At 72.0% G+C, this 114,810-nt stretch carries 100 protein-coding genes, 2 tRNA genes, 1 other RNA gene and 1 pseudogene (1 of these 104 running past the window's edge); 49 read left to right on the plus strand and 55 right to left on the minus strand.

Features of this window, described 5'->3' with window-relative positions; translation table 11 throughout:
• Positions 1–273: 273 nt before the first annotated feature.
• Positions 274–1,047 carry a hypothetical protein gene (locus ACFYPH_RS00130; RefSeq protein WP_387177779.1) on the plus strand — a complete coding sequence of 258 codons (774 nt, stop codon included), beginning with the start codon at positions 274–276 and terminating at the stop codon, positions 1,045–1,047.
• 6 nt (positions 1,048–1,053) lie between these two features.
• Here the strand turns inward: ACFYPH_RS00130 and ACFYPH_RS00135 are convergent, their stop codons facing one another.
• The 6 genes from ACFYPH_RS00135 to ACFYPH_RS00160 form a co-directional block, all read right to left on the minus strand.
• Positions 1,054–1,830, minus strand: a complete 777-nt coding sequence (locus ACFYPH_RS00135) for a class I SAM-dependent methyltransferase (protein ID WP_387177781.1) — start codon at positions 1,828–1,830, stop codon at positions 1,054–1,056.
• Positions 1,831–1,834: 4 nt separating this feature from the next.
• Entirely contained in the window at positions 1,835–2,689 is an 855-nt protein-coding gene (locus tag ACFYPH_RS00140) for a TauD/TfdA family dioxygenase (protein WP_387177784.1), read from the minus strand.
• Positions 2,690–2,710: 21 nt separating this feature from the next.
• Positions 2,711–3,766: a thiamine pyrophosphate-dependent enzyme gene (locus tag ACFYPH_RS00145; protein WP_387177787.1), complete on the minus strand. Its 1,056-nt coding sequence runs from the start codon at positions 3,764–3,766 to the stop codon at positions 2,711–2,713.
• A gap of 70 nt (positions 3,767–3,836) precedes the next feature.
• Positions 3,837–4,412, minus strand: a complete 576-nt coding sequence (locus ACFYPH_RS00150; RefSeq protein ID WP_387177790.1) for a histidine phosphatase family protein — start codon at positions 4,410–4,412, stop codon at positions 3,837–3,839.
• 1 nt (position 4,413) lies between these two features.
• Positions 4,414–5,271: an isocitrate lyase/PEP mutase family protein gene (locus ACFYPH_RS00155; protein ID WP_387177793.1), complete on the minus strand. Its 858-nt coding sequence runs from the start codon at positions 5,269–5,271 to the stop codon at positions 4,414–4,416.
• Between the two features lie 874 nt (positions 5,272–6,145).
• The gene (locus ACFYPH_RS00160) at positions 6,146–6,895 is read right to left on the minus strand and encodes an SDR family oxidoreductase (RefSeq protein WP_387177796.1); all 750 of its coding nucleotides are present in this window, start codon (positions 6,893–6,895) and stop codon (positions 6,146–6,148) included.
• Positions 6,896–7,026: 131 nt separating this feature from the next.
• On the opposite strand from ACFYPH_RS00160, the gene ACFYPH_RS00165 reads away from it, so the two are divergent.
• Positions 7,027–7,659, plus strand: coding sequence for a TetR/AcrR family transcriptional regulator (locus ACFYPH_RS00165; protein ID WP_387177799.1), 633 nt, complete (start codon positions 7,027–7,029; stop codon positions 7,657–7,659).
• A 4-nt stretch (positions 7,660–7,663) separates the two neighbouring features.
• Here ACFYPH_RS00165 and ACFYPH_RS00170 read toward each other — a convergent pair whose 3' ends face one another.
• The 6 genes from ACFYPH_RS00170 to ACFYPH_RS00195 form a co-directional block, all read right to left on the minus strand.
• Positions 7,664–7,801: a hypothetical protein gene (locus tag ACFYPH_RS00170; RefSeq protein WP_355064834.1), complete on the minus strand. Its 138-nt coding sequence runs from the start codon at positions 7,799–7,801 to the stop codon at positions 7,664–7,666.
• The gene (locus ACFYPH_RS00175) at positions 7,798–10,227 is read right to left on the minus strand and encodes a hypothetical protein (RefSeq protein WP_387177803.1); all 2,430 of its coding nucleotides are present in this window, start codon (positions 10,225–10,227) and stop codon (positions 7,798–7,800) included. Before ACFYPH_RS00175 ends, ACFYPH_RS00170 begins: the two co-directional genes overlap by 4 nt.
• Positions 10,228–10,385: 158 nt before the next feature.
• Entirely contained in the window at positions 10,386–10,880 is a 495-nt protein-coding gene (locus tag ACFYPH_RS00180) for a hypothetical protein (protein ID WP_355065027.1), read from the minus strand.
• A gap of 93 nt (positions 10,881–10,973) precedes the next feature.
• Positions 10,974–11,528, minus strand: a complete 555-nt coding sequence (locus ACFYPH_RS00185; protein WP_387177806.1) for a hypothetical protein — start codon at positions 11,526–11,528, stop codon at positions 10,974–10,976.
• Positions 11,529–11,741: 213 nt separating this feature from the next.
• A complete protein-coding gene (locus tag ACFYPH_RS00190) occupies positions 11,742–11,933 on the minus strand; it encodes a DUF397 domain-containing protein (RefSeq protein WP_387177809.1) in 192 nt (63 codons plus the stop codon).
• Positions 11,924–12,691 carry a helix-turn-helix transcriptional regulator gene (locus ACFYPH_RS00195; protein ID WP_363937556.1) on the minus strand — a complete coding sequence of 256 codons (768 nt, stop codon included), beginning with the start codon at positions 12,689–12,691 and terminating at the stop codon, positions 11,924–11,926. The genes ACFYPH_RS00190 and ACFYPH_RS00195 overlap by 10 nt, the downstream gene beginning before the upstream one ends.
• A gap of 196 nt (positions 12,692–12,887) precedes the next feature.
• Between ACFYPH_RS00195 and ACFYPH_RS00200 the strand changes: the two genes are divergently transcribed.
• The gene (locus tag ACFYPH_RS00200; protein ID WP_354856438.1) at positions 12,888–13,130 is read left to right on the plus strand and encodes a flavin reductase; all 243 of its coding nucleotides are present in this window, start codon (positions 12,888–12,890) and stop codon (positions 13,128–13,130) included.
• A gap of 193 nt (positions 13,131–13,323) precedes the next feature.
• Here the strand turns inward: ACFYPH_RS00200 and ACFYPH_RS00205 are convergent, their stop codons facing one another.
• Both ACFYPH_RS00205 and ACFYPH_RS00210 read right to left on the minus strand, forming a co-directional pair.
• Positions 13,324–14,160 carry a class I SAM-dependent methyltransferase gene (locus ACFYPH_RS00205; protein ID WP_387177812.1) on the minus strand — a complete coding sequence of 279 codons (837 nt, stop codon included), beginning with the start codon at positions 14,158–14,160 and terminating at the stop codon, positions 13,324–13,326.
• A 77-nt stretch (positions 14,161–14,237) separates the two neighbouring features.
• Positions 14,238–14,322, minus strand: a tRNA-Ser gene (locus tag ACFYPH_RS00210).
• An 82-nt stretch (positions 14,323–14,404) separates the two neighbouring features.
• Here ACFYPH_RS00210 and ffs point away from each other — a divergent pair.
• An RNA gene (ffs, locus tag ACFYPH_RS00215) (signal recognition particle sRNA small type) lies at positions 14,405–14,494 on the plus strand.
• Positions 14,495–14,683: 189 nt separating this feature from the next.
• Positions 14,684–17,605: a DNA polymerase III subunit gamma and tau gene (locus ACFYPH_RS00220; RefSeq protein WP_387177815.1), complete on the plus strand. Its 2,922-nt coding sequence runs from the start codon at positions 14,684–14,686 to the stop codon at positions 17,603–17,605.
• A gap of 16 nt (positions 17,606–17,621) precedes the next feature.
• Here ACFYPH_RS00220 and ACFYPH_RS00225 read toward each other — a convergent pair whose 3' ends face one another.
• Positions 17,622–18,314 carry a DUF998 domain-containing protein gene (locus tag ACFYPH_RS00225; protein WP_387177818.1) on the minus strand — a complete coding sequence of 231 codons (693 nt, stop codon included), beginning with the start codon at positions 18,312–18,314 and terminating at the stop codon, positions 17,622–17,624.
• 274 nt (positions 18,315–18,588) lie between these two features.
• Between ACFYPH_RS00225 and ACFYPH_RS00230 the strand changes: the two genes are divergently transcribed.
• From ACFYPH_RS00230 to ACFYPH_RS00265, 8 genes are all read left to right on the plus strand, one after another.
• Positions 18,589–18,897, plus strand: coding sequence for a YbaB/EbfC family nucleoid-associated protein (locus ACFYPH_RS00230; protein ID WP_220090758.1), 309 nt, complete (start codon positions 18,589–18,591; stop codon positions 18,895–18,897).
• An 8-nt stretch (positions 18,898–18,905) separates the two neighbouring features.
• Entirely contained in the window at positions 18,906–19,499 is a 594-nt protein-coding gene (gene recR, locus ACFYPH_RS00235) for a recombination mediator RecR (RefSeq protein WP_355064849.1), read from the plus strand.
• Between the two features lie 88 nt (positions 19,500–19,587).
• Complete coding sequence (locus tag ACFYPH_RS00240) at positions 19,588–20,046, plus strand: hypothetical protein (RefSeq protein WP_387177821.1); 459 nt, start codon at positions 19,588–19,590, stop codon at positions 20,044–20,046.
• Between the two features lie 227 nt (positions 20,047–20,273).
• Complete coding sequence (locus tag ACFYPH_RS00245; protein WP_363937569.1) at positions 20,274–21,947, plus strand: ABC transporter substrate-binding protein; 1,674 nt, start codon at positions 20,274–20,276, stop codon at positions 21,945–21,947.
• 98 nt (positions 21,948–22,045) lie between these two features.
• Positions 22,046–23,053 carry an ABC transporter permease gene (locus ACFYPH_RS00250; RefSeq protein WP_354856450.1) on the plus strand — a complete coding sequence of 336 codons (1,008 nt, stop codon included), beginning with the start codon at positions 22,046–22,048 and terminating at the stop codon, positions 23,051–23,053.
• 65 nt (positions 23,054–23,118) lie between these two features.
• A complete protein-coding gene (locus tag ACFYPH_RS00255) occupies positions 23,119–24,078 on the plus strand; it encodes an ABC transporter permease (protein WP_354856549.1) in 960 nt (319 codons plus the stop codon).
• Between the two features lie 55 nt (positions 24,079–24,133).
• The gene (locus tag ACFYPH_RS00260; protein WP_387177823.1) at positions 24,134–25,120 is read left to right on the plus strand and encodes an ABC transporter ATP-binding protein; all 987 of its coding nucleotides are present in this window, start codon (positions 24,134–24,136) and stop codon (positions 25,118–25,120) included.
• Positions 25,117–26,217: an oligopeptide/dipeptide ABC transporter ATP-binding protein gene (locus ACFYPH_RS00265; protein ID WP_354856455.1), complete on the plus strand. Its 1,101-nt coding sequence runs from the start codon at positions 25,117–25,119 to the stop codon at positions 26,215–26,217. The genes ACFYPH_RS00260 and ACFYPH_RS00265 overlap by 4 nt, the downstream gene beginning before the upstream one ends.
• Before the next feature lie 129 nt (positions 26,218–26,346).
• On the opposite strand, the gene ACFYPH_RS00270 is transcribed toward ACFYPH_RS00265, so the two are convergent.
• Both ACFYPH_RS00270 and ACFYPH_RS00275 read right to left on the minus strand, forming a co-directional pair.
• Positions 26,347–26,739, minus strand: a complete 393-nt coding sequence (locus tag ACFYPH_RS00270; RefSeq protein WP_355064857.1) for a hypothetical protein — start codon at positions 26,737–26,739, stop codon at positions 26,347–26,349.
• Positions 26,739–27,380: an HNH endonuclease family protein gene (locus tag ACFYPH_RS00275; protein WP_355064859.1), complete on the minus strand. Its 642-nt coding sequence runs from the start codon at positions 27,378–27,380 to the stop codon at positions 26,739–26,741. The genes ACFYPH_RS00270 and ACFYPH_RS00275 overlap by 1 nt, the downstream gene beginning before the upstream one ends.
• Before the next feature lie 107 nt (positions 27,381–27,487).
• Here ACFYPH_RS00275 and ACFYPH_RS00280 point away from each other — a divergent pair, with 107 nt between their 5' ends.
• On the plus strand, positions 27,488–28,981 hold the full coding sequence (locus tag ACFYPH_RS00280; RefSeq protein WP_387177827.1) for an MFS transporter: 1,494 nt from the start codon (positions 27,488–27,490) through the stop codon (positions 28,979–28,981).
• Positions 28,982–29,011: 30 nt separating this feature from the next.
• On the opposite strand, the gene leuA is transcribed toward ACFYPH_RS00280, so the two are convergent.
• Both leuA and ACFYPH_RS00290 read right to left on the minus strand, forming a co-directional pair.
• Positions 29,012–30,763, minus strand: a complete 1,752-nt coding sequence (gene leuA / locus ACFYPH_RS00285; protein ID WP_387177829.1) for a 2-isopropylmalate synthase — start codon at positions 30,761–30,763, stop codon at positions 29,012–29,014.
• Positions 30,764–31,000: 237 nt separating this feature from the next.
• Positions 31,001–32,272 (minus strand): MFS transporter, encoded by a 1,272-nt coding sequence (locus tag ACFYPH_RS00290; RefSeq protein WP_387177832.1) that lies wholly within the window; start codon positions 32,270–32,272, stop codon positions 31,001–31,003.
• A 78-nt stretch (positions 32,273–32,350) separates the two neighbouring features.
• Between ACFYPH_RS00290 and ACFYPH_RS00295 the strand changes: the two genes are divergently transcribed.
• The gene (locus ACFYPH_RS00295) at positions 32,351–33,349 is read left to right on the plus strand and encodes an ArsR family transcriptional regulator (protein ID WP_355064866.1); all 999 of its coding nucleotides are present in this window, start codon (positions 32,351–32,353) and stop codon (positions 33,347–33,349) included.
• Here ACFYPH_RS00295 and ACFYPH_RS00300 read toward each other — a convergent pair whose 3' ends face one another.
• On the minus strand, positions 33,350–33,880 hold the full coding sequence (locus tag ACFYPH_RS00300; protein WP_354856475.1) for a nitroreductase family protein: 531 nt from the start codon (positions 33,878–33,880) through the stop codon (positions 33,350–33,352).
• Between the two features lie 84 nt (positions 33,881–33,964).
• The gene (locus tag ACFYPH_RS00305) at positions 33,965–34,753 is read right to left on the minus strand and encodes a hypothetical protein (RefSeq protein WP_354856478.1); all 789 of its coding nucleotides are present in this window, start codon (positions 34,751–34,753) and stop codon (positions 33,965–33,967) included.
• 267 nt (positions 34,754–35,020) lie between these two features.
• Here ACFYPH_RS00305 and ACFYPH_RS00310 point away from each other — a divergent pair, with 267 nt between their 5' ends.
• On the plus strand, positions 35,021–36,286 hold the full coding sequence (locus tag ACFYPH_RS00310) for an aspartate kinase (protein ID WP_354856481.1): 1,266 nt from the start codon (positions 35,021–35,023) through the stop codon (positions 36,284–36,286).
• Positions 36,287–36,291: 5 nt separating this feature from the next.
• Positions 36,292–37,353 carry an aspartate-semialdehyde dehydrogenase gene (locus tag ACFYPH_RS00315; RefSeq protein ID WP_387177837.1) on the plus strand — a complete coding sequence of 354 codons (1,062 nt, stop codon included), beginning with the start codon at positions 36,292–36,294 and terminating at the stop codon, positions 37,351–37,353.
• 92 nt (positions 37,354–37,445) lie between these two features.
• Here the strand turns inward: ACFYPH_RS00315 and ACFYPH_RS00320 are convergent, their stop codons facing one another.
• Positions 37,446–38,867, minus strand: a complete 1,422-nt coding sequence (locus ACFYPH_RS00320; protein ID WP_387177840.1) for a diguanylate cyclase — start codon at positions 38,865–38,867, stop codon at positions 37,446–37,448.
• Positions 38,868–39,035: 168 nt separating this feature from the next.
• On the opposite strand from ACFYPH_RS00320, the gene ACFYPH_RS00325 reads away from it, so the two are divergent.
• The 4 genes from ACFYPH_RS00325 to ACFYPH_RS00340 all read left to right on the plus strand — a co-directional run bounded on the left by ACFYPH_RS00325 (position 39,036) and on the right by ACFYPH_RS00340 (position 43,227).
• Positions 39,036–39,815, plus strand: coding sequence for a phosphodiesterase (locus tag ACFYPH_RS00325; RefSeq protein ID WP_387177843.1), 780 nt, complete (start codon positions 39,036–39,038; stop codon positions 39,813–39,815).
• Positions 39,816–39,826: 11 nt separating this feature from the next.
• On the plus strand, positions 39,827–40,483 hold the full coding sequence (locus ACFYPH_RS00330) for a histone deacetylase (RefSeq protein WP_354856493.1): 657 nt from the start codon (positions 39,827–39,829) through the stop codon (positions 40,481–40,483).
• 311 nt (positions 40,484–40,794) lie between these two features.
• Entirely contained in the window at positions 40,795–41,250 is a 456-nt protein-coding gene (locus tag ACFYPH_RS00335; protein WP_354856495.1) for a lamin tail domain-containing protein, read from the plus strand.
• 270 nt (positions 41,251–41,520) lie between these two features.
• On the plus strand, positions 41,521–43,227 hold the full coding sequence (locus ACFYPH_RS00340; protein WP_355064876.1) for a bifunctional metallophosphatase/5'-nucleotidase: 1,707 nt from the start codon (positions 41,521–41,523) through the stop codon (positions 43,225–43,227).
• A 105-nt stretch (positions 43,228–43,332) separates the two neighbouring features.
• Here ACFYPH_RS00340 and ACFYPH_RS00345 read toward each other — a convergent pair whose 3' ends face one another.
• Positions 43,333–44,610, minus strand: a complete 1,278-nt coding sequence (locus ACFYPH_RS00345; RefSeq protein ID WP_387177847.1) for an MFS transporter — start codon at positions 44,608–44,610, stop codon at positions 43,333–43,335.
• Between the two features lie 130 nt (positions 44,611–44,740).
• Between ACFYPH_RS00345 and ACFYPH_RS00350 the strand changes: the two genes are divergently transcribed.
• Positions 44,741–45,214, plus strand: coding sequence for a hypothetical protein (locus tag ACFYPH_RS00350; RefSeq protein ID WP_387177850.1), 474 nt, complete (start codon positions 44,741–44,743; stop codon positions 45,212–45,214).
• A 43-nt stretch (positions 45,215–45,257) separates the two neighbouring features.
• Here ACFYPH_RS00350 and ACFYPH_RS00355 read toward each other — a convergent pair whose 3' ends face one another.
• From ACFYPH_RS00355 to ACFYPH_RS00365, 3 genes are all read right to left on the minus strand, one after another.
• On the minus strand, positions 45,258–47,177 hold the full coding sequence (locus tag ACFYPH_RS00355; protein ID WP_354856505.1) for a hypothetical protein: 1,920 nt from the start codon (positions 47,175–47,177) through the stop codon (positions 45,258–45,260).
• Positions 47,178–47,374: 197 nt separating this feature from the next.
• Positions 47,375–47,451: transfer RNA gene (locus ACFYPH_RS00360), tRNA-Pro, on the minus strand.
• Between the two features lie 246 nt (positions 47,452–47,697).
• Positions 47,698–48,591: a metallophosphoesterase gene (locus ACFYPH_RS00365; RefSeq protein ID WP_354856508.1), complete on the minus strand. Its 894-nt coding sequence runs from the start codon at positions 48,589–48,591 to the stop codon at positions 47,698–47,700.
• 25 nt (positions 48,592–48,616) lie between these two features.
• Between ACFYPH_RS00365 and ACFYPH_RS00370 the strand changes: the two genes are divergently transcribed.
• Positions 48,617–49,072: a GatB/YqeY domain-containing protein gene (locus ACFYPH_RS00370; RefSeq protein WP_354856511.1), complete on the plus strand. Its 456-nt coding sequence runs from the start codon at positions 48,617–48,619 to the stop codon at positions 49,070–49,072.
• A 77-nt stretch (positions 49,073–49,149) separates the two neighbouring features.
• Here the strand turns inward: ACFYPH_RS00370 and ACFYPH_RS00375 are convergent, their stop codons facing one another.
• Complete coding sequence (locus ACFYPH_RS00375) at positions 49,150–51,585, minus strand: transglycosylase domain-containing protein (protein WP_354856514.1); 2,436 nt, start codon at positions 51,583–51,585, stop codon at positions 49,150–49,152.
• A gap of 404 nt (positions 51,586–51,989) precedes the next feature.
• Between ACFYPH_RS00375 and ACFYPH_RS00380 the strand changes: the two genes are divergently transcribed.
• Positions 51,990–52,310 carry a WhiB family transcriptional regulator gene (locus ACFYPH_RS00380; protein WP_007466209.1) on the plus strand — a complete coding sequence of 107 codons (321 nt, stop codon included), beginning with the start codon at positions 51,990–51,992 and terminating at the stop codon, positions 52,308–52,310.
• Between the two features lie 6 nt (positions 52,311–52,316).
• Here ACFYPH_RS00380 and ACFYPH_RS00385 read toward each other — a convergent pair whose 3' ends face one another.
• From ACFYPH_RS00385 to ACFYPH_RS00395, 3 genes are read right to left on the minus strand one after another with little or no spacing between them, the layout of a single operon-like run.
• Positions 52,317–53,468 carry an ArsA-related P-loop ATPase gene (locus ACFYPH_RS00385; RefSeq protein WP_354856516.1) on the minus strand — a complete coding sequence of 384 codons (1,152 nt, stop codon included), beginning with the start codon at positions 53,466–53,468 and terminating at the stop codon, positions 52,317–52,319.
• A gap of 54 nt (positions 53,469–53,522) precedes the next feature.
• Positions 53,523–54,500 (minus strand): ArsA-related P-loop ATPase, encoded by a 978-nt coding sequence (locus tag ACFYPH_RS00390; protein ID WP_355064886.1) that lies wholly within the window; start codon positions 54,498–54,500, stop codon positions 53,523–53,525.
• 26 nt (positions 54,501–54,526) lie between these two features.
• Positions 54,527–55,108, minus strand: coding sequence for a hypothetical protein (locus tag ACFYPH_RS00395; protein ID WP_354856551.1), 582 nt, complete (start codon positions 55,106–55,108; stop codon positions 54,527–54,529).
• 754 nt (positions 55,109–55,862) lie between these two features.
• On the opposite strand from ACFYPH_RS00395, the gene ACFYPH_RS00400 reads away from it, so the two are divergent.
• The 7 genes and pseudogenes from ACFYPH_RS00400 to ACFYPH_RS00430 all read left to right on the plus strand — a co-directional run bounded on the left by ACFYPH_RS00400 (position 55,863) and on the right by ACFYPH_RS00430 (position 63,941).
• Positions 55,863–56,348, plus strand: coding sequence for a hypothetical protein (locus tag ACFYPH_RS00400; RefSeq protein ID WP_354856521.1), 486 nt, complete (start codon positions 55,863–55,865; stop codon positions 56,346–56,348).
• A gap of 43 nt (positions 56,349–56,391) precedes the next feature.
• Positions 56,392–56,547 carry a DUF4177 domain-containing protein gene (locus ACFYPH_RS00405; RefSeq protein ID WP_007466198.1) on the plus strand — a complete coding sequence of 52 codons (156 nt, stop codon included), beginning with the start codon at positions 56,392–56,394 and terminating at the stop codon, positions 56,545–56,547.
• Positions 56,544–57,005 (plus strand): RidA family protein, encoded by a 462-nt coding sequence (locus tag ACFYPH_RS00410; protein WP_007466196.1) that lies wholly within the window; start codon positions 56,544–56,546, stop codon positions 57,003–57,005. Before ACFYPH_RS00405 ends, ACFYPH_RS00410 begins: the two co-directional genes overlap by 4 nt.
• 124 nt (positions 57,006–57,129) lie before the next feature.
• Positions 57,130–57,960, plus strand: a complete 831-nt coding sequence (locus ACFYPH_RS00415) for an MBL fold metallo-hydrolase (RefSeq protein ID WP_387177856.1) — start codon at positions 57,130–57,132, stop codon at positions 57,958–57,960.
• Positions 57,957–61,559 carry an adenylate/guanylate cyclase domain-containing protein gene (locus ACFYPH_RS00420; RefSeq protein ID WP_387177859.1) on the plus strand — a complete coding sequence of 1,201 codons (3,603 nt, stop codon included), beginning with the start codon at positions 57,957–57,959 and terminating at the stop codon, positions 61,557–61,559. Before ACFYPH_RS00415 ends, ACFYPH_RS00420 begins: the two co-directional genes overlap by 4 nt.
• A 240-nt stretch (positions 61,560–61,799) precedes the next feature.
• Positions 61,800–62,246, plus strand: a pseudogene (locus ACFYPH_RS00425) (hypothetical protein); the annotation flags it as partial.
• 150 nt (positions 62,247–62,396) lie between these two features.
• Positions 62,397–63,941: a serine/threonine-protein kinase gene (locus ACFYPH_RS00430; protein ID WP_387177862.1), complete on the plus strand. Its 1,545-nt coding sequence runs from the start codon at positions 62,397–62,399 to the stop codon at positions 63,939–63,941.
• Here ACFYPH_RS00430 and ACFYPH_RS00435 read toward each other — a convergent pair.
• On the minus strand, positions 63,928–64,269 hold the full coding sequence (locus tag ACFYPH_RS00435; protein ID WP_354856530.1) for a hypothetical protein: 342 nt from the start codon (positions 64,267–64,269) through the stop codon (positions 63,928–63,930). The genes ACFYPH_RS00430 and ACFYPH_RS00435 overlap by 14 nt on opposite strands.
• Before the next feature lie 169 nt (positions 64,270–64,438).
• On the opposite strand from ACFYPH_RS00435, the gene ACFYPH_RS00440 reads away from it, so the two are divergent.
• Complete coding sequence (locus ACFYPH_RS00440) at positions 64,439–65,380, plus strand: transporter substrate-binding domain-containing protein (RefSeq protein WP_354856532.1); 942 nt, start codon at positions 64,439–64,441, stop codon at positions 65,378–65,380.
• Positions 65,377–66,531 (plus strand): hypothetical protein, encoded by a 1,155-nt coding sequence (locus ACFYPH_RS00445; protein WP_387177866.1) that lies wholly within the window; start codon positions 65,377–65,379, stop codon positions 66,529–66,531. Before ACFYPH_RS00440 ends, ACFYPH_RS00445 begins: the two co-directional genes overlap by 4 nt.
• Before the next feature lie 7 nt (positions 66,532–66,538).
• Here the strand turns inward: ACFYPH_RS00445 and ACFYPH_RS00450 are convergent, their stop codons facing one another.
• The 9 genes from ACFYPH_RS00450 to ACFYPH_RS00490 all read right to left on the minus strand — a co-directional run bounded on the left by ACFYPH_RS00450 (position 66,539) and on the right by ACFYPH_RS00490 (position 77,984).
• The gene (locus ACFYPH_RS00450) at positions 66,539–67,702 is read right to left on the minus strand and encodes an acyl-CoA dehydrogenase (RefSeq protein ID WP_355064898.1); all 1,164 of its coding nucleotides are present in this window, start codon (positions 67,700–67,702) and stop codon (positions 66,539–66,541) included.
• Entirely contained in the window at positions 67,699–69,774 is a 2,076-nt protein-coding gene (locus ACFYPH_RS00455) for a biotin carboxylase N-terminal domain-containing protein (protein ID WP_387177869.1), read from the minus strand. Before ACFYPH_RS00455 ends, ACFYPH_RS00450 begins: the two co-directional genes overlap by 4 nt.
• 11 nt (positions 69,775–69,785) lie before the next feature.
• Complete coding sequence (locus ACFYPH_RS00460; protein ID WP_387177872.1) at positions 69,786–71,387, minus strand: acyl-CoA carboxylase subunit beta; 1,602 nt, start codon at positions 71,385–71,387, stop codon at positions 69,786–69,788.
• A complete protein-coding gene (locus ACFYPH_RS00465) occupies positions 71,384–72,631 on the minus strand; it encodes an acyl-CoA dehydrogenase family protein (protein WP_354856544.1) in 1,248 nt (415 codons plus the stop codon). The genes ACFYPH_RS00460 and ACFYPH_RS00465 overlap by 4 nt, the downstream gene beginning before the upstream one ends.
• Positions 72,628–74,244: an acyclic terpene utilization AtuA family protein gene (locus ACFYPH_RS00470; RefSeq protein WP_387179277.1), complete on the minus strand. Its 1,617-nt coding sequence runs from the start codon at positions 74,242–74,244 to the stop codon at positions 72,628–72,630. Before ACFYPH_RS00470 ends, ACFYPH_RS00465 begins: the two co-directional genes overlap by 4 nt.
• A gap of 56 nt (positions 74,245–74,300) precedes the next feature.
• Entirely contained in the window at positions 74,301–75,098 is a 798-nt protein-coding gene (locus ACFYPH_RS00475) for a TIGR03084 family metal-binding protein (protein WP_387177875.1), read from the minus strand.
• A 37-nt stretch (positions 75,099–75,135) separates the two neighbouring features.
• The gene (locus ACFYPH_RS00480; RefSeq protein ID WP_355065029.1) at positions 75,136–75,681 is read right to left on the minus strand and encodes a TetR/AcrR family transcriptional regulator; all 546 of its coding nucleotides are present in this window, start codon (positions 75,679–75,681) and stop codon (positions 75,136–75,138) included.
• Between the two features lie 772 nt (positions 75,682–76,453).
• Positions 76,454–77,197 carry a metallophosphoesterase family protein gene (locus ACFYPH_RS00485; RefSeq protein ID WP_355064908.1) on the minus strand — a complete coding sequence of 248 codons (744 nt, stop codon included), beginning with the start codon at positions 77,195–77,197 and terminating at the stop codon, positions 76,454–76,456.
• 109 nt (positions 77,198–77,306) lie between these two features.
• Positions 77,307–77,984 (minus strand): Crp/Fnr family transcriptional regulator, encoded by a 678-nt coding sequence (locus ACFYPH_RS00490; RefSeq protein ID WP_007466162.1) that lies wholly within the window; start codon positions 77,982–77,984, stop codon positions 77,307–77,309.
• A gap of 144 nt (positions 77,985–78,128) precedes the next feature.
• Here ACFYPH_RS00490 and ACFYPH_RS00495 point away from each other — a divergent pair, with 144 nt between their 5' ends.
• From ACFYPH_RS00495 to ACFYPH_RS00520, 6 genes are all read left to right on the plus strand, one after another.
• Positions 78,129–78,791 carry an adenosylcobinamide amidohydrolase gene (locus tag ACFYPH_RS00495; RefSeq protein WP_355064910.1) on the plus strand — a complete coding sequence of 221 codons (663 nt, stop codon included), beginning with the start codon at positions 78,129–78,131 and terminating at the stop codon, positions 78,789–78,791.
• Between the two features lie 56 nt (positions 78,792–78,847).
• Positions 78,848–80,026: a CapA family protein gene (locus tag ACFYPH_RS00500; RefSeq protein WP_355064911.1), complete on the plus strand. Its 1,179-nt coding sequence runs from the start codon at positions 78,848–78,850 to the stop codon at positions 80,024–80,026.
• Positions 80,027–80,067: 41 nt separating this feature from the next.
• A complete protein-coding gene (gene nth / locus ACFYPH_RS00505; protein ID WP_354860824.1) occupies positions 80,068–80,856 on the plus strand; it encodes an endonuclease III in 789 nt (262 codons plus the stop codon).
• A complete protein-coding gene (locus ACFYPH_RS00510) occupies positions 80,853–81,494 on the plus strand; it encodes a TlpA family protein disulfide reductase (protein ID WP_387177879.1) in 642 nt (213 codons plus the stop codon). Before nth ends, ACFYPH_RS00510 begins: the two co-directional genes overlap by 4 nt.
• A complete protein-coding gene (locus ACFYPH_RS00515; RefSeq protein ID WP_354860821.1) occupies positions 81,491–82,183 on the plus strand; it encodes a CoA pyrophosphatase in 693 nt (230 codons plus the stop codon). The genes ACFYPH_RS00510 and ACFYPH_RS00515 overlap by 4 nt, the downstream gene beginning before the upstream one ends.
• 64 nt (positions 82,184–82,247) lie before the next feature.
• The gene (locus tag ACFYPH_RS00520; RefSeq protein WP_354860820.1) at positions 82,248–83,426 is read left to right on the plus strand and encodes a MarP family serine protease; all 1,179 of its coding nucleotides are present in this window, start codon (positions 82,248–82,250) and stop codon (positions 83,424–83,426) included.
• Between the two features lie 13 nt (positions 83,427–83,439).
• Here ACFYPH_RS00520 and ACFYPH_RS00525 read toward each other — a convergent pair whose 3' ends face one another.
• From ACFYPH_RS00525 to eccCa, 4 genes are all read right to left on the minus strand, one after another.
• Positions 83,440–84,135: a phosphatase PAP2 family protein gene (locus ACFYPH_RS00525; protein WP_354860819.1), complete on the minus strand. Its 696-nt coding sequence runs from the start codon at positions 84,133–84,135 to the stop codon at positions 83,440–83,442.
• A gap of 37 nt (positions 84,136–84,172) precedes the next feature.
• Complete coding sequence (locus ACFYPH_RS00530; RefSeq protein ID WP_355064915.1) at positions 84,173–84,964, minus strand: phosphatase PAP2 family protein; 792 nt, start codon at positions 84,962–84,964, stop codon at positions 84,173–84,175.
• 52 nt (positions 84,965–85,016) lie between these two features.
• Complete coding sequence (mycP, locus tag ACFYPH_RS00535; RefSeq protein ID WP_355064917.1) at positions 85,017–86,348, minus strand: type VII secretion-associated serine protease mycosin; 1,332 nt, start codon at positions 86,346–86,348, stop codon at positions 85,017–85,019.
• 77 nt (positions 86,349–86,425) lie between these two features.
• Positions 86,426–90,400, minus strand: a complete 3,975-nt coding sequence (gene eccCa, locus ACFYPH_RS00540) for a type VII secretion protein EccCa (RefSeq protein WP_387177883.1) — start codon at positions 90,398–90,400, stop codon at positions 86,426–86,428.
• A 101-nt stretch (positions 90,401–90,501) separates the two neighbouring features.
• On the opposite strand from eccCa, the gene eccD reads away from it, so the two are divergent.
• Positions 90,502–91,905 (plus strand): type VII secretion integral membrane protein EccD, encoded by a 1,404-nt coding sequence (gene eccD / locus ACFYPH_RS00545; protein ID WP_387177886.1) that lies wholly within the window; start codon positions 90,502–90,504, stop codon positions 91,903–91,905.
• Positions 91,906–91,936: 31 nt separating this feature from the next.
• On the opposite strand, the gene ACFYPH_RS00550 is transcribed toward eccD, so the two are convergent.
• The gene (locus tag ACFYPH_RS00550; protein ID WP_039907066.1) at positions 91,937–92,443 is read right to left on the minus strand and encodes an inorganic diphosphatase; all 507 of its coding nucleotides are present in this window, start codon (positions 92,441–92,443) and stop codon (positions 91,937–91,939) included.
• A gap of 526 nt (positions 92,444–92,969) precedes the next feature.
• Between ACFYPH_RS00550 and dacB the strand changes: the two genes are divergently transcribed.
• The 3 genes from dacB to tilS all read left to right on the plus strand — a co-directional run bounded on the left by dacB (position 92,970) and on the right by tilS (position 96,631).
• On the plus strand, positions 92,970–94,454 hold the full coding sequence (gene dacB / locus ACFYPH_RS00555) for a D-alanyl-D-alanine carboxypeptidase/D-alanyl-D-alanine-endopeptidase (protein ID WP_387179280.1): 1,485 nt from the start codon (positions 92,970–92,972) through the stop codon (positions 94,452–94,454).
• A gap of 103 nt (positions 94,455–94,557) precedes the next feature.
• On the plus strand, positions 94,558–95,628 hold the full coding sequence (locus ACFYPH_RS00560; protein WP_363936098.1) for a zinc-dependent metalloprotease: 1,071 nt from the start codon (positions 94,558–94,560) through the stop codon (positions 95,626–95,628).
• A gap of 10 nt (positions 95,629–95,638) precedes the next feature.
• On the plus strand, positions 95,639–96,631 hold the full coding sequence (gene tilS / locus ACFYPH_RS00565) for a tRNA lysidine(34) synthetase TilS (protein ID WP_387177889.1): 993 nt from the start codon (positions 95,639–95,641) through the stop codon (positions 96,629–96,631).
• Here tilS and ACFYPH_RS00570 read toward each other — a convergent pair.
• Positions 96,618–97,598 carry a helix-turn-helix domain-containing protein gene (locus tag ACFYPH_RS00570; protein ID WP_355064924.1) on the minus strand — a complete coding sequence of 327 codons (981 nt, stop codon included), beginning with the start codon at positions 97,596–97,598 and terminating at the stop codon, positions 96,618–96,620. The genes tilS and ACFYPH_RS00570 overlap by 14 nt on opposite strands.
• A gap of 138 nt (positions 97,599–97,736) precedes the next feature.
• Here ACFYPH_RS00570 and ACFYPH_RS00575 point away from each other — a divergent pair, with 138 nt between their 5' ends.
• From ACFYPH_RS00575 to folE, 4 genes are all read left to right on the plus strand, one after another.
• Positions 97,737–97,886, plus strand: a complete 150-nt coding sequence (locus ACFYPH_RS00575; protein ID WP_354860833.1) for a hypothetical protein — start codon at positions 97,737–97,739, stop codon at positions 97,884–97,886.
• Between the two features lie 100 nt (positions 97,887–97,986).
• Complete coding sequence (hpt, locus tag ACFYPH_RS00580; RefSeq protein WP_354860805.1) at positions 97,987–98,562, plus strand: hypoxanthine phosphoribosyltransferase; 576 nt, start codon at positions 97,987–97,989, stop codon at positions 98,560–98,562.
• Positions 98,563–99,091: 529 nt separating this feature from the next.
• A complete protein-coding gene (gene ftsH / locus ACFYPH_RS00585) occupies positions 99,092–101,110 on the plus strand; it encodes an ATP-dependent zinc metalloprotease FtsH (protein ID WP_354860803.1) in 2,019 nt (672 codons plus the stop codon).
• Between the two features lie 35 nt (positions 101,111–101,145).
• Entirely contained in the window at positions 101,146–101,811 is a 666-nt protein-coding gene (gene folE, locus ACFYPH_RS00590) for a GTP cyclohydrolase I FolE (protein ID WP_355065033.1), read from the plus strand.
• Between the two features lie 131 nt (positions 101,812–101,942).
• Here folE and ACFYPH_RS00595 read toward each other — a convergent pair whose 3' ends face one another.
• Positions 101,943–102,644, minus strand: a complete 702-nt coding sequence (locus ACFYPH_RS00595) for a hypothetical protein (protein ID WP_363936110.1) — start codon at positions 102,642–102,644, stop codon at positions 101,943–101,945.
• 46 nt (positions 102,645–102,690) lie between these two features.
• Positions 102,691–105,252, minus strand: coding sequence for an FtsK/SpoIIIE domain-containing protein (locus tag ACFYPH_RS00600; protein WP_387177894.1), 2,562 nt, complete (start codon positions 105,250–105,252; stop codon positions 102,691–102,693).
• 194 nt (positions 105,253–105,446) lie between these two features.
• On the opposite strand from ACFYPH_RS00600, the gene ACFYPH_RS00605 reads away from it, so the two are divergent.
• Positions 105,447–106,004 carry a hypothetical protein gene (locus ACFYPH_RS00605; protein ID WP_387179282.1) on the plus strand — a complete coding sequence of 186 codons (558 nt, stop codon included), beginning with the start codon at positions 105,447–105,449 and terminating at the stop codon, positions 106,002–106,004.
• Here the strand turns inward: ACFYPH_RS00605 and ACFYPH_RS00610 are convergent, their stop codons facing one another.
• From ACFYPH_RS00610 to ACFYPH_RS00640, 7 genes are read right to left on the minus strand one after another with little or no spacing between them, the layout of a single operon-like run.
• The gene (locus tag ACFYPH_RS00610) at positions 106,005–106,604 is read right to left on the minus strand and encodes a hypothetical protein (protein ID WP_387177897.1); all 600 of its coding nucleotides are present in this window, start codon (positions 106,602–106,604) and stop codon (positions 106,005–106,007) included.
• A gap of 13 nt (positions 106,605–106,617) precedes the next feature.
• Positions 106,618–107,793 (minus strand): M23 family metallopeptidase, encoded by a 1,176-nt coding sequence (locus ACFYPH_RS00615; RefSeq protein ID WP_354861087.1) that lies wholly within the window; start codon positions 107,791–107,793, stop codon positions 106,618–106,620.
• On the minus strand, positions 107,790–108,347 hold the full coding sequence (locus tag ACFYPH_RS00620; RefSeq protein WP_363936159.1) for a hypothetical protein: 558 nt from the start codon (positions 108,345–108,347) through the stop codon (positions 107,790–107,792). The genes ACFYPH_RS00615 and ACFYPH_RS00620 overlap by 4 nt, the downstream gene beginning before the upstream one ends.
• A complete protein-coding gene (locus tag ACFYPH_RS00625; protein ID WP_387177900.1) occupies positions 108,344–110,302 on the minus strand; it encodes an MFS transporter in 1,959 nt (652 codons plus the stop codon). Before ACFYPH_RS00625 ends, ACFYPH_RS00620 begins: the two co-directional genes overlap by 4 nt.
• Position 110,303: 1 nt before the next feature.
• A complete protein-coding gene (locus ACFYPH_RS00630; protein WP_387177903.1) occupies positions 110,304–113,684 on the minus strand; it encodes an ATP-binding protein in 3,381 nt (1,126 codons plus the stop codon).
• A gap of 49 nt (positions 113,685–113,733) precedes the next feature.
• A complete protein-coding gene (locus tag ACFYPH_RS00635) occupies positions 113,734–114,096 on the minus strand; it encodes a hypothetical protein (protein WP_007466101.1) in 363 nt (120 codons plus the stop codon).
• A gap of 13 nt (positions 114,097–114,109) precedes the next feature.
• On the minus strand, positions 114,110–114,424 hold the full coding sequence (locus ACFYPH_RS00640; protein WP_030327982.1) for a hypothetical protein: 315 nt from the start codon (positions 114,422–114,424) through the stop codon (positions 114,110–114,112).
• A gap of 346 nt (positions 114,425–114,770) precedes the next feature.
• On the opposite strand from ACFYPH_RS00640, the gene folP reads away from it, so the two are divergent.
• Positions 114,771–114,810, plus strand: partial view of a dihydropteroate synthase gene (gene folP / locus ACFYPH_RS00645; RefSeq protein ID WP_355135785.1) — the beginning only. The gene runs 860 nt beyond the window's last position; 40 of the gene's 900 nt are visible here — the first part of the coding sequence; its start codon is at positions 114,771–114,773; its stop codon lies off the right edge, out of view.

Consider the following 114,810-nt stretch of genomic DNA (forward strand, 5'->3'; position numbering starts at 1 on the left):
CGTGTGGGTTTGGGGTTTTTTGCGCCGAAGCCCCCCTAGTTAAACCACCCCCCCCCCCCGGGGGGGGGGGCCCCCGCGGGGGGGGGGGGGCGCCCCCCCCCCCCCCCCCGCTGCTTGTTCTCCGCCGCCAAGGCCTGCGTGAGGCTCTGCAAAAGAGACGAAATCCCTACTGGTTGCGATCATCACATTAACTGTGGTAACTCTATGAACTTCGGTGTCCGGACGGCATCGCACACTTGAACTCCATCGACTCGGCCGTTTCGGGGAGTGGCGATGAAGAGGCTTCTGAGGTTCTTGGACGCGGCATTCATCACGCTTCAGGCGATATTCGCGCTGACTGCGGTGGTCGTCACCGAGGTGCTCAATCAACGAAATCTGCACCTCACTTTCATCGAAGCGCTCCTGGCGATGATCGTCATTGACTTCTTCATTCTCTTCAGCAGTCGCTGGAAAGTGCTGACCAGGAGTACCGAGGAAATTGCGAGGACGCTCGCCCACCGGGGAATAGGCGTCGAGTTCGTCGAACGCCACACCTTCGATTGGAGAGCCGCTGTGGCTTCGGCGCGTCACGACGTCTTCATCAGTGGTACGACGTTGACCGGCTTCGTGGCCGCGAAGGATCTGTTCGCCGGGCTGAGCAGACGTGTGCAGGTGCGCTTCCTGGTGCTCAACGTGGGCGACGTCGACATCCTCGAGGGGTTTCGGCGGATGAGGTACTCGGACTCCAAACGCCACAGTCAGCAGCGGTACCTGAATCAGGCGAACCTCTTCAAGGATCTCTACATTCGTTTGCGTGACAGCGGAAATATTCAGTTCGCCGTGTCGGACCGCATCATGCCCATGGCCTTCATCGCGATCGACGTGAACCGGTTGTCGGAGAATTCCCTCATACGCGTGCAGCACTACCTGCACGAGAACGAGGCCGACCAGGCGACGGTTTCGTACGTGGTGCGACCCGGCAACCCCACCTACACGCAGTACGCGTCGCAGATCAAGATCCTCTGGGATGCGGCCCTCAAGCAGAACACTTACCTCGACGGGCCGTGACAGCGGCTACTTCTCGGCGATCCAGACCGTCCAGGTGTCCCGTTCGACCGCCGGCCAACGAGGAATCCGTTCGACGACGTAGTCGGCTAGTTGACGGATGCGCCGGTCGTCGAGCGCGTGGAGCAGGGACCGGCCGCGCCGCTGCACGATCTCTTCGTACAACTCGCCCGGTTCGCGGAACACTTTGCGCAGCTCACGTACCTTGCTGCTGTCGACAAGCCGGAATCCTGCCTCCAGGAGAGCGGAGGTGACATCAGGCTCTCGTCGCCGGCGCTCGATCTCGGTCGCTCTCAGGCGTTCATCGAAGGCGAGGTAGTAGCCACGGATGTGTTCCGCCGAAGGCGGTAGGAGGACGTCGTCCACCGTGCGGTCCTGGACCCAGAGCAGGCCGGCGGGTTTCAGGATGCGGCGGGCCTCACGGAAGTTGCGGTGCAAGGTCGTGAAGTGGTGGATGAGAGCTCTCTCGACGACTCCATCGAAGACGTCGTTCTCCGTGCCCACGGCCTCCGCGTCGGTCAGCAGAAGTGACACGCCGTCGACTCCCTGGCAGTAGCTCCGGGCCGACTCCAATGACAACTGCGATGAGTCCATCCCGACGACCAGCTCCGGCGCCATGCCCGCGATCGCCTTGGTGTAGATGCCACCGCCGCACCCCAGGTCGGCGACCAACCGACCCTCCGGGCGCATGAGTCGCGCGAAGAGCACCGACCAGGCGGGGTCTGCGGACCGCCCGACGTAGGTGTTCCGATTGTGAGGATCGTCGAAGTCGATGTACTTACTCATCTGATCATCGCCGGATCCAGGCTCGCAGCATCAGTCTTCCCGCGCCCTCGGAGGCGTCGACGAATGCATGACGCCCGTGCAGGTAACGACGGTTGTCGCTGATCACGATCTGCCCCCGGAGAAGCCGCCCCTCGATGTGTAGAGCCTCGCTCGCCATCACGGCGTCGAGGAGGTCCATGGCCCGAGTCTCGGCCGGAGTCAGCGGCCGCACCCCCGGAATCGCATGCCCGGACTCGATGTAGTCCCGCAGATATGTTAGGTGGTGCGTCCGGTCGTCGGCCCCCGAGCGCTCGACGACCCGCCGTACGATCGTGGCACTGGGTTCGTCCTTGCGCCGCTGGTCGAAGTGGAACTGGTTACCCAGGACGTCGAGGATGTCCGGCATCTGTGCCGAAGCCAGCCGCAAGATCTCCTGCGAGTCTATGAAGACGAGTTCACCGCCGACCGCGGCCTGATGCAGGCAGAGAAGTGCGATGAGATCCGGCACCTCGCCGGGAACGGGTACGCCGTCGGTATGGAAGCTCCCGCCGGCCCGGCTGTCGGAGTAGCGAAGCGTGCGATCCGACAAGTCGTTCCCCCGGTACGTCACCTCTCTCAGCAACTGCACCGAGGAGTCGACGGTTTGTGGGATTAATGTCCCGAGCGCCTCGCAGATCAGGGCGAAGACGACTCGCAACTGCGGGCCGGAGAGATCGTCGAGCCCGGACAACACTGCGATGCCGTGCGTGGTGAGTACCTCACCGATGCCGCAAGCGTCAACCATCCGGCTGACGTGCCGGCGCCATGTCCCGCTCGGCTGTCGCTCCAGGCGCGCCGCGTCGCCGGGATCAACGAACACCCGGTACGGGGAGAAATCCACGACTCATACCTCCTCGGAGTCCTACCGGGACCGATGGGACCTCTTCCTCGTGTGCACGAACGGCGGCCGAGGCCGAGCAGGTGGCCCGACGCCTGCGGGACGCGTGAGCATCTCGACCAGCACCGGGCCGGACGCGCTCAGCAGTCGGGCCAGCGCGGTGAAGACATCAGGCGTGGTCGGGCCACGGAACACTCCAGTAGGCCAGCCGAGGTCGTGCCCGATGGCCGAGAAGCTGAAGCGAGATCCGAGCGTGTCGCCGCCACCGACCGACTCGTGGCTGCCGTTGTTGACGATCACGTGCCGGTAGTTCGGGACGGTGAGCGCAGCGGGCAGGAGCGCCGCTCCCAGATGCATCAGGGCCGAGCCGTCGCCGTCGACGCAGATGACTGGCGCGTCCGGGCGGGCCACTGCCAGACCCTGAGCGACGGAGCACGCGTGACCCATGGCACCGACGCAGTACACGAACTCTTCGAACCGGCCGGGGTGGTCCCTGCGGTACTCGTGCACGAGTCTGCTGTTGAAGCCGGTGGAGCCGACGACGATGCTTCCGGACGGGGCAGCGTCCAAGACCAGTCGTATGGCGTCGCGACTGGTCCATTCCTCCAGTGCGCGGCCCCCCGTGGCCGGAGGTGTGGGCGGAGGCGCGGCACCAACCTCGACCAGGACCGCGGTCACCGTGTTGCTGGCGACCGCCTGCTGGTGGGCCAGGCCCAGCGTGGAGACGACGTCCGACAGGTCGGACGCGCAGGTCGTGCGGAACGGGATTTCTGCCGCGCGGAGCAGGCTCGTCGTAACGCGGCCCACCACCTCATGTTGAGGCTCGTCGCCGGCCCACCCCCGCACTCCGATGAGGAGAACCAGGGGGACCGACTGGACGGAGGTATGCGTCAGCGAGGTGAGGGGGTTCAAGGCGTTCATCAGTCCCGAGTTCTGCATGCAGACCAGGGCGCATTTGCCGCTGCCGAGCGCCCAACCGGCGGCCAGCGCCACGGCGGAGCCCTCGTTGGTGCACACCGACGCGTCGTCGCCCGGTCGCTGCCAGATCGGACCCAGGAACGCCAGAGAAGAGTCCGGCACACCGACGACCAGGCCGAAGGTCCCTCTGATTCGTTTGGCTGCGCCTGCCGCTTCCACGCTCACCCGTCCCTTATCGAGTCAGCTTCCGTGCGTTCGGAATGAACTCCTCGTGGCGTCGGATGAATGGTCTCTTCTCGACATCGCCTATCCACACGCCCTCAAGATTCTTGTACCCGCTGTCCGAGCCGCCGAGAACGCGGACCACCGCGCTCATGAGACCGCCGTGGGTCACGGCTACAAGAGGCGCCGCCGAAGCGTCGTGGGCGACCGCGTCGCGCCACTCCAGGAAGCGGCGGAAGACAGATTCGTCATGTTCGTATCCGTCCGGCTTCCGCCCCGCTTCCCGCCAACCCGGCCACTTCTGGTCGACGTCCTCCGGCAGCATGCCTTCCCAGGCCCCCCAGCTTCGTTCGATCAGCCGATCGTCGATCCGGCACGGGATGCCCTGCGAATCCGCGATCGCCTCGGCGGTCAGGCGGGCCCGTTGCAGCGGGCTGGTCCATACCTGCGAGAAGGTGGGAAGGGAGGTGAGCGCCTGGCGAGCCTGGTCGATGCCGGCCTGGGTCAGACGGGTGTCGCTCAGTCCCTGCATCCGGCCCGTGAGATTCCATTCCGTCTCACCGTGGCGCAGGAGGAGAAGCTCCATCTCAATTCCATCCCGATTCCGACTGCAACTTCAGGACCTCCTCCATCGAGGCGAGTGCCAGGTCCGCCGGTTGACGCCCGCCAGCGCCGAGGATGGACTGGTACGTGTCGTCCATGGCTCTGACCGCAGCACGCAGCCCTTGATTGGCGTAGATGGCAAAAGCGAAGCCGGCGCGTCTCATCTCCTCGAAGCCTGCCTGGCGAATGGAGGTGGCCAGCACCCCGAGGGGTGCCCTCCCGCGCCAGCCGTGGGCGAACGCCTCCAGCGCGTGCATGCCACTGGAGCGGTGCTGGATGATGATCGCGTCGGCGCCTGCCTCGACGTAGGCGTTCGCTCGCTCGAGTGCGTGGTCCACGGAGAACCCTTGAGAGAGCGCTTCGGTGCGAGCTACCACCAAGCAGTCACCAGCGGTCCGAGATCCGGCGGCGGCCGTGATCTTCGAACAGAAGCGATGGACATCGTCGAGCTGGTGTTCGCCATCCAGGAACGTGTTCCTCTTGGGGAAGGTCTGATCCTCGAGGCATATCGCATCGATGCCCCGGTCCACCGCCTCCCGGGCCAGCCGCCGCACGTTGATCACGTCTCCATAGCCGGTGTCGCAGTCCACGATGACCGGGTGGGAGGTGGAGCGCTTGATGCGCCAGGCGGCATCCAGCATCTCATTGAGAGTGATGACACCCTCGTCCACGAGGCCGAGTGCATTCGTGACGCCGAAGCTGCTCACCCAGCTGGCGTCGAAGCCCCTGTGCTCGGCCAGCCGGGCCGAGAGGGCGTCGTGAGCACCGGCGACAATCGCGATTTTGTCCTCTGTCAGCAGGTCGGAAAGACGTCTTGCGGGCCTCTCTCGACGTACCGTCACGCTGCGGCTCCTCCGACTAGAGTCCTTGGGCAGGTTGGTCTCGGTGGTTGGCCGGTATGCGGAACGGAGCACGATCGTTCGCCTGATCGCTGCTCGGCATGGTGGCCTGGGGTCGCTGCCTGCGAGCAGTTCCGCTGGTGCTGTCGAAGGCCCACCTATTCCGCGAGCGTTTCCTCCTGGCCAATGTGGTGAACCCGATCGGCTCCGGCGGCACCGGTCGTCTTCGTCCGGTCCCGTCCGCAACCCCTCATCCTGTGATACTGCCGACGATCTCAGTGCTTGTCGAGCGTCGCCGGAACCGGCTCTGCCAGTATTCGTGGATGATGCAAATCGATGCGTTGGTTGGCCTGCCAGGATCGGCAGGCCAACCCCTCCATTGAATTCGCAAGGAGGCATCCCTGGTCCCGTCAGCAGGTGCCCTAGCGCTCGTCGAAGAAGCCGCGGGCCCAGTCCGCGTACCCGGCGATGGTCTTTCGGACGGTGACACCGTGGGGCAGGAACAGGTACGCGCGGTCGCCGTGACCACCTCGGCGGCGCCGACCGGCCGGGCCGCCATGCCTGGCCCTTGTGAACGGACGCGGCGCCCGGCGACGGAAGCGGCAGTCGGCACTGCGGCAATAGAGCCGAATTGTCGCAACTTCATGCGATCCCCCAGTCTCCAACGGGGTCGGGGCGTTAGAGGTTGCTGCTGCGGCCGAACTGGCGAAGCTGACGTACACCAGATGGCGACCTCGCCGACGTCGGCGGCCTCGGTCGCGACCACTCCGCCGTAGGAGTGCGCCACCAGCATCGCCGGGCCGACCTCGCGTAGCACCCAGCGGGTCTGGACGAGAACGCCCGGTCGATCCTTGCGGATCGTCCGGGCGTTTTTGCCTCAGAGCTGCGTTTCGCCGCCGTCGACGAACAGCTCGCTGCCGGTCATGAAGCTGCTCTGGTCGGACGCGAGGAAGAGCGCCGCGTTTGCGATCTCGTCCGGGTGGGCCAGCCGGCCCATGGGCACGGTGGACGCGATGGTCTCGAGCAGGGCGGGTGACTCCGCGGCGCTGGGTGCCAGGCCCGCGAGCCCGGGAGTCTCGGTGGAGCCGGGAATGAGGGTGTTGACCCGGATCTTCCGGTCCATCAGCTCGGCGGCCCAGGTGCGGCCGAACGAGCGGATGGCGGCCTTGGAGGCGGCGTAGACGCTGAACGCCGGAATGCCGCTGACCGCCGAGGTCGAGCCGGTCAGCACGACCGAGGCGCCCTCGTTGAGCAGGGGCAGGGCCTTCTGCACGGTGAAGATGGTGCCGTAGACGTTGGTGTCGAAGGTGTTGGCGACGTGCTCGACCGTGATCGAGTCGAGCGGGCGGAACTCGCCGCTGCCGGCGTTGGCGAACACCACGTCCAGCCCCGCGCCGCGCTCCTCGATCGCCCGCATCACCCGGTCCAGGTCGTCGAGGTTGCCGACGTCGCTGACGATGCCTGTCGCGTTGGCGCCGATGCTGGCCACCGCCTCGTCCAGCGGGCCCTTGCGGCGACCGGTGACGAAGACGTAGGCACCTTCGGCCGCGAAGCGGCGGGCGGTGGCCAGGCCGATGCCCGTGGTGCCGCCGGTGACGAGAGCGGTCTTGCCGTCGAGCTGTCCCACGATCGATCTCCTTCGCAAATTGTGTACCGAGCGGTACGGATACGACCGTAGCAACGTCCTGACCTGCTCCGCAAATTTCTGTACCGATCGGTTGCGTTGGTGGGTAGGATGGGCGCCGGAGGTGGTGGCCGGTGCCCGTACGAGGACGTCCCCGCGGTTTCGACGTCGACGAGGCGCTGGAGCGCGCGCTTGAGGTGTTCTGGCGCCAGGGGTACGAGGGTGCCTCGATGACCGACCTCACCGCCGCCATGGGCATCAACAAGCCCAGCCTCTACGCCGCCTTCGGCAGCAAGGAGGAGTTGTTCCGCAAGGCGGTGGCCCGCTACGCCGAACAGGACATGGAGTACGCGCGGAACGCTTTCGCCCAACCCACCGCGTACGAGGTCGTCGCCACTCTGCTGCGCGAGAACGTGCTCGCCGTGACCCGGCCCGACCGGCCGGCCGGCTGCCTGTCGATCCAGGGCGGCACGGCCTGCTCCGGCGAGAATGCCGCGGTCGCCGGGTTCCTCGCCAGCAGCCGCCTGGCCGGTGAGCTGGCTCTCGCCGACCGGTTCACCCGCGCCGTGGCCGAAGGCGACCTACCCGCCGACGCCGATCCGGCCGCGCTCGCCCGCTTCGTCATGAGCGTCACCGAGGGGCAGGCGATACACGCCGCCGCCGGGGTCGCGCGGGAGGACCTGCGTCAGACGGCGGAGATCGCGCTCGCCGGCTTCGCCGCCGTGTCCGGGGCGCGGCCCCCCGCATCCGCGGACAACCCGGCCTGAACGGTCACGGTCGGACGAGCACCGCCACCCCGTCGAGGAGCCGTTGCAGCCCGAACTCGAAGAGGCTGTCGACGTTGAGGTCGATTGCCGACCGGCGGGCCAGCCCTCCAATGTGGTGGAGGGCCGGCCCGCCGCCCGTCACGCAGTTGGGGCGGTGCCGTCCCGGTGGGTCAAGCGGTACGAGGCATCGACGGCATCCGTCTCCAGGATCACCGTCACCGGACCGGCGGGCAGGGTGCAGGTGATCGTCCGTTCGACGGCCGAGCTGCCGGGGCCGCAGTACCGGATGCCCTGGCTGTCGAAGACCGACATGCGGGCGTCACCGGAGCCGGCGGTACGCGTCCACGTGAAGCTCTCCCGGCTGGCGCGCTGGTCGGCCGGTACTGTGTAACAGACCGCGAAGTGGTCCGCTCCGGTGTTCACCGTTGCGCCGGCCGCGTCCCCCGGCAGGACCGGGCAGGCCGGCGGCCCGTCGGTCCGGGCGAAGCCCACGGCGTACGAGCTGGTGGGGGATCCCTCATCCGCGGTGAGCAGCACGGAGAAGGGCGCCTCGCCGGTCAGCTCACAGCTGTACTGACGCAGCGAGGAGTAGTCGCACACCTGCTCGCCGGCGGCGTTCAGCACGCTGATCTCCGGTGAGGTCGCGGCCGTCACGTCCCCGGCCAGCAGCTCGGCGATGTGGGCCCCCGCCGGACTGGGCAGCTGGAGGCAGTTGTGCTGCCCAGCGGCGTCGAACCCGCCCCGGTGCGGGGCGTCCTGCCAGCCGGTGTCGGACACCGGCGTGCAATCCGACGGCTTCCACGGCAGCAGCGCGACGGCGTAGCGGAAGTCAGTGTCGATCACCGTGCCGGTTACGCCCCCGCTGAGGACCATCGTGTACTTCCCCGCCGCGGGGACCTCGCACCAGGTGTCGGTGCAGACCTTGATTCCGGCGGAGTCGTAGACGGTGGCGTACGACCGGTAGTTCACCGCGTCCACCGCCGTGACCCGGTACACCCCGGCGCTGGGAAGGTCCAGGGTCCGGCAGCGGATGCCGCCGAGGGCGCCGGCCGGTGCCGAGTTGTACGTGCCCGGGGTGATGGTCGGGCAACCGACCGCGTCGGAGAGTCGACGGACCTGGACCTTGTACGTGAGGTCCACGCTGTCGGCGTCCCAGTTCGCCAGGTAGGAGACGACGCGGTAGGTGCCGGTGGAGGGCAGTACGCACCCGTCCTGCTCCGACCAGTCGGTACACAGCACCGCACCCTGCTCGTCGACGATCGAGGAGGAGACGTCGTTGTACCGGTCCGGGGCCCGGTAGACCATGACCCGCTCACCGGCCTCGCCGTGGAACGGCTGGCAGTTGGTCTGCACCGCCGAGGTCTGGTGCACCGTCAGGGCCGGCTGGTCCCAGTTGAGTCCGGTGGGGGCGGCGCAACCTTCGGTCTGGTCGAGGCGGGCTGCCGCCACCCGATAGGTGACCGGCTCCCAGTTCCAGTTCTGCGCCACCAGCGTGTAGGCGCCGGCTGCCGGTACCGCGCAGGACCGCGAGGAGTCGTACTCCGTGCACACCACCTGTCCGGCGTCGTCGTACAGCCGCCAGTCGAGGTACTGGTTCGCGTACTGGTCCAAGCGGACGATCAGTCGGCCCGGAGTGGTGACCCGCAGCGACTGGCAGCCGATCCCCTGGTTCGGTGGCACGGTGCCGGTCCCGACCGCCGCGCCCGGGTCTCCGAACGCGGTCAGCGGCAGCGCCGGGCAGCCGACCGACTGCGAGATCCGGGGCATCTTGAGGGTGTAGGGGGCCTTGTTGCCGTAGGTCTCCTCCAGGAACAGCCGGTACGGTCCGGCCTCGCGGAGGGTGCACTCGGTGGGGTAGCGCACCGAGCAGACCGGCTGGAACTGGGCGTCCAGGATGTTGCCCTGGATGTCCTCGGCGCCGCCCGGGTCGGCGAGGTGCAGGACCGTGCCGGTGGGCTGCTTGAACGTGAAGCAGCGGGCGGCAAGGCCGGCGGGCAGCGTGCCGCTGCGACCGGCGGAGGCGAAGGAGAAGAAGCTCGCGGGCAGGCTGACGCAGGTGGACGGGGTCCGCATCGACTCGGCCGACAGCGAATAGGCGCCCTTGCCGGTCCCGTAGTCGAGCGTCACCGTGACCGTGTAGGTGCCGGCAGCGCCGAGCTTGCACTCGGTGAGGTACGGACCGACGTAGCAGATGGTGATGCCATCGCCGCCCTTGACCTGTGCGCCGACACCGTCACCGGAGACCTCGCGGAGCCGGATGAACAGGGTGTCCTGGTCAACCGTCGAGGTGATCGTCCACTTCTGCCGTGCGGCGCCGGCGATCGACGCGCAGTTCTTGACCTGGCCCAGCGGGAGATGGCCGCCGCAGGCGGCCGAGAGGCCAACGACAGTCGTCGGACCCGCGGTGGCCCGGCCGGGGGCGGGAGTCGTGGGTGCTGGCTTCGAGGGTGCGGTGACGGCGGGCGGTTGCTCGGTCGTCAGTGTCGGTCGCGGCGACGGCTGGGCCGTCGGGGCGGCGGTGGCGGGGCCGGCCAGCAGGCCCGCCCCCGTGAGGCTCAGGGCCGCCACGGCGGCCCACCTTGCGAGGTGTCTCCACCATGGATCGGACGCGTTTGTACGCACGATGTCCCCCCGTGTTGTGTCGCGCGATCTGCGCGAGCGAGGGGATAGTTTCACGATGGTCGATCGCGGACAATCGGCTTGTCGGGTCGGACGGGGCGGGTCGTTCAGCAGGGGGCCGCGCCCTCGTCGAAGAGGCGGCGGGCCCAGTCGGCGTACCCGGCGATGGTTTTTCGGACCGTGCGCCCGTCGTGCAGGAACAGGTACGCGCGGTCGCCGCTGCGGGCGAGCAGTCCGTCGAGTCGGTGCGTCCCCTGTGGAGCGGGCAGCCGCGTGACGGACGGGTAGCGGGCCCAGACCTCGTCGATCGGCGAGCCGGCGGTGATGCCCTCCGGTGTGCGCATCGGGTCACCGACCCACAGCAGCACCAGTCTGTCCTCGATGAAGACCGGGCTGACCGTGTCGTGGCCGGTGAGCACGGGCCCGCAGGCGTCCTGGTCGGTACGCAGGACGCCCCGGCGGGTCAGCTCGGCCTCGGTGTCGCCAAACTCGATGTTGCGCAGGCCGTTCAGGTCGATGATCTCGACGTTGCCGGCGGGCCGGTGCGGTGGCATCGGGCCGGGCGGTGGCGTCCCGCTGCCCGCGATCGAGGCAGCAGTCAGCAGCATGGCAATAAACGCTAATTGTCGCAATTTCATGGAATCCCCCAGTCCCCCAACGGGACGGGGCCGCTCAGGTTGCTGGCCAGCGCCGGATTACTGGTTTTCCCACTGTTCGACCAGCTCGTCCCAGTAGTCGGCGCTGAGTCGCCGCCGGCCGTGCGCCAGCCAGCCGTCGGTGTTGCGCTCCAGATGCAACCCCACCTCGGCGAACGGGTCGATCCACGCGCCCCGCTCGACGCCGAGCTGAACCAGCGCCGCGTTGATCGGCCACTTTTCGCGCGGCGCGTCGAGGACGTCGTCGAAGCTTGGACCCCAGGACAGGGTGCCGCCCAGCCACACCGCCGCCGACTGGTGGCCGACGCCACCGCCGAACTCGGCCTCCACGTACGCCACCGGCCCCGACCGTGACCAGCGGGCCAGCAGGTCGGCCAGCGCCGGCGACAGCACCAGTTCGAACGGGTGCGCGGCGCTGCGGTCGTCGGTCGCGTAATCCGGCAGCGAACCGGTCAACTCCACCACCAACTGCGGCGTGATCGGCAACAGCGCGAAATCCTGCCGCAGCTCGCCGAGGACCGCGTGATCCAGCTCGGCGGTCTGCTCGCGGAGCAGGTCCACGTCCGCGACCACCGCGCTGAGCTGGTAACCCATCGAACCCTCCGCCGTCCACAGCCTGTGGATAGAACATGTGTACGACGGTTCTCCGGGTGCCGCCGGTCCCTGGAACGGTACCGGTGCTGCCGGTGATCCGAAGCGCTCAGACCCGTCCCGGCGGCACCGCGACGGCCGCGCAGATCTTGGACAGTTTCCGTTCGCGCGGAACGGAAACTGTCCAAGATCTGCGGCGGTGAGCCCTCGCGGGTGTCAGGCGCGGCGGGCGACCTGGGTGACGAACGCGCGCCAGGCCGTCGGCGCGAAGGCGAGCGCCGGGCCGCTCGGGTCCTTGGAATCCCGTACGCGGACCACGCCGGGCAGGTTGTCGGCGACCTCGACACAGTTGCCACCGTTGCCGCTGCTGCGGCTGCTCTTGCGCCACCGGGCGCCGTTCAGCTCCATGTCTCCGCCACTTCCGTCATCAGATCGACCGACTGCCAGTGCGACAGCGCCTCGCCGCGCACGTTTTCCCATGCCGCCATCATGGCCGCGATGTCGTCGGGGTCGCTAGCGACTTGTCCCTGAAGCTGGTTGTCCAGGTAGCCGGCGACCCGATGGTCGTGGCTGTGGGCGATCACGAACGGCCCGTTGAGGCCGGCGTACGCGCCGACCGCGCTGGGCACCACGTGCACCCGGATGTGCGGCTCCGCGCAGGCGGCGACCACGGCCAGCAGCTGCTCGCGCATGGTCGCCCGGCCGCCCACCGGCCGGCGGAGGATCGCCTCGTCGATGACGGCCGTGAACTGCGGCGGGTCGTCCCGCTTCAGCACGCCCTGCCGGTTGAGCCGCACGGTGAGGTGCCGCTCGATCTCGCCGCGGGGGATCAGGCCCGCGCCGCCGAGGACCGCGCGGGCGTACGCCTCGGTCTGGAGCAGGCCCGGCAGGACGGTTGACTCGAATGAGCGCAGCGACACCGCCTCGCGCTCGATCTCCTGCCACGGACGAAACCAGATGGGGTCACGACGTCTTGAAGTGTCCGGCCAGATGTCCGACACGTCCTTGTGGAGGGCTTCCGCTGCCGCGAACCGGTGCCGAGGATGCGGGATGCGGCCCTCGGTCAGCCAGCGCGCCACGGTCTTCGGGTCGACGCCGACGGTCTCGGCGAGCGATTCGGTGGTGTGCCCGGTGTCGTTCAGTGCCACCCGCAGCGCGTCGTTCACGGCCCCTCCATCGGATGTCTCGAATATCTGAGAACCATATAGCTACGCCCTGTATCTGCCCGGTGACGCGCCCGAGGGTGGTTGCAGAAGACGGCGTGGCCGGTGGAGGCGCAGCAACCCGGCGGTCGGCGTCAGTCCGGGGTCGCCCCGACGCGGAGGCGGGGTGACTCCCTCCACCAGCGAAGGAGGCTGACTCTTGCCCCGCCGTCGCCACCGGAACCACCTGCCGATCCGACCCACCTGGCGATGTCAGGCGTGCGGCATCGCCTGGCCCTGCTCGCCAGCGAAACTGCGACTGCTCGGGGAGTACCGGCAGGACCGGCTGGCGTTGACCATCTACCTGGCGACGCTCCAGGCCGAGGCCGGTGAACACCTCCGGGACGTCGACCCGGCCCGGCTCACCGAGCGCTTCTTCTCCTGGACTCGCGCCCGGGGGTGAGAGTCTGGGCACGGTACGCGCCGCCGTGGACCTCTGCCGGCCCGCCGACGGGAGGTCCGGCGGGCGGTCTGGCTCCAGATCTTGGACAATTTCCGTTAGCTCCGAACGGAAACTGTCCAAGATCTCGTCGTTTCGGCGCGCGGGCCAGCCGCGCCAGCCCTCGAAGACGCGGCCGCAAAGCTCGCTCCGCCGGTCAGGGTCGCCAGATCACGATGTCGATGTCGCGTCGTCGCTCGGCGAAGCGGCCGTCCCGCGCCGTCGCCGTCAACAGCTCGCGCAGGTCGGCCTCGAACGCGGGCCGCCGATCGCCGAACAGGTGCGGTGCCGAACTGGACAGCGAGAACACCGCCGAGACGATCTCGTCCACCGGGCGTTCCACGACCATCCCCTGTTCGACAGTGACCCGGGTGGGGCCGGTGAAGCCCGCCGCGAGCATGATCTCGCCCTCGCCGCTGGGGGTGCCGGCGGGCAGCGACCCCTGACCGGCCCGGCGCACCGGCCCCAGGTAGCGCGCGACCAGGTCGTTGATCTGCGACCAGGGCGGGCGGGGGTACGGCAGCGGGTCGTCCCCGGTCACGCCCTGGTGCGTGGTGGCGCTGACGTGGACCCAGGCCCCGTCGGGCGTGAGCATGTCGCGGACCCGCCGGGCCACCAGCGGCCGGTCCATCCAGTGGAACGACTGGGCGAACGTGGCCACCCGGAACGTACCCAGGTCGGCCGGCAGAGCCTCGGCGCGCAGGTGCCGCCACTCGACGGCGGTGGCCCCCGACTCGGCGGCTCTGCGCTGCGCCTCGGCGAGCATGTCCCGGTCGGGGTCGACCCCCACCGCCGCCTCGAACAGCGGCGCCAGCAGCAGCGTCAACGACCCGGGGCCACACCCGACGTCCAGGAGGCGACCGGTGCCATCCAGGTCGAGCGCCGTACGGATGGCGTCGACGAGTTCGGGCGGATAGGGCAGCCGGCCCACGCTGTAGTGGTGCGCGCTGCCCGCGTACAACGTCTCGTCCCACTCCCACGCGGTCTCGGCCATGGCGTCGATGACACCACAGCAAGAACGCCCAGCCGACCTGTTATCGGTCTGCTGGGCGTTTCTGCTGCTCAGGCGAGCGGAGGATACGAGATTCGAACTCGTGAGGGTGTAAACCCAACACGCTTTCCAAGCGTGCGCCCTAGGCCTCTAGGCGAATCCTCCGCGAGCCAGGATACAGGCCCTTGCCGGCCGGGCCACCCCACCACCCCCTGAAGATCGACGAGCCGTCGGGTAGGGTTGGCGTCACCTCCCGTGCGGCGGTATCTCGTGAACCTCCCCAGGGCCGGAAGGCAGCAAGGATAAGCGAGCTCTGCCGGGTGCACGGGAGGCCTTTTTGTCTCCGGGGCCTTGATCCACTCCAGGTCGCCGATGTGGGGCTGTTCTGGGCCGTGGATACCGCCACGTCGCCGAGATGGAGTCGATCAAGCGCGGCAACCCGGGGTAACCCAAGCTGCCCGGCGGGGTGGGTGGTCACCCGCGCCCGACCGGCGCAGAATGGCTCGGTCGAGAGGAGGCGGGACGAGTGACGCTGGCGCTCTACCGCAAGTACCGGCCACGTACCTTCGCCGAGGTCATCGGGCAGGAGCACGTCACCGAGCCGTTGTCGCAGGCGTTGCGCAGCGGCCGGCTCAACCACGCCTACCTCTTCTCCGGCCCCCGTGGCTGCGGCAAGACGTCCAGCGCCCGGATCCTGGCCCGCTCGCTCAACTGCGAGCAGGGCCCCACCCCCGAGCCGTGCGGCAAGTGTGAGTCGTGCCGCTCGCTCGCCATCGACGGCGCCGGCTCCATCGACGTGATCGAGATCGACGCGGCCAGCCACGGTGGTGTCGACGACGCCCGTGAGCTGCGCGAGCGCGCGTTCTTCGCGCCAGCCAGCAGCCGCTTCAAGATCTACGTGATCGACGAGGCGCACATGGTCTCGACCCAGGGCTTCAACGCCCTGCTCAAGCTCGTCGAGGAGCCCCCGGAGTACGTCAAGTTCATCTTCGCCACCACCGAGCCGGAGAAGGTCCTCGGCACGATCCGGTCGCGGACCCACCACTACCCGTTCCGGCTGATCCCGCCGAAGATCCTCCGCCCGTACCTGGAGCAGCTCACTCAGGCCGAGGGCGTCGCCGTCGAGCCGGCGGTCTTCCCGCTGGTGGTTCGCGCCGGTGGCGGCAGCGCCCGGGACAGCCTCTCCGTGCTCGACCAACTCATCGCCGGCGCCGGCCCGGAGGGCGTCAGCTACGCCCGCGCCGCCGCGCTGCTCGGGGTCACCGACGCCGCGTTGATCGACGAGATGTGCGACGCGCTGGCCGCCGGTGACGGCGCCGCCGCGTACGCCACCGTCGACCGGGTCGCCGAGGCCGGGCACGACCCGCGCCGGTTCGCCTCCGACCTGCTGGAACGGCTGCGCGACCTGATCGTGATCCAGCAGGTGCCGGACGCCGCCGCGAAGGGCCTCATCGACGGCCCCGCCGACCAGATCGAGCGGATGGCCGCCCAGGCGTCCCAGCTCGGCCCGGCCACGCTCTCCCGCTGCGCCGACATCGTGCACGACGGCCTGGTGGAGATGCGCGGCACCACCGCGCCCCGCCTGCTGCTGGAGCTGATCTGCGCCCGGATGCTGCTGCCCGGCGTGGACGACTCCGCCGGCGGCCTCCTCCAGCGCCTCGAACGGATGGAACGCCGGCTCACCCTGGGCGGCACCGACGCGCCGTCGGCCGCCGCCGGTTCCGCGTCAGCAGCCCAGCAAGGGGTACGCCCACAGCACGCCCCTCCGGTCCCGGCTGCCGCCACCCCGGCACCCGCCAATGCCCCGACCTCAGCACCGCCGTGGGACGTCGACCCGACCGCGTCCCCGACCCCCGGCGCGCGGGCCGCAGACACTGCGGGCTCGGGCGTTGTGGGTTCGGGTGCTGCGGGCTCGGGCGCTCGCGTTCCCGGCGTACCGGCCGCGCACGCGCCATCGAGGGCCGACTCACCGATTCCGGCCTCGCCCGGTGCGTCGGCCGTCGCCGCGTCGACCTCCGCTGACCCGGCCGCCGCACCCGTCTCGCCCGCCGGAACGGGCACCCGCTCGCCTGCTCCGCGTCGCGTGGTGCCGCCGTCGGCCGTGCTGCCCGACCCGGCGACACCCGTGCCGCCTCGCCCCGGCGCGCCGGCCGCCGCACTGGACGCGGTAGCCGTTCGCCGGGCCTGGCCCGACGTGGTCGGCAAGGTCAACCGGACCAACAAGCGGATCGCCGCCCTCATGCGTGACGCGGTGGTGCGGGAACTCGACGGCGACATGCTGGTGCTGACGGTGAAGTCCACCGTGCTGGCCAAGATGATGGCCGACCACTCGGCGGTGCTCACCGACGCGCTCTACGAGGAGCTGGGCGGACGCTGGCAGATCCGCTGCGAGGTGGCCGGCGAGCGGGGTGGCGTGTCGCTGTCCGGCCCACCGCGCTCCCAGCCGGCCGCGCCGCCCCGCCCGACCGCTGCCGCGCCGGCACCGACCGCGCCGACCTCGGCCGCTCCGACCGCTGCCGCGCAGCCGTCCGCGCCGGCCGCTGCCGCCCAGCCGTTCGCGCCGACCCCGACCGCTCCGACCTCTGCCGCGCAGCCGACCGCGCCGACCCAGGCCGCGCCGACCGCGGTTGCGCCGACGTCGGCCCCGGTTGCCGCGCCGGCCGCTGCCGCCGCGCCGCCTGCACCGGCGGATGTCCGACCTGCCCCCACGAACACACCGCCCAACGTGTCTCCGGCCTCGACGAACACGGCCGCCGCGGCTGGCTCGACGAACACCCCGGCGGCTGCGACACCTGACGACGAGGACGACTGGCCGGAGGCTGCGCGCCCCGGTGGCAATGCTCCCGCCGCCGCCCAGGCGACGGATGACGACGACTGGCCGGAGGCCGCCCGGCCGGGCGGTACCGCCGTGGACGACCGCGACTCCGCCTCGGGCGGCTCCTCCGCACCCGTGTCGACAGGCGTGAACGGCGCCGACGCGGCCCACACCAGATCGAACGGTGCCGGCCCGGGGGCGAACGGTGGCGGCTCCGGCGGCTCCGGCGCCGTGACCGGTCAGCCGGACGCACGGGCGGCCAACCCGACGCCGGCGGCCCGGCAGCCGGCGGCAGCCGGTGGCGCACCGGTGAGCAGCGCCATCGCCGCCGCACGAGCGGCGGCGGCGGGGCGCGGCGCGCGTACCGCATCGGCGGCCCGGCCCGTCGCGGACGCCGAATGGGCGGGCGAACCGCCTTACGACCCGGACTTCGACGGCCCGCAGCGCGGGAGGCGCCCGGGTGGCGCGGCACCGGCGGCGGTACCGACCTACGAGGGGTTCGACCCGGGCGACGAACCGTTGGACGAGGTCATCGACGAGAAGACCGCCCGGGAGTCGAGCGAGGAGCAGGCGGTACGGCTGCTCCGGGAGACCTTCGGCGCCGAGAAGATCGACGAGGTGGACGCCCGCTGACGCCCTGCCCCGTCGATCACGAAGTGGTGTGGCTCTCGGCCGACACCGCGGCCTCCTGAGCGACGGGGCCGGGCGGGGTTTCGGCGAGCAGGGCGCCCAGGCAGCAGGCCCACACGGGGAAGGGCAGCACTGCTACGCGTTCCATACCGCCCACTCCGATCCCGAAGCCCTGCTGGGCGAAGAACAGCACGGTCCCCGCCAGCGCGGTCAGCCCGGCGGCAAGGGTGAGCGCTCGCCACCGGCCGAGCACCGTGGTGTGCGGCGCGAAGCCGGCGAGGAGCAGCCCGACGTTGCCCAGTCCCATGATCAGGAATGCGCCGAGGACGTGCAGGTTCTCGTCGACGTCGGCCGGGTAGCGGGCCGCCAGGGCGTACCCGCCGGCCGCCAGCAACAGCAGCGTCTGCGCGGAGCGCACCACCGCGCCGCGACCCAGCAACCGCCAGGTCAGCAGGAGCCCGGCGGCGAGCAGCACGGCCGTGGCCAGTGTCGCGGCGTTCATCAACGGGTGCCAGGGGGAGCAGACGTACCGCGGTCGGGTGGTGTCCCAGATGCCGCAGTGGACGTTGCCGAGGTCGCTGATGTTGTGGCTGGCCCAGCTGTAGGCCGGCTCGCGCCAGCGCAGGCCGGCGACGAGGCTGGCGACGAGGAAGACCGGTGCGGCGATCACCCAGCACAGTGCGCCGACCCGGCCCGCGGGGTTGAGGTTCATGCTGTCGAGCAGACCAGCGCGGTGGGTGCCGAGGCACTACCCCCAGATGGCCGGTTCGGGGTGGTGCCAGCCATACCTCGCAGGTCGTTCGGGCGGGCGGCTCGTCGACGGCTGTGAACCGGGTCATCCCCGGTCCGCGTGGAGGAGCCGGCATGGCCCGGCGTGGGCGGACGCACCGGGCGGGGCGGGGTCGGTCCCAGCGGTTAGGCTGGTCGGCGGCCGAGCAGACGAGTGCGAGAAGGAGCCATCCGTGCGCCCAGGTGGACAGCCGAACATGCAGCAGATGCTGAAGCAGGCGCAGAAGATGCAGCAGCAGATCGCCGCCGCCCAGGCCGAGCTGGCCGAGGCCGAGCTGACCGGCACGGCCGGCGGAGGGCTGGTCACCGCGACCGTCTCCGGCTCCGGTGACCTGAAGGCCATCAAGATCGACCCGAAGGCCGTCGACCCGGACGACGTGGAGACCCTCGAAGACCTGGTGGTCGCGGCCGTGCACAACGCCGCCGAGGCCGCGCGCGAGTTGACCGAGCGCAAGATGGGTCCGGTCGCCGGCGGCATGGGCGGCCTCGGCCTGCCCGGTTTCTGAGCCGGCAGATGTACGAAGGCGCCATCCAGGATCTGATCGACGAGCTGGGACGACTGCCGGGCGTGGGCCCGAAGAGCGCCCAGCGGATCGCGTTCCACGTCCTGTCGGCCGACCCGGCCGACGTCAACCGGCTGGCCGGCGCGCTGCGCAAAGTCAAGGAGCTGGTGCGCTTCTGCACGACCTGTTACAACGTGGCCGAGTCCGAGCAGTGCCGGATCTGCCGCGATCAGCGCCGCACCGACGAGGTGCTGTGCGTGGTGGAGGAACCCAAGGACGTGGTGGCCATCGAGCGGACCGGTGAGTTCCGCGGTCGCTACCACGTGCTCGGCGGCGCGATCAATCCGCTGGAGGGGATCGGCCCGGACAATCTGCGCATCCGGGAGCTGCTGATCCGGCTCGGTGGTGGTGCGGTGCGGGAGTTGATCCTGGCCACCGATCCGAACACGGAGGGCGAGGCGACCGCCACCTATCTGGCGCTGATGGTGAAGCCGATGGGGATCGCGGTGACCCGGCTGGCCAGTGGGCTGCCCGTCGGCGGCGATCTGGAGTACGCCGACGAGATCACCCTGGGCCGGGCCTTCGAGGGCCGCCGAGCCGTCTGACCCCCCACAGACTGTCGGGGGTGGGCTACAACTGAGTGGGTCCGTGCGACGAGCGCGGGCCCACCGGCGTACCCGGGGGAGGTGGCGTGTGGCGACGCGGCGGCCGGACCAGCGGTCCTGGGCCCCGGCGGTGCTGGTGGCCGTGCTGGCGCTGGCCTTCGCTGGCGTCCTGGTGGCGATCGAGGTGGGGAGCCGCCGATCGGCCGCGGACACCCGCGCGGAGGAGGTCGAGGCCGAAGCCGCCGTGACCCGAAACGCCCAGGCGTACGGCGCCGCGGTGGTCGTCACCGGCGACCCGACGCCGACCGACGACCGCTTGGCGGCGGTCGCGGAAGGTGCCCGGGTCGAGGTTCGGGAGATTCGCCGGGAGCCCGATCTCGTGGTGGTCGTGTACGGCTCCGCCCCTTATGGCGCGGTATTCGGAGTCGGTCACGTGACCGACTGTCACCGCGTGACATTCCACGACCTGGGTACCGCTGCAGCGGGTTCGGCCGTCGAGCGGCTGGCCGACTGCCCACCACCCGTGGCCTGGCCGTCGCCCTCCTGACGCGCCCCGAGTCGTCGACACCCGGCGTCGACGGCCGGCTTCGTGGCGTCGGGTTATGTGTCGCTCTATGTATTCGCCGTGCCGTCGACTGTCAGACGTCCGCGCAAGGTGTCGGCTTGGTAGCGATTGCCTGACGGCCGTTCCGCTTCCGGTGTTACATGTCATAGCCTCCCGCACACGGACCGAGCCACAGCTCGGCGTGGTCATGCGCATGACAGAGGTGAGAGATGCAGGCGAGAAGGCTTAAATCGGCTGTGGCCATCGCGGCCGTTGCCGCTCTGGCGGTCGGCGCGGCCGGCTGCGCGAAGAGCGAGCGCGACGGTGGCAGTGGCGAGGCCAAGACTGGCGGCACCTTCATCTTCGCGGGTGCCGGTGACCCGAAGAACTTCGATCCGATCTTCAACGATGACGGTGAGTCGTTCCGGCCGGTCCGGCAGATGTTCGACACCCTGGTGAGCCACAAGCCGGGCACCGCGGAGCTGCAGGGCGGCCTGGCCGAGAGTTGGGAGCACGACCCCGAGGGCAAGGTCTGGACGTTCAAGCTCCGCCAGGGTGTGAAGTTCCACGACGGCACCCCGTTCGACGCCGCGGCGGTCTGCTTCAACTTCGACCGTTGGTACAACATGAAGGGCGCTGCCGCCCAGTCCCAGATGATCTACTACATGGACGTCTTCGGGGGCTTCGCCAACAACGAGAGCCCGGACGCCGGCAAGGCGATCTACAACAAGTGTGAGGCGAAGGACGGCGGCACCGCCGTCGTCACCCTCAACCAGTACAAGGGGGCGTTCCCCGGCGCGTTCGCGCTGACCTCGCTCTCGATCGCCAGCCCTGAGGCGCTGAAGAAGTACGACGCCAACACGGTGAAGCAGAACGGCGACTCGTTCGAGTACAGCGCGTTCGCCACCACCAACCCGGTCGGCACCGGCCCGTTCACCTTCGGTGGCTGGGACAAGGCCAAGAACGAGATCACCCTGAACCGCAACGCGGACTACTGGGGTGACAAGGCCAAGGTCGACAAGGTGATCATCAAGGTCATCAAGGACGAGAGCACCCGCAAGCAGGAGCTCCGCGCCGGCACCGTCCAGGGCATCGACTTCCCGGCCCCGGCCGACCGCAAGGCGCTGGAGGGCGAGGGCTTCCAGGTCATCAACCGCCCGGCGTTCAACGTCCTCTACCTGGGCCTCAACCAGAAGAACCCGAAGCTCAAGGACCTGCGGGTGCGCCAGGCGATCGCCTACGCGCTCAACCGCCAGCAGCTGGTGCAGACCAAGGGCCCGGGTGGCGCCAAGGTCGCCGACGAGTTCATGCCGGACACCGTGCTCGGCTACGCCCCGGACGTGCAGAAGTACGAGTACAACCCGGACAAGGCCAAGCAGCTCCTCAAGGAGGCCGGCGCCGAGGGTCTGACGCTGAACTTCTACTACCCGCCGGACGTCTCCCGGCCGTACATGCCGAACCCGCAGGAGATCTTCACCGTCCTCGCCAACGACCTCCAGGCCGTGGGCATCAAGGTCAACGGTGTGCCTCGCCCGTGGAACGGTGGCTTCAAGGACGACGTGCAGCAGTTCGGCAAGCAGGACCTGCACATCCTCGGCTGGACCGGTGACTACAACGACCCGGGCAACTTCGTCGGCACGTTCTTCGGCCGGGCCAAGGTCGAGTTCGGCGACCAGTCGATGACCGAGATGTTCGACGCGATCACCAAGGCCGACGGCACTGTCGACGACGCCGGCAAGAAGGCGGCCTGGGAGCAGGTCAACCGGGATATCGCCGCCAAGTGGCTGCCGGCCGTGCCGCTCTGGCACGCCCCGCCGGCCATCGTCGTCACCAAGGACGTCAAGGGCATGGTGGCCAGCCCGTTGACCGACGAGCGATTCAACACGGTCAGCGTCAGCAAGTGACGTCCCTCGGCTGAGGCCGTAGGCGTGATCGGCCCGGGTCCGGGGTTCCTCCCGGCCCGGGCCGATCCGCGATTCATCGAGAGTCTGGTGTGTGAGAGATGTTGCGAGTCATAGTCCGCCGCCTGTTGCAGCTGGTGGTGACCCTCATAGCGCTGTCGGCGCTGATCTTCATCTGGCTGCGGAACCTGCCCGGTGGCCCGGTCGAGGCGCTGCTCGGCGAGCGGGCCACGCCCGAGCGCCGCGTGCTGCTGACCAAGGCGCTCGGCTACGACCAGCCGATCCTGGTGCAGTACGGCAAGTTCATGCAGCGAGTCGTCACCGGCGACTTCGGCAACTCGATCCGGACCGGTGACCCGGTCACCGAGGTCATCAGCCGCGCCTTCCCGGCCACCATCGAACTGGCCCTCGCCGCGATGATCATCGCGGTCGGACTCGGGGTGCCGCTCGGCTACCTCGCCGCTCGCTGGCGCGGTCGATCGCTGGACAACCTCACCATCGCCGGCACCCTGCTCGGCATCTCCATCCCGATCTTCTTCCTGGGCTATCTGCTCAAGGACGTCTTCACCCAGAACATCCACTGGTTCCCGCCGTCCGGACGGCTCACCACGGGTCTGGACAACACCCACGTCACCGGCTTCTTCGTGCTCGACGGCCTGCTCACCCGGGAGTTCGACGCCAGCGCGGACGCGCTGTGGCACCTGATCCTGCCGGCGATCACGCTCGCCACCATCCCGCTGGCGGTGATCGTGCGGATCACCCGGGCCAGCGTGCTCGACGTCCTCAACGAGGACTACGTGCGGACCGCCGAGGCCAAGGGCCTGCGGCACCGCACCATCCGCGGCCGGCACATCCTGCGCAACGCGCTGCTCCCGGTGGTCACCACCATCGGCCTGCAGACCGGCGCGCTCCTCTCCGGCGCGGTGCTCACCGAGAAGGTCTACAACTGGGGTGGCATCGGCACGCTGATCACTGACTCGATCAGCGGCGGCCGGGACTACCCGGTGCTCCAGGCGATCATCCTGCTCGCGGCGCTGGTCTTCGTGGTGGTCAACCTGCTGGTCGACCTCTCCTACGCCTTCATCGACCCCAGGGTGCGTGTGCGATGAGTGACCCCATCACCCAGGCCGGAGCGCCGACGCCCCGCAGCGGGGACGACAAGCCCCGCCCCGGCATGAGCGAACGCAGCATCGGCGTGCTCGGCGACCGCAAGAAGGCACGACTGGACGAGTTGGCCCGCGCCAGCGCGTCCGACCGGGGCGGCATCAGCCTCGTCCGCGACGCCGTGCGCCGGCTGCGGCGCAACCCGGTCGCCATCGTCGGCGCCAGCATCGTCGGACTGTTCGTCCTGGTAGCGATCTTCGCCCCGCTCATCGCGCCGCACGACCCGGTGCAGCGCTTCGAGGAGCTCACGAAGAACCTCACCGTGGACAGCATCCCGGGCGCCAGCGGTGACTTCCCGCTCGGCTCCGACCCGCTCGGCCGGGACTTCCTGACCCGGATGATCTACGGGGCGCGGCAGACGCTGTTCGTGGGCGTGCTCGCCACCCTCATCGGTCTGGCTCTCGGTGTGCTGATCGGCGCGGTCGCCGGCGCCTTCGGCGGTTGGGTCGACGTCGTCCTGATGCGACTCACCGACGTGATGCTGGCCCTGCCGAGCCTGCTGCTCGCGATCACCCTGGTCGCGATGGCCAGCCGATCGAGCCAGTGGACGGTCATCTTCGCGGTGGCCATCGTCAACGTGCCGATCTTCGCCCGACTGCTGCGCGGCTCGATGCTTGCCCAGCGGGAGAGCGACCACGTGCTCGCCGCCCGCGCGCTCGGCGTCAAGGAGCGCAACATCGTGCTGCGGCACATGCTGCCCAACTCACTGACCGCCGTGATCGTGCAGGCCACCCTGACCTTCGCGGTGGCCATCCTGGACGCCGCGGCGCTCTCGTTCCTGGGCCTCGGCGACCCGGACATCAACCGGGCCGAGTGGGGCCTGATGCTCGGCGTGGACGGTCAGCGCTACTTCGAGGTCCGTCCGGAGCTGGCGTACTACCCGGCGCTCGCGATCATCGTGGTCGCGCTCGGCTTCACCCTGCTGGGTGAGGCGATGCGCGAGGCGATCGACCCGAAGAACCGGCGGTGACCGCGGTGCGCGCAATCAGCACGGCCGGCGTGAGCCGGCGAGAGGAAGTGACCCGATGAGCCTGCTCGACGTCCGTGACCTGAGCGTCGTGTTCCAGCGGCGGGGCGAGCGGCCCTTCACCGCCGTCGACAAGGTCAGCTTCACCGTGGAGCCGGGGCAGACCGTCGGCCTGGTCGGTGAGTCCGGCTGCGGCAAGAGCGTGACCAGCCTGGCCATCATGGGCCTGCTGCCCAAGCGGGGCAACAAGGTCACCGGGGAGGTGCTCTTCGAGGGCGCCGACCTGCTGAAGCTGCGACCGGACGACATGCGGGACCGGCGCGGCCGGGAGATCAGCATGATCTTCCAGGACCCGTTGTCGTCGCTGAACCCGGTCATCCCGATCGGCGTCCAGGTGGCCGAGGTGCTGGAACGCCACCAGGGCCGGGACCGCAAGCAGGCGCTGCGGGAAGCACGCGACCTGCTCGACGCCGTCGGGATTCCCGACCCGCAACGGCGACTCAGCGAGTACCCGCACCAGATCTCCGGCGGCATGCGTCAGCGCGCGCTGATCGCCATCGCACTGGCCTGCAAGCCTCGGCTGCTGATCGCCGACGAGCCGACCACCGCGCTCGACGTGACCATCCAGGCGCAGATCCTCACCCTGCTCAAGCAGTTGGTCGACGAGACCGGCACCGCGCTCGTGATGATCACGCACGACCTGGGCGTGGTGGCCGGGCTCTGTGACACAGTCAACGTGCTCTACGGCGGCAAGGTCGTGGAGCGGGCCCGACGGCACGAGCTGTTCGCGCACGCCCGGCACCCGTACACCCACGGGTTGCTCAACTCGGTGCCGCGGCTGGACTCACCGCGCGGTGAGCGGCTGCACGCCATCCGCGGGTCGGTCTCCGACAACATCCCGTGGACCGAGGGGTGCGCGTTCGCCCCTCGGTGCGACAACGTCGTGGACGCCTGCCTGGAGGGGCCTCCGCCGCTCGAACCCACCGCCACCGGCGGCGACCTGCGCTGCAACAACCCCGTCTCCGAGGAGGTGGCGGCCCGATGACCGAAGAGACCACCCCGCTGATCGAGCTGCGCGACGTCAAGGTCCACTTTCCGATCAAGAGCGGTCTGCTCTTCGACCGGACCATCGGCTACGTCTACGCCGTCGACGGCGTGTCGCTGAGCATCCGCAAGGGCGAGACGTACGGCCTGGTCGGCGAGTCGGGCTGCGGCAAGTCGACGCTGGGCCGTGGCCTGCTCCGGCTCGTCGAGCCCACCGACGGCGAGATCGTCTTCGACGGCACCGACGTCCGCTCCCTCAAGGGCGAGGCGATGCGGCACGCCCGCCGCCGCATGCAGATGATCTTCCAGGATCCGCTCTCCAGCCTCGACCCTCGACAGTCGGTGGAGTCGCTGCTCGTGGAGGGCCTGAAGGCGCACGGGCTGGCCGGCGACAAGGCCGAGACGAACCGGCGGTTGCGCGAGACGCTGGAGGCGGTGGGCCTGCCCGCGTCGGCTCTCAGCAAGTACCCGCACGAGTTCTCCGGCGGCCAGCGCCAGCGAATCGGCATCGCCCGGGCCCTGGTGCTCAACCCGGACCTGATCGTCGCCGACGAGCCGGTCTCCGCACTGGACGTGTCGATCCAGGCGCAGGTGCTCAACCTGCTCGAGGACCTGCAGAACGAGCGCGGCCTGACGTACCTGATCATCGCGCACGACCTGGCGGTGGTCCGGCACATCGCCGACACGGTGGGCGTCATGTACCTGGGTGGTCTGGTGGAGGAGGCGTCCAGCGACGACCTCTACCGCGAGCCGATGCACCCGTACACCCGGGCGCTGATGTCCGCGGTGCCGGTGCCCGACCCGGTCGTCGAGGACCGTCGGGAGCGCATCCTGCTCGCCGGCGACCTACCCTCGCCCACCAACCCGCCGTCGGGCTGCCGGTTCCACACCCGGTGCCCGTGGGCGCAGCCGACCCGCTGCGCCAGCGAGCGGCCGGCGCTGCGTGACGTGGTCGGCGGGCACCGGGTGGCCTGCCACTTCGCCGAGGACATCGCCGCCGGCCGGATCCGGCCACACGAGGTCGAGGTGGAGCTGGTGCGCCCGGCCGAGGGCACCGGCCCGCTCGACCCGCCGGGTGAGTTGATCCCGACTCCGTGACGAGACAGTGCGGTGATCCCGGCGCCGTGATGCCGCGGTGAGTTGATCCCGACTCCGTGACGAGACCGGGGGCCGTCCTGCCACAGGACGGCCCCCGGTCTCACGGGTCGACGGTGCTCGGGTGTGGCGTCAGCCCTCCGGGCGGTGCAGCAGGGCCACCGCCACGGCGTGCACCGCGTCCAGCCCCGCCGGGTCGGCGAGCGGCACCGAGCCGCCGGTCACCGCGTACCACTCGTCCGCGTCCTTGTACTGCACCCGCAGCGTGACCTTGCCGTCGGCGTACTCGGTGCGCAGGGTCAGCTCGCCGGTGACCACCCCGACCTCGTCGGTCATCACCCCGCCCGGACCGGGCACGATGTCGGCCGTGCGGCTCTGCGGGCCACCGGCGCCGTCGGAATCGGCGACCATGCCGGCCCCCGGCACGGCGGCCGAGGGTTCGGCGCTGCCATCCGCCGTCATGCCCGCCGCGGCCGGGCCTGTGTCACCCTTCGCCTCGCCGCCTGTCACGGCTCCCTCGCTCATCAGCAGCCCTCCAGCATGTCGGTCAGGGCGGCCTTCTCGGCACTGGTCACCGTCAGCCGCCAGTGGTGCTTGACCGCCACCCAGTCTTTGGCGTATTGGCACCAGTACGACCGGTTCGCCGGTTTCCACTGGGACGGGTCCTGGTCACCCTTTGCCCGATTGGAGGACGCGGAAACCGCGAGGAGCTGCGGCCGGGTCGTGTCGTTGGCGAAGTCGCCGCGCTTCGCGTCGTCCCACTCGTCGGCGCCCGAGCGCCACGCGTTGGCCAACGGCACCATGTGGTCGATGTCCACGTCGGAGGGATCGGTGGCGCTGCGACCGTCGTACGCGCTCTCCCAGCGACCGCCGACGACGTTGCAGCCGGACAGCTTCACGTCCTTGCCGTCGCGTTGCAGGATGCTGTCCCGCACGTCGCAGTTCTTACCCGTGTTCCGCCAGTGCGGAAAGCGGTCGCGGCTGTAGCCCTTCATCGAGCCGGCGTTGGCGACGGTCAGCTGGCCCAGCTGCTGCGCCGCGTTGCCGCCGTCCGTCGGTGGTGGCGGCGTTCCGGTCTCGTCCGGAGGGACGCAACCGGCTACGCCGAGCGCCAGCGCCGCGACGAGCGCGGTCACCGCCGCGCGCGGTCCTGATCTGGTACGCACAGACGACACCTCTCCAGCTTGCGGGCTCCCGGCGATTGCGCACAGTACCCGGGCATGGTTTCGGCGTTTCGTGGCGTCTCCCACATCGTGCAAGGCAGATTGGTGAGATGACCACAGCCGTACCGTCGCCCGCTCTGCGGATGGGCACCGCCGCCGGCCGGGGGACGCTGCTCGCCGCGGTGCTCGCCTCCGGCATGGTCTTCCTCGACAGCACCGTCGTCAACGTGGCGCTGCCGAAACTCGGCCAGGATCTCGGGGCCAACGTGGCCGATCTCCAGTGGACCGTGAACGGGTACCTGCTGATGCTGGCGGCGTTCGTGCTGCTCGGTGGGGCGCTCGGGGACCGCTTCGGCCGACGACGGGTCTTCCTGATCGGCGTGGCGTGGTTCACCCTGGCCTCGGTGCTGTGCGGGCTGTCCCAGGGCACCGGTTGGCTGATCGGGGCCCGGTTCCTCCAGGGCGCTGGCGGGGCGCTGCTCACCCCCGGCTCCCTGTCGGTGCTCCAGGCCAGCTTCCACCCGGACGACCGGGGGAAGGCGATCGGCGCCTGGGCCGGGTTGTCCGGTGTGTCCACCGCGCTGGGCCCGTTCCTCGGTGGCTGGCTGATCGACGCGCTGTCGTGGCGGTGGATCTTCTTCCTGAACCTGCCGATCGCCGTGCTGGTGGTGCTGGCCACCGCCCGCTGGGTGCCGGAGAGTCGCGACGAGAACGCCTCCCGGACGCAGGGGCCGGGCCGGACCCGACGCCGGTTCGACGTGGCCGGGGCGCTGCTCGGCGCGCTGGCGCTCGCCGGCGTCACGTACGCCCTGATCGACGCGCCCGCCCGGGGCTTCACCTCGGCGTCGGTGCTGATCTCCGCGCTGGTCGGGGTGGTGGCCGCGGTGGCCTTCGTCCTGCTGGAACGGCGGCGCGGCGACACGGCGATGCTGCCCACCGGGCTGTTCGGCAGCCGGCTCTTCTCCGTCCTGAACATCTTCACCGTGGTGGTCTACGCGGCGCTCAACGGCTTCACCTTCTTCTTCGCCGTCTACCTGCAGAACGTGGTCGAGTGGTCGGCCTTCCGCACCGGGATCTCGCTGCTGCCGATGACGGTGCTGCTGCTCATCGGGTCGGCCCGGGCGGGCGCGCTGTCGGCGCGGATCGGCCCCCGGCTGCCGCTGACCGTCGGGCCGGTGGTGGCCGCCGCCGGTCTGCTGCTGCTGCGCGGCGTCGGCCCGGGCGCGTCGTACTGGACCGACGTGCTGCCCGGGGTGCTGCTCTTCGGCCTCGGGCTGACCCTGGTGGTGGCGCCGCTGACCGCGTCGGTGCTCGCCGCGGTCGAGGACCGGTTCTCCGGGGTGGCCAGCGGCTTCAACAACGCCGCGTCCCGAGCGGGCGGTCTGCTCGCGGTGGCCGCGCTGCCGCTGCTGGTCGGCCTCTCCGGCGGCGGGTACGAGCAGAAGACCGAGCTGACCGACGCGTTCCGGGAAGCGCTGGCCTGGTGTGCGGGGCTGCTGCTGGCCGGAGCGGTGCTGGCCCTCGTGCTGGTGCACCGACCGCCCCGGGCGGCCCCGCCGTCGCAGCCCTGCCACTCGATGCCCGCCGCCACACCCCCGAGGTAGCGAACCACCTCGGGGGCGCGGCGCGTGCGATCAGCCGCGCGCGCGGTTGACGGCGCTGGTGACCGCCTTGATCGACGCGGTGACGATGTTGGCGTCGGTGCCGACACCCCAGACCGTCCGACCGTCCACCTCGCACTCCACATAGGCGGCGGCCTGCGCGTCCCCACCGGAGGACAGCGCGTGCTCGTGGTAGTCGAGCACCCGGACGCCCACCCCGACCGAACCGAGCGCGTTGACGTACGCGTCGATCGGGCCGTTGCCGACCGCGGTGAGCGACCGTTGCTCGCCGCCCACGCCGACCTGTGCCTCGATCTCGACCTTGCCGTCGGTGGTGCCGATCGTGTAGCCGCCGAACCGGATCGCCGGGTCGGGCTGGTGGTCGAGCAGGTAGTGCGTCGCGAAGATCTCCCACATGGCGCGCGGGTCGACCTCGCCGCCGTCGTGGTCGGTGACCTGCTGCACGACCCCGGAGAACTCGATCTGGAGTCGGCGGGGCAGGTCCAGTTGGTGCTCGCTCTTCATGATGTACGCGACGCCGCCCTTGCCGGACTGCGAGTTGACCCGGATGACTGCCTCGTAGGTGCGGCCCAGGTCCTTCGGGTCGATCGGCAGGTACGGGACCGCCCAGGTGTGCTCGTCCATCGGCACGCCGGCCGCCTTCGCGTCGGCGGCGAGGGCGTCGAAGCCCTTCTTGATGGCGTCCTGGTGGGAGCCGGAGAAGGCGGTGTAGACCAGGTCGCCCGCGTACGGGTGGCGCTCGTGCACCGGGAGCTGGTTGCAGTACTCGACGGCCCGCCGGATCTCGTCGATGTTCGAGAAGTCGATCATCGGGTCGATGCCCTGGGAGAAGAGGTTGAGCCCCAGCGTCACCAGGTCGACGTTGCCGGTGCGCTCGCCGTTGCCGAACAGGCAGCCCTCGATCCGGTCCGCGCCGGCCAGCAGGCCCAGCTCGGCGGCGGCCACCCCGGTGCCCCGGTCGTTGTGCGGGTGCAGGCTCAGCACGACGCTGTCGCGGCGCGGCAGGCGCCGGTGCATCCACTCGATCGAGTCGGCGTACACGTTCGGGGTGGCCATCTCGACGGTGGCCGGCAGGTTGATGATCAGCGGCCGGTCCGGCGTCGGGTCGATCACGTCGATCACCCGGGAGCAGACCTCCAGCGCGTACTCCAGCTCGGTGCCCGTGTACGACTCCGGCGAGTACTCGTAGAAGATCTCCGTGTCCGGGGTGTGGATCTCCGCGTACTTCTGGCAGAGCCGCGCACCGGTGGTGGCGATGTCGGCGATGCCGTCCTTGTCCAGACCGAAGACCACCCGCCGCTGGAGGGTGGAGGTCGAGTTGTAGAAGTGCACGATGGCCCGCTTCGCGCCGCGCAGCGACTCGAACGTCCGGTCGATCAGGTGCTCCCGGCACTGGGTGAGCACCTGGATGGTGACGTCGTCCGGGATCATGTCCTGCTCGATGAGCTGCCGGACGAAGTCGAAGTCGGTCTGGCTGGCCGACGGGAAGCCGACCTCGATCTCCTTGTAGCCCATCTGGACCAGCAGCTGGAACATCCGCCGCTTGCGCTCGGGCGACATCGGGTCGATCAGCGCCTGGTTGCCGTCCCGGAGATCCACCGCGCACCAGCGCGGGGCGGCCTCGACGGTGCGGGTGGGCCAGGTGCGATCCGGCAGGTCGATCCGGAACTGCTCCCGGTAGGGCTGGTAGCGGTGGTACGGCATCCGGCTCGGGCGCTGCCGGGCGATCGGATCGGTCTCGGCGTCGGTGACAGGTTGAGCCATCTCAGAGTGCTCCCTGGAACATGTGGCGTCAGCAGATCGGAAGGTGTCGGCGAGGTGCCGGGCGACGGTGCGCGGCGGTGCCGAGGGGAAACTCAGATGTGCTGGACGGCGCGATGCAACTCCGCGACGAGGTGCCGGCCGGTCAGGCCTCGTCGCGGCGGCTAAGGAGAAGAAGCGCCCGCCACATGACCAGGTCACCCTACGTGATGGAACGGAGGGTGGAAAGGTAGGTCCGGACTATGGGACCGGGGTCATGGTCGGCTCCGGGGCCTGGGAACCCAGCCTCGGGGTCCGTTCGGCCCAGGCCACCGCAGGCACGATCGCCGCTGCGACCAGCACGAAGATCGCTGCCGTCGGTAACCAACCCCAGCCGCCGGTGCTGACGGCAAGCGCGGTCAACCCGGCCGGGGCGATCAGGTAGTGCACCTGTCTGCCGAGCTCGAACGCCCCCACGTACGCGCCGCGCTGGGCGGCCGGCGGCAGGGCGGCGATGAGCCCCCAGGCGCCCGCCGAGTCGATCAGCTCGGCGAGGATCAGCAGGATCGCGCCGGCCACCAGCACCACCACGGTGAGCGCGCCACGGGTGACCCCGGAGATCGGCAGGACCAGGCAGGACAGGGCGATCAGCAGGCCACCGCGGCGGGAGGCCCGCGCCGCGCCCGCAGCGGTGTCGGCGCCCCGGCTGACGCGTACCTGGAGCAGCACGATCAGGACCGTGTTGAGCAGCACCAAGGCGGCGATCAGCGTCTTCGGGGCGTCGGTGTGGGTGAGGATCCAGAGCGGCAGCACCGTCAGGTAGAGCGTCTGGTGCGCGGTGAGCAACCCGGAGAGCAGGGACACCGTCATGAACGGGCGGTCCCGCAGCACGGCGAGCCGGCTCATCGGCTCCTCCGGTCGGGCGACCTGCGGCAGCCGGGGCAGTCGCCGGACGAACAGGGCCGTGACCAGGAAGACCGTCGCGATGAACCAGACCATCGCCCGGTACGCCTCGATCGTGTCCACGGCCAGCACCAGACCGCTGATCACCGCGCCCAGCCCGAATCCGACGTTCAGCGACGAGCGCTGGTACGCCATCGCCGTGACCCGTTCGGCGGGCGGGAGCGCGTTGATCGAGTAGACCTGGCGGGCCACGCCTGTCGACGCGTCCACCGCCGCCAGCGCCACCACCACGGCGAGGAAACCGGCGAAGCCACCCACGAACGGGTACGACGCGAAGAGCGCCGCGTCCAGCACCAGCCCGACCACCCAGACCCGCTGCGGTCCGTACCGGTCGGTGAGCCCGCCCAGCGGCACCGTGCCCAGCAGCGACACCCCCGCCGAGATGGACAGGCCCAGCCCGACCTGGGCGGCGCCGAGCCCCAGCGCCCGGGTGAAGAAGACGGCGCTGCCAGCGTGGAACAGGCCGCTGCCGACGGCGTAGACCATGGCCTGCACGGCCAGCGCGCGGGTCAGCCCGGCCGGCGGTACGACGTTCTGGACAGCGGTGCGGATGGTTTCTCTGGCCCCCATGGCCGAGAAGTGAACCGGGACCGAATAGATCGGTCGAGCCTTTTAGGCTGGACCGAATCCTGCTCCCGGGGAGGGCGCGTGTCCGAGTTGCGATTCAGCCTGGCCGACGTCGCGAGAGTGCGGCTCGCCGTGTCGCCGGTCAACGAGACGGTCATGAGCATGTGGGCGCTGGCCAGCCCCGTTTACCACGCGGTGCACCTGCCCTGGATCGACCGCGCCCGGGTGACCATGCGTCGGCCCGAGGTGGCCGTCCGGGTCCGACCGCTGGTGGAGCTGGCCCGGCCGCGTAGTTGGCTGCCGGACTTCCTCACCCCGGCGGCCCGACCCAACGTGGAGATGACCGAGCAGCTCGACCAGATCGCCGCGACACCGCCGGCCGTGGTGGTCCAGGACCTGCTGGCGACCACCCCGCGCCGGCCGCTGAGCCCGTTCGGGCTGGCGCTGCTCGCCGACCCCCGTGGGCTGTTGCCACAGCTCGTCGACGCGGTGCGGGTCTGGTACGACGAGGCGATCGCCCCGGACTGGTCGCGGATGCGGGCGCTGCTCGACGCCGACGTGGCGTACCGGGCCGCACAGCTCGCCGAGAACGGCGCCGGACGGTTCTTCGAGCAGCTCCACCCGAGCCTGCGCTGGCTCGGCGACCGGGTGGTCAGCGACGACCCGTTCGCGCGGGACTTCGACCTGCGGGACCGTGGGTTGGCGCTGAACCCGACGGTGTTCAGCGAACGTCGGGTGCTGTGGAACCTGCTGGAGGACTCGTTGCCGGCCGCCGCGTACCCGGTCCGGGCGGTCGGGACGCTCTGGGAGGCGACCGCGCCACCGCCTGGCGACCCGCTGGCACGGGTGATCGGCCCCGGCCGCGCCGCGCTGCTGCACCTGCTCGACACGGCCACCACCACCACCGACCTGGCCCGGCTCACCGGGATGTCGGCCGGAAACGTCTCGCAGCACCTGGCCGCGTTGCACGCCGCCGGCCTGGTCGGCCGGTCCCGACAGGGTCGGCATGTGCTCTACCGCAACACCGACGCCGCGGGGGTTCTGCTGCGGGCCAGCGGTGCGGCTGACCCGATCAGGTGATCAGGCGAGCAGCAGGTCGGCGACCGGCCGGCGGTGCCGCAGGCCGGTCTCCCGGGCGCGCAGCTCGGCCGGGAGGGCGAAGGGATCTCCGAGCCGACCGACGGCGGCGACCACAAGCGGTCGGACGCCGCCGGGCAGGTCGAGTTCGGTGGCGAGGCCGGCCCGGTCGAAGCGGACGAGCTGGCGGACGTGCAGACCGAGCGCGGTGGCCTGCAGGGTCAGGTGGGCGATCGCCTGACCGAGGTCGTACGCGGCCCGCTCGGCGTCGCCGCCGGTGTGCGCGCCGACCACCAGGGTCGCGGCGTGCCGGGCCCAGCCCTGGTCGTCGGCGGGAAGGTTGATCAGGATCCGTTTCCAGTTCTGGTCGTCCCGGTGGCCGAGGGCGAACCGCCAGGGCTGCCCGTTGTCCGCCGACGGCGCCCACCGCGCGGCCTCCAGCAGCGACGCCGCCTCGTCCGAGGTCAGGGTGGCGCTCGGGTCGAAGGCCCGAGGGCTCCAGCGGAAGGCGAGCAGCGGGGTCAGGTCAGCCATGCCGAGAATCGTCCTGTATGGGTGATTCGCTACTCAACGTGGGCCTGCGGGATGTGGGCAAAAGCACCCGTAACGGGATGAAGATCAGGACGTTCCCGCGCTCGGGCTGAGTGTCGGATCGGGCGTCGGAGGGGCCGCGGTGTCGAGGGGTTCCGCGTCCACCACCACCGGCCCGGCGAGCTGCACGGTGGCGGGCGCCGGGCCGGGCGGGGCCGCCAGCCGCAGCGTGCCGGCGTCGGTCCGGACGCCTGTCGGCGTGCCGTCGGTGTCGTAGCAGTAGATGCCGACGTCCAACGGCGCGTTCAGCGAGGCGGAGGTGGAGTCGACCGAGTAGCAGGTGCCGGTCAGCCCCTTGGGCGTGGCGGCCAGGGCCACCGCGAGCGGCGCGCGCCGGTCGGTCAGCACGTCCAGCCAGTCGGTGAGCGGATGCTGGATCCGGGGGTCCAGCCGGCGCGGGAGGGCGTCGTCACGTTCGCCGAGGCGTACGCAGCGCGCCGGCTCCGGGTGACCGGTCGAGGGCAGCGCGCACTGGAACAGCCCGTCGCCGGTCGCGGCCAGCGAAACGTCGGCGGTGCCACCCAGCGCCCCGCCCGGCACGTCGACCCGCCAACTGCCGTCGTTCGCGCTGGTGAACACGATGCTGCGGTCCGGTTGGCCGGTCCGGGTGAACACGTAGCGCGCCACCAGGTGGCGATCCTGTGCGGCGGCGGCCAGGGCGGCCAGCTCGTCCCGGGTGGCGTCCACCTCGACCGGGCCGGGGTCGGCTGGCGGCGGAGGCGGAGGCCGCTCGCTGGTGCAGGAGACCAGGACTGCCGGCAGGGCGAACACGAGCGGCCCGAGCACGCGGCCGGCCGAGCGAAAGAGGACGGGCACCGGCCCATTCTGGTGGGTGCGGGCCAGGCGCGGGCAGCGGCGGGCAGCCGTCCGCCCCGGCGTGTCGGGCGCGGCCTTTCGGCGTACCGCCCGAACGCGCGGACCTGGCCGCCCGCGTTGCCCGCACGGCCGCGCGGGCCGGATCGTGGGATCACCCGACCCGCCGCCGTGGCCCGCCCGATACCCTCATGGGGTCTGACACGCGCCGCCGGCCCCGGTTCCGGCGGCGTCGGCACGTTCAGGGTCACTGGGAGGGAGTGCACCGTCGTGGCACTCGTGGTGCAGAAGTACGGCGGGTCCTCCGTCGCCAACGCCGAGCGGATCAAGCGGGTGGCCGAGCGCATCGTCGCCGCCCGCAAGGCCGGCGACGACGTGGTGGTGGTGGTCTCCGCGATGGGGGACACCACCGACGAGCTGCTCGACCTGGCCAACCAGGTCAGCCCGCTGCCGCCGGGCCGCGAGCTGGACATGCTGCTCACCGCCGGGGAGCGGATCTCCATGGCCCTGCTGGCCATGGCCATCCACAACCTGGGGTACGAAGCCCGCTCGTTCACCGGCTCGCAGGCCGGTGTGATCACCACCTCGGTGCACGGCCGGGCGCGGATCATCGATGTCACCCCGGGGCGGCTCAAGGGCGCGCTCGACGAGGGCTCGGTGGTCATCGTGGCCGGTTTCCAGGGCGTCTCGCAGGACACCAAGGACGTCACCACGCTGGGCCGAGGCGGCTCGGACACCACGGCCGTCGCGCTCGCCGCCGCGCTGCACGCCGACGTCTGCGAGATCTACACCGACGTGGACGGCATCTTCACCGCCGACCCGCGGATCGTTCCCAACGCCCGGCACATCAAGGACATCACCTACGAGGAGATGCTGGAGCTGGCCGCGTGCGGCGCGAAGGTGCTGCACCTGCGTAGCGTGGAGTACGCCCGCCGGGCGGGGTTGCCGATCCACGTCCGTTCGTCATACTCGACCAACACCGGCACGATGGTCACCGGATCGATGGAGGACCTTTCCGTGGAGCAGGCACTGATCACCGGGGTCGCGCACGACCGCAGCGAGGCCAAGATCACGATCGTCGGGGTGCCCGACGAGCCGGGTGCCGCCGCGCGGATCTTCGACACCGTCGCGGGCGCCGAGATCAACATCGACATGATCGTGCAGAACGTCTCCACCGAGGGCACCGGCCGTACGGACATCTCGTTCACGCTGCCCAAGGCCGACGGCCCGACCGCGATGGCCGCGCTCAGCAAGATCCAGGAGCCGGTCAAGTTCAAGGGCCTGCTCTACGACGACCACGTCGGCAAGGTCTCCCTGATCGGCGCCGGCATGCGCTCGCACCCCGGCGTGGCCGCCGGCTTCTTCGCCGCGCTGGGCGCTGCCGGGGTCAACATCGAGATGATCTCCACCTCCGAGATCCGCGTCTCCGTCGTCTGCCGGGACACCGACCTCGACGCCGCGGTCCGCGCCATCCACGATCAGTTCGAGCTGGGCGGCGACACCGAAGCCGTGGTCTACGCCGGGACGGGTAGGTAGCGCCGATGACGGCGCTGCCCACCCTCGCCGTGGTCGGAGCGACAGGTGCCGTCGGCACCGTGATGTGTGAGCTGCTCAGCGGACGTCGCAACGTCTGGGGTGAGATCCGGCTCCTCGCCTCCGAGCGTTCGGTCGGAAAGCGGGTGCGCTGCCGGGGCGAGGACCTCGTCGTCCAGGCGCTGACCCCGGAGGCGTTCGACGGGGTCGACGTGGCGATGTTCGACGTGCCCGACGAGGTCTCCGCCGAGTGGGCGCCCATCGCCGTCGCCCGTGGCGCGATCGCGGTGGACAACTCCGGCGCGTTCCGGATGGACCGGGACGTCCCGCTGGTCGTTCCGGAGATCAATCCCGAGCAGGTCCGCAACCGGCCCCGGGGCATCATCGCGAACGCCAACTGCACCACCCTCGCGATGATCGTCGCGGTCGCGCCCCTGCACCGCGAGTACGGCCTGCGGGAGCTGGTGCTCGCCTCCTACCAGGCGGTCTCCGGCGCCGGTCAGGCCGGCGTGGACATCCTGCACGACCAGCTCGCCAAGGTCGCCGGGGATCGCGCGCTCGGCTCGCGCACCGGCGACGTCCGCCAGGCGGTCGGCGACGACCTCGGCCCGTTCCCGGCGCCGCTGGCGCTCAACGTGGTGCCCTGGGCGGGCTCGTCGGCCGACGGCGGCTGGTCGTCGGAGGAGATGAAGATCCGCAACGAGTCGCGGAAGATCCTCGGCCTGCCCGACCTCAAGGTCAGCGCCACCTGCGTGCGCGTGCCGGTGGTGACCGGCCACTCGGTGGCCGTGCACGCGGTCTTCGCCACCGAGGTCGACGCCGAGGGCGCCCGCGAGGCGCTGCGCAACGCCCCCGGCGTGATCCTGGTCGACGACCCCGCCGCCGGTGAGTTCCCGATGCCGATCGACGCGGTCGGCACCGACCCGTCGTGGGTCGGCCGGATCCGCCGCGCCCTGGACGATCCGCGCGCCCTCGACTTCTTCGTCACCGGCGACAACCTCCGCAAAGGCGCGGCCCTCAACACCGCCCAGATCGCCGAACTCCTCGCCAAGGAACTCCGCACCGCCTGACCCCGCGCTGCGGCGATCTCGCGGTTTCTGCGCCGGCACGAGGGATCAGAGCGACAAGACGACGACCGGAAGCGCAGGATCGGCGGGAGGTTTCACGCCGCGGCCAGGTGGACTCCGTCCCGGCCCTGGCGCTTCACCGCGTAGAGGGCCTGGTCGGCTCTTCGCAGGGTGCCATCGGGGGATTCGCCGGGGCGGGGCAGCGCGACGCCGACGCTGATCGTGCGACCGGTCCGTCGAGCCGCCTCGGTCAACCGCTCGGCGATCCGGACCGCCTCCTCCGGACGGCTCACCTCGATCACCGCGACGAACTCGTCGCCGCCGATCCGGTACAGCTCGTCGCCGTGCCGCAACGCCCCCTCCAGCGCCCGGGCGAGCCCGACCAGCACCTGGTCGCCAGCCTGATGGCCGTACGTGTCGTTGACCGTCTTGAAGCCGTCCACGTCGATCGCCAGCAGAGCCGTACGCCCCGGGGTGGCCGCCGCGATCCGCTGCCCGAACGGGCCGGTGTGCCGCAGCCCCGTCAGCGGGTCCGAGCTGGCCTGCTCCCGCAGCCGGACGAGCGTGCGCAGCCGGTCCAGGCTGGTCCACACCTGCCCGGCGAGCAGCTCCATCAGGCTGACCGTGGTCGGGTCCGGCCGCAGCGCCCGCTCGTCGGCGACGAGCAGCGCCCCACCCGCGCCCGGCGGACCCACCGGAACGGCGATCAGCGTGCGTACCCCGGCCCGGGTCAGCGGCCGGTAGTCCTCGGTCGGCGGGTGCCCCGCCTCGCCCAGCGTGTACCCGGCGCCGTACCGGTGCGCCCGCTCGATCATCCGGCCGAGAGCCTCCGGCCCCGCCTCGGCCAACTCCGCCCGGATGCGGGTCTCCAACTCGCACCCGGCCAGCGGCGGCGGCCCGAGCTGGGCGCCCTCCGGGCCGCCGGTCAGCAGCACCGCTGTGGAGAGGGTGGACACCTCCCGGGCGGCGGAGGTCGCCGCGCCGATCACGGCCTCCTCGGTCGGCGCGGCGGAGAGCGCGGCGGCGTGCCGGAGCAGCTTCTCGCTCCGGCTCTCTGACGGAGGGCCGCCCACTGCGGCGATGCGGGCGCCGAGTCGGGCCGCCAGCCGCTGCGCGGTCTCCCGCCACGGCTCCAGGTCGACAGGCCCACTCCACTGCAGGTCCAGTACGCCGATCACCCGGCCCGCCGGGTCGCGCACCGGCACGCACAGCTCAGCTGTCACGTCCGGGCGTACCGGAAGGTAGTCCGGGTCGGCGGTGACGTCCGGGACCACCGCCGCGACGTCTGTGGCGTACACCCGGCCGACGATCCCGGTGCGCGCCGGGACGGTCGCGAAGACCTGCCACGCGCCGGTCGCCGCCACGCAGCGCAGCCGGTCGTGGGCCTCGAGCAGCACCGAGATGGTGGCCGGGGTGTGGCGCGACAGCGCGGCGACCGTCCGCCGACAGGCCTCCGGCGCGGTCGACGCCATCGACAGGCGGACGGTGACGTCACGGATGACTCGCTGATGATCCACTCGCACGTCGTTCCAGGTAGGGGAGGGTCTGCGCGATCAAGCGTACCCACGCTGAGGGAACCCTCCGGGCTTCGTACACATGTGCTATCCACAGGCTGTGGACGCAGCCTGTGGGAAGAGGCGACGGGCGATAGCGTGGAACTCCCGTCGCCGAGGAGGCGAGCACTCATGCTCATCGCCCAGCTCAGTGATCCGCACGTGACCACCGGCCTGCTCGCCGCCGAGCCCGCCGCCGGGCTGCACCGGGCGCTCGGCCGGGTGCTGGCCCTGCGCCCGCGACCCGACTGCGTGGTCATCACCGGCGACCTGGTCGACCACGGCCGACCCGACGAGTACGCCGCGCTGCGCGACCTGATCGGCCGGTTCCCGCTTCCGGTTCACCTGGCCGCCGGCAACCACGACGACCGGGAGTCGCTGCTCGACGCGTTCGGCGGCACGCCCTGGCTCGGCGGCGGGTTCTCCGCCTACTACCACGTCGACCACGAGGCGGCGACAGTCGTCGTGCTCGACTCGCTCACCCCCGGCAGCGGCGGCGGCAACCTGGGCGAGGAGCAGCTCGGCTGGCTCGACGGCGTGCTCTCCGGTCGGCCCGACGTGCCCGCCGCGATCTTCCTGCACCACCCGCCGGTCGCCGTCGGCATCCCGACGGCGGACACCATCCGGCTCGCCGACGGGCCCGCGCTGGCCGAGGTGGTCGGCCGGCACCGGCACGTCGTACGGGTCGCCGCCGGGCACCTGCACCGCACGGTCACCGTGGGGTACGCGGGCACGGTGCTCACCGTGGCGCCCAGCACCTGGAAGCAGAGCACCCTCACGATGGCCACGGACGAGGTGATCGGCTGGGTCGCCGAACCGACCGCCTTCCTGCTGCACCGCATCGAGCCCGACGGCTGCGTGACCCACGTCGTGCAGGTCAGCCACTCGGCCGGCCAGACCTGCGGCTTCTGATCGCAGCGCCCATGCCCGGCACCGTCTGGTACGTCGCGTACGGCTCGAACATGCACGCCGCCCGGCTGGCCTGGTACATCGTCGGCGGTTGCCCGCCCGGCGGCCGGCGGACGTACCCGGGTTGCCGCGACCCTCGCCCACCGAGCCGGTCGGCGCCGGTGTGGCTGCCCGGCGGGATCTACTTCGCCGGCGAGTCCGGCGCGTGGACCGGCGGGATGGCGTTCTATGACCCGCAGCTGCCGGGCGAGGCCGCCGCACGGGCCTACCTGGTCACCATCGAGCAGTTCACCGACATCGCCGCTCAGGAGATGTACCGCCCGACCGGCGACACCGCCGACCTCGTCCCGGCGGCCGGCGCGGCAGTCGACACCGCCGTCGCCGAGGGGCGGGCGACGCTCGGCCCCGGCCGCTACGAGACCCTGATCTGCCCCGGCCTGCGCGCCGGCGTCCCGCTGCTCACCTTCACCGCCCCCGAGCCGGCGTCGGCCGTGCGGTGCCGGCCACCGGCACCGGCCTACCTGCGCATGATCGCCCGAGGGCTGCACGAGTCACACGGCTGGGCCGCCGAGCGGATCGCCGACTACCTGGCACAGCGCCCCGGAGTCGCGGACGGCTGGCCCCTCGACGCGGTGACGACTCTGGTCCGCGACGCGCTCACCACCGGCTGACCGGCCAAGCCCGGCTTCCGCCCGGATCGGCGGCGATGATCCACCGGCCGGATCGACCGACGAGATCATCGGACCGGATGGACGGGCCGGTGAGAGTCCGGACGCGTCCGAAGGTCGACCGGTCCGAACTGCCGGGCAGCGTCGCCGCGCACCGACCGGCGCACCACGCTCCACCGCCCGGATCGAGTTGGCGACGCGTCCTCCTCGCTGGCCACGCCCGCCCCGTCCCGCCGCTAGCGTCAGCGCTCCACGTCACACGTGGAACGACTGCGTCGGCGTTCGTCGGCCGGCGCACGGAGTGAGGAGACGGAATGACGAAGAAGATGATCGGTCTCGCGCTCGCGCTCGCCGGGACGCTCGCTGCCACGCTGGCCACCGCCGGACCGGCGCAGGCCGCGACTCCGTCGGTGCAGATCACCAAGGTCTACTACAACTCGCCCGGCAGCGACAACCGCTCGAATTCCAGCCTGAACGCGGAGTACGTCCGCCTCACCAACCGGCGGTCGAGCACCATCAACCTGAAGTCCTGGACGCTGCGGGACAAGGCGCGCCATGTCTACACCTTCAGTGGCGACGTCCGCCTCGCCGCCGGAGCGAGTGTCTACATCCACACTGGAAAGGGCAAGAACACGTCGACCCACCGCTACTGGGGGTCCGGCGCGTACATCTGGAACAACACCGGCGACAGCGCGTACCTGCGCGACTCGGCCGGGAAGCAGATCGACTCCTGCTCCTGGGGCAGCAAGGGCAGTTACACCTCCTGCTGAGCAAGCGGACGCCGCCGGTCGACCGGCCGGCGGCGTTCGCCGCGGACGTCGATCGACGAGATGTGGTCGGTGACCGATGGTGGACCAATCGGTGTATTCGCAGCTCTGCTGTGTTGCTCGGCTCGACGGGTGAGCGTCCGGATGAGAGGCTGGCCGGGCGGGCGACGCCCCAACCGCCCGCAAGCGTGATCGATCCTTCCGACGGCGTCGACGGCGGCCGCTCGACCCACAGGCCGGCCACCGCACGCGCCGATTCTCACGAGGAGTTCCATGTCCATACCCGGGATGCGTCGGGCCGCTGTCGGCCTGACCGCGCTCGCGGTGGCAGCGCTCGGCGCGGTCGCCACCACCCCCGAGCAGGCCGACGCGCGACCGAAGCCGGTCGACGTCACCCTGCTGGCGCTCAACGACTTCCACGGCAACCTCGAACCCCCGACCGGCTCCAGCGGCACCATCGCCGGGCAGCCCGCCGGAGGCGTCGAATACCTCGCGACCCACCTGGCTGAGCTGCGCGCCGCCGCCAAGAAGAAGAACACCATCACCGTCGCCGCCGGTGACCTGATCGGCGCGTCCCCCCTGCTCTCCGCCGCGTTCCACGACGAACCGACCATCGAGGCGCTGAGCATGGCCGGGCTGGACTACGCCAGCGTCGGCAACCACGAGTTCGACGAGGGCGCCGCCGAGCTGCTGCGGATCCAGAACGGCGGCTGCCACCCGGTCGACGGCTGCGCCGACGGCACCCCGTACCGGGGCGCCGGCTTCCAGTACCTGTCCGCCAACGCCTTCAAGACCGCCACCGGCAAGCCGCTCATGGCGCCGTACGCGATCCACAAGGTGCAGGGCGTCAAGGTCGGCTTCATCGGGATGACCCTGGAGGGCACCCCGCAGATCGTCAGCCAGCAGGGCGTCGCGGGCCTCACCTTCGCCGACGAGGCGGAGACCGCCAACCGGTACGCCCGCGAGCTGCGCCGCAAGGGCGTGGAGACGATCGTCGTGCTGCTGCACGAGGGTGGCGCCCAGGCGGCGACCGGTGGCATCAACGACTGCGTCGGCATGACCGGGCCCATCGTGGACATCGCCAACCGGATGGACCCGTCGATCGACGTGGTCGTCAGCGGCCACACCCACCAGGCGTACAACTGCAACATCAACGGCAAGCTGGTCACCAGCGCCAGCTCGTTCGGCCGCCTGGTCACCGACATCGACCTGAAGATCGACCGCCGCTCCGGGGACGTGCTCTCGGCCTCCGCGAACAACGTCGTGGTCACCCGCGACGTCGCCAAGGACCCGAAGCAGACCGCCCTGATCGACAAGTACAAGACGGTGCTCGGCCCGGTCGCCGGCCGCCAGGTCGGCGAGACCACCACCGCGATCACCAAGACCCAGGAAACCCTCTTCGGTACGACCCTGGGCGAGTCGCCACTGGGCAACCTGATCGCCGACGCGCAGCTCGCCGCCACCGATGACGAGCAGAATGCGGTCGCCGCCTTCATGAACCCGGGTGGGGTCCGGGCCGACCTCAACGCCGGCCCGGTCACCTACGAGGAGGCGTTCACGGTGCAGCCGTTCGCCAACAACCTGGTGACGCTCGACCTGACCGGTGCGCAGCTCTACTGCGTACTGGAACAGCAGTTCGTCACCGGCCGGACGCTGTACCCGTCGTCGACCGTCGGCTACGTGGTCGACCCGGCCGGCACCACCGGCACCGTCGCCGACCCGTGCGCCGGCACCCGCGTGGTCCGGGGCAGCCTCACCATCGGCGGCACCGCCGTCGACACCGCCGCCACCTACCGGGTGACGGTGAACAACTTCCTGGCCGGTGGCGGCGACGGCTTCAGCGCCCTCACCGCCGGAACCAACCAGGTCACCGGCCAGATCGACCTGGACGCGTTCGTGGCGTACCTGACCGCGAAGTCGCCGGTCTCCGCCCCGACGCTCGACCGCATCCGCACCACCGCCGAGGTCCCCGCCGCCTGACGGCGTACCCCGCAACGATCGGGCCCCGGAGCACCCGCTCCGGGGCCCGACCCGTCCCCGGGCACCGGCCGCTGCTGCAAGGGACGCGGGACGCGGGACGGGTCGTCAGACGGGGGTGGGTGCCGGGGCGGGCGTGGTGATCGTCGGGCGGCCGTCCTGGTCGACGGTGAGCAGTCGGCGCAGGGAGAGCGCGATGAGCGAGGCGATCAGGCAGCCGCCGACCACCACCGCGACCCAGACCATGCCGTTGGCCGCGCCGATGAGTGGGCCGGCGGTCACCGGGCCGATCACACCGCTGATCCCGAAGATCATCGAACTCATGGCGTTGTACCGGCCGCGCAGCTCGTCGGTGGCGAGCGCGTTGGTCAGCGCCGGCATCACCGGCGACAGCAGCGTCTCACCGAGGCCGAAGATCGCCGAGCAGGCCACCACGCACAGGGCGGCCACCAGGGCGTTGCCGGTGCTGATCACACCGGCGACGCCGAGGACCAGCCAGGCGACGGCGAACACCGCCCCGACCACGGCGAGCGCGCCGGTGCGGCTGCGCCCCTCGATCCGGCGGATCACCAGCAGTTGGGCGAGCACGATCATCACGGTGTTGGCCGCGAGCGCCCACGCCACCACCCGGGGGTTCACCTCGGCGACGCGCACGGCGTACGCGGCGAAGCCGACCTCGACCTGGGCGTACCCGCAGGTGGTGAGGACCAGACCGAAGATCACGAGCCGGCGGAACGGGCGGTCCCGGAGCACGGTCAGGTAGCCGCCGCTCGACGGCCCGTCGCCAGCGGAGCGGTGGCCGAGTCGGTGGCCGACGCCGGGCAGGGTCAACAGGATCAGGGCCGGCATCAGGTAGCTGACCGCATCCAGCAGGTAGATCGTCTGGAAGGTGCCGGGCCGCGCCGTGTCGACGATCGCGCCGGACGTCATGCCGCCGATGCCGATGCCGAGGTTGAGCAGCGCGAAGTTCAGCCCGAAGACCCGTTGCCGCTCACCGTCGTCGGTGAGCGAGGCGAGGATGGTGTTCTGCCCGGACCAGATCGCCGAGCTGCCGACGGCGATCACGGTCATCACGAGCAGGGCCGAGCCGGTCGAGTGGACCAGCGCCAGCGAACCGGTGCCGATCGCCTCGATCACGAAGCACGGCACCACCACGCGGCGCGCGCCGAACCGGTCGATAAGCGTCCCGCCCAGCGGCGACAACGCCAGGGTGACGACGCCGTACCAGCCGATCACCAGACCGGCGCGGGTGTCGGTGAGCCCGCGTACGTCGGTGAGGTAGATGAACAGGAACGGCAGGGTCAGGCCCCGCCCGATCGCCGACAGCAGGGTGCCGAGGAGGATCCGGCGGGCTTCCGGACGGCGGGGCAGGGATCGACGCAGCATGCCCGGCATTCTGTTCGGTGGGTGTGACGCCCCGCGAACCCTTTTGGAGCGACGACGCTGTTCCCGGGGCACCCGCGTGACCAACCCCACGGTGATCGTCGGTGTCCGCCGGGTCTGCGATGCTGGCCCGATGACCGGCACCTGGCGACACCTGCCCGCTACCGCCCGCGCCATCGCGGTGACCGCCACAGCGGCCGTCGCCGCCGCCCAGGCGCGCGACAACCAGGCGTACGACGAGGCGGTCGCCGATCTCGCGGCCGACGACCGGTCCGGTCTGGTGCTCGGAACGGTGGTTCGGCTCCTGCTGGAGGAGGGCCACCCGGAAGGGCTGGCCGGCGACGACATCCGCCAGGTGCTGACCCGCTGCGTGCAGAACGCGATGCGGTGGCGTCGCGATGTCGATCCGCACGTGGTGCTCGTCCTGCTCGCCGGAGCGCTCGGGGTGTACGACCCCGAGGGCGACGAGTCGCGGCCGGACGCGCCCGCCCTGGCCCAGCATGCCCCGCTGCTCGTGGCCGACCTGTTGGCGGTGACGGGCGTGCCGTTGGACGACTACCTGGCCGCCGCGTTCACCGAGATTGAGCGCACCGAACGGCAGGACTGATCCGCGGGGGCGGCCACACCGGTGGCCACCCCCGCGGGGTACGTCAGGAGGCGGAGGCCGCCACGTCGAAGTAGTACCAGTTCGGGTAGTCACTGAGCGTGCCGTCGGCGCGGACGGCGTAGACGGTCAGGTCCATGAACCCGCTGGCGGTCGGCGTCCAGGTGATCGTGGCCCGGCCGTTCGCGTCGGCCGCCACCTCGATCGCCTCGGCATTGTTGAAGCTGTACCGGTAGGCCGCGGTGTCCGTCCAGCCCGGCGGCGGGGAGAAGGTGAAGGTGCCCTCGACCCCCACCCCGCCGACCGGCGAACCGTCCGGCGAGTAGTAGACGTCGGACTTCACCCCGGGGCCGGGGTCGAAGTACGTGGACCAGTTGCTCTCCGGTGAGACGAACCCGTTGTCGCTGAGGCTGCGGACCGTGATGTTGTGCCCGTCCACCCTGTTGGCGACGAAGCTGAAGTAGCCCGTGCCGTCCTCTTGGGCCGGCCGCTTCTCCGGGTCCCCGCCGTCCAGGGTGATCTCGTACTCACGGACGCCGGTGACACCGGGTGCCGGTACGAACTTCAGCACCACCTCCTGCCCCCACTCGGGCTGACCACTCTCCACCTGGATCTCAGGTGCGGTCCACGGCACGAAGGTGCGGTACTCGACGGTCTGCGAGACGTTGCCGGCGAGGTCGATGGAACGGACGGTCAATGTCTGTGGCCCGAAGCCGATCGGGTTGACCGTCACGGTCGCGGACCCACCGGCGGTGTTCGCCTTGACCGCCCCCGAGCTGCTGAACGGATCGAAGCAGACCAGTTGACCGTATTCACCGCTGGCCGAGCAGGTGTTGACACCCAGGCCGCGCCAGGAGTACCGGAAGCCGGCCACGTCCTTGTTGCCGTTGCCGGAGAAGGTGAAGACGGCCGGCACGCCGGCCGGCGCATGCTCTCCGGTGCCGTCCGCTGGGTAGTTGGACGAGGTGACGGTCGGCACGCCGGGCGCGGTGCGGTCGTAGGTGAAGAAGCACTTCTTCGACCACGCCGAGGTGTCGGCGCCGTCGGTCACCCGGGCCTGCCAAGCGTACGACTCGCCGTCGGTGAGGGTGCCCTCGGGCAGGTTGACCGTGTTGGCCCGACCGGAGATGCCGTGCTCGCCGATGAACGTCTGGCGAGCGTCCGGCGTGGCCTTGGGCCAGATGGCGACCTCGGTCTTGACGGCGCGCTCGTCGTCCCCGTCGGCGTCGGAACCGACGGCCTGTAGCACCGTGGCGAACCCGCTGATGCGCGGATACGGCTTCAGTTGCGTGCAGGCAAGACCACCGTTGTAGAGGTGGGCGCTGTCGATCTGTGGCACGGAGTTGAACTGGGTGGTCAACTTGACGCCGCGGTACGGGTGCAGCCCTCGGCCGTAGGAGGCGTCACTCTCGAACTGCTCCGGCACCCGGATCTCGAAGGTGATGTGACGCTGCCGGTGCGCCACCGCATCCTGCACCGCCGCGCCGACGTCGAAGGTGATGGAGGCCCCAGGGCAGAACTGTACCGGGGTGAGGACCTCGCCGAGCTTGGTGAGCGGTTCGGGTGCCCGGTTCCAGGTCGGCGTCGCGGTGACCGGCTTCGTCCGCCAGATTTCGACGGCCCGTTTGCTGCAGTCGGCGGCGCTGCGCTCGTCGAGGAACACATTCGCGCCGTAGATCTTCTTGCCCTCGTAGGCGGAGAGGTCGTACGTGGCGTACACCCGGGAGGTGTGGCTCTTGCCCGCGTCGTCCTGCCAGGTGCCGAGCGGAATGTTGGTCTCGCTGTCGATGGGGTATGCCTTCTTCGGCGTCGCCGAGTCGGTCCAGCCGACCTGCACGGCCGGCGGGCCGTCGTAGTGCGGTGCCGCGACGGCGGCGCTCGCGGTGGAGATGAGACTGAGCCCGCTGACGCCCATCGCCAGCGCGAGTGTGCCGACGACGGCACGGCGCGGCCTTGATCTGATCACAGTGGAATGTTCCTCCCCGTGTGCCATCCGCTCCGCTGAACGGATGATCAAGCGCATCAAACCCTGGGAGGTTGACGGGCGGCAACCCCCGTTCGGGCGGCCGGGGAGCCGCCCGAACGGATTGATGATCTTTCAATGGCGTACGCCGCGGAATGTGCAGAGGGCACATCCGTCGAGCGGATGTGCCCTCTTACCTCTGGTCGGGGTGGCCGGATTCGAACCGACGACCTCTTCGTCCCGAACGAAGCGCGCTACCAAGCTGCGCCACACCCCGAGGCGTGCCGACAAATAGTAGCCCACCCGCTCCGATGGTCAAACTCGGTACCCCCGCCGCCCGACCCGGCCGAATCGCGCCCGGAGCCGCCAAGATCCGCACAACTTCCCCGATGTTGCTGCCTCCCGGCAGGGCGAGGCAGCAACATCCCCGATACTGCGCGGATCTTGGGGCGAGGCGGGGGGGGGGGCGGGGCGACGGCGGGGCGGGTGGTCAGGGGCGGCCGGGGAGGCGGGGCACGACAGGTCAGCGGGGGATGAGGGTCAGGATGCTCGCCTCCGGGGGGCAGGCGAAGCGGATCGGTGCGGTCGGGTGGGTGCCGAGGCCGGCGGAGACGTGCAGCCAGGAGTCCGACCCCGGCCACCGGTGCAGCCCACGTGCCATCGAGCGGGGCAGGCCGCAGTTGGTCACCAGCGCCCCGTACCCCGGGACGCAGACCTGCCCGCCGTGGGTGTGGCCGGCCAGCAGCAGGCCGAAGCCGTCGGCGGCCATCTGGTCGAGCACCCGCGGCTCGGGGGAGTGTGTCAGCGCGATGGACAGGTCGGCCGAGGACGAGACGGCGCCGGCCACCGCCGGGTAGTCGTCCCGGTCGATGTGGGGGTCGTCCACGCCGACCAGGTCGAGCTGCCGGCCACCGGCCTTGAGGGTGGTCCGGGCGTTGTTGAGGTCCGCCCAGCCGGCGCCGGTGAACACCTGACGCAACTCCTCGTAGGGCAGGTCGACGCCCTCGGTGTACTCCCGGTCGGGCAGGAAGTAGGTGAACGGGTTCTTCAGCACCGGCCCGGTGTAGTCGTTGGAGCCGAACACGAACGCGCCCGGGTAGTCGAGCAGCGGTTGCAGCGCCCGCAGCACGCCCGGCACCGCGCCCGGGTGCGCCATGTTGTCGCCGGTCACCACGACCAGGTCCGGGTCGAGGGCGGCCAGCGACGCCACCCAGCGCTGCTTGCGCGCCTGGTCGGGCATCATGTGCAGGTCCGACAGGTGCAGCACGCGCAGCGGCTCCGCGTCGGACGGCAGCACCGGCACGTCGTACCGCCGGAGGGTGAACATGTTGCGCTCGACGAGCGACGCGTACGCGAGTGTGGTCGCGCCGACCGCGGCGGTTCCGGCGGCGAGGCGGAATAGTGTGCGCTTTCGCATGGCGTTCAGGGTAGTTTGACCGTCCATGAGCACGCTGAAGGACCGCCTCACCGCCGACATGCGTTCCGCCCTCAAGGCGCGCGACGAGTTGACCACCTCCACGCTGCGGATGGCCCTGGCCGCCGTCGGCACCGCCGAGGTGGCCGGCAAGGCCAAGCGCGAGCTCACCGACGACGAGGTGCTCGCGGTGTTGACCAAGGAGGCCAAGAAGCGCCGGGAGGCGGCCACCGCCTTCGCCGACGCGGGCCGCACCGAGCAGGCCGCGAAGGAGACCGCCGAGGGTGAGGTGCTGGACCGCTACCTGCCCAGGCAGCTCTCCGACGCCGAGCTGACGGAGTTGGTCGCGGGGGCGCTCGCCGCGGGCGGCTTCACCGGCAAGGCCCAGATGGGCCCGGCCATGAAGGCGGCCCAGGCCGCGGTGGCCGGCCAGGCCGAGGGCGGTCGGGTCGCCGCCGAGGTACGCCGACAGCTCGGCCTCTGATCTGCCGGTTCGGACCGACGAAAACGGGCGGGCACCCGCAGTGGGTGCCCGCCCGTTCGTGTGTCCTGCTCGTCGGCTCAGCCGTTCGGGCGGCCGCCGGGTCGACCGGGCGTGCCACCGGGAGGTGCCGGCTTGTTGCCGTCCGGCGGGGTGCCGCCACCGCTGCTGATCTGGATGGTGACGGGGCCGCCCTTGATGGTGCGCCCGTCCGGGTTGGTGCCGGCGGCGGTGCCCGCCGGGCAGGGGGACGCGACCTTCGCCTCGGAGACGATCGGCTCGAAGCCCGCGCCCTTGATCCGGGACTTGGCGGTCTCCACCGGCTGGCACTTCACGTCCGGGATGCTGCGCTGGTCACCCTCGGAGATCTTCTGGCCCGGGGGCTCGAAGTTGATCCGCGGCTTGCCCTTCATGGCGTCCCGCAGCGTCTCGTACACCGGCGGGTTGATGCCGTCCTTCTCGGCGTGCTTCATCTTGACGTTGGTCTGCGGCCAGTCCGGGTCGGCCATGATGCCGGCCACCGCGTACTGCTTGGTCATCGCGACCAGCGCGGCGGTCTTCTCGGAGTCGGTGGTGCCGGACTTGCCGGCCACCGGCGCGTCGACGATGCCCTTCACGACCGCGGCGGTGCGGCTGCTGCCGCACTTGCTGGTCTTGGAGTTGTCGCCGACCGGGCAGCGGGCGGCGTCCACGGCGGCGCGGGCCACGTCGGTGCTGAACCGCTTCTCGCAGCGCGGGTTGGCGATGTCGAGCTTCTTGCCCTCCGGGTCGCGGATCTCCTGCACCGGGATCGGCTCGCAGTACTTGCCGTCCGCCGCGAGGGTCGCGTAGGCGTTGGCCAGGTCCAGCGGCGTGGTGGAGGAGACGCCCAGGGTGAAGGCGCCCCACTGGTGGGCCGAGTCCTTGGTGGCGGCGAACTTGGCGTCGTTGCTGGCCCGGAACTGGATGCCGGCCCGCTTGGCGACGTCGACCACGTTCTCGGCGCCGACCTGCTGCTGCAGCGGCACGAAGTAGGTGTTGATCGACTGGGCGAAGGCGCTCCACATGTTCTGCACGCCGCCGGCCTTCTTGCCGGAGTTGGTCGGGCAGTAGAAGTGGGTGCCGGGGCAGGCCGCCGGGCTGCTGCTGTCGATGATGTATTCCGACTTGAACTGCTGCGGCGCGTTGAACGAATAACTGAGCGGGATGCCCTTCTCCAGCGCGGCGACGATGGTGAAGATCTTGAACGTCGAGCCGGCCTGGTAGCCGGCGATGCCGTCGCCGCCGGTGAGCAGCGGGTTGACCGTCGCCGGGTAGTTGCCCTTGATGCCGCGCCTGCTCTTCGCCGGGTCGCTGGAGATCTTGTTCTTCGGGTTCTTCGGATCGTCCAGCTTGAACTGCCGGTTGACCGCGAGCGCCCGCACCCGCCCGGTGCCCGGCTCCACCACGGCGACCATGGCGGCTTCCTTGCTGGTCTCCTTCTTGGCCCGGCGAACCGCCGCGTCCGCGCCCTTCTGTGCCTGGACGTCGATCGAGGTCACGACGGTGTAGCCGCCGCTCTTCAGGCGCCGCTCACGGTCGTACGAGGTCGAACCGAACGTCTCCTGCTGCATCCACCAGCGGTAGAAGTAGTCGCAGAAGAAGCCCCAGCTGTTGACGTTTGTGGCGACGCAGCCGTTCGGGGTGCGCTTGTCCTGCACCTTCAGCTTGACCGCCTTGGCGGCGTCGGCCTCCTGCTGGGTGATGGCCTTGGTGTCGACCATGTTCTGGATGACGTAGTTACGCCGGTCCAGCGCGAGGGGGTAGCCGCTCTTGGTGGTCGGGTCGTTGGTCGTCGGGGCCTTCACCATGCCGGCCAGCAGCGCGGCTTCCTCGATCTTCAGCTTGCTCGGCGGCTTGCCGAAGTAGACCTGGCTGGCGGCGTAGATGCCGTACGCGCCGTTGCCGAACGAGGCGAGGTTGAGGTAGCGGGTCAGGATCTCGTCCTTGGAGAACTCCTTGTCGACCTGCAGGGCCAGCCGCATCTCGCGGAGCTTGCGGGCGCTGGTGTCCTCGGTCGCGGCGACCACGTCGGCCGGATGCGTGGCCGAGTAGGCGATGGCCAGCCGGACGTACTGCATGGTCAGCGTCGAGGCGCCCTGACGCCCGGCGCCGTCGCTCTGGTTGTTGACGAACGCGCGGGCGACACCGTTGATGTCGACGCCGTTGTGCTTGTAGAAGTCGTGGTCCTCGGCCGCGATGATGGCCTTGACCATGTACGGCGAGATGTCGGCGAGCTTCACGTCGCGGCGGTTCTCGTCGTACATCGTCGCCAGCGGCGTCTTGCCGTCCGACGCGAGCAGGTAGCTGATCTGTGGCGCGCGGGCCACCGTCAGCTCCGTCGGCAGGTTGCCGAATGTCTCTGCGCCGGCCTTGGCGGCCAGGCCGGACATCGCCACCGCGGGGAAGGCCGCCGCAGCGACCACCACGCCAGCCAACAGGCCACATATGAGCAGCGATGCGGCGTTGGTCAGCACATTGTGGTCACGTTTCCGCATCCAGGTCACCTCGGCATGGTACGCGAGTAGGGAACGAGGGGCGCTGGGGCGTTGTTTCCCCATTTCCTGCGTGCGCTGCCCTCGTTGTGCTAAACGCATGACCCCCCGTACGAGGTTGCGTGTGACCTGGCGCGAGTCTCCACCGTTCGGCGGAGGCTCCGCAGCGTTTTCGCCGACCTCGGCGGGGTAACCGGCGGTCGAGAGCCCGGGAAGCCGGGAGTGTCCGGAATGATGGATTTCGCCGACAACGTTGCGTAATCAGCCGACTACAGAGCATGATGATGGCGGCGACAGCGCCACATGTCGTCCGCACCGCCTTGGGGAAGGCGGCCGGGCGACCGGGGGGAAATTGCCGGCTGCCGTGCAACGAGGTCGGTAGGTACTGCAAGGGGGGACGTGTACACATGGGCATGATCACTGACTGGCCGTCGCTGGCGGCGTGTCAGAACGGGGACCCGGACGCGTTGTTCGTACAGGGCGCCGAACAGAACGTGGCGAAGCGGATCTGCCGGAGCTGCCCAGTTCGGTACGAGTGCCTGGCCGACGCGCTGGACAACCGGATCGAGTTCGGTGTGTGGGGCGGTATGACCGAACGCGAACGCCGGGCGTTGCTGCGTCGGCACCCACAGGTGACGAGCTGGCGCAAGATGTTCGAGGCAGCGATGAAGAAGAACAGCAAGGACAAGGCTGGCAAGGACAAGATCCTCGTCAGCGCGGCCACCTGACGCCGGTCACGACCGGCCGATCGCCGCGCCGATCGTCCGCAGCCCGTCGACGTCGTGCACGTCGGCGGGCTGCGCCGTCACCGACACCGCCGGCACCGCCGGGAACGCCTCGGTGAACCGCGCGGCCACCTGCTGCTCGCGTACCGCCTGACGGGCCAGCGCGGCGTGCGCCCGCAGCACGTCGGCGGTGGCCTCGTGCCCACCCAGCTCGGCCAGCCGCTCCGCGGCGGCCCCACTCTGCTCGGCGTCCAGCTCCGGGACCACCGGTCGGTGCACCCGGTTGAGCACCAGGCCGGCCAGCGGCATCTTCTCCTCCCGCAGCCGGCCCGCGAAGTAGGCGGCCTCCCGGACCGCGTCCGGCTCCGGCGCCGCGACCAGCACGAAGGCCGTCTCCCGCGCCTGCAGGATGCGGTACGTCTGCTCGGCCCGCTGCCGGAAACCCCCGAACATCGAGTCGAGGGCGGCCACGAAGCCGGACAGGTCGGTGAGCAACTGGGCGCCGAGCACCTTCTGCACCACCTTCGAGAACATCCCGAACGAGGCCGTGACCAGGCTGAACATGCTCCGTCCGCCGCTGCGCGCCGGTGCCAGCAGCAGACGCAGCATCCGGCCGTCGAGGAAGCGGGACAGCCGGGCCGGCGCGTCCAGGAAATCCAGCGCCGAGCGGGACGGCGGAGTGTCCACCACGATCAGGTCCCACTCGCCCCGGGCATGCAGCTGGCCCAGCTTCTCCATCGCCATGTATTCCTGCGTGCCGGCGAACGTCGAGCTCATCGCCTGGTAGAACGGGTTCGCGAAGATCTCCGCGGCCTTCGCCGGGTCGGTGTGCTGGAGCACCACGTCGTCGAAGGTGCGCTTCATGTCCAGCATCATGGCGTGCAGCTCACCGCCGCTGGCCTCGACGTCGATGCCCTTGACCTGACGGGGTGTGTTGTCCAGCTCGGTCAGGCCCAGTGACTGGGCCAGCCGGCGTGCCGGGTCGATGGTGAGCACCACCGTGCGCCGGCCATGGTGCTCGGCGGCCCGCAGCGCCAGCGCCGCGGCCGTGGTCGTCTTACCCACCCCGCCGGCACCGCAGCACACGACGATCCGCACGCCCGGGTCGGCGAGGATCTGGTCGACGTCCAGCTGCGGCGCCGCGTCTTCGGAAGGCACCAATCGAGCGTATCGGGCCGCGTCGGTCCATGCGCCCGTGCCGAGCTCAGGTGTGAGTCAATCGGCGCTGACGAGGGCGCGGGCCAGGGTCGTGAGGGCCGCCCGGTCCACCCCGTCGGGCAGCAACGGCAGCTCGACCATCGGCAGCCCCAACTCCACCAGGTCGGCGCGGAGCGAATCCTCCAGTTCGCGTCGGATGAGCTGGTCTCGCGCCTCGTCGTGCAACCCGGCCACGATGTCCTGATCGGCCGGCAGCCCGGCGGCGACCAGGCCGCGCCGGAGTTCCGCGGCGGTGACCGCCGGGCCGGCCGGCAGCGGAGGTCGGGCGCCGTTGACGATCACCTTCCCGATACCGAAGCCGAGCGAGGTCAGGTCGGCGATGGCGTCCACCGTCTCCTGCACCGGCATCTCCTCCAGCAGCGTGACCACGTGCACGGCGGTCATCGGGGAGCGCAACAGCGCGGACACCCCCTCGCTCTGGGTCTTGATCGGGCCGACCTTGGCGAGCCGCGCCGTCTCGGCCGTGACGTTGAGGAAGCGGCCGATCCGACCGGTGGGCGGCGCGTCCAGCACCACCGCGTCGTACGCGCGCCGCTGCCCCGACGTCCGGGTGGTGGCCTCCTTCACCTTGCCGGTGAGCAGCACGTCACGCAGACCCGGGGCGATGGTCGTGGCGAAGTCGATGGCGCCGAGCTTGCGCAGGGCCCGGCCCGCCGCGCCCAGCTTGTAGAACATGTCGAGGTACTCGAGCAACGCCTCCTCGGCGTCCACCGCGAGCGCGCGCACCTCACCGCCGTCCGGCGTGTCGGCGAGGTGCCGCTCCTCGTACGGCAGCGGTTCGATGCCGAAGAGCTGGGCGATGCCCTGCCGGCCCTCCACCTCCACCAGCAGGGTGCGCCGGCCACCGGCGGCCAGCGCCAGGGCCAGCGCCGCCGCCACGCTGGTCTTGCCGGTGCCGCCCTTGCCGGTCACCACGTGGAGGCGGGCCGACCATCCGGTACCGGCCGGGTCGGACGGCCGCTCAGCTGCACGCACCCGTCGAGCCTATCCAGGCTTGCCGGTCAGGCGACCTCGCAGACCCACCAACCCGTCTTCTGCACCACAGTGAAGCGCAGGTCCTGGTCGGCCACCTTCTCGTCGGCGGTGGTCATGGTGATGCGCGTGGAGACGGTGGCCCGGTCGCCGGTCTGGTTGTCGACCTTTGGGGTGGTCCACTTGAACCGGGGGTTCTGGTACTCGGACGCGTACTTCTGCACCTCGGCCACCTTCGCCGCGATCTTCTTGTCGTCGCGGGAGGCGGCGCAGACGTGACTGGCGGCCTTGGTCGCGTCCCGGTCCTTGTAGACGGCGGTGAGGAACTCGTCGACGGCGACCGCCGGCTCCTTCGCGCCCTCGCCGGATTCGGCGTTGCGCAGGGTCAGGAACGCCACGACGCCGCCGCCCACGCAGAGCACCATGATCACGACCAGCGCGATGGCGGCGATCAGCAGGCCGCGCTTCTTCTTCGGCTCGACGGTGCCCTGGTACGGCGGGTAGCCGGGCGGGGGTGGTGGGATCGCACCCGGGGCCCCGGGGGACTGCGGCGTGCCGGCCGGGTCGTCGGTCTGCGGGACGCCAGCGGGCGGGCCGGGCTGGGTCGGCACGCCCGGCTGCGCGGGGAGCGCCCCCGGCGCGGGCTGTCCGGGATGAGCGGGCTGCCCGGGAAGGGCGAGCTGGCCTGGCTGGGCGGACGGGCCCGCAGCGGCGAACGGGCCCGCAGGTGCGGCCGGGCCGGGAAGTGCGGGCTGGGCGGCCGGGCCGGGTTGGGTGGCGGTCGGCGAGCCGGGACGCTCCTGGACGGTCGCCCCGTCGGACTCCCTCAAGGGGGCGGTCGGGTCGGGTTGCCCGGTGATCGGCTGGCCGGAAGGCGCCGGATCGGACTGGCCGGAGGCCGTCGGGCCGGGCTGTCCGGGGATGGTCGGCGTCTCGGGCTGACCGGCGGAATCCGGGGGCGCCGACGGAAGAGCGCGCGGGCCGGCCTGGTCGCCGCTGGGCGGTTGGGTCATCTCGTTCCCCCGGGGGTGCGGCGCCCGGCCGCCACCCCTGGCGCCGAGCGAGATCGAGCGGGCGGCCGGGCGCTGTGCGACCGTCCGACCGGAAGGGTAGCGGCCAGCCGCCGGTTCGGTGTCGCCCCTACCGCGCGGTGCTTGGCATCGCGCGCACGTCCAGACCGTGAGATCACTCGCAGTCGGGATTCCTGCCCGACATCTGTCGCATATGTGACTGGCGGTGACTGATCGTGCGCGTCCTGTTGGCGGGACTGTCGCCGTGGACCTACCTTCGTCCGGTGCGGGGGCCGGAACGGATGAATGGTCCGGGCCGGAAGCGTGGTCCGAGAGGTACGACCGGAGGCAGTTCATGCGCGATGCGGACAACATCCCTCGCACCCAGTTCCCGACGAACGAGCGGCAACGCCGGCCCGGGTCCGTGGGAGAGGTGGCCGGCGGGCCGTTCGGCAGCCTGCCCATCAACGAGCGGTCGTACCGTCGGGTTCCGGAGCCCCCGGAGGTGATCCGGGGGTCGAGCCGGCCCGGCGAGCGGCTGCGGGACGACGACGAGCCCGGGTTCGTCATCCACCTGCCGATCCGGGTGCCCGACCTGGCCTCGGCGACCCTGCTGGCCGGTCGAGTCGCCGAGTCGCTGGGCTTCCTACCGGAGTTGGACGCCGGCGAGACCACCGTGTCCAACGCCGACGACCAGAACAACCGCCACCGGGTCTTCTGCGACCTGCTGCTGCCCGACCGGTCGCGCTGCCCCCAGGGGTACGAGCACCAGGGGCCCTGTGGAGAGCTGCCGGCCACGCCGGAGCAGCGTCCCGCGCCTCGTCCGGCCAGCGGACCGTAGGCTGTGCCCGACGAAGTCCGCACCACGAGGGAGCCCTCCAGCGATGCAGAAGTGGGAATACTCCACGGTCCCTCTGCTGGTCCACGCGACCAAGCAGATCCTCGACAACTGGGGTGAGGACGGGTGGGAACTCGTCGCCGTGGTCCCCGGCCCCAACCCCGACCAGCTGGTGGCGTACCTGAAGCGGCCCAAGGCATGAGCAACGGCCCCCACGCGAAGCTCGCCGAGCTGGGCCTCGAACTGCCCGACGTGGTGCCGCCGGTGGCCAGCTACGTGCCGGCCGTGCAGTCCGGGCAGCACGTCTACGTCTCCGGCCAGCTGCCGATCGCCGAGGGCAAGCTGCTGGCGACCGGCAAGGTCGGCGCCGGCATCTCCGCCGAGCAGGCCAAGGACCTGGCCCAGCGGTGTGCGCTCAACGCGCTGGCGGCCGTCGACTCGCTGGTCGGCCTGGAGAACGTGGTCAAGGTGGTCAAGCTGACCGGGTTCGTGGCTTCGGCCCCCGGCTTCATCGGCCAGCCCGCCGTGATCAACGGCGCCTCCGACCTGTTCGGCACCGTCTTCGGCGAGGCCGGCCGCCACGCCCGCAGCGCCGTCGGGGTCGCCGAGCTGCCCCTGGACGCCCCGGTGGAGATCGAACTGATCGTCGAGGTCGCCTGACCGCACCGCCACCGTCCCGCGATCGTGCGCCGCCGGCCCGGAGGAAAGCCCTGAACAGGGATGAATCAGGGGCTGGACCTGCATGATCGCGGGCCGTGGCGGGCGGGGTCGTACGATCGCAGCCATGAGCGGGCACGTGACGGGGGCGACTGCGGCGCTGGCCGACAGGCTGCCGAGCTGGGTGACACTGCTGCGCGCGCCGAACCCCGGCCCGATGACCCTCGACGGCACCAACACCTGGGTGTTGCGCGCGGCACCGGGCGAGCCGGCAGTGGTCGTCGACCCCGGGCCGGCCGACGAGGGGCACCTGACCCGGATCGCCGCGCACGGCCCGATCGGGCTGATCCTGATCACGCACGGCCACCCCGACCACACCGAGGGCGCCGCCCGGCTCAGCGAACTGCTCGGCGGGGTGCACGTCCTCGCCGTCGACCCGGCGCACACCATCGGCGGTACGCCCCTGACCGATGCGCACCTGGGCGGCTTCGGCCTGGGCATCCGACTGCTGGACACCCCGGGGCACACCGCCGACTCGGTCTGCTTCGTCGTCGAGCACGGCGACGAGCGGGCGGTGCTCACCGGTGACACCATCCTCGGCCGCGGCACCACCGTGGTCGCCCACCCCGACGGGCACCTCGGCGACTACCTGAGCAGCCTGGAGCTGCTGTCCGCGTACACCGGAATTCCGGCGCTGCCCGGGCACGGCCCGGCGCTGGCCGACTGCGCCGCCGCCGCCACCTTCTACCTTGCCCACCGCCGGGCCCGCCTCGACCAGGTCCGGGCGGCGGTCGCCGCCGGCGCGCGGACACCGGCGGACGTGGTCGCGGCGGTCTACGCCGACGTGGACCGCTCGCTCTGGTGGGCCGCGGAATGGTCGGTCCGTGCCCAGTTGGAGTATCTGGGCGTCGACACCGGGGAATCCACGCCGGGGGTCAGTGGGTTGGAGCACATGTGACCTGCCCGGTGTGCGGAACTGTCGCTGTCCCCGGCGCACGGTTCTGCCACAACTGCGGTGCCGCGCTGCCGGCCGCCGCCACGTTGCCGGCGGCCGAGCGTCGGGTCGTCACAGTGCTCTTCGGTGACCTCTCCGAATTCACCTCCTGGTCGGAGGACCTCGACCCGGAGCGGGTCGGAGCGGTCACCGACCGGGTGCTCGCCTCCCTCGCGGGGGCGGTGAAGACGTTCGGCGGGCACGTCGACAAGCTGACCGGCGACGGGATCATGGCGGTCTTCGGGGCGCCGGTGGCACACGAGGACGACGCCGAACGGGCCGTCCGGGCCGCTTTGTCCATGCAGCGGGCCGTGCGCCGGGTGCTCGACGACGAGCGCGGCGGCGGTGCGCCGCTCGGCCTGCGGGTCGGCCTGAACACCGGCGACGTCATCGCCGGCATCCAGGCGGCCATCGAATACACGGTCATCGGCGACACGGTGAACACCGCAGCCCGGCTGGCCGACGCCGCCGCGGTCGGCGCGGTCTACGCCGGCGGACGGACCGCCGCCGCGACCCGGCACGTCGCCTCCTGGCGCGCGCTGCGCCCGCTGCGGCTCAAGGGCAAGCGCGAGCCGGTCGAGGCGTACGAGCTGCTGGGCCTGCTGGACGCGCCGGGCACCCGGTCGGGTCTCGGCGACGAGGCGCCCTACGTGGGCCGGGAGACCGAGATCGGCCGGGTCGCCGGCCGACTCGCCGAGGTGATCGACCAGGGTGACCCGCGGGTGCTGCTGATGACCGCCGAGGCGGGCATCGGCAAGTCCCGGTTCGCCGCCGAGGTCGAGCGCCTCGCCGCCGGGTACGACGTGGGCGCCGGCCGGTACGCCGCGCACACCGGCGCCCGGGTGCTCTCGGTGCGGTGCGCCGCCTTCGGTGAGCGGCGCAGGCTCGCGCCGTTGGCCGACCTGGTCCGTGCCGCGGTCGGTCTGCCCGGTGACGCGGCAACCGCGCTGACCCGGCCGGCCGTGGAGGAGCGGCTGCGGCGGCTCGGTCAGCGGCTCGCCCGCTCCGCCGGCGAGACGCCCGCGATCGCCACCGACCAACTGCTCACCCTGCTCGGGTATGCCGAACTGCCCGTGCACGGCGGCACCGACAACGGCGAGTGGGGCAGCACGACCGCCTCGCCCGCCGATGCCGAGGCGGTGCCGAACGCCGTCGCCGACCTGCTCAGCGGGCTCGCCTCGGAGGCGCCCCTGGTGATCGTGGTGGACGACCTGCACGACGCCACCCCCGAAACCATCCGCGCTCTCGGGGGGACCCTCTCCCGACTCACCGGCCCGGTGCTCGTGCTGCTGCTCGGCCGCCCCGAGCTGGTCCGCACCGCCGGTGCGCTGACCCGCGTCGCGGACGCCGAGGTGCACTCCCTGCCGCCGCTGCGGGGCGCCGACGCCGCCCGGCTGCTCACCAGCTACCTCGGCGGCGGGAAGCTGCCACCGGCCGACGCGGACCGGCTGCTCGCCACCGCCCAGGGCAACCCGTTCTACCTGGCGGAGCTGGTCACCCTGCTGATCGAACGCGGCGCGCTGACCGCCGAGCGGCCCGCGTCCGGTGACCGTGACCCGAGCACGCCGGCCGGCTGGCGCCTCGTACCCGGTTCCCTGGGCAGCCGGCTGCTCTCCCGGGACCTCGCGGCCGTCCTGGCCGCCCGGATCGACGCGCTGCCACCGGACGCCCGTTCCGTCCTGCGGGACGCGGCGGTGGTGGGTGACACCGTGCCGACCGGCGCGCTGGAGGCGCTGCGCGAGCAGCGAGCCGGCCGCGACGGGAGGCCCTCGGCGGTGGTCGCCGTGGAGTTCGATCGGGCCGTCGAGGAGCTGCTGCAACGCCGCATGCTGCACCGCACCCGCGCCGGCTACGCGTTCGCCACCCCGCTCATGCGGGAGGCCGCGTACGCCGGGGTGAGCAAGGCGGAACTGGCCGAGCGGCACGCCGCGCTGGCCCGCTGGGCGGCGCCCGTCGACGGGGTCACGACCGGCGGGGTGGGCGGGTTCACCGAGGAGGCACGCGACGACTTCGTCGCCATGCACGTCCAGCGGGCCGCCACGCTCGCCGACGCGGTGAAACTGCGACCGGACGCGCCGGCCCGCGCCGTGGTCCCGCTCGGGGTCGCCGCGCTCGGCCGGGCCGCCCGCCGGTCGCTGTCCGCCGGGGAGCCCGCGCTCGCCGTCGAGTACGCCGAACGCGCCAGCGAGCTGGCCCGCGACGGGATACCGGCGACCGACCGGGTGGTGCACGCCCGTGCGCTGCTGCAGATCGGCCGGGTCGCCGACGCGCTCGCCTTCGCCGAGAAGATCGCCGCCAACGCGGGGGACGAAGCCACCCGTGCCAGCGCCCTGCTGCTCGCCGGGCAGGCCCAGCAGACCCTCGGCGACCAGGGTCGGGCGGAGGCCGCCTGGCAGGAGGCGTTGCAGGTGGCCACGGCCGGCGGGCTGCCCACGCTGCGCGCGTCCGCCATGCGTCGGCTCGGCATGGGCGACTTCGTGGCCGGTCGGCTCAGCCAGGCGAGCAGCCGGTTGGCCGCCGCCTACCAGGTCAGCCTCAGCGCACAGGATCGGCGTGGGCAGGCCTGGTCGCTGCAGAACCTGGCCTGGGTGACCACGACCCGGGGTGACTTCGCCGGTACCGATGCCGTCCTCGGCCGGGCCGCCCGGCTCTTCGCCGAACTGAAGGACCCGTACGGGCGGGCCTGGCTGCGGGGCACCACCGCGTTCGCCCGGCTGCTCGCCGGTCGGCTGCGGGAGGCGTGCCGGATGGCGCAGGTCTTCCTGCCCTTCGGCGAGCGGGTCGGCGAGGCGTGGGCGGTGGGCACGCTGCGCGCGGTCGCGGCGTTCGCCACCGCCGAGTTGGGCGAGCTGGCCGAGGCGGACCGGGAGGCCCGCCGGGCGTACCGCGAGTTCGCCGCCGCGTCCGACGACTGGGGGCGCGGGTTCGCGCTGGTCGTCCGGGCCGTCGTGGCCCGTGGGCTGGGCGAGCCGGAGCACGCGGCCGACCTGCTCACCGACGCCCTGGCGTACGCCGACCAGACCTCACACCCGCTGCTCACCGGAATGGCCGGCACGCTGCGCGGCTTCGTGGCGCTGGACATGGGCGACCACGAGACCGCCGAGCAGGCCGCCCGAGCGGTGCTGACGGCCGTCGAACCGCACAACCCGCAGGCGCCGGCGCAGGTCGCGCCCCGGGTGCTGCTGGCCACCGCCCGACTGGCCGCCGGTGATTCGGCGACCGCGGTCGGGCTGCTCGCCCCGGTGGCGACGGCTGCCGCCAACGCGCCCTCCCTGCTCTTCTCCCGCCGCCAGACCATGGCCCGGTACGCGTCGGCGCTGCTCGCCCACGGTCAGCGGGAGCAGGCGCTGGACTGGGCCCGACGGGCGGTCACCGCGCCCGCCGAGGACGTGCGCAGTCAGGTGATCGCGGCGAGCGTGCTCGCCGAGGCGCTGGCGGCCTGCGGCCACGCGGCGGAGGCGCGGTCCTGCGCCGACGAGGCGGTCCGCCTCGCGTACGCCACCGAACAACGCAGCGAACGAGCAGCAGCCGAAGCCCTCCAAACCCGCCTGACCCTCCCCTAACCCCTCCCCCGCCCCGGGCCCCCGCCCGGGGTCCCCCCGCCCGTTGATCATGAAGTTATTGCGCCGACACGCCGATATCGGTGGCAATAACTTCATGATCGCCGCGGTGGGTGGCGGGTGGGGTGGGGGTGGGGCGGTTTTGGCGGTTCTGGGGATGTGGTGGTCGGGGTGAGGGGCTAGCGTGTCACCACCGTGCGGTGGTCCACAGTGGCGACCGTCGCCGTGCCTGGGGAGGCCCTCATGAAGCTGCCGCGTTCCGTCGCGGGGTGGACCATCGCGGTCTTCGGCGTACTGGCGCTGGTGATGGGCGCGGTCGGGTTGCTCTGGCCGGAGGCGCAGCTGCGCCTGCTCGGGTTCGAGGTGCCGGCGACGCGTGGCGCCGGCGACTACACCGGCACGTTCCTGCTGGCGTCCTCGATGGCGTCGTTCAACATGGGCGTCTACTACCTGCTCGCGACGGTCACCGAGTGGCGGGCGTTCTACCGGTTCACGGTGGTCTTCCGGCTGGTCACCTTCACCGTGTTCAGCATCGCCGTGCTGGCCGACATCGCCCCGGACCGGTTCTTCGGCGTGGCCGCCTGGGAGGGGTTGGGCGCGGTGGCCACCGCGGTCGGACTGCGGATGGACGCTCGCCGGGGCACGCCGGCCGCCGCCGACACCGCTGCCGACACCGCTGCCGACACCGCTGCCGTGTCTCCCGCCCCTGCCGCTCCCGCCGCCTCCACGTCGGCCGATGTCGACGTGCCGGGAGGCGCCGGAGAGGCGCCCGGCGCGGCCGGTGCCGCTCCGGCGGACGCGGCGCGCTGAGCCGCCGGCCGGGTTGGGTATTTTCGAGCGGTGACCGACACCCCGACCGGTGGCTTGCCGGTGCCGATCGTGCCCGGTCTGACTGATTTGCGGGTCTTTGCCCGAGGCGGCTACGCCACTGTCTACCAGGCCACCCAGATCTCGGTCGGCCGAGAGGTCGCCGTCAAGGTCGAGAACCGCACGCTGGACAGCGAGCGCGACCAGGCCCGTTTCCTGCGCGAGGCGCGGGCCGCCGGGCGGATGTCGTCGCACCCGCACGTGGTGGACCTCTTCGACGTCGGCGTCACCGTCGACCAGCACCCATACCTGATCATGGAACTCTGTGACGGGTCGTACGCCGAGCGGATGCGCAGCTCGCCGCTCGGCCCGGTGGAGGCCCGCGATCTCGGCATCAAGATCGCGGATGCGTTGGCGCACTCGCACGGGGCCGGGGTGCTGCACCGGGACGTGAAGCCCGCGAACATCCTCTACTCGCACTTCAACTCGGCGGTGCTGGCCGACTTCGGGCTGGCCGTGCTGGCCGAGGCGCGCGACGCCTCGGTCACCCTGGAGGTGCTCACCCCGGCGTACGCGCCGCCGGAGATGTTCAGCCACAGCCCGCCGTCGCCGGCCGTCGACGTGTACGCGCTCTGCGCCACCCTCTACGCGGTGATGCACGGCCGGCCGCCCCGCTGGCAGTCCGAGCGCAACCCCAGCCTGGTGACCGTGCTGGAGATGTTCAACCAGCCACTTCCCGGCCTCCCGGGCGTACCGGACGAGCTCATCGACGTGCTGCGCCTCGGCATGGCCAACGACCCGGCCGAGCGACCGTCCGCTCTCGAACTGCACGACCTACTCGCCAACCTGCCGTTCGGCTCGCCGGCCGCCCCGGTGAGCGGCGTCCCGACCAGCGGCTCCCCGGTCAGCGGTGCCCCGGTCAGTGGCTCTCCGGTCAGTGGTGGCCCGAGCCGGTCCGGCCTGTACGGCACCGGTCAGCCAGTGCCGCGCCCCCCGGTCGAGGACTCCCGCCCCAGCGTCCCCGGCGGCCGGCGCTGGCGGCGGCGCTGGTTCCTCGGCGGCGCCGGAGTGCTGGCGCTCGCCGCCTCGGCCACCACCGGGGCCTGGCTGGCGAGCAGTGGTTCGCCGCCCGACCCGTCACCGTCGGTGACCCAGGTCGCGGCACCGGCGACCGGGCCGCTGCCCGGCTGCGCGTCCGGCGCCGGGGCACCGACCGCGCTGCCCAGCGGTGCCCGTTGCCTCCCCGAGCTGGAGTGCTTCGGCCCAGTGCGCATCCGCGGCGCCCGCGCCGAGGCGGCCCGGGTCCCCTGCGACGGCCGGCACACCTGGGAGACGTACGCCGAGGGCATCCTGCCGGTGCCGCTCGTCGGCGCGGCCTACGACGAGGTGATCGCCGCCGAGCCGGTACGGCAGGTGTGCAGCGCCACGACGTTCCGACTGACCACGAAGATCGCCGAGCCGGTCGGCTGGCACCTGGAGGTGTTGCCGCCGGTGGACGGCAACGTCGACCGGATCTACCGGTGCCTGGCGGGGCGGGGCGTCGACGCGCTCACCGCGCCCACGCTCACCGGTCGCTGAACCCGCCGCGCGCCCGTCCCCGGTCACGCACCGCACGCAACGCGTCCCGGCTGTCCAGGGCGTCGAGCGTGTCCGCGTCGATCCCGTACGGCATCAACTCCGGCGGCGCGGTGGCGTGCGGTTGGTCCGCCGGCTCTGGTTCGGCGCGCTGGCGGGCGGCGGACACGGCGACCGCGGTGACCATGGCCAGCAGCACGCAGAGCAGTGCGAGAACGACACCGAGAAGGTCCTGCCGGCGCAGAACGACCAGCAGGGCCAGCAGCGCGACGGCACCGGGCGCCGCGACCGCCGCCACCATCCGCGCATCGATCCTGGACAGTCGATTCACCCCTCCAGCATGTCCTGACCGGGCCCGCTGTCAACCGGAGACGCGATCCGCCGCGCCGATCGGCGTTGATCGAACGGACCAGCCGACCCGACCGGTCGGGGTGCACACGCAGTGGACCCAGCTCGCTACTCTCGGTGTTCCGCAGGCTGCTCCGTCAGCGAGGTCGCCCATGAACGTCCACAGTTCCCAGTCCCGGCTCCGCTCGGTCGCGACGACGCTGGCGGTTGCCCTGACCCTCACCCTCTCCGCCGCCGCCGGCTGCGACAGCCGCAAGGAGCCGGACCTGCCGTCGGTGCAGGAGAAGCTGCGCGAGTCGCACATCTACGGGCAGTCGAAGCTGCGCATCGGTGTCGCCACCAACGAGCCGTTGATGGGCGACCTCCGCAACGGCCAGCACGTCGGCTTCGACGTCGAGATCGGTCGGTACATCGCCGCCTCCCTCGGTTACGAGGGCGACCAGCAGTTGGAGTTCGTGTCGGCGGCCACCGAGGACCGGATCCCGTATCTGCAGGGCGGCACCGTCGACCTGGTGGTGTCCAGCTTCTCGATGACCGAGGAGCGCAAGAAGCTGGTCAGCTTCGCCGGCCCGTACTTCGTCACCACCCAGGAGGTGCTGGTGCCGGTCCGGCTGAAGGACAAGATCCGCACCATTGAGGACCTGCGCGACCCGGCCTACAAGGTCTGCACCACCGGCGGTTCCACCACGGAGGGTGAGCTGGAGAAGCGCCAGGTCAAGGCGTTGGTGGTGAAGGACGTCTGGGATTGCGTGACAGGCATCCGCGCCGGCCGGTACGACGTGGTCAGCTCGGACGAGACGATCCTCGCGGGCTTCCTGGCCACGTACCCGAAGGAGTTCGAGATCGTCGACCTGCCCTTCGGCACGAGCGAGCTGTTGGGCATCGGCGTGCCGATCGGCGATCCGGCGCTGCGTGACCTGGTCGCCTTCTTCCTGCAGAAGAGCTACCAGCAGGGCCGCAACGGGCAGGCCAGCCCGTGGCTGACGGCGTACAACCGGACCCTGGGCCCGTGGCTGCGCGTCGAGAAGACTCAGCCGCAACCACTTGAGGTTCCGAAGCTGGTCGACTTCGACGACAAGGCGCCCCGGCGGTGAGCACGGTGCCGACCGCCACCGGTGACGCGAGCGCCGGCGGCGGGGTGCCGCCGCCCCGGCCTTCCGTGCCGACCGACCACGTCGAGGTGGACGCCGTTGGGTGGCCGACCGGGGTGCCGCGGGCCGAACCCGCCGTGCCGGTCGCCGACGTCGAGCAGGTGCCGGTGCGGTGGGAACCGGCGGAGCGGCGGGCGCGGGCCAGCCAGTCGTTCTGGACGGCGGTCGTGGGCGTGCCGGCGATCTTCTCGGTGCTCCGGCTCGGCGTGGAGGCGGGTGGGGAGCTGCAGACCACGCTGCTGCTGGTCGCCAACGTCGGGCCGGTCAACCTGCTCGCTGGCTTCCTGACCACCGCGGCTCGACTGCTCTCCACCGGGCTGGTCGCCGTCTTCGCGCTCGGCGCGGTGCTGGCCGTGAGCGTGGAACGACTGCCGCCGGGCACCCGCCGCCGCCCGCTCTTCGCCCGCTGGGCGGATCTCACCCCGGCCTGGGTCGTGCTGGCGAGCTTCCTGCTCGCCCTGCTCACCTGGCCGCTGCTCTACCTGCCGCTGCTGCTGCCGGCGTTCGCCGCCGCGTTCCAGCTCCGTCCGGACCGGCTGCACGAGTGGGTCGTACCCCGGTTGTCGGCGATCGTCGCGCTCTTCGCCGGGTACGGCTGGCTGCTGCTGCCGACGCTGCGGGACGCGGGCGGGCAGGGTGAGCTGCTGGTGCTGGCACTTCTCGTGGTGCCGCCGGTGTTGGCGCTCTTCATCGCCGGGCCGCTACCCGGCGTGGTGATCCGACCGCTGGCGTCGCTGACCGAGGTGGCAGTGCTGGCCATGCTGGTCTGGGCCGCGCTGCCGGTGATCAGCACACCGGTGCTCCCGCTCACCGTCACCACTGTGGGCGCCGAGAACGGCCCGACCGAAGACGTACGGGGGCACGTGGTGACCACCGACGACGTCAACATGGTGATCCTGCAGGAACGGGGTGGAGTCCGGTACGTGCCGGTGGGCCTCGTCCGCGCGCAGGTGCTCTGCCCGAGCGAGGAGGAGCTGCCCCGGCACCGGCTGCGGATCCACGACTTCCACATCGAGGATTCGCTGCTGGAGGGGATGGGCCGCCGCGTCCGCCCGGTGCACCGCATCGACGCCGCCTGCCGCGCCCCCGGCTGACCGCTGCTCAGTAGGACTTCTCCTGACCGAGGACGTGTTGGGCGACGAAGTTCAGGATCATCTCCCGGCTGACCGGGGCGATCCGGCCGGCCCGGACCGCGCCGAGCAGGGTGGCCACCCCGTACTCGGTGGTCATGCCCGCCCCGCCGAGGGCCTGCACGGCGGTGTCCACGGCGAGCGCGGCGGCCTCCCCGGCCGCGTACTTGGCCATGTTGCCGGCCACCCCGGCCTCCAGGTCACGGCCGGCGTCGTACAGGGTGGCGGCCTTCTGGATCATCAGCCGGGCCAGCTCCACCTGCACCGCCGCGTGGGCGAGCGGATGCGACACCCCCTGGTGCGAGCCGATGCTCCGGCCACCCCACACCTTGCGGGTGGCGGTGTACTCGCTGGCCCGCTCGATGGCGTACCGGCCGGTTCCGGCGCCCATCGCGGCGACCGTGATCCGCTCCGGGTTGAGCCCGGCGAAGAGCGCGGGCAGGCCGGCGTCCAGGGATTCGCCGACCAGCGCGTCGGCGGGCACCCGCACGTCGTCGAGGTAGAGCAGGAACTGGTTCTCCGGAGAGACGATCTCCATGTCCAGCTTGGACCGGGTCAGCCCGGCCGCGTCGGTCGGCACCAGGAACAGCGCGGGCTTCAACTTGCCGGTGGAGGAATCCTCGGTCCGGGCCACCACCAGGACGTGCCCGGCCTCGTCGACCCCGGAGATGTAGCACTTGCGGCCGTTGAGCAGCCAGTCGTCGCCGTCGCGGCGGGCCACCGTGCCGAGCCGGTGGAAGTTGGAGCCGGCCTCCGGCTCGGTGATCGCGAAGACGATCTTCTGCGAGCCGTCGGCGAGGCCGGGTAGGTGCCGCTTGCGCTGCTCCTCGGTGCCGTGCCGGTTGATGACGGTGGCCGCGATGGCGGGGGAGACCACGAGCAGCAGCAGCGGGCATCCGGCCGCCGCCAGCTCCTCGCAGACGATGGCCAGCTCGGTGATGCCGCCGCCCCCGCCGCCGTACTCGGTGGGGATGTTGACTCCCAGGTAGCCGAGCCGTCCGGCCTCGGCCCACAACTCGGTGGTGTGCTCACCGGCCTTTGCCTTCTCGACGAAGTAGCCGTGGCCGTACCGGCGGCCCAGCGCCCGCACGGCGTCGCGCAGCTGGTCCTGCTCGGGGGTGAGGTCGAAGGTCATCGGGGGTCCTCCTCGGGGTTCGACGGCTCCAGGTCGCCGCTTGCGGGGGAGCCGTCGATGACGGCCAGGACGGTGCCGGTGCGCACCTGACCGCCGGCCGGCACCGGCAGCTCGGTGACCACGCCGTCGGTCGGGGCCAGCACGGGATGTTCCAGCTTCATCGCTTCCAGCGTGAGCAGTGGATCGCCGGCCGTGACCCGCTGGCCGACCTGGACGTGCACCCGGGTCACCGCGCCGGGCAGCGGCGCGAGCAGCGACCCGGCCGCCACCGCCGCCGTGGGCAGCGGGAGACGCGGCAGCTCGACGAGGCTCGCCGCCCCGTCCGGGCCGTCCACGAAGACCTCCGACCCCACCCGGTGTACGCGGTACGCCTGCCGAACCCCGTCGACGTCGAGCACCACCCGGTCGGGGGTCGCCTCGACCAGCGCCACGGTCGGCGCGCTAGCCGATCCGGAGGCGTCGCTGACCTTCGGCCGCTCGGCGGAGTCATCGGCTGGCAATGTGCTGGACCAGTCGGCGAGCGCGCCGGTCCGGTCCAGGCGGTAGCGGATCTCGATCTTGTCGCCGTTCGACCCGACGAAGCGGGTGGTCTGGGGGACCGCGGGCACGTTGCGCCAGCCCGAGGGAAGTCCGGCGAGGACGGGCGCGTCCGTCCGACGCTGCGCGGCACCGGCCAGCGCCGCCGCGAGCGCGGCGACCGGGAGTCGGTCGGCGGGGAGCAACGGCGCGAAGACCTCCGGGTGCCGGTCCAGGAATCCGGTGTCGATCTCGCCGGCCGCGAACTCCGGGCTGCGCAGCACCCGAACCAGCAGATCGCGGTTGGTCGCCACCCCGTGCAGCTCGGCCCGCGCCAGCCCGCCCGCCAGCGCGCGGGCCGCCTCCGACCTGGTCGGCGCCACCGCGATCAGCTTGGCGAGCAGCGAGTCGTAGTGCACACCCACCACCGAGCCCGCCACGACGCCGGAGTCGAGCCGCAGGCCCGCCCGCTGGATCCAGCCGAACTCGCGGTCCACGCCGGGCACGTCGAAGCGGTGCAGGGTGCCGGTGGCGGGCCGCCAGCCCTGCGCCGGCTCCTCGGCGCAGAGCCGTACCTCGATCGCGTAGCCGCGCGTGGCGGGGTAGTGGTGGTGCTCGGGCAGCGGGGCGCCCTCGGCCACCAACAACTGCATCCGGACCAGGTCCAGCCGGACCGGGGTGATCAACTCGGTGACCGGGTGCTCCACCTGGAGCCGGGTGTTCATTTCGAGGAAGAAGAATTCGCCGGTCGGTGCCAGCAGGAACTCGACCGTGCCGGCCCCCACGTAGTCGACAGCCCGTCCGGCAGCCACGGCGGTCTCGTGCAGCCGCTCCCGCAGCCCCGGCGGGAGATCCCCGGGCGCCTCCTCGATGATCTTCTGGTGCCGGCGCTGGATCGAGCACTCCCGGACACCGAGGGCGGCCACCGTCCCGTGGGTGTCGCCGAAGATCTGCACTTCCACGTGCCGGCCGCGCTCGACGTACCGCTCGATGAAGACCGTGCCGTCGCCGAACGCTGCAGCCGCCTCGCGGCGCGCGGAGGCCACGGCCTCGGGCAGCTCGGCGGCGGCCCGGACGATCCGCATGCCCCGCCCGCCACCACCCGCGGACGCCTTCACCAGCACCGGGAAGCCCGTGACCTCGTCGGCGTCGGTCCAGCTCGGCAGCATCGGCACACCCGCGTCGGCGAGCAGCGCCTTCGCCGCGAGCTTGTCGCCCATCGCGGCGATCACCTTGGCCGGCGGCCCGACCCAGGTCAGCCCGGCGTCGGTCACCGCCGCCGCGAATTCGGCGTTCTCGGCGAGGAAGCCGTAGCCGGGGTGGACGGCGTCCGCGCCGCTGCGCCGGGCCGCGTCCAGGATCAGGTCCACCCGCAGGTACGTCTCGGCCGGCGTGTTCCCGGGCAGCCGCACCGCCTGGTCGGCCTCGGCGACGAACGGCGCGTCGGCGTCCGCGTCGGAGTGCACGGCGACGGTCTGCACACCCATCGCGCGGCAGGTGGCGAAGACCCGGCGGGCGATCTCGCCCCGGTTGGCCACGAGCAGTCTGTTGATCATGAGTGGCCCCTCTACATCCGGAAGACGCCGAAACCGTCGGCGCCCTTCACCGGTCCGTTGTGGATCGCCGAGAGGCAGAGCCCCAGCACGGTGCGGGTGTCCCGGGGGTCGATCACCCCGTCGTCGTAGAGCCGGCCGGAGAGGAAGAGCGCGCCGGACTGCGACTCGATCTGCTGCTCGACCATCATCCGCATCGCCGCGTCGGACTCCTCGTCGAAGGAGCGCCCCCGGGCGGCGGCGGCCTGCCGGGCCACTATGGAGAGCACCCCGGCGAGCTGCGCCGGGCCCATCACCGCCGACTTGGCGTTCGGCCAGGTGAACAGGAACCTCGGCTCGTACGCCCGCCCGCACATGCCGTAGTTGCCGGCCCCGTACGAGGCGCCCAGGTTCACCGTCAGGTGCGGCACCGTCGAGTTCGACACCGCGTTGATCATCAACGCGCCGTGCTTGATGATGCCGTGCTGCTCGTACTCGGTGCCGACCATGTAGCCGGTGGTGTTCTGCAGGAAGATCAGCGGGGTGTCCGAGGCGTTCGCGAGCTGGATGAACTGGGCCGCCTTCTGTGCCTCCGCGCTGAACAGCACCCCCCGGGCGTTCGCCAGGACCCCCACCGGATACCCGTGCAGCTCGCCCCAGCCGGTGACCAGCGCGTCCCCGTACGCCGGCTTGAACTCGTCGAAGTCGCTGCCGTCCAGGATCCGGGCTAGCACCTCGCGCGGGTCGAACGGCACCTTCAGATCGGAGCTGACGATGCCGAGCAGCTCCTCCGGGTCGTACTTCGGCGGCTGCGGCACGGCCGTGCGCGGCGACGGGCCCTGCTTGCGCCAGTTGAGCCGGCGGACGCACTGCCGGGCCAGCCGGATGCCGTCGCGCTCGTCGGCGGCCAGGTAGTCGGCGAGCCCGGACGTGCCGGCGTGCATCGCCGCGCCACCCAGCGACTCGTCGTCGGTGACCTCGCCGGTCGCCATCTTCACCAGCGGCGGCCCGGCCAGGTAGACCTGCGACCGGTCCCGAATCATGATCACGTGGTCGGACATCCCCGGCACGTACGCGCCACCGGCCGTGGCGTTGCCGAAGACCACGCTGACCGTGGGGATGCCCGCGGCCGAGAGCCGCGTCAGGTCCCGGAACACCCGGCCACCCGGGATGAAGATCTCCGCCTGGGTGGGCAGGTCCGCCCCGGCCGACTCGACCAGATTGACCATCGGCAGCCGGTTGGCCAGGGCGATCTCACCGGCCCGCCGGGTCTTCGCGAGCGACCACGGGTTGACCGCGCCGCCGCGTACCGTCGGGTCGTTGGCGACGATCAGGCACTCGACGCCCTCGACCACGCCGATACCCGTGACCACGCTGGCCCCGACCGGGAAATCCGTGCCGTACGCGGCGACCGGCGACAGCTCCAGAAACGGGCTGTCGGCGTCCACCAACAGCTCGATCCGCTCCCGGGGGAGCAGCTTGCCGCGCTTGTGGTGCCGGGACACGTACTTCTCGCCGCCGCCCGCCCGGGCCTGGTCCAGCGCGGCGTCCAGCTCGGCCAGTCGCTCCAGCAACGCCGCCCGGTTCGCCACGTGCCCCGGTGCGGCCGGATCGATAGCGCTGTCCAGGATCGTCATAGGCCCATGCCCTTCGCGATGATCTCGTTCATGATCTCGGTGGTGCCGCCGCCGATGCCGAGGATCCGGGCATCGCGGTAGTGCCGCTCCACCTCGGCGTCACGCAGGTAGCCGAAGCCGCCGTGCAGTTGCAACGCCTGGTCGACGACCTGGTCACAGGCGGCCACCGCGACGTTCTTGGCCATCGCCACCTCGGTCACCACCGGCTCGCCGGCGACTGCTCCAGGTCGCGGCGCGGCGTCAGACGCGCCGAGCTGGAGTGGTCGAGCCACCCGGATGGCCACCTCGTGCACGTACGACCGGGCCGCCTCGGCGCGGGTGTGCATCTCGGCCAGCCGGTGCCGGACCAGCTGTCGGCTGGCCAGCGGACGCCCGAAGGTCTCCCGGTCCCGGCACCAGCGCACCGCCAGCTCGACGCAGCGCTGCGCGGTCGCGTACGCCTGGGTCGCCAGCGACAGTCGCTCGGCGGCGAAGTGCTGCATGATCGCCAGGAAGCCGGTGTTCTCCGCGCCGATCCGGTTGGCCACCGGCACCCGCACGTCGACGAAGGACAGCTCCGCCGTGTCCGAGCAGTGCCAGCCCAGCTTCTCCAGTCGGCGCCCCACCGTGAACCCGGGCGACCCCTTGTCGATGACGAGCAGGGTCAGTTCACCGCTGCCGGGGAAATCGGTGCACACCGCGGTGGTCACGAAGTCGGCCCGGTGCCCGCTGGTGATGTACGTCTTCGACCCGTTCACCACGTAGTGGTCGCCGTCGCGGCGGGCGGTGGTGCGGATGCCGGCCACGTCGGAGCCGCCGTCCGGCTCGGTGATCGCCAGCGCGCCGATCATCGTGCCGGCCAGGGTGGGCCGGACGTACCGCTCGATGAGGCCGTCGTCGGCGGGCGACGGGCTGCCGCCGAGCCGGCCGCCCAGCGACCCGCCGGTGCGGGCGCCGGCCGCGGCGACCATGTGCGGCAACGCGATGCCGTGCGTGAACAGGGCCGCTACCAGACCGGACGAGCCGCCCGAGCGGATCAGCTCCTCCGTCACGATGATCGAGTCGAGCAGGTCACCGCCGCTGCCGCCCACCGACTCGGGAAAGCCGATGCCGAGCAGGCCGAGCTTCGCGGCGGTCGCGTGCAGGGCCCGGGGGACCTCGCCGGCCCGCTCCCAGTCGTCCAGGTGCGGCAGCACCTCCCGGGTCACGAAGGCCCGGGTCAACTCGCGCAGCTGCCGCCGTTCGGGGGTGTCCACGATGCTCATCGCGCCACCCCCGTCGGCACATCGGCGGGCAGGTCGACGATCCGGGCGCGCAGCAGCTCACCGAGCGCCTTGGCCTGCGGATCGAACCGGGTGGACGCGGCGACCCCGGCCCCGAGCAGGCCCTCGATCACGAAGTTGACCGCGCGCAGGTTCGGCAGCTCGTAGCGCCGCACCGACAGCGACGCCGTCTCCGGCAGCAGCTCGGCCAGCCGCTCGACGGTCAACCAGGCGCGCAGCCACGCGTACCCGGCGTCGCTTCGGGCCCAGACACCGAGGTTGGCGTCACCGCCCTTGTCGCCCGAGCGCGCGCCGACCAGCTCGCCGAGCGCCCCGCGCCGGGTCGGGCCGTCAACCGCCGCGTCGCCGCCCGGTACGGTCTCGTCGTCCGCGGTGGGGACGGTGCAGAACGGCGGGGCGATCGGCACCCGCTCACCGCCGGGCAGGACCGCGACGTGCGCGACCTCGTCCTGCGGCACGGCGTCGGCGGTGAAGACGCCGTACGGTGTCGCGTCGCCCGGGAGGGTGGTCAGCGTGCAGCCCGGGTAGGAGGCCAGCGCCAGCTCCACCGCGGCGGCCGAGAAGGCCCGCCCGGCCCGCGCCTTGTCACTGTCGCGCAGGTGTACGTGCAGCAGGGCGCTGGCCACCTCGGTGTCGGCGGCGTCCGGGTGGTCGGTGCGGGCCAGCGTGACTTCCAGCCCGTCCTTGCCCACCGCCTCCTCGATCTGCCCCCGTACCAGGGCCGCCTTCGCCTCGATGTCCAGCCCACAGAGGACGAACGTCATCGAGTTCCGGAAGCCGCCGAGGTTGTTGACGCCCACCTTGAGCGTTGCCGGCGGCGGGGTGCCCCGGACGCCGGAGACCCGGACCCGGTCCGGCCCGTCGGGGCGCAGCGTCACGGAGTCCAGTCGGGTGACCACGTCCGGCCCCAGGTAGGCCGGCCCGCCGATCTCGTAGAGCAGCTGGGCGGTGACGGTCTCCACGGTGACCGCGCCGCCGGTGCCCGGGTGCTTGGTGACCACGGATGAGCCGTCGGAGTGCACCTCGGCGATCGGGAAGCCGGGGCGGTGCCCGCCGTCGGGCAGTTCGGTGAAGAAGCTGAAGTTGCCGCCGGTGACCTGCGCCCCGCACTCCAGGAGGTGCCCGGCGACGGTCGCCCCGGCCAGCTCGTCGAGGTCGTCGCGGCCCCACCCGTATCGGGCGATGGCCGGGCCGACCACCAATGACGCGTCGGTGACCCGGCCGGTGACCACCACGTTGGCACCGGCGTCGAGGCAGGCGGCGATCCCGAACGCGCCCAGGTAGGCGTTCGCGGTGAGCGCGTCGGGCCGCTGGAGCGCGTCGCCCTCGACGTACCCCACCTGGGCCGACAGGCCCAGACGGCCGGCGAGCGCCTCGATGGCGGCGGCCAGGCCGGCCGGATTCAACCCGCCGGCGTTGGTCACGATCCGCACCCCCCGGTCGAGGGCTGTGCCCAGGCACGTCTCCAGCTGGCGCAGGAACGTCTTCGCGTAGCCGAGGTCGGGGTCGCGCAGCCGGTCCCGACCGAGGATCAGCATGGTCAGCTCGGCCAGGTAGTCACCGGTCAGCACGTCCAGTTCGCCGCCGTCGAGCATCTCCCGCCAGGCGGTGAACCGGTCGCCGTAGAAGCCGGAGGCGTTGCCGATGCGGATCACGCCCGTACTCCGTTTTCGCTGGCCGGTGCCCGGCCGGCCCCCGGCGGCCCGGCGAAGGCCTGCGCCACGTCGAGCCACTCGTCGGCGATCGGGCCGGTGGCCACCAGGGCGAGGTCCGCGCGGTGGCGGCGTTGGGTGACCAGGAGGCAGAAGTCCCGGGCCGGGCCGCTCAGCCGGTCGGCGGCGTCCGCCGGACCCCAGGTCCACATGTCACCGCCGGGCCCGACCAGCTCGACCCGGACCGGCGCCGCCGGTGCCGGCCGGCCGTGGGCGGCGAAGCCGTGCCCGAGAGTACGCACGCCCAGGTGCGCCACGTGCCGGAGCCGGTCGCTGTCGGGGCGGACGACGCTGAGGGCGTCGGCCACGTCCTCGCCGTGTGCCCAGGTCTCCATCATCCGGGCCGTCGCCATCGAGGTGGCCGACATCCGGGTGCCGTACCAGGGCAGCTTCTCGCCGGCCGGGACGGCGGCCAGGGCGTCGGCGAGTGCCGCCCGCCCGGCGCGCCAGCGGGCGAGCAAGTCGACGGGCGGGGCGAGGAATGCATCGGCACCCGCGTCCACCAGCCGCGTCACGTCCGGAGCGCCGGTCACCGTCGCGTAGAACGCCTCGGTATCGGTGGCGGCCAGCAGCGCCACGTGGTCGGTCCAGGCGAGGTGGGCGATCTGGTGCCCGATGCTCCAGCCGGCCGCCGGGGTCGGGCGGGCCCAGTCGGCTGCCGGCAGCGGCGCCACCAGCGCGTCCAGGTCAGCGGACTCGTCGGCCAGATCCGCGAGCAGGTCACTGAGGTCGACCATGGTGCCTCCGGTCGGTGCTGGGCCGGTGTGGCCGGGGTCAGGGCGTGAGGAGGGTGGCGAGCTGGCGTTTCCAGGTGACGAGCAGGGCGGCACGGCGGGCCGAGTCGTCGCTGAGCAGGTTGGCCACCCCGAGCCCGCGCAGCAGGTCGAGGGTGGCCTGCACGGCTTCGCGGACGCCGGGACGACGCTCGTCGACCCCGAGCAGGGCGACGGTGAGCCGGTGCATCTCCCGGCCGACCGTCGCCTCCAACGGGACCAGGGCGTCGCGGAGCTCCGGGTCGGTGCGGGCGGCCACCCACAGTTCGAGCGCGGCGACGAAGAGCGGCCCGGTGAAGGCCACCCCGAGCAGGTCGATCACCCGGTCCAGCCGCTGCGGGCCGGCCGGCAACGCCTCGGCCTCGGTGCGCAGCTCGTTGGCCCGGCGCTCGGCTAGATGGGCGACGGCGGCCGTGACCAGCGCGGCCTTCGTTGGGTAGTGGTGCAGCTGCGCGCCCCGCGAGACACCTGCTCGCGCCGCCACGACGGTGGTCGTGGTGCCGGACCAGCCATGATCGATGAGGCAGTCGACGGTCGCCTCCAGCAGGCGGGCCTGGGTGGCGCGACTGCGCTCCTGCTGGGGAACACGCGTCGCGCCGGCGGACGTCGCGCCGGCGGACGCCGCGGCAGCGGACGTCGCGGCGGCAGACGTCGATGCGGCGGACACGGCAACAGCCTGCGGCCTCCGAAACAAACAGTCAAGACTGACTTTTTTACGGCTGGATCGGCGATGTGCTCAGGTCGAGCTGACCTCGACTGCCCTCCCCGGCCCCTGTAGAGCTGCCCCACGAATGGGGCAGCGACGACGCGCCATCCGCCCCTCCTACTCCGGGGCCCTCCGGAGAGCTGCCCTGCCTCGGGATTGGGCGGCGACGATGCGCCACCTGCCCCTCCACCTCCAGGGCCTTCGTAGAGCTGCCCCGGGGCTGAGGCGGCGACGATGCGCCACCTGCCACTCCCTGGCCCTGTAGAGCTGCCCCACGAGTGGGGCGGCGGCGACGTTTGGTCTGCCCCTCCTACTCCGGGCCTTCGTAGAGCTGCCGGGACTGGGGCGGCGACGATGCGCCACCTGCCACTCCCTGGCCCTGTAGAGCTGCCCCACGAGTGGGGCAGCGGCGACGTCTGGTCTGCCCCAGATCTGGGGCAGCTCTACAGGCAGCGGAGGAGGTCCTCCGACCTCAGCTGATTGGCCTGCGCCGGCTGTCGGCGGCCAGCCGAGGCCGTCCGCAATCTCGAGGCCGTCCGCAACGTCGAGGCCGTCCGCAACGTCGAGGCCCTGTGCAGCGCCGGGGGCATGTGCGGGGTCGGAGCGGTGTGGGTCAGCGGCCGTCGCGCGGGCCGAAGACGGCGAGGGCGTCGGCGTCGCTGTGCTGGGAGCGCAGGTACTCGTCGGCCCAGGCGGCGGCGTCGGGGTAGGTCGACTCCGTCGCCACCCGGGCGCAGGCCGCGTCCACGTCGAAGGCGGTGCGGCGCAGCTGTACGCCCGGACCGAGCAGCGCCCACCACGCGCCCGCACCCCCGTACGGCATGCCGATGCTGCCCGGGTTGACCACCAGGCGCCGGTCGACCAGCCGGGTGAACGGCATGTGGGTGTGGCCGCAGACCACCGTCGCGATCTCGGCCGGGAGGCCGGCGAACACCTCCGACCAGCGGGACATTCGGGAGTCGACGAGCACGACTTCCTCGTCGTCACGAGGGGTCGCGTGACAGAACAGTGTCGGCCCGAGGCCGTCGATCTCGAACGTCGCCGTCGCCGGCAGGGCCGCGAGTCGGGCCACCTGGTCCTCGCGGAGCTGCCCGCCGGCCCAGTGGGACACCTCGAAAGCGGCGGGCCGGCCGGCCCGTGCGTCGACCAGCTCACGTTCGCAGTTGCCGCCCACCCAGCAGACCCGGTCACCCAGGTCGGCGAGCACGTCCAGCACCTCGACCGGCTGCGGGCCGGACGCGATGTCGCCGGTCAGCACGATGAGGTCGGCGGCGGCGACGTCCGGCTCGGCCAGCACGGCCTCCAGCGCGGGGAGTACGCCGTGGATGTCGGAGAGCACCGCAACTCTGTTCACCATGGGCCCACCCTCACCGCTGCTGCCGCACCGAGCCAGCATTTCTGCGCCGGGCAGACGAAAACGTCCCCGCCTGCCGTCGGTGACGGCAGGCGGGGACGGGACGTACCGCTCAGACGCGGGCGCGGCGGGCGAGGCGCTCCGGGTCCAGGATGATGATGCTCTTGCCGTCCAGCCGCAGCCAGCCGCGCGAGGCGAAGTCGGCAAGCGCCTTGTTGACCGTCTCCCGGGAGGCGCCGACGAGCTGGGCGATCTCCTCCTGGGTGAGGTCGTGCGTCACGCGCAGCACGCCGCCATCGCGCGTGCCGAACCGGCCGGCCATCTGGAGCAGGTTCTTCGCGACCCGACCCGGCACGTCCGTGAAGATCAGGTCGGCGAGCGAGTCGTTGGTCCGACGCAGCCGCCGGGCGAGCACGCGGAGCAACTGCTCGGCGATCTCCGGGCGGTTGTTGAGCCACGGCCGCAGCGCCTGCTTGCGCAGCCGCACCAGCCGGGTGTCGGTCACCGCGGTGGCAGTCGCCGTACGCGGACCCGGGTCGAAGAGCGACAGCTCACCGACCATGTCCGACGGCCCCATCACCGCGATCAGGTTCTGCCGGCCGTCCGCCGCCCGGCGGCCGACCTTGATCTTCCCGGACAGCAGGATATAGAGACTGTCGCCGGGCTCGCCCTCATTGAAGACGATCTCGCCCTTGCGGACCTCGATCGTCTCCATCTCCTTGGCGAGCGCCTCGGCAGCTTCCGGGTCGACACCCTGGAAGATCCCGCTGCGGGCCAGTACCTCATCCATCGCGCACCTCCGGTTGCGCGTGCCGTCTTCTCGGCCGGGGCCGCCGTCCGCTGATCCCCTCGCGCGCCGTCAAGTCTAGGCGCACGTGAGCATGAATCAGAGGTCGCCCCTGGAATCTTGATCGGTGGGCGTAACCTGCCCGACGTGCTGAGCGACCCGACTCTGACCAGCCGCGCCGAGTACGGGCGGCAGATTCCGCTGCTCGTCTGGCGGGCCGACGGCCCCTTACGAGCGGTCAGCAGCGGCCCGCTCGGCGGTGGAATCGGCGTCCGGCACTGGGTGCTGAACGCGACCGTACCCATGTCGTACGACCGGGACGACCCCGCCGCCCACCTGACCGCGCTCGCCGCGGACCTGGCCCTCGACGGGCCCGGAGTGGGCCTGCTGACCGGCGTCGACGTGACCGAGGTGGTCGCCCGGACCGACACCGGGGTGCGGGCCTGGGCGACGGTCGGGCTCGGCACCCCGGTGCCCGCCGCCGCGCCGGAACCGGCCGCGCTCGCCCAGCGGGTGGGCACGGTCAACATCGTGGTGTACGTGCCGGCCCGGCTCGCCGACTCGGCGCTCGTCAACGCCGTCGCCACCGCCACCGAGGCGAAGACCCAGGCGATCGTCGAGCTGGGGTTGCCCGGGACCGGCACCCCCACCGACGCGGTCACCGTGCTCTGTCCGGTGGACGGGCCGGAGGTCGCGTACGGCGGGCCGCGCTCCACCTGGGGCGCCCCGCTGGCCCGAGCCGTGCACGCCGCAGTGCGCGCGGGCGGTGACCGGCCGGTCGTTCCCTGGTCAGACCGGCTGACCGGCTGAACTTCCGACCGATCGGCCCTCGTCGGCGCGTTACGGGGCCGGTAGGGTCGCGGGCGATGTACGCTTCCGCCCCCCTCGCGCCCCGCCCGTTCCGTCGCGTCGCCCTCGGCCTCGCGGCGCTGCTGGCCGCCCTGCTCGTCGCCGGCTGTGCCGACAGCGGGGAGGCCCCGGTGTGGCAGCCCGGCGCCGGTGGTGGTGGCACCGGAGCGCCGGTGACCACGTCCGGCCCGAAGGCGAGCGGCGGCGCCGCAACCTCCGGCGGGGGTGGCGCCATCTCGCTCTCCGCCACCGGCGACATCATCATGGGCAACGCGCCGAGCCGGCTCCCCGCCGCAGGCGGCAAGGGCTTCTTCGACTCGGTCAAGCAGGCGCTCAAGGCCGACCTGGTGATGGGCAACCTGGAGGAGCCGCTGACGGTGGACACCGGCGCCGGCAAGTGCGGGGCCAACTCCACCCGCTGCTACCAGTTCCGGGCCCCACCGGAGTACGCCGCGCACCTGCGCGACGCCGGCTTCAAGGTGCTCAACCAGGCCAACAACCACGGCTACGACTACGGGCCGAAGGGCTACGAGAACACGCAGAAGGCGCTGGAGAAGTACGACCTGGAGCACACCGGCGCCCCGGACGAGATCACCGTGGTCGACGTCAAGGGCGTCAAGGTTGCCGTGGTGGGTTTCTCGTCGTATGTCTGGTCCAACAGCCTGGTCGACATCGCCAAGGCCAAGACGGTGGTGGCCAAGGCGGCCACCATGGCCGACCTGGTCGTGGTGCAGGTGCACATGGGCGGCGAGGGCGCGGACCAGACCCGGGTGAAACCCGGCACCGAGATATTCCTGGGTGAGAACCGGGGGGACCCGGTGAAGTTCTCGCACGCCATGATCGACGCGGGCGCGGATCTGATCGTCGGGCACGGGCCGCACGTGCTGCGCGGCATGGAGTTCTATCAGGGGCGCCTGATCGCGTACAGCCTGGGCAACTTCGCCGGCGGTAGCAACACGTTGATCAATACCGGCCGGCTCGGCTGGGGCGGGGTGCTGAAGGTGTCGCTCAAGCCGGACGGCAGTTGGGCCGGCGGCACGTTCACCTCGACGTACATGAACTCCACCGGCAAGCCGACGATGGACCCGGACGACCGCGGCCTGGGCCTGGTCACCGAGCTGAGCCGCGCCGACTTCCCGAAGGGTGGGGCCCGGTTCGACGGGCAGGGCAGGATCACCGCGCCGACGGCCGGTTGACCCGAGCAGGAACGTCCGGGGCGCGACGTAGGCTGACCGTCGTGACCAGTAGCCCTCCCGGTGCCAGCGAGACCGATCTCGGGCGCAAACGTCGTGCCCGCAAGATCGGCCGGGTGCTGGCCGAGACGCACCCCGACGCGCACTGTGAGCTGGACCACTCCAACGCCCTGGAGCTGGCCGTCGCCACCATCCTCTCGGCGCAGTGCACCGACAAGAAGGTCAACGAGGTCACCCCGAAGCTCTTCGCCCGCTACCCGAGCGCCGCCGCGTACGCCGGGGCCGACCGGGGCGAGATGGAGGAGCTGATCCGGCCCACCGGCTTCTACCGCAACAAGACCGATTCGCTGCTCAAGCTCGGGCAGGCCCTCCTCGACCGGTACGACGGTCAGGTCCCCGGCCGGCTCGTCGACCTGGTGACGCTTCCCGGGATCGGCCGCAAGACCGCAAACGTCATTCTCGGCAACGCCTTCGACGTCCCCGGGATCACGGTCGACACGCACTTCCAGCGGCTGGTGCACCGGTGGCGGCTGACCACCGAAACCGACCCGGTCAAGATCGAGCACGCGATCGGCGCGCTGTACGACAAGCGCGACTGGACCATGCTGTCGCACCGGATCATCTTCCACGGGCGACGGGTCTGCCATGCCCGCAAGCCCGCCTGCGGGGCGTGCACGCTCGCGAAGCTCTGCCCCTCGTACGGCACCGGCCCGACCGAGCCGGCTGCCGCAGCCAAGCTACTCAAGGGCCCTCGGGCGCGTGACCTCGCGGTGGCCGCCGGGGTCGACCCGGAGTTGGTGCCCGCGCAGGCGGTCGCCGCGGAGGTGCCGTGAACCGGCGCCTCGCTGTGCTCGTCCTGCCGCTGCTACTGGTCGTTGCCGGTTGCACCGGCAGCCCGGCCGACGACCCCGCACCACGGCCGGCCGCCGCCGAACGGCCGTCGCCCTTCCGTGACTGCGCCGGGCTGGGCACGCCCCCCACGGCCGCGTCGCCCGGCGCCGGCACGACGGCCCCCGCCACGCCCGGCACGTCGACGGCGCCCGGCGGGCAGGAGTTGCCGGAGCTGACCCTCGCCTGCTTCACCGGCGGCGCCCCCGTCGCTCTGCGCGACGTGGCCGGGCCAGCCGTGATCAATGTGTGGGCCTCCTGGTGCGGGCCGTGCCGCAAGGAACTGCCCGCCTTCCAGCGGCTCAGCGAGCGCGCCGCCGGGCGACTCCAGGTGGTCGGGGTCAACACCCGGGACAGCCGGGGCGGCGCCCAGTCCATCGGCGAGGACTTCGGCGTACGGTTCCCGATCCTGGTGGACCAGGGCGACGCGCTGCAACGGGAACTGAAGCGCAACGCCTTCCCGCTGACCCTCTTCGTCGACGCGCAGGGCCGCATCCGGCACATCGACGCCACCGGGGCTCTCGACGACGCGCAGATCGCCAAGCTGGTCCGCCAGCATCTCGGCCTGACGGTGCCAGCATGATCCGCCGACCGCCCGAGTGGATCGAGCCGTTGCTGACCCGGCTGGGCACCGCCCGTGCCGAGGACTTCACCCGGCTGACCACCCCCGCCGAGGGCGGCCGGGAGAGCGCCGTGCTGGTGCTGCTCGGTGAGCAGCCCGGCACCGGCCCCGACGTGCTGGTCCTGCAACGGGCCGCCACCCTGCGCAACCACGCCGGTCAGCCGGCCTTCCCGGGCGGGGCGGCCGACCCGGAGGACGCCGACGTCCGGGCCACCGCGCTCCGCGAGGCGAACGAGGAGGTCGACCTCGACCCGGCCAGCGTCACCGTGCTGGCCGAACTGCCGAAGTTGTGGATCCCGGTCAGCGACTTCGTGGTCACCCCCGTGCTGGCCTGGTGGCACGACCCGCACCCGGTGCACCCGCGGGAGCCCGCCGAGGTGGCGCACGTGGCGCGACTGCCGGTCCGCGAGCTGGTCGACCCGGCCAACCGGCTGCGGGTCCGCCATCCCAGCGGCTGGGAGGGGCCGGCGTTCTCGGCGCGCGGCATGCTCGTCTGGGGCTTTACCGCCGGGGTGCTGGCGGCCCTGCTGGAGATGGGTGGCTGGGCCCGCCCGTGGTCGCCCGGCCGGCTGGTCGAGCTGCCGCCCACGGGGGCCACTCCCGCGCCGTCGGCCGGCACCGAAGAGGTCGACGAGACCGCCCTACGCTGACCACGCGGTCACCTTCCGCAAGCGGTGGTCATCCGGTAGGCGCGCTGCCCGTACGCTGGACCCCGTGTCCGTCGTGGATCTCGTCCTGCTGCTGCTCATGCTCGTGTTCGCGATCAGCGGATACCGCCAGGGTTTCGTCATCGGCATCACGTCGCTGTCCGGTTTCTTCCTGGGACTGCTGCTCGGCCTGCAACTCGGGCCGCTGTTCGCCAGGCAGTTCGTCGACGCCGGCACCCGGGTGCTGATCTCACTGGTGGCGATCTTCGGGTTGGCCGTGATCGGGCAGGCGCTCGCCGGCTGGCTCGGCTCGCACCTGCGCAAGACGATCACCAGCGACGTGGGTCGGCGGGTCGACGACATCGGCGGGGCGTTCGTCTCACTGTTCGCGGTGCTCCTGCTGGCCTGGCTCGTCGCCGTACCGCTCGGGTCGTCGTCGGTGCCCTGGCTCGCCGCCGCGGTGCGCAACAGCGCGCTGATCACCGTGGTGAACGGGGTGCTGCCGGAGGAGGCGCACCGGCTCTCCACCGCTCTGGAGGACACCGTCGACACCGACGGGTTCCCGGACGTCTTCGGTGGTCTCGCGCCCACCCGGGCCCGGCAGGTCGACCCGCCCGACCCGGCGCTGGCCGGCTCCCAGCTGGTGGTCAACGGTCAGCGCTCGGTGGTCAAGGTGCTCGGCTCCGCGCCCAGCTGTTCGCGCCGCATCGAGGGCTCCGGCTTCGTGTACGCCGACGACCGGGTCATGACCAACGCCCACGTGGTCGCCGGCACCCGATCGGTGGCGGTGGAGCTGGGCGGGGAGCGGTACGACGGTCAGGTGGTGGTCTACGACCCGAACCGGGACCTGGCGGTGCTGCTGGTGCCGGGGCTGCCCGGCCCATCGCTGCGGTTCGCCGCCGGCAACGCGGGCAGCGGCTCGGACGCCATCGTGCTCGGCTTCCCGCTCGATGGCCCGTACAACGCGCAGTCGGCGCGGGTTCGGGACGTCGACCGGATCAAGGGGCCGGACATCTACTCCTCCGGCGACGTCACCCGGGAGATCTACACCATCCGGGCTCTGGTGCGTAGCGGCAACTCCGGTGGGCCGCTGCTCTCCGCCAACGGCCTGGTGCTCGGCGTGATCTTCGCGGCGGCGGCGGACGACCCCAACACCGGGTTCGCGGTGACCGCCGCCGAGGCCCGGCCGGTGGCGCTGGCCGGCGCCGAGCGCAACCGGGCCGTCGCCACCGGCGAGTGCACCTGAGCGTCGCGCCGGATCAGGTCCGGGCCGGTGCGGCGAGCGGCAGCTTGGTCCGCCCCCAGCGCAGTCCCCGGTCCAGCACCGCCCGGGCCATGATCGCGACGCAGGCGCCGCCGTTGAGGAAGGACGCCACCACGTCGCTCGGGTGGTGCATCCCCCGGTACATGCGGGTCAGCGCCACACCCACCGGCACCATCAGCAGCAGCGTCCACCAGGCGACCTTCGCTCCGGTGCTGCGCGCCCGCAGGGCCATCAGCACCGCGATACCGACGTAGAGCGCCACGGCCGCCGAGGTGTGCCCGGACGGGAAGCTCGACGTGGGCGGCGAGACATCCATGTGCTCCACCGCCGGCCGCTGCCGGTCGATCACCATCGTGGTGAGCAGGAACACCAGCGCCTGGGCGGTCACCGCCGCGCACAGGAACAGGGGCTCCCGCCAGCGCTTCAGCCAGAGCCGCAGCGCCAGCGCCACCAGCACAGTGACCACGACGATCATCTGGGTGCTGGCCAGCGTGCTGAACACCAGCGAGACGTCGTTCCAGCCGCCGGTGCGGTCACCCGCGAACTCCCGATTCACCGCGTCCTCGACGGTGAACGGCCAGGTCCGGGCGAACACGCGGGTGACCAGCACCCCGAGCAGCACCATGAAACCGAACAGGAGGGACACCGGCAGCAGCACCCGCCGGACGATCTGGACCACGGTGTCGGACATGAGCGGGCCAGTACCCGGTCGGCGTCGTCGTCACGCCTCAGGTCTTGTCCGGCTGCCGCTCGACCTCGGGCGCGACGCCGTCGCGGACCGGCCGGACCGGTCGGAGGCCGGTGTGCGCCCGCCAACTGGTGAACGCCGCGGTGGTCGCCGTGACCACCGCCACGCCGAGCAGCCAACCGCCGAGCACGTCGCTGGTGAAGTGCACACCGAGCGCGACCCTGCTCACCCCGGTCACCACGGTGAGCAGCAGCGCGGCGACCCAGAGCGCGACCCGCGAGGCCCAGCGTCGGACGTACGGCAGGAACACCAGCAGCAGCACCCCGGCGGCCAGGGTGGCGTTCAGCGCGTGCCCGGAGGGGAACGAGTAGCCGGCGGCCCGCGCCACCGGATCGAGCAGCTCCGGCCGGTCCCGGCCGACGAGCAACTTGAGCAGCGGACCCATCAACCCGCCGACCACCATCGTCGTGGTCACCCAGAGGGCCAGCCGCCGAGCCTGCCGGCGCAGCAGCCAGATCACCACGAGCAGGGCCACGACCCGCAGCGGCATGGGCGCGAACACCGCACTCCAGACCTCCATCAGCGCGACCCAGGTCGGGTGGTCCACCGCGTGCTCGTGCAGCGCGTCGGTGATCGTCGTGTCCAGCCGGTGCAGCGGCGCCCACGCACCGAGCACCAGCAGCGCGAGCAGGGCGAACGGCACCAGCACCAGGAACGCCGCCGTCGCCGCCAGGGTCAGCCGCAGACCCAACGAGTGGTCCGGGTCGAGGCGGCGGCGCCGCCAGGACGGGCGCCGGGTGGTGTCGAGGCTACGGGGGGCGGGCGTGCTCATGCGGACGGTTCTACCCCACCCGCCGGGCAATCAGACCTGCCGTCAGCGGCGCTCAGCGAGCGCGCTGACGGAACCGGCGCACCATCAGCGCCGCGCCGGTCACCAGGGCGGCGAAGAGCACAACCCCGGTCCACAGTTGCTCCGGCGCGGATTCGTCCGGCACGCCCGCCGGCCGGGCCGTCCACCCCGTCTGCTGCCGTGGAGCGGTGAAACCGAGCGGGTCGCTGCCGGCGCCGCTGACCGGGCCGTTGTCGCCCGAACCGGGGGCCGGACCGAAGCCGACCACGCCCGGCGAGGTCAGATCGTCCAGCGGATTGGCGGTGACCGGGGGAACGTCCGCGGTCAGCGCCGCCACCGGGTCGACCACCCCGTACCCGAAGCGGTCGTCCCGGCCGGTCGGGCCGAGGTCACGGGCGGTGGCCAGCAGCCGGTTGACCACCTCGCCGGCGGGCATGTCCGGAAAGCGGGACCGGACCAGCGCGGCGGTGGCGGCCACCAACGGCGCGGCGAAGCTGGTGCCCTGCACCCGCCAGTACCCGTCGGCCGGGCGGGCGCCGACCAGGTTGGTGGCGGGGGCGGTGAGCACGGTCGCCCGGCCGGTGATCGACCCGGACCACAGGTTGTCGCTGCTGCGCTCCAGCCCGGCGACCGCGATCACGCCCGGCTCACGAGCCGGGTACCAGACCTTGGAGTCGGTCGACGTGGCCAGGTTGCCGGTGCAGGCGACCACCACCACGTCCCGGGCGAACGCGTAGTCCAGAGCCGCGGCCAGGGCGGGGCTGTCCCCGCTGCCGCCCAGCGACAGGTTGATCACCCGGGCGCCGTTGTCGACCGCCCAGCGGACGCCCTTCGCGACGATCAGGGCGTCGTCGTACTTGTTGCGCTCGTCCAGCACGCGGACCGGAAGGATCCGGGAGTCCGGCGCCAGGCCGACCACGCCCCGCTTGTCGTCGTTACGCCCGGCGATCAGGCCCGCGACAGTGGTGCCGTGACCGACCGGATCCGGCCCGGCGCCGCCGGCGGGCCCGACCAGGTCGAGGCCGGGCAGCACCTGGCCGGCCAGGTCGGGATGGTTGGCGTCCACACCGGAGTCGACCACCGCCACGGTCACGCCCCGGCCGGTCGAGGTGCGCCAGGCCGTGTCGGCCCGCAACTCGTCGAGCTGCCACTGCTCGTCACGGACCTGGTCGGTGCGGGCGACGCTGTCACCGGGGGCGAGCGCCACCGACGCGCCGGCGAGTTGCCCGCCGCTGCTGGGCGCGGCGACGGGTGCGGCGGTCGGGACCGCGACAGCGAGCATCGCCGCCACACCGAGCAGCGCCCGGCCGGCCCGCCGGGCCACTGCCGGACCGCTGTGCCGAACCCCTGTCACATCCCCAGCCATTCAATCCGACGACGGAACCACGACGATCGGAGATTACCGGTTTCCCCACCCGTCACGGGAGGAACTACCGAGACAGGTCATGGTGGCGGCAGATGTGCGAGCTGAACGAGGCGTACGCCCTCCCGCCGGGTGACCAGCCGACCACGGCCCGCCGGCAGCGGCCCGGGCCGCACCGGGCCGACGAGCGCACCCTCCTCGGGGCTGCCCGCCATCACCAGCCCGGCGGTGGAGAGCTCCCGCAGCCGCTGCACGATCGGCTCGTACTGGGACCGTCCCGCACCTCCGGAGCGGCGGGCCAGCACCAGGTGCAGCCCGACGTCGCGGGCGTGCGGCAGATGCTCCTCCAGGGCCCGCAACGGGTTCGCCGGCCCCGCCGCCACCAGGTCGTAGTCGTCGACCAGCACGAACAGCTCCGGCCCCGACCACCAGGAGCGGTCCCGCAACTGCTGCGGGGTGACCTCCGGCCCGGGAGCCCGCCGCTCCAGGTATCCGGCGGCCGACTCGACCAGGTCGGCGGTGTGCGCGGCGGCGGTGCCGTACCCGATGAGGTGCGGCGTCTCGATGGCGCCGAGCAGGCTGCGCCGGTAGTCGACCAGGATCACCCGGGCCTCCTCCGGCGTGAACCGGGTGGTGATCGAGGCGGCCAGCGCCCGCAGGAACGTCGACTTGCCGCACTCCGCGTCCCCGAAGACCACGAAGTGCGGCTCGCTCGCGAAGTCGAGCAGCACCGGCCGCAGGTCCGCCTCGGCGATCCCGATCGGCAGCCGCAGCCCGGTCGTCGCGGCGAGATCCAGGTCGGCGTACGGCAGCACCGGCGGGAGGAGCCGGACCCGGGGCGCCGCCGGGCCGGCCCAGCTGTCGGCGATCCGTTTGACGAGGTCGGCGGTGCCCGCGCCCGGGGCGGCGAGCTGCGGGAGCGCGGTGAGGAAGTGCAGGCTCTCCGCCGTCACCCCCCGGCCGGGGCGCTCCGGCACGTTCGCCGCCGCCCGGCGGGCCACCAGGGAGTCGGCCGGGTCGCCGAGGCGCAGCTCCAACCGGGAGCCGAACAGGTCCCGGATCGCCGGGCGGAAATCCAGCCAGCGCAGCGCCGTGGCGACCACGTGCACCCCGTACGACAGACCCCGGGTGGCCAGGTCGGTGACCAGCGGTTCCAGGTCGTCGTACTCGCCGCGGACGGTGCTCCAGCCGTCGATCACCAGAAACACGTCGCCGAACGGGTCGGCGCCCGGCTGGCTGGTCGTTCCCGCCGCGGCACGACGCTGCCGGTACACGGCCATCGACTCCACGCCCAGCTCGGCGAATCGGCGCTCCCGCTCGGCCAGCAGGGTCGTCATCTCGCCGACCGTGCGCCGCACGGCGGTCGGATCGGCGCGGCCGGCCACGCCGCCCACGTGCGGCAGATCGCGCAGCGCCGCGAGGCCACCGCCGCCGAAGTCGAGACAGTAGACCTGCGCCTCGGCCGGGGTGTGGGTGAGCGCCAACGCGCAGATCAGCGTGCGCAGCGCGGTGGACTTGCCGCTCTGCGGCGCACCGACCACCGCGACGTGCCCGGCCGCGCCGTCCAGGGTCAGCCAGAGCAGGTCCCGGCGCTGCTCCAACGGCCGGTCCACCACCGCCACCGGCACGCCCAGCGCGCCGTGCAGCTCGGGGTTGCCCACGGTGAGCCCGCGCGCCGGGTCCACCTCGACGGGGCCCAACAGCTCGTCCAGGGCCGGCGGCTCACCGAGCGGCGGAAGCCACACCTGGTGGGCGGGCGGGCCCTGCCCGACGAGCCGATCGACCAGCAGGTCGAGCAGGGTCTCCCGGTCGCTCTCGTCCTCGGCCGCCATGGTCAGGGCCGGGGTGGCCGGCTCGGGCAGCGGCACGGCGTGGGTGGTGAACGTGAGCAGGCGGGCGCCGCCGCCGGCAGTGGCACCCGCCGTCGCGGCCCGGCGGCGCACCGTTCCGGAGACGTACGCGGCCTTGAAACGGGCCAGCGGATCGGTGCCGGCCCGCAGGTAGCCGTGGCCCGGCGAGCGGGGCAACTCGTGCGCGTCCGGCACGCCGAGCACCGTCCGGGACTCCAGCGCGGAGAAGGTGCGCAACCCGATCCGGTACGACAGGTGGGTGTCGAGCCCGCGCAGCCGGCCCTCCTCCAGGCGCTGGCTGGCGAGCAGCAGGTGCACGCCCAGCGACCGGCCCAGTCGGCCGATCTGCACGAACAGGTCGATGAAGTCGGGCTTGGCGGAGAGCAGTTCGGAGAACTCGTCGCAGATCAGCAGCAGCGACGGGAGCGGGGCGAGCGGGCTGCCGGCGGCGCGGGCCCGCTCGTAGTCGCGCACGCTGGCGAAGTTGCCGGCGCGGCGCAACAGCTCCTGCCGGCGGACCAGCTCCCCGTTGATCGCGTCGACCATCCGGTCGACCAGGGGCAGCGCGTCGGCCAGGTTGGTGATCACGGCGGCGGTGTGCGGCAGCCGGTCGAACGGCGCGAAGGTGGCGCCGCCCTTGAAGTCGACCAGGACGAAGTTGAGCTGCTCGCTGCTGTGCGTCGCCGCCAACCCCAGCACCAGCGTGCGGAGCAGCTCGGACTTGCCGGACCCGGTGGCTCCGATGAGCAGGCCGTGAGGGCCCATCCCGTCCTGGGCGGACTCCTTGAGGTCCAGCTCGATGGCGCCGCCGTCGACACCCACCCCGATCGGCACCCGCAGCCGGTCCCGGGCCGAGCGCGGCGCCCAGCCCTGCTCGGCGGTGAAGCTCTCCGGATCGCCGAGGCCGAGCAGCTCCGGCAGGCCCAGCTCGACCTGGAGCGGGGCGTCCGGGCCGCGGGCCGTGCCGGCCAGCCGCAGCGGCGCCAACCGCCGGGCGACCGCCTCGGCGTCGGCGAGGTCGAGGTGGTCGGCGGTGCCCACCTCCGCGTGCCCCTCCACCGACCACGAGTGCAGCCGCCGGCCGCGCAGCTCCAACAGCAGCGCGTACCGGTCGAGCAGGCGGGGCGGCGGAGTGTCCAGGTCCAGCACGGTGACCGCGTCGATGCCGCCGTCGCCGGTCAGGTCGGTGGCGCCGGTCAGGTCACCGCCGTCGAGGACCACCACCACGTGCGGGCCGTCGGTGGCCGGTCCGGCCGGGCTGAACCGGGACCGGCTGGCCAGCACGTCACCGAGCAGCCGTTCCAGCTGCGCGGCCGACGAGGTCACCAGCCGCACCGGCCCGAGCGCGTCCGTGCGAGAGGGATGGTGCGCGTGCGGGAGCCACTTCACCCACTCCCAGTCCGCCCGGCGTTCCGGGCCGGCGCAGACCGCGATCAGCAGCTCGTCGGGGGCGTGGAACACGGCCAACTGGGTCAGCACCGCCCGGGCCAGGGCCTGGGCGGCCGGGTCGCCGGTGGGCGGCCCACCGCTGGCCGGGCCACCGGCGGCGGTCCGCACGTGCACCCGGGCGAAACTGCGCAGCGACAGGGCCACCGGCAGCTCCGGCACCACGGAGTACGCGTCCAGAAAGCGGCGCAGCGCGCCGGCGGTCATCGGCTCCAGCTCCTCGAGCGGTCGGGTGACCGGCCCGACGAGCGGGGTGGCCAGGGTCTGCGGCCCGACGGCGACGCGTACCACAGCGAAGTCCGGGTCGGCGGGGCGGCGTTCCCAGACCCGGCGGCTGTCCACCGTCGACCACAGCCGACCCGGGTCGGGGTGTCGGTAGTAGAGCCCGGCCCGCTGCTGCCCGGCGGTCTGCCGGACCCGGCGGCGCAGCGTGGCCAGGTGGCGCAGGTACTCCCGGCGGGCCGCCATCATCTCCGACTTCTTCGGGGTGCCCGAGGCGCTGCCCCACGAGGTGACCAGCATCGCCAGCGACGAGAGCCCGAACATCCCGCCCACCACGTACGAGTAGGCGCCGCCGCCCCGGCCGAACATCATCGCCATCGCCACCGTGCCGCCGAGCATGGGCAGCACCATCAGCATCTGCTGCCACCGTCCGCCGGCCACCGCGGGGATCTCCGGCGGCGCCTCGACGGGCAGCTCACCAACGGGGATCTCCGGCGCCGGCCGACGCGGCGGGCGCTTGATGACGACAGTGGACACTCGGCCTCCTGACAGCGCTGGGTAACCCGAGCCTGGCTCATCGTAGGTAAAGTCCTGTCGTCCGCGCAGCCTCCGATCCCCCTCGATATGGAGATCACTCGATGACAACCGGGCTGGCCCGCGTCACCATCAGCGCGCCGCAACGGCGGGTCGACGTCGCACTGCCGGAGCAGGTGCCCCTGGCCGAGTTGCTGCCCGACGTGCTCCGACACGCCGGCGAGGGCCTGGCCGACGACGGCGAGCGGCACGGCGGCTGGGTGCTGCGTCGTACCGACGGGGCGCTGCTGGCGACGGCGCAGGCGCTGCTGCCGCAGGGGGTCCGCGACGGTGAGGTGCTGCACCTGGTGCCGGCCCGCGCCCACTGGCCCGAGTTGGAGTACGACGACGTGGTGGAGGCGATCGCCGACGGCGCCCGCCGACGGGGTGGGGCCTGGTCACCAGACGCCACCCGGGTCGCCGGCCTGGCCGGTGCCGCCGTGCCGCTCGCCGTCGGGCTGTTCGCCCTGCTCGCCGGTGGTCCGACGCTGCCCAGCGGCTGGTTCGCGGCGGCGGTGGTGGCGCTGCTGCTCACCGTGGCCGGCGCGGTCGCCTCCCGCGCCAACGGCGACGGCGTCGCCGGGGCGACGCTCGGCGGCTACGCCCTGCCGTACGCCTTCGTGGCCGGCGCCCTGGCGATCGGCTCCGGTGATCCGGTCGGCCCGCTCGGGCCGATGCGCTGGGTCGGCGCACCCGAGCTGCTGACCGGCTCGGTGGCGTTGCTCCTGGTGGCGCTGGTCGGTCTGCTCGGGGTGGCCAGCCGACTGCGGGTCTTCGTGGCCGGCGTCACGGTCGGTCTGCTCGGTGCCGGCGCGGCGCTCGGCGCGCTGCTGCTGACCCCGGCGGGCACGGCGGCGGTGCTGCTCAGCGCGCTGGTCTTCGCCCTCGGGGCGATCCCGCTGCTCGCCATCCGGTTGGGCAAGCTGCCGTTGCCGCCGATCACCCTGCCGGCCGCCGCGTCGGGTGCCGAGCCGGAGCGCCCCCGGGACCTGCCGGACCGGGGTCGGGTGCACGCGGCAGTCACCCGCACCGAGGAGGTGCTGACCGGGATGCTGCTCGGGCACGCCGTGCTGGCGGTGGGCGCGGCGGTCGTCCTCGGCGTGGCCGGTGGGACGGCCGGGCCGGTGCTGGTGGCGGTGGTCTCGGCCGTGCTGCTGCTGCGGTCGCGGCTGTTCGTGGCACTGCGGCACCGGGTGCCGACGGTGCTCGCCGGACTCGCCGGCTACGCGGTGCTGGGTGCGGTGCTGGTCGACCGGGCCGACGACACCGGCCGGTTGGCGCTGGTCCTCGGTGGCGCGGCGCTGGGCCTGGTGACCGTGGCCGCCGGCACCGGGTACGCCCGGCGCGCGGTCTCGCCGTACCTCGGAAGGGTCGCGGACCTCACCGACACGGCCCTGGTGGTCGCCGTGGTGCCGGTCGCCTGCGCGGTGCTCGACCTGTACGACCGGGCCCGGGGACTGCTCGGTTGAGCGGCTCCCGGGCCCGGTCGGTAAGCGTTCGTCAGTGGGTGGACTCGCCGCGCGCCTCGGCGTCGCGGGCCCGCTGGTAGGAGGCCCGGATCTCGGCCTCGGCCTCGGTGCGGCCGACCCAGGTCGCGCCCTCGACCGACTTGCCGGGCTCCAGGTCCTTGTAGACCTCGAAGAAGTGCTGGATCTCCAGGCGGTCGAACTCGCCCAGGTGGTGGATGTCGCGCAGGTGCTCCTGGCGGGGGTCCTCGTAGGGCACGCAGAGGACCTTGTCGTCGCCGCCCTTCTCGTCGGTCATCCGGAACATGCCGATGGTCCGGCAGCGGATGAGGCAGCCCGGGAAGGTCGGTTCGGGGACCAGCACCAGCGCGTCCAGCGGGTCGCCGTCCTCGCCCAGCGTCTCCTCGATGAACCCGTAGTCGGCCGGGTACTGGGTGGACGTGAACAGGGTGCGGTCCAGCCGGATCCGGCCGGTCTTGTGGTCCACCTCGTACTTGTTCCGGTGACCTTTGGGGATCTCAACCGTCACGTCGAAATCCATCTGCACGCTCCCTCGTCTGCCCACGCTGGCTAACGGAACCACTGGTGGCGCCCTCCGGACAGGTGAATGCCCACCCGCCGACTCCGGCCACCGCATAGTCTTCGGACCGAAGTAGTGTCACCCAAGCCGATTTTCGCTGGGGGAGGAGGGGGTCGTGGGGAGGGAAGATTCACACTACCGCCCGGACGGGGGCACCGCGCGTGGTACCGGGCGATCCGGCTCCGGCGGCGCCACCGGGCGGGTCCCGGTGCCCGACGCCCACCTTCCCCGGGCGCCCGAGGAGTCGGCGCCGGAGCGGCCTCCGCCGCTGCCGTGGCACCCGTCGGAGGCGAATTCCGCCGGGCCGAACAGCGGACGCTTCCCGGTCCTGGGCGGTGGAAACCATCCCACGAGCGCCCCGCCGAGCGGCGCACACCCGACCAGTCCCGCCCCGACCAGTCCGGCCCGGGGTGGCGCGCCGTCCGGTGACGGCCCCACTGTCCGCATTCCGACCGGCGTACCGCCGCTGGGCCCGCCGATCTCCGCGTTGCCGGCGCCGGCCGACGCCGAGCCGCCGGTAGCGCCCTCCGCGCCGCCGACCTCGCCGCGCCGCCGGGGGCGGCTGGTGGCCGTGCTGGCAGTGGTGTTGCTGCTGGTGCTGACCGGTGTCGGCGTCGTGGTGACCCGGCCTGGCCCGGTCGCCGGCTGGTTGGGCGAGGATGCGGCGTCCGCGCCGACCGCCGCCGGCCCCGCCGTGGAACCCGATCCGGCGGACGTGCTGGACGGGCCCGACCCGAACGCCCCGCTGCCCGCGCCCGACGGCGTACGGGCCGCGCTGGACCCGTTGGTCGGTGTCCCCGCCCTGGGCGACCGCGTGAACGTCTCGGTGGCCGACGTGACCACCGGTCAGACGCTGTTCGCCAAGGGTGCGGACGACGGGACGGTGCCCGCCTCGGTGACGAAGCTGGCGACCGCGGTGACCGTGTTGGCCGCCCGTGGGCCCGGGTACCGGATCCCCACCCGGGCGGTGGCCGGCGCCAAGCCCGGCGAGGTGGTGATCGTCGGGGGCGGCGACCCCACGCTCGCGGTGGACAAGAAGGGCTACTACCCCGGGGCGGCACGCCTGGACGACCTGGCCGCGCAGGTGCGCACCGCGCTCGGCGGCACGGCCCCGACCAGCGTCACCGTCGACGGCACGATCTACTCCGGCCCGGTGTACGGCCCCGGCTGGGACGACGACATCCCGACCGGCGGGTACGGCGGCGCGGTGACCGCGCTGATGACCGACGGTGCGCGCAAGGACCCGGGTGCCGAGGCCGGTGGCGCCGAGCGGGTCGCCGAGCCGGACCTCGCCGCCGGCCGGTCGTTCGCCCAACTGCTCGGCGTCCCGGCCAGCACCGTCAAGCGGGGCACCGCCCCGGCCCTGGCGACCGCCGCCGGTGGCACCCCGCCCCCCGGTACGGAGCTGGGCGTGGTGCAGTCGCCGCCGTTGATCCGGCTGGTGGACATCATGATCAGCGAGAGTGACAACCTGCTGGCCGAGGCGCTGGCCCGCCAGGTGGCGCTGGCCCGCAGCCAGACGGCGTCGTTCGACGGTGCCGCCGCCGCCATGGACGCCGAGGTGGCGGCGCTGGGCCTGCCCGCCGAGGAGATCACCCTCTTCGACGGCAGTGGCCTGTCCCGCCGTAACCGGATCAGCCCGTCACTGCTCACCGACCTGATCCGGCTGGCCGCGAGCCCGGACCACCCGGAGCTGGCCGGCGTCTTCGGCGGTCTGCCGGTGGGCGGCTGGTCCGGCACGCTGGGCGACCGGTACCGGGGCGCTCCCGGCACCGCCGGCGGGGCGGGCGCCGTCCGCGCCAAGACCGGCACCCTGACCGGGGTGCACGCCATCGCCGGCCTGGTCACCACCGCCGACGGCCGACTGCTCACGTTCGCGGTGCTCACCGACAGGGTGCCCGGTGGGACGGACACCGCCCAACCGGCGCTGGACCGCATCGCCGCCGCGCTGGCCGGCTGCGGTTGCCGCTGACGAGCGTCGGGGCGGGGTTTCCGGCCGGCGCCGGGCGCGCGACCGGCGTCGATCGCCGACGCGAGCCCGGGCCGGGGTGTCGCGACGCGGGTACGGTGGGTTCATGGCGCAGTTCGTGGACTGGGATCTGGCCGCCGCGACCGCGGGGGCGTTGAGCAAGTCGGGCCCCCGGGTGTCGTACTCGGAGGCCACCGACGTGGTCGGCGACCTGCGTCGGCTGACCGACGAGGCGGCCGGGCACGTGGCCGACTACACGGGGCTGCGGGCGCAGGTGGCACACCCGCCGGTGCGGGTCGTCGACCGCCGGGACTGGGCGGCCACCAACATCGCCGGGCTGCGTGAGGTGATCACTCCGCTGGTCGGTCGGCTGTCCGGCGACAAGCAACCCGGCGCGCTCACCGAGGCGATCGGGTCCCGGCTGACCGGGGTGCAGGCCGGCACCGTGCTGGCCTACCTCTCCGGCCGGGTGCTCGGCCAGTACGAGGTCTTCTCCGCCGACCCGGGCCAACTGCTGCTGGTGGCGCCGAACATCGTCGAGGTGGAGCGCAAGCTCGGCGCCGACCCCCGGGACTTCCGGCTCTGGGTCTGCCTGCACGAGGTCACCCACCGGACGCAGTTCACCGCCGTGCCGTGGATGCGGGCCTACTTCCTCAGCGAGGTGCAGGCGTTCGTCGACGCCTCGTCCAGCGGCGGCGAGCACCTCGTCGAGCGGCTGCGGCGCGGGGTGGCGACGCTGTCCGAGGCGGTCCGCGACCCGGAGAGCCGGACGAGCGTGCTCGACATTGTCCAGACCCCGGCGCAGCGGGCCGTCCTCGACCGGCTCACCGCGCTGATGACCCTGCTGGAGGGGCACGCCGAGTTCGTGATGGACGGCGTCGGCCCGCAGGTGATCCCGAGCGTGGAGCGGATCCGGGCGTCGTTCAACCGCCGGCGCGAGGCGGGTAACCCGTTGGAGAAGGCGATCCGCCGGCTGCTCGGGGTGGACGTCAAGATGCGCCAGTACGCCGAGGGCCGCAAGTTCGTGCACGGCGTGGTCGAGCGGGTCGGCATGGAGGGCTTCAACTCGATCTTCAACTCGCCGCTCACCCTGCCCCGGCTGTCCGAGTTGGGCGACCCGGACGCCTGGGTGGCGCGGGTGCACGGCCCGGCCGGCACCGTACCGGCCGCTGGCTGACCGTCCGTCGATGGGCGCGCTCGCGCCGCCGGTGGCCGCGATCCGGGTGGCGGTCCGCCGCGCGCTGACTCACCTGCCGTCCGGCGGCCCGGTGCTGGTCGCCTGCTCCGGTGGCTCCGACTCACTCGCCCTGGCGGCGGCCACCGTGTTCGTGGCGCCCCGCCTGGGCCGGACCGCCGGCCTGGTGACCGTCGACCACGGCCTGCAGGCGGGCTCGGCGCAGCGCGCGGAGGCGGTGGCCGGCTGGGCCCGAGAGGCCGGGTTCGCCCCGGTGGTGGCGGTGCGGGTGCGGGTGGCCGGGCGTCCGGGTGGCCCGGAGGCGGCGGCCCGGGAGGCCCGCTACGAGGCGTTGACCGAGGCGGCTCGGCAGCACGAGGCGGTCGCGGTGCTCACCGGGCACACCCGCGACGACCAGGCGGAGACCGTGCTGCTCGCGCTCGCCCGGGGCGCCGGTCCACGCGGGCTGGCCGGGATGCCCAGCCGGCGGGAGCTGGCCGGGGTGCCGCTGCTGCGCCCGCTTCTGGAGATCGGTCGGGAGCAGACCCGCGCCGCCTGTGCCGCGCTTGGTCTCAGCGCGTGGCAGGACCCGCACAACACCGACCCGTCGTACGCCCGCTCCCGGGTGCGGGCCGACGTGCTGCCGGCGTTGGTGCGGGCGCTCGGGCCGGGCGTGGTGGACAACCTGGCGCGTACCGCCCGACTGGTGGCGGCGGACAACGCCGCCCTCGACGAGACGGCGGCGACGGCGCTGGCGGCGGCCCGGCACCCCGCCGGTGGGCTCGCGGTGCCGGAGCTGGCCGGTCTGACCGCCGCCGTACGCGGTCGGGTGCTGCACGCCTGGGCGCGGGAGCTGGGCGCGGTGCCCGGGGCGCTGTCGCACCGGCACGTCGCCGCTCTGGACGCCCTGGTCACCGACTGGCACGGTCAGGGTCCCACCGACCTGCCCGGGGGTGTCCGCGTACTCCGTCGTGGCGACCGGCTGACGGCCCTCAGCTCGGGCTGAGAGCCCCGGCGCCGTCCGCCCGGTCCCGGAAGGTGGTCCGGTAGCTGTGCGGGGTGGCGCCGACCCGGCGGCTGAAGTGGTGGCGCAGCGCGGCCGCGTCGCTGAAGCCGGCCTGGTCGGCGACGGCCTCCACGCTCAACGGGGTCTCCTCCAGCAGCCGTCGGGCGAGCAGCACCCGCTGGTTGGTGAGCCAGTCGTGCGGCGTGGTGCCGGTCTCGGCGCGGAACCGGCGGGCGAACGTGCGCGGGGCCATGCCGGCGCGGGCGGCCAGCTCCTCCACCGTGATCGTCCGGTCCAGGTGCCCCATCAGCCACTCCAGCACCGGCTCCAGGGTCGGCGCCTCGGGGGCCCGGGGGATGGGCGCCTCGACGTACTGCGACTGGCCGCCGTCGCGGTGTGGCGGGACCACCATCCGCCGGGCCAGCCGGGTCGCGGTGGCCGAGCCGTGCACCTGGCGGATCAGGTGCAGGCAGGCGTCGATGCCGGCCGCCGTGCCGGCGCTGGTGAGCAGCCGACCGTCCTGGACGTACAGCGAGTTGCAGCGCACCCGGGCGCGGGGATGCCGGCGCTGCAGCTCGTCGACGTAGCGCCAGTGGGTGGTGCACTCCCGGTCGTCCAGCAGGCCCGCCGCACCGAGCAGGAAGGCGCCGGAGCAGACGCTGAACAGGTGCGCGCCGCGCGCGTCGGCCCGGCGCAGCGCGTCGAGCACCGGGTCGGGAATGACGGTGCCCGCGCTGTGCGCGGGGACGGCCACCAGGTCGGCCTCCTCCAGCGGGCCGAGGTCGGCGTTCGGGGTGAGGTGGAAGCCGGCGGACGTCCGGACCGCAGCGCCGTCTGGGCTGCACACGTCGAAGCGGTACGCGGGGAAGCCGTCGGCCGTCCGGTCGGTGCCGAACACCTCGGCCAGCACACCGAGCTCGAAGGGAGCGACCTGGTCGAGGGCGAGGACGGCGACGGATCGGAGCATGTGACGAGGGTAACCCGAGAGGTGGCAGTAAATCGATGACCAGTGGCATCTCTGCCACTGTCCGACCGGCGGGAGTCGGCGCAGACTGGTCTCAGTCCGGTGCGCACCGGCGGCGAAACCGACAGCAACCATGCGAAAGTGAGCGCCGCCATGGAGTTCCTGCTCCTCCTCCTGTTCCTCGTCCTGCTCGTCGCCGCCTCGGCGGCCGGCCTCACCGCGGACAGCCACGACTCGGCCGACTGGAAGCCCAGCGAGGACGGCCGCCGCTGGCGGTCTCGCACCAGCTGATGCGTTTGATGCCCTTTGCGCCGAAGATCCCCGGGGGGACCGCACCAAAAGGTGCGGCCCCGCCGACGGAGGCCATCCGACGTACGGCAGGCTAGGAGTCATGGCTGACGGCTCCTGGTACGACGCCGACATCGACCACGTGATCATCTCCGAGGCGCAGATCCGCGAGAAGACAGCGGAGCTGGCCAAGCAGGTCTCCGCCGACTACGCCCACGTGGGCGACGGACTGCTGCTGGTCTGCGTGCTCAAGGGCGCGGTGATGTTCATGGCGGACTTCGCCCGGGCGTTGGGCCGCAACGGCCCCCCGGCCGAACTCGACTTCATGGCCATCTCCTCCTACGGCCAGGGCACCACCTCCTCCGGAGTGGTCCGCATCCTCAAGGACCTCGACCGGGACATCGCCGGCCGGCACGTCGTGGTCGTGGAGGACATCGTCGACTCCGGCCTGACGCTCTCCTGGCTGCTGCGCTACCTGGAGTCGCGCTCGGCGGCGAGCGTCGAGGTGGTCGCGCTCTTCCGCAAGCCGGAGGCGGTCAAGGTGCCGGTGGCCGTGAAGTACGTCGGCTTCGACATCCCCACCGAGTTCGTGGTCGGGTACGGCCTCGATTTCGCCGAGCGGTACCGGGAGCTGCCCTACGTCGGGGTGCTCAAGCCCGAGGTCTACGCCCGGTCCTGACGCCGACCGACCGTCCCGACGGGTCGCGCCCGGCGGCGTGAGAGCAACTCGCATCGGTATTCGTCAAGCCGACGTTCAGCGGGCTCCCAGCTGTTCCGGTTACCGTGGAGCCCGGTGGCGCGGAGGCAACTCCGTGCCCGGCTCCTCGACCGCGTGACCGGGCGTGCGGGTGGCCGGGCTGGATTCCCCGCCACGCCGGTTCTTGCCCGGACCCGCCGTACGTCCTGGTGCGGGGCTGGCGAGGCCGCTCACGGAGCCCGTCGTCGATGGCGACGGAGAACCGAGGGCGGGGCTCGCGGGCTCACTCCTCGCGTACACGGGGCCTTCGATTGATACACCACTGCGGGGCTCGCAAGCTCACTCCTCGCGTACACGGTGTACCGTCGAATGACCGCGGCGCGGCAGTTTTCGCGCCTCGGGGTCGAGGCCGGCCCGCACGGCGGCTCCGACGCCGCCCAGGGCGGCGACACCATCAGACGGTCAGGACGTCGATCAGGAGGATGCGGGCGCTCCGGCGCTCGACAACAGTATGGAACGTACGCGTTTCTTCCGCCGACCGGTGGTCTGGATCATCCTGGTCATCCTCGGCGCCGTTGTGCTCAGTCAGCTGTTCACCGCTGGTCCCAGCTACCACCGCGTGGACACTTCCGTTGCGCTCGACCAGCTCCACACCGCCCAGATCAACAAGGTCGTCTTCCAGGACAAGGAGCAGACGCTCCAGCTGGACCTGAAGAACAAGACCAAGTTCGGTGAGACCAACACCGACCGGATCGAGGCCCAGTTCCCGTACCAGGCTGGGGACGAGATCTGGAACCAGGTGCTGGACGCCAAGGCGGCCAACCGGGTCACCGGCCCGGCCGACGCCAAGGTCTCGTCGGACAGCATCTGGGTGAGCCTGCTGGTCAACCTGCTGCCGATCGCGCTGCTCGTGCTCCTGCTGCTGTTCTTCATGTCGCAGATGCAGGGCGGCGGCTCCCGGGTGCTCAACTTCGGCAAGTCCAAGGCGAAGATGATCACCAAGGACACTCCGAAGACGACCTTCGCGGACGTCGCGGGTGCCGAGGAGGCCGTCGAAGAGCTGTACGAGATCAAGGACTTCCTGCAGAACCCTGCGAAGTACCAGGCCCTGGGCGCCAAGATCCCGAAGGGCGTGCTGCTGTTCGGCCCGCCCGGCACCGGCAAGACGCTGCTGGCCCGCGCGGTCGCCGGCGAGGCCGGGGTGCCCTTCTACTCCATCTCCGGCTCCGACTTCGTCGAGATGTTCGTCGGTGTCGGCGCCAGCCGGGTCCGCGACCTGTTCGAGCAGGCCAAGACCAACGCCCCGGCGATCGTCTTCGTCGACGAGATCGACGCTGTCGGCCGGCACCGTGGCGCCGGCATGGGCGGCGGCCACGACGAGCGCGAGCAGACGCTCAACCAGCTGCTCGTCGAGATGGACGGCTTCGACACCAAGGGCGGCGTGATCCTGATCGCCGCCACCAACCGGCCGGACATCCTCGACCCGGCGCTGCTGCGCCCGGGCCGGTTCGACCGGCAGATCCCGGTGGACGCCCCCGACATGGAGGGCCGCAAGGCCATCCTGCGGGTGCACGCCAAGGGCAAGCCGTTCACCCCCGACGTCGACCTCGACGCGGTGGCGCGACGCACCCCGGGCTTCAGCGGTGCCGACCTGGCCAACGTCATCAACGAGTCGGCCCTGCTCACCGCTCGTAAGGAGCAGCGGGCGATCAGCAACGACTCGCTCGAAGAGTCGATTGACCGGGTGGTCGCGGGTCCGCAGCGACGGACGCGGGTCATGAGCGACAACGAAAAGAAGATCACCGCGTACCACGAGGGTGGCCACGCGTTGGTCGCCTGGGCGTTGCCGCACGCCGCGCCGGTGCACAAGGTGACGATCCTGTCCCGTGGTCGCTCGCTGGGCCACACCCTGGTGCTCCCGACCGAGGACAAGTACACCCAGACCCGTGCCGAGATGATCGACACCCTGGCGTACGCCCTGGGCGGCCGGGCCGCTGAGGAGCTGGTCTTCCACGAGCCCACCACCGGTGCCGGCAACGACATCGAGAAGGCCACCCAACTGGCCCGCGCGATGATCACCCAGTACGGCATGAGCTCCAAGCTCGGCGCGATCAAGTACGGCACCAGCGGCGACGAGCCGTTCCTCGGCCGCAACATGGGCCACGAACGGGACTACTCGGACTCGGTGGCCGCCGAGATCGACGGCGAGATGCGGGCACTTGTCGAGCTGGCGCACGACGAGGCCTGGGAGATCCTGGTGGAATACCGGGACGTCCTGGACAACATCGTGCTCGAGCTGATGGAGAAGGAAACCCTCTCCACGGCCGACATGGCGCGGATCTGCTCCCGGGTGGTCAAGCGCCCGCCGCTGGCACCGTACAACGGCTTCGGCAAGCGCCAGCCCTCCACCGAGCCGCCCGTGCTCACCCCTGCGGAGAAGGACAAGCTCAAGGCGCAGGCCCAGGCCGACGGCGCGCAGGCGTCGGTCGGCGGTGGGGCACCGTCCAACAACTCGGACGGTACGCACTGAGCAACGACCCGACGGCCAGCTCCCCTCACCGGGAGCTGGCCGTCTCCGCGACCGAACCCGACGGCGACGACGAACTGGACTACGTGGCCGCGCGGCTGATCAGCGGCAAGCTGACCGGTCGCCCGGTGGAGGACGCCGTCGACCTCGGCCGGATCGAGAAGGCCGTCCGAGAGATCCTGATCGCGGTCGGCGAGGATCCGGACCGCGACGGGCTCCAGCAGACCCCGGCCCGGGTTGCCCGCGCGTACGCCGAACTCTTCGCCGGCCTGCGGGTCGACCCGGCCCAGGTGCTCAGCACCACCTTCGAGGCCAACCACGAAGAGCTGGTGATCGTCCGGGACATCGACGTGATGAGCCTCTGTGAGCACCACCTGCTGCCGTTCCGCGGCAGCGCGCACATCGGCTACATCCCCGGCCCGGACGGGCGGATCACCGGCCTGTCCAAGCTGGCCCGCCTCGTGGAGGTCTTCGCCCGCCGACCCCAGGTGCAGGAGCGGCTCACCTCGCAGGTCGCCGACCTGCTGATGAGCAAGCTCGCCCCGCGTGGCGTCGTCGTCGTGCTCGAATGCGAGCACATGTGCATGGCGATGCGTGGCATCCAGAAGTCCGGTGCCAAGACCATCACGTCGGCGGTGCGCGGCGTCCTGCAGTCCGACTCCAAGTCGCGGGCCGAGGCGATGGCGCTGATCATTCCCCGCTGACCTCCCGGACGCGACAACGGCCGTCCGCCCCCTTCCGGGACGGCCGGCTGTCGCGTCTTGAGGGTGGCCGGCCGTCGCGTCTGCGGGGTGGTCCGCTCGTCAGCCGGTCAGCCGGTCAGCCGGTCAGCCGGTCAGCCGGCCAGCAGGGCCAGGAGCAGGCCGGCCGTGACCAGCACCGCCGGCACCAGGCAGACCAGCGCACCGAGGCGCACCGTCCGGTCCAGCCGCTCGTCGGGGCTCGCCTGGAACAGCCGACCGACACCCACCCAGCCGACGACGAAGGCGACCGCCGGCATCGGAAGGCCGCCGATCAGGGCCGTCACGCTGGCCGGGCCCGTACCCGTCGTCGCGTACACGATGACCTGGATCAGCGGCACCAGCAGCGCCAACGGCCCGTACACCAGGAGGTTGCGGGCCCGCGTGGGCCAGGAGGCCGGTCGGAGGCCGCGACGCGCGGCCAACGCCGCGTCCGCGGCCTCGGCCCGACCCCGCGCGGCCCGCAGCGCCGCCAGTACTGCGGCCGGGCCGCCGACCATCGACCGGGCCGCCTCGGTCAGCTCCGGCGGCGACGGCACCAGCGAGATTGCCGGTACGCCTCGCTCCCGCAGCCGCTCCTGCTGACTCGCCAGCCCGGCACGCACGACCGTCAGTTCCTCCCGGGCGGCCTCCGCCGAGCGGGCCTGCTCACCGGCGGCGGCAGCCGCGCCGCGCCGGACCGCATCCAGTTGCCGCGCCGCCGCCAGGTACTCGGCCCAGCCGCTGACGGGTTCCACGGCCGCCGGCGTGCCATCGCCGTCCGCCCCGGCGGTCCGCTGCCGCCCCGGCCCGGTCACCGTAACGTTCGACCCCACACCGACACCTCCCGCGTGCACCGCCGGCTCACCCCACCTTGTCGGCGAACGGCACCAGGACCGTGCCCCGCTCGTCCGGACCGTCCCACAGCGCCGCCCGGTCCGGGTGTGCCCGCCACTGGACCGGCCGGCCGAAGACGGCGGCGAGCTGCGCCGCCGGCACGTCCAGCACCACGACGGCGGCGAGCTTGTCGACCTCGCCGTCCGGCTCCAGCAGCGCGGCGAACGGCGGCACCGCCCGCCACCAGCCCAGCAGGTGCCGGCCCGCCGGCGGCCCGTCCCGCAGCAGCGCGCGCAACCGGTCGGCCGGCAACTCCCGTGGCCCGGGCCGATCCAACCCGAAGACCACCAGGTACGTCGGCAGCTCCCCATCGGTGTCCGCGAGCAGCGTCGGCACGTCCACCAGGCACGCCGGATGGCGGGCGGCCAGCTCGGCCGTCAACGCCTCCGCCAGGGGGCGTGCCCCCTGGTCCGGCGCGGCCACCAGGAACCGGGCGGTGCCCGGCGGATGATGAGCCGCGGTGCTCCGGGCCGCCGTCGCCAACAGGCCACCCGCCGCCGGCCCCGAGCCCAGCACCGCGAGGTTGCGCCCGGCCGCTGGCCCCATCGGAACGGCAACCGTCGTACGGGCCACGTCCACCGCCCGGCCGAGCAGAGCGGCCGGTCCGTGTGCCTGGCCCGCCAGAGCCGCCCGGTGGCGCGGATCGTTGCTCAGCAGCGGGCGAGCGTAGCCGGCGAACACCACCGGCGGCGCCGAGCCGGCCGGCCGAGCCTCCCACAGCTCGTGCCGCAGTTGCTCGACGACCTCCGGATGGTCCAGCGGATCCGGGTGCCGGATCAACCGCTCGTGGCCACGGATCGCGCCCCGGGGACCACCGAGCCCTCCGGCGGTGTTCACCACCGCGCTGCCCACCGGCAGCCCCGCGGCCGAGTCGTTGGTCGGCTCCAACACCGGGCCGCCGCCCGGCAACGCCACCCGCACCGGGAACTGTCCGAGAACCGAATCCCGGTGCCCGGCGTCCGCGCGGCCACTTAATCCCAGCTCGCCCGCGCCGGCCAGCACCAGGTGTACGCCGTACGCCCGACCGGCGCGCGCCAGCCCATCCACCTGCGCGGTCAGCTCGGCGGCCAGCCGATCCCGCTCGGCGAAGAGCAGCGGCACATTGTCCACCACACAGACGATGCGGGGCAGCGAGCGGTGCTGGCGCAGCTCCGCGAAGCGCTGCCCACCGGCCCGCCCGGCCGCCTCCGCGCGGCGTTGCACCTCGGCCGTCAGCTGGTCGAGCAGGTCGCGGACGTACTCCCGGTCGGCGGCCATGGCCGCGGCCCGCACCTGCGGGATCCAGGAGCGGTCCCGCTCGGTCTGCAGAAACTCCACGAACGACTCACCGTCGCCCAGATCCGCCAGGTAGAGCGCCAGGTCGTCCGGGCCGTACCGGGCGGCGAGCCCCAGCAGCGCGGTGGTCAGGAACGCCGCACGTCCCGCCCCGGACCGGCCACTGACCAACCAGTGCGGGGTCAACTCGGTGAAGCCCAGCGGCACCGGCCGGCCCCCGGCGTCACCCACCATCGTGGTGAGGCTGTCCGAGGAGTCCGCCTCCCAGAGCCGCTCACCCGTCGCCGGCAGGAGATCGGCCAGTGCCAACCGGGAGCCCGCCTCCACCTGGGCGGCGAGCCGTCGACAGACCGCGTCGACGAGATCCGCCGGCGGGTCCGTCTCCACGAAGACCGGTGAGTTCAACCCGCCCGGTGGCTCGGCCCCGGGGCTCGCGAACGACGCCCCCGGCGGGTCGCCGAGCAGCGCGTACGCGTTGCGCAGCACCAGTGAGGTGGCCTGCGGCAACGGTGCCCGGGACGCGTACGGGCCCGGTGGCGGCCAACCGGCCACCACCAGGTGCAGGCCGGCCGTGGGCCCCTGCTCGGCCAGCGCCTCGATCCGCGCCAGGTCGGTCGGACCGGTCAGCTCCGGCAACGCGGCGACCACCAGCAGCAGGGTGCGGTCGTGGCGACGACGCCCGCTCGCACCCGGGGTCACCCACTGCTCCGCCTCCGTCAACACCGCCCGCAGACCCGCCACGTCCACCGCCGGTGGCGGCAGCAGCCCGGCATCGGCCAGCGCGCCGAACGGCGTGAGCACCGCACCCGTGGCGTCCACCGCGCGCACCAGCAGCGCCCCGGCGGGCGCCCCGCCCAGCAACCGCAGCAGCACGGCCCGCAGCAGCCCCGCCACCCGGGGCTCCCGCGCATCGGTGTCCACACTCAGGTGCCCGGCCCCGATCAACGGCACGAGCGCGGGGAAACGGGCGTCATCCAACGGTGCCGCCGTACCCACCCGCACGAAGGGCGGCGGGCCGTCACCCGCCGGAGAATCCACGGTGAGCGAGTCCAGATTGGCCCCGGACCAGCCCGGGGCCAGCCGCGCGGCAACCACCCGCAGTCGGTCGGCCAACTCGTACTGGCGGCGCTGATCCGCGGGGGCCGGTCGAGTCTCGTCGAGGATGCCGGCGGCGGCGGTCACGACAGCTGCGGCCCGGCGGTGCAGCGCCGCCGCTCGGTTCGTGCGTGCCTTCGGACCGGCCACCGTGTCCACCCCCTCACCCGAGGTTGGCAACCCCTCCCCGAGCAGTGACGGTATCCCAGCCGGAGCCGCTCCTCCGGGAGGTACCGCGGTGGTGCGCCGGTGTTGTCGCGGATCTCACCGGTGGGGAGGGGTCCGTCACGATCCGCTGGATCTGAGGCATTGGCTCCGGGCCGTCCAGCCGTTAACTTCAGGAGGTGGAATCAGTGCAGCCCCCCGCCGGTTCCCAGGTCTCCCGCGTACCGGCCCAACGGACCCCGTCCGAGCAGCTGCCGCCGGCCCCGCCAGCGCCGGCGCCACAACCGCGCCGCCGCCGACTGCGTACGGTGCTCACCGTGGTCGGTGGGGTGCTCGCCCTGCTCTGCCTCGGTGCTGTGGCGACGGGGTACGTGCTGTACAACCGCGCGGCCGCCCCCGACCGCAGCGCCCCCGACGTGGTCGTCGACAACTACCTACGCGCATTTCTCGTGGACCGCAACGACGCACGAGCCGACCAGTACACGTGCGAGGGCGGGACGCAACTGGAGCCACTTCGCGCGCTACGAGCCGACCTGCTCACGCGTGAGGATCGCTTTAGGGTCACGATTTCGGTCAGTTGGGGCAGCCTCGGCTTTCAGAAGCAAGGCGACGTTGCTGATGTTCAGGTCACTCTGGTCATTTCCGCCTTGGTGGACGGCATAAGGCAAAGCGAGCGACAGTCCTGGCAATTCAACACCCGGTTAGGCAAAGGGTGGCGAGTATGCGGCGGGCAACCGGCGGCTTGATCACTCGATCCACAGCAGATGGACCGGAACCTCCAGGGTGGTGGGTGATTGGCCACGCCAGGCCCAGCGGTACCACTCCACTTCGGGCGTGATCCGCACGCAGATGTCGCCTTCGGCCCCCGAGTAGGTCTCGGTGACGGCCCGCATGTCCCGGTGTTCCAGCCCACCCTCGACGTGCACCACCCGGCGTCCGGTGACCGCGTCCGCCTCGAAGACGGGCGTGGGGGACCGATGGGACGGCCCGTCCAGCGAGACCAGCCGGATTCCGGTGTCCCGGGTGCCCTCCGATCCGGGCCTTTCGCAGATCGTCTCCACCCAGACCCGCTCCACCGGCACCAGCGGCGCGAACACCTCGACCTGGTCGGCCTCGGCCCGGTACCACTCGTGCTCGGGGATGACCGGCACGTAGGTCCGGGCACCCTGCACGACGCGGTCGTCCGCGCGCAGATCCCCTCGCCAGCCGAGCCCGGGCAGACCGACCAGCACCCGCTGCCCGCGTAGCTCCACGCGTCCGGTCGCGGGCACGATGGTCAGTGGGCGGGGCGGCCGGGGTGCCCAGTCGGGCTGGTCGGCGAACGGGTCCGGCATCGGTCCGGTCATGCCCGTGACAGCCTCACTCCGCGCCGCGCAGCGGGGCGCCCCGCTCGCGCATGAACGGAATCGGGTCGACCGCGCCCCGGCTGGACCGGTCGTTGCGCAGGTGCACCTCGAAGTGCAGGTGCGGGCCGGACGAGTTACCGCTGCTGCCCACCTGCCCGATCACCTCGCCGGCCGGCACGATCTGATCGGGTGCGACCCGGGGGTGGACGACCATGTGGCAGTACCGGGTGATGTAGCCGCCGGCGTGCAGGATGTCGACGAACCAGCCACAGCCGCCCTTGCCGGGGTACCCGTCCACGTCGCAGCTCCGCCGTCCGCGATTGTCCGGGTCGCAGCGGGCTACCAGCACCCGGCCGGCGGCCGCGGCGCGGATCTCGGTGCCCTTGGCCGCTCCGATGTCGACACCGTTGTGGCTGGGTCGCTCGGCGGTCCGGAAGCCGGAGCCGACGTCACCGGAGATCGGCGCGGTCCAGCCGGAGGCGGCGATCTGGCCGCGCTCGGCGGCGTCGCACACCGCCTTGCCATTGATCTCGACGGTGCGGGCCGCGCCACCGGCCAGCGCGTCCACGATCTTGCTGGCCAGTTCCTCGTGCTTGGCATACGCGTCCGGATAGGCGCTGATCTGCACCTGCTGGGCCACGACGGTCAACGGTCGGCGCTGCCAGCTGCGTACCTTCACGAGCTTTTCGTAGAACTTCCGGGCCGTGTACGCGGGAGTCATCCGCTCGGCGACCGAGCCCCATCCCGGCCGCTGCTGGAACAGACCCAATGAGTCGTGGTCCGCGCCGACGCCCTCGTGCGGCAGGGCGAGAGAGGCGGGCACCCCGGTGTTCGCCAGATTACGCAGCGCGGACTCTTGCATCGCGGTGGCCAGGGCGATCACCCAGCCACGCGAGGGCACCCCCATGTCCTGACCGACCTTGATGATGATCGCCGCGTTGCGGATCTGCGCGTCGCCATACTCGGCAAACCGGGGCAGTTCGCCGGCGATGTCCACCGGACGCACGGGTCCGCAGCCCCAACCGGCCAGGGCATCCCCGTCCTGCGCGTCGCCGCCGAGACCGCTGAGAAAGAACGCCGCGGTGCCTCCGGTGCAGCAGAGCAGGAGCAGCACCCCGGTGAGCACTGAGGCGATCACGCCGACCCGAATCGGGCGGCGAAGAGCACGGCCTGCTCGGCCGGCGGTCACTGTCGCTCCCAGTCCACCACGTCGACCAGCCAACCCTTGTCCGCCACCACCAGCTCCAACCGGAGCCGCCCGGTGTCGAGCGGTAGCAGCACCTCGACGAACGTGTCGGTGCGCGATCGCACCGATGGTGGGCCGGTCACCTCCTCGGCCGGCACTCCGCCGGGCTCGGCGCCGGCCAGCTTTTCGGTCAGCGCCGGGGTCGACAACGGCCGCAGGCCGGCCTGCCACTGTTCCGCCGTCATTCCGGGTCGGCCGAGCCAGGCGGAGGCGAACCGGTCGGCGGTCTGCTCCGGCGTGCGGGCGCCGGGCCGGGTGACCGGCGACGGCGGAGCCTCGGTGGAGGTCACCCCGTCGTCACCGGCCGTCGGGTCGACGGTGGTGATCGGCCGGTTCGGTCGGCTGCTCAAGCCGTCCGCCGGGTCCATCGGGCCGGACGCGAGGCGGGCTGCCCCGATCACCCCGAAGACCAGTACCGCGATCACCACCGCCACTCCCAGTCGGGACCGCAGCGCCCGGGTGAAGAGGAATTCCAGGGCCCGTCGCATCGCGGTCACCGAGCCTCTGAGCGCACCCGCGGTCCGGTGCGGTCCGGCGCACGTTCGGTGGAGCCGGGCCGGTAGACCACGAACGACGGGTTCTCCGACGGCACGTCCGGTTCAGTCCAGGTCGCCGGCTGCCGTCGACGGGGCTGCGGTGGCACCGGACGACCTCGGTTGCCGGTCTCCTTCGTCGGCGCCTCATCGGCGCGTTCCTGACCGTCCGGTCGACCGTCGCTGGCGCCTCGGCCCGCGACCGGGGTTGGCGTCGGCGTCGGGGCCGGGTCTTCACGGCGTGCCTCCGGGCGCAGCCGGGTCTGCTCGGCGTCCGGCGACCGGCGGCGTCCGCCCACCGGTTCCATCGTGCCCCCGGGCTCGGCCACGTCGAGCCGGGCCGCCGTCCGCATGTCCCGGAAAAACCGGCGGTGCCAGGACCCGGCCGAGCTGACCGCCTCGCTGCTGTCCTTACCGCCGAGCTGGGTGATCCGCCGGTACGGCCGCAGCAGCAGCCAGCCGACCACTCCGCACAACCACACCAGCACCACCTGGAGCCAGCCGGGCAGCGTGGGCGTACTCATGATCAGATCGACCGCGAACAGGTAGATGGCGGCGCCGGTGCCGAAGATGGCGATGTTGAAGATCGCGGCGACCACGGCGTTCGCGAGCCGTCGTAGGCCGGCACTGGCCGGACGGAGCAACCCCACCGTGCCCAGGATGGGTGCCGCGATCACCGCCCATCGGAAGATCAGGAAGCCCAGCAGGACCAGCAGCGACGCGGTCAGGTCGAACATGGCGAACAGGACCGAGGCCAGCACCGCGATGAACCCGGCCCCGACCCGGTCCATGTCCCGGACACCCTGGAGGTACTCGTACGCCTCCGGGTCCTCGGTCTGGATCTGCTCGGCCACCCGCGCCCACTGCTGCTGCTTGGCCTTGATCGTCGCCTCCCGGGTGGCCGGGTTGGCGCGCAGCTTCTCGACCTCGTCCCACGACAGCGCCTTGGCGTCGTACAGCGCCGGACCGTACTTGCGGGCCGTCTCACTGTCCGCCGAACCGAGCACGCCCCGTAGCCAGTTTCGATATAGCATCGCCTCGGTGGCGGTGTCGCTGGCTCGCACGGCAGGTGGACGCTTGTCAACACACGCGTCCGGGTTGGGAAGAGCACAGCGGTCCGGTGGAGTATCCCGGGCTGCCGGGCCCACCGCGTCGTGCACCACGCCCAGCGAGGTGACCAGCGTGCCGTCCGCGATGTTCGCCGACTTGACCGGCCAGGCGGCGAGGGCGGTGACCGCGACCATCACCAACAGAGCCCAGCCGGCGGTGGTCATGGCGTTGCTCATGTCCGACTGCCGGCTTCGCCAGAGCAGATAGAGCCCCACCACGCACAGCGTGACGATGCCGAAGACGCTGAACACCTTCTCGTAGACGGCCTTGGTCGCCTTCTCGACCAGCGGGTCGGCCCAGCCCCACATCGACCGGGGGTCCCAGGCGCGTTCTCGTAGCGCATTGGAGGCGCCGACGATCGCGGTGGCCACCATGAACTCGCCGTTCGCCACTGTGGTGGTGAACTTGTAGTCCGGATGCAGGACCGACGACGCGCAGCCGCCGGGGATGTCGTACGTCGGATAGCTGTATCCGGCGTAGCCGTAGTCGCTGTAGAGCCCCTTCGGCCCGAGTTGTTTGGCGGAGTCCGGACGACCGGCGAACCAGCCGGCGAGGCCGGAGTCCGGCGTGCCCGGGGTCGGCGCGTTGCGGCACTTGACCTCGTCCTCGCTGACCGCCTGGAGCTTCCCTACGCAGGCCCGGAAGTCCGCTTGCCATTCGGCCGTCGTGCAGAGGTCGGCTCGGGCCTGGGCGACCGGTGGCGCGGCTGCGGCCGCCTCCGCGCCGAGCAGCGGCCAGCTGAGGGTGGCCCCGGCCAGCACGCCGAGCGCGAGCAGGAACGACGCGATCCGTGCCCGGGGCCCAGCCATGTCACGCCTCCAGATCCGGCAGGGGGATGCTCGGCAGGACTCCGGCCGCCGCGGCGATCGCGGCGGGCGTCGTGTCGAGGTGGTCCAGCAGGCCGTCGACGTACGAGACGTCGACCCGGACCTTCTGCACCCGGCCGTCGACGTCGCGCATCACGAACTCTCGGAAGCCGAGGCGGTCGGCCGAGTTGGCGTCGGCGGCGGAGAGCGAGGCCAGGGTGGCCTCGTACCCGTCGTTGACCGGCACCCGCAGCAGCCGAAGCGCTTCGGAGGCGATCTCGGCGTCCTCGGCGATCCGGCCGACGAAGACGGTGGAGACCAGGTTCTGCACGTCGAGGCCGAGGATGTCGCGGGGGTTCTGCGAGGCGACCAGCGCCGCGAGGTTCCACTTCCGGGAGTCCCGGGCGAGCCGGACCAGGAACGACCGGCCGGACCGCCAGCCCTCCATGAAGTGCGCCTCGTCGAGGCCGACGAGCTTGCGGGACGACATCGACCCGCCGTAGCAGCGGCGGACGGCGAGCCGGTGCGCGGTGTGCAGCATCGGCAGGGCGAGGGCCTCCTCGGCCGACCAGTACTCTCGTTCGATCTTGAGGTCGGGCAGTCGGAGCCCGGCCATCGTGATCACGGTGAGCGCCGCGTCGGCACCGAGCAGACCCTCCGGCGGCCGACCGAAGAAGAGCATGGCCAGCGGCATCTCGGCGGTGTCCAGGAGCAGGTTCGCCAGCTCCTTGCCGGCGTCGTCGTCGAGCCGGCCGAGGCAGCTCACCACGTCGTCCAGGGTGGACGTCTCCTCGGCGGGGACCTGCCGGACGGCGTGCCGGAACAGGGTGGCGGTCGACGCCTCGCGGGCCACCTGCGGCGGCACGAGCATCATGCAGATGTCCTGGACCAGCATGCGCCGCTCGGCCCGGGCGTTGGAGACCGCGATCTCGAACTCGCGGTCACCGGGGGCGCCGGTGGCGAACTCACTGCGCAGTGGCGTCGGGATGAGCGAGTAGGGCGCCAGGGTGCCGTGCTCCGACCCGGTCAGGTTCAACACCCGGGAGTACGGCCGCAGCTCGGGCATGGCGCAGAGCCGGGCCAGCGGCCCGGACGGGTCGAGCAGGGTCACCTGGACCCCCCGTCGGGCGGCGAGATAGCCCAGCGCGCCGAGCAGGGTCGACTTGCCACCGCCCGGCTCGGCCACGAAGACCGCGAGCCCGGAGCGTTCGCGTACCTCCATGGGGAAGTGCAGGTCGAGGAAGACCGGGCGGCGGCAGGTGCCGGCGGTACGCCCGATGAGGTCGCCCCGGCGGTCACCGACGGTGGACGCGGCCTGGGGGAGCGCGGCGGCGAGCAGCGGGACCGGCATCCGGCGGACGTAGCCGGTGTTGGCGATGGGCTCGCCGGGGATGAACTCGCGAGCCAGCCAGTCCTGGTTCTTCGGGTGCTGCAGGGAGATGCGCAGCTCCCGGGAGTAGAGCTGGATGAGCCGCCGGGCCCGCTCCAGGCACTCCTCCCTGGTCCGGCCGCCGACCGCGATCCGGTGCCAGCCGTGGGCGCGGGCCGAGTCGACGGGCAGCCCGGTGGTCATCTCGTCGCCGATCACCAGCGCCCGCTTGGCGAGGCGTTCCAGCTCCGGTGGCGCGTCGATGCCGTGCTCGGCGTAGTCGAGCTGCTGGGAGCGGATCATCCGCAGCCGGTGTTCGAGATTGCGGAACGAGTCGCCGGATCCGAGGATGTCGACCCGGGTGGAGATCTCCATCGGCCAGGGCAGTCGCTCGTGGAAGTGCAGCCAGGGCTCGTGCCGTTCCGGGATCTCCAGCGGCTCCATCCGGCCGACGGCGAGTACTGCCACGTGCCGTTCCTCGCCGGTCATCCGGTTGACCAGTTTCACGGTCGAGCCGTACGGGGTGCGGTAGCGCTCGACCTGCTCGGTCAGGGCGAGCAGGTCACCGCGCTCCCAGCGGCCGTCGGTCACCGGGGAGAGCCGGCCCGGGGGCGCCATGCACAGCGCCACCGAGCGGTAGAGCAGCCACTCCAGCTCCTGGGCGGTGACACGTCGGCCGCGCATGCCGAACGCGCCGAGAACCTCGTCGAACTGTTCCACGGTGCGGCCCAGTTTGCGGCGCTCGCCCTCGGCGGTGCCCCGGCCGAAGGTGCGCAGCAGGCGTTCGGTCATGGAGTCGCCGAGGGAGCGACGGGCGAAGGTGACGCCCAGGTAGGTCTGCCCCTCGGCATGGTTGACGGCCATGAGGTGCCGCTGGGCGGCGACCAGGTGGTCCGCCCAGCCGGTGGTGCCGGCGACATCGGGCAGCGGTGCCGGCGTGTGCGCGTCGATGGTGCGCGCCCACTCGTCGGCGGGGAATGGTCGGGTGGTCCGGCGCAGGTGCAGCCGGAAACCGGCCAGGCCCGCGTACTGCTCGGAGATCGCCGACAGCAGCGCCTCACGCTCGGCGTCCGGGCGGAAGGCCCAGCGGACCTCGGGCAGCCAGTACCAGGCGGTGACCGTGTTCGGGGTGAAGGTCAGGTGGCCGGCGATCTCGGTGATGGCCAGCTCGACCGACGGATCCCGGTCTCCGAATTTGATCTTCGGGGCGCGGACCCGGGTCGGCTTGATCGGCCGGTCCTGGTTGCTCGCGGCCCGCTGGCGGGGTGGCGCGACCTCTTTCCCGGCCCCCTTGGGTCGCTCCGACCCGGGGCGGCGCGGCGCCCGCTCCAGGGCCGGCCGGTCGCTCGGGGCGGCGGTGGCCGGCCGTTCCGCCGGCGCGGTGGGACGCTGCACCGATGCCGTCGGTGGGACGACGGGTGCGGCGCTGGACGTCCGGGGTGCCGGGCCGGTGGCCGTCGACGCGGACGCGCCTGCGGCGGTCGGCTCGGGGTCGTCAGAGGGGTACCGCATCGGGCGTCGGTCGCCTGCCTGATGCGGCACCCGGGACTCACCGGCCGGGTAGGCGTCCGCCCGTCGTGGCTCGACGGCCGGTCGGTCGCTGGTGGACCGGTCATCGGGCGTCCACGGTGGCTCCAACTCGGGCGCCGGTCGGGCCGGGGTCGGGGCGACCGCGGGCGGCTGCTGCGGGACCGTCGGCTGGCTCCGGGTCGCGGGGCCAGCCGTCACGGCCCGTGGACCACCAGGTCGCGCGCCACCGAACAGGTCCAGGAACGGCGAGTCGATGTCGGCGTTCTCGCCTGCCGAGACCGCGCTGGGCTCGGCGGGCGGCGTCCGGCGGGTGACCGGCCGAGGTGCCTGGAACACACCGACCGCGCCGTGGCCGGGCGAGGTCACCAGCGCGGGGTCGAGCGCCACCTCGTCCTCGGCCTCGGGGTAATCAAATGACTGCGCACGGTGACTGGCCGGCACGGCCGGGCGGCCGGCCGGTGAACCCGGCGTGGAAGAGCGACTCATGCGACCGCCTCACCCGCGTCGTGCAACAGACCGCTCGGCGTACGCCCGGTCATGCCAGCTCCTCCCGGATCCTGATCCGGCTGCCGACCAGACGCGGGTCGCGCTGCTCGATCGCCGGCTCCCGGGTACGTCGCCAGTCGGTCAGCGCGGTGCGGATGACCACCCGCGCCGGCCGGTCGGGGTCGACGTGCCGGAAGATGAACGACGTGGTCACGATGGCGAGCGCGATCTCCCAGGCTGGGAAGAGTTCGACAGTCAACGTGAACAGCCAGTGGATGAACATGTAGAGGGGGACGAGCAGCATGAAGAGCCCGTACTGGGCGTAGGGCAGGTGGACCGGAAGGGTGTAGCCGGGCGGCCCGAGGTAGACCAGGCGGGCCCGGTAGATGTCGTCGTCGGTGCGTAGCCGCATCTGGTGAACGCGCCTATTCGAAGATCAGGTCGATCAGGTAATCGCCGACGAAGAAGAGTGTGGCCGCGCCGGCGATGAAGGCCAGCCCGACGATGGCGATCGCGGAGCTGGTCAGCACCTTGGAGATCTCGCCGCGGCTGGCGCGACCGATGAAGATGACGCCCAGGACGGCGAGCAGGATCGGCGCGATCTTGCTGGCGAAGAAGGTGACGACACTGTTGGTGTCGATCCCCTTCGGTGCCGGCTCCGCGAGTGGAGCCGACGCCAGGGTGGAGAGCGCGTGGGCGACGCCGGAAGACGCCGTCTCCATGAGCTCGAAGGCGATCACTGGAACCTCCCCATAGCGCGGCCGGCGGTGCCGCAGCGGTGCAATGGACGAGCCTGGCGGGAAATGTCCTCCACAGGGCGCAGCGTTCTTGACCCTGCGTTCGTTACTCACCACGGAGGGTGGCGAGGTTTGGGCGTTTTTCCCCCGCTTCGGCCCTCCCTCCAAGCTTCGCCATCTCGATGCTGGCCAATTCCAAAGCGTACGGGCCGCCCCGGATTGCGACAAGCCGCGAAGGGACTGCCTGCTGCTGCCCGGATGACCGATCGTACACCTGTTCTAACGAGCACGTCAGGGGTGGTCGACCCGGGCCGCCGGGTACCGCCACCACGACCGGTACCGTCTAGTCGTGACCGATCTGGTACGGGCTCCGGGCCCGGTGGTGATGG

Origin of the sequence: Micromonospora sp. NPDC005252 (assembly GCF_042872475.1) — a bacterium.
GTDB lineage: Bacteria > Actinomycetota > Actinomycetes > Mycobacteriales > Micromonosporaceae > Micromonospora.

Excerpts from the sequence above, each read along its gene's own strand:
- ACFYPH_RS00130 (WP_387177779.1), top strand. The coding sequence starts at position 274 with ATGAAGAGGCTTCTGAGGTTCTTGGACGCGGCATTCATCACGCTTCAG.
- ACFYPH_RS00135 (WP_387177781.1), bottom strand. The coding sequence starts at position 1,830 with ATGAGTAAGTACATCGACTTCGACGATCCTCACAATCGGAACACCTAC.
- ACFYPH_RS00150 (WP_387177790.1), bottom strand. The coding sequence starts at position 4,412 with ATGGAGCTTCTCCTCCTGCGCCACGGTGAGACGGAATGGAATCTCACG.
- ACFYPH_RS00185 (WP_387177806.1), bottom strand. The coding sequence starts at position 11,528 with ATGGGTTACCAGCTCAGCGCGGTGGTCGCGGACGTGGACCTGCTCCGC.
- ACFYPH_RS00190 (WP_387177809.1), bottom strand. The coding sequence starts at position 11,933 with ATGGAGCTGAACGGCGCCCGGTGGCGCAAGAGCAGCCGCAGCAGCGGC.
- ACFYPH_RS00205 (WP_387177812.1), bottom strand. The coding sequence starts at position 14,160 with ATGGCCGAGACCGCGTGGGAGTGGGACGAGACGTTGTACGCGGGCAGC.
- ACFYPH_RS00225 (WP_387177818.1), bottom strand. The coding sequence starts at position 18,314 with ATGAACCTCAACCCCGCGGGCCGGGTCGGCGCACTGTGCTGGGTGATC.
- ACFYPH_RS00230 (WP_220090758.1), top strand. The coding sequence starts at position 18,589 with ATGCAGCAGATGCTGAAGCAGGCGCAGAAGATGCAGCAGCAGATCGCC.
- recR (WP_355064849.1), top strand. The coding sequence starts at position 18,906 with ATGTACGAAGGCGCCATCCAGGATCTGATCGACGAGCTGGGACGACTG.
- ACFYPH_RS00245 (WP_363937569.1), top strand. The coding sequence starts at position 20,274 with ATGCAGGCGAGAAGGCTTAAATCGGCTGTGGCCATCGCGGCCGTTGCC.
- ACFYPH_RS00250 (WP_354856450.1), top strand. The coding sequence starts at position 22,046 with ATGTTGCGAGTCATAGTCCGCCGCCTGTTGCAGCTGGTGGTGACCCTC.
- ACFYPH_RS00255 (WP_354856549.1), top strand. The coding sequence starts at position 23,119 with ATGAGCGAACGCAGCATCGGCGTGCTCGGCGACCGCAAGAAGGCACGA.
- ACFYPH_RS00260 (WP_387177823.1), top strand. The coding sequence starts at position 24,134 with ATGAGCCTGCTCGACGTCCGTGACCTGAGCGTCGTGTTCCAGCGGCGG.
- ACFYPH_RS00265 (WP_354856455.1), top strand. The coding sequence starts at position 25,117 with ATGACCGAAGAGACCACCCCGCTGATCGAGCTGCGCGACGTCAAGGTC.
- ACFYPH_RS00270 (WP_355064857.1), bottom strand. The coding sequence starts at position 26,739 with ATGAGCGAGGGAGCCGTGACAGGCGGCGAGGCGAAGGGTGACACAGGC.
- ACFYPH_RS00280 (WP_387177827.1), top strand. The coding sequence starts at position 27,488 with ATGACCACAGCCGTACCGTCGCCCGCTCTGCGGATGGGCACCGCCGCC.
- leuA (WP_387177829.1), bottom strand. The coding sequence starts at position 30,763 with ATGGCTCAACCTGTCACCGACGCCGAGACCGATCCGATCGCCCGGCAG.
- ACFYPH_RS00290 (WP_387177832.1), bottom strand. The coding sequence starts at position 32,272 with ATGGGGGCCAGAGAAACCATCCGCACCGCTGTCCAGAACGTCGTACCG.
- ACFYPH_RS00300 (WP_354856475.1), bottom strand. The coding sequence starts at position 33,880 with ATGGCTGACCTGACCCCGCTGCTCGCCTTCCGCTGGAGCCCTCGGGCC.
- ACFYPH_RS00315 (WP_387177837.1), top strand. The coding sequence starts at position 36,292 with ATGACGGCGCTGCCCACCCTCGCCGTGGTCGGAGCGACAGGTGCCGTC.
- ACFYPH_RS00325 (WP_387177843.1), top strand. The coding sequence starts at position 39,036 with ATGCTCATCGCCCAGCTCAGTGATCCGCACGTGACCACCGGCCTGCTC.
- ACFYPH_RS00330 (WP_354856493.1), top strand. The coding sequence starts at position 39,827 with ATGCCCGGCACCGTCTGGTACGTCGCGTACGGCTCGAACATGCACGCC.
- ACFYPH_RS00335 (WP_354856495.1), top strand. The coding sequence starts at position 40,795 with ATGACGAAGAAGATGATCGGTCTCGCGCTCGCGCTCGCCGGGACGCTC.
- ACFYPH_RS00340 (WP_355064876.1), top strand. The coding sequence starts at position 41,521 with ATGTCCATACCCGGGATGCGTCGGGCCGCTGTCGGCCTGACCGCGCTC.
- ACFYPH_RS00345 (WP_387177847.1), bottom strand. The coding sequence starts at position 44,610 with ATGCTGCGTCGATCCCTGCCCCGCCGTCCGGAAGCCCGCCGGATCCTC.
- ACFYPH_RS00350 (WP_387177850.1), top strand. The coding sequence starts at position 44,741 with ATGACCGGCACCTGGCGACACCTGCCCGCTACCGCCCGCGCCATCGCG.
- ACFYPH_RS00365 (WP_354856508.1), bottom strand. The coding sequence starts at position 48,591 with ATGCGAAAGCGCACACTATTCCGCCTCGCCGCCGGAACCGCCGCGGTC.
- ACFYPH_RS00370 (WP_354856511.1), top strand. The coding sequence starts at position 48,617 with ATGAGCACGCTGAAGGACCGCCTCACCGCCGACATGCGTTCCGCCCTC.
- ACFYPH_RS00375 (WP_354856514.1), bottom strand. The coding sequence starts at position 51,585 with ATGCGGAAACGTGACCACAATGTGCTGACCAACGCCGCATCGCTGCTC.
- ACFYPH_RS00380 (WP_007466209.1), top strand. The coding sequence starts at position 51,990 with ATGGGCATGATCACTGACTGGCCGTCGCTGGCGGCGTGTCAGAACGGG.
- ACFYPH_RS00400 (WP_354856521.1), top strand. The coding sequence starts at position 55,863 with ATGCGCGATGCGGACAACATCCCTCGCACCCAGTTCCCGACGAACGAG.
- ACFYPH_RS00405 (WP_007466198.1), top strand. The coding sequence starts at position 56,392 with ATGCAGAAGTGGGAATACTCCACGGTCCCTCTGCTGGTCCACGCGACC.
- ACFYPH_RS00410 (WP_007466196.1), top strand. The coding sequence starts at position 56,544 with ATGAGCAACGGCCCCCACGCGAAGCTCGCCGAGCTGGGCCTCGAACTG.
- ACFYPH_RS00415 (WP_387177856.1), top strand. The coding sequence starts at position 57,130 with ATGAGCGGGCACGTGACGGGGGCGACTGCGGCGCTGGCCGACAGGCTG.
- ACFYPH_RS00440 (WP_354856532.1), top strand. The coding sequence starts at position 64,439 with ATGAACGTCCACAGTTCCCAGTCCCGGCTCCGCTCGGTCGCGACGACG.
- ACFYPH_RS00450 (WP_355064898.1), bottom strand. The coding sequence starts at position 67,702 with ATGACCTTCGACCTCACCCCCGAGCAGGACCAGCTGCGCGACGCCGTG.
- ACFYPH_RS00455 (WP_387177869.1), bottom strand. The coding sequence starts at position 69,774 with ATGATCAACAGACTGCTCGTGGCCAACCGGGGCGAGATCGCCCGCCGG.
- ACFYPH_RS00460 (WP_387177872.1), bottom strand. The coding sequence starts at position 71,387 with ATGACGATCCTGGACAGCGCTATCGATCCGGCCGCACCGGGGCACGTG.
- ACFYPH_RS00465 (WP_354856544.1), bottom strand. The coding sequence starts at position 72,631 with ATGAGCATCGTGGACACCCCCGAACGGCGGCAGCTGCGCGAGTTGACC.
- ACFYPH_RS00470 (WP_387179277.1), bottom strand. The coding sequence starts at position 74,244 with ATGCTCGACGGCGGCGAACTGGACGTGCTGACCGGTGACTACCTGGCC.
- ACFYPH_RS00475 (WP_387177875.1), bottom strand. The coding sequence starts at position 75,098 with ATGGTCGACCTCAGTGACCTGCTCGCGGATCTGGCCGACGAGTCCGCT.
- ACFYPH_RS00485 (WP_355064908.1), bottom strand. The coding sequence starts at position 77,197 with ATGGTGAACAGAGTTGCGGTGCTCTCCGACATCCACGGCGTACTCCCC.
- ACFYPH_RS00490 (WP_007466162.1), bottom strand. The coding sequence starts at position 77,984 with ATGGATGAGGTACTGGCCCGCAGCGGGATCTTCCAGGGTGTCGACCCG.
- ACFYPH_RS00500 (WP_355064911.1), top strand. The coding sequence starts at position 78,848 with ATGTACGCTTCCGCCCCCCTCGCGCCCCGCCCGTTCCGTCGCGTCGCC.
- ACFYPH_RS00515 (WP_354860821.1), top strand. The coding sequence starts at position 81,491 with ATGATCCGCCGACCGCCCGAGTGGATCGAGCCGTTGCTGACCCGGCTG.
- ACFYPH_RS00525 (WP_354860819.1), bottom strand. The coding sequence starts at position 84,135 with ATGTCCGACACCGTGGTCCAGATCGTCCGGCGGGTGCTGCTGCCGGTG.
- ACFYPH_RS00530 (WP_355064915.1), bottom strand. The coding sequence starts at position 84,964 with ATGAGCACGCCCGCCCCCCGTAGCCTCGACACCACCCGGCGCCCGTCC.
- mycP (WP_355064917.1), bottom strand. The coding sequence starts at position 86,348 with ATGGCTGGGGATGTGACAGGGGTTCGGCACAGCGGTCCGGCAGTGGCC.
- eccD (WP_387177886.1), top strand. The coding sequence starts at position 90,502 with ATGACAACCGGGCTGGCCCGCGTCACCATCAGCGCGCCGCAACGGCGG.
- ACFYPH_RS00550 (WP_039907066.1), bottom strand. The coding sequence starts at position 92,443 with ATGGATTTCGACGTGACGGTTGAGATCCCCAAAGGTCACCGGAACAAG.
- ACFYPH_RS00560 (WP_363936098.1), top strand. The coding sequence starts at position 94,558 with ATGGCGCAGTTCGTGGACTGGGATCTGGCCGCCGCGACCGCGGGGGCG.
- tilS (WP_387177889.1), top strand. The coding sequence starts at position 95,639 with ATGGGCGCGCTCGCGCCGCCGGTGGCCGCGATCCGGGTGGCGGTCCGC.
- ACFYPH_RS00570 (WP_355064924.1), bottom strand. The coding sequence starts at position 97,598 with ATGCTCCGATCCGTCGCCGTCCTCGCCCTCGACCAGGTCGCTCCCTTC.
- hpt (WP_354860805.1), top strand. The coding sequence starts at position 97,987 with ATGGCTGACGGCTCCTGGTACGACGCCGACATCGACCACGTGATCATC.
- ftsH (WP_354860803.1), top strand. The coding sequence starts at position 99,092 with ATGGAACGTACGCGTTTCTTCCGCCGACCGGTGGTCTGGATCATCCTG.
- ACFYPH_RS00610 (WP_387177897.1), bottom strand. The coding sequence starts at position 106,604 with ATGACCGGACCGATGCCGGACCCGTTCGCCGACCAGCCCGACTGGGCA.
- ACFYPH_RS00625 (WP_387177900.1), bottom strand. The coding sequence starts at position 110,302 with ATGGCTGGGCCCCGGGCACGGATCGCGTCGTTCCTGCTCGCGCTCGGC.
- ACFYPH_RS00630 (WP_387177903.1), bottom strand. The coding sequence starts at position 113,684 with ATGAGTCGCTCTTCCACGCCGGGTTCACCGGCCGGCCGCCCGGCCGTG.
- ACFYPH_RS00635 (WP_007466101.1), bottom strand. The coding sequence starts at position 114,096 with ATGCGGCTACGCACCGACGACGACATCTACCGGGCCCGCCTGGTCTAC.